This is a genomic window from Aurantimonas sp. E1-2-R+4 (assembly GCF_036549515.1).
GTDB classification, from domain to species: Bacteria; Pseudomonadota; Alphaproteobacteria; order Rhizobiales; family Rhizobiaceae; genus Aurantimonas; species Aurantimonas coralicida_A.
Genome location: NZ_JAZHLK010000001.1, coordinates 1 through 113,870, shown reverse-complemented (window position 1 = coordinate 113,870; position 113,870 = coordinate 1). Strand labels below are relative to the sequence as shown.

The window sequence follows — 113,870 nt, the reverse complement described above, 5'->3', positions numbered from 1 at the left end:
GATATCGCGAAGAAAGATCCTGAGAACAACCTCACAAAGACCTATCTCACGTCGGACACGGGCAAGGTCTACACCATGCTGGCCCATGCTTCGGGCCGGTTCGACGGCTGATCGAGGCGGATAATCGGACGTTCAGCGCCTCGCTCCGACCATGCTGATCGAGAAAATCGGCATGGTCGAGCTTGGCGAAGAGGTCTCCAACGTTCGACGGCTCAGGGACCCGAATGAGTCCCCGGTCCTGTAACGAGGACGACCGACAAAATCCTGGTGAGTGAAGCATGCCGCCTACGGCGAAGGCGTGTCCTTCGGCCACCGTTCACCCGAAAACGAGCCAAGCAGAGCTCTGTCGAACCATAAGGGCGGCGCCTCGGCCTGCCGCTGACAAGCAGGAGGAATTCCCATGCCCGGCCTCTCGCCTCTAAGCCGCCTGTCCGGCCGTCTCAGCTTTCGCGCGGCCGAGCGAACAGCCGCCGCGATCGGCCGGGTTGAAGCCTTGAGCGATGAGGCGGTCGGGAGAATCTTCACCCGCTTCGATGCGGTAAAAGTGATGCGTGCGGCGGAAGCGCTTGATCGCGACCCCACCCTGCGGCAAGGCCCCCTCGCCGGCCTGACCATCTCGATCAAGGACCTCTTCGATGAAGCTGGCGAGATTACCACGGCGGCGTCCGTCTATCTGGCCGACAGAGCGCCGGCCGAAGCGGACGCCGCGGCGGTGGCACGATTGAAATCGGCGGGCGCCATCCCCTTCGGCCGAACCACCATGTCGGAATTCGCCTATTCCGGAGTCGGGCTGAATCCGCATTTCGGCACGCCCGGCAATAGCCACGACCCGTTACGGATACCGGGCGGATCGACGTCGGGCGGCGCGCTGAGCGTGGCTCTCGGCCTCGCCGATGTCGCGCTCGGATCGGACACCGGCGGTTCCGTGCGCATACCGGCGGCGTTCAACGGGCTGGCCGGCTTCAAGCCGACCCAAGCGAAGGTGCCGCTCGACGGTGCCTTTCCGCTGTCGCAGTCCTACGACAGCGTCGGCCCCCTCGCCAGAGATATCCGGATCTGCGCTGGCGTCCATGCCGTCCTCAGTGGCGAGTCACCGCCAACCTTGCCAAGACGGGAAACCAAGGGTTTGCGAATCGGTGTCGTCCGCACGGTTCTCACCGAGGGCCTCGACGAGCAGGTGGCTGCCGACTTCGCCTCCGTCCTCCAGGTGCTGGCCGACAACGGCGTCGAGCTAGTCGACGTCGACATGCCGGCCCTCGCCCAGGCGGGAGCGATCAATCGGGTGATCGTGGCCTCGGAAGCGCACCGCGTCCACGCCGATCATCTCGATGCGCTGGAGACGGTCGGCGACCCGCGGGTGCTCAAGCGGATCATGGCCGCGGCGAGCTTCGCGCCGGACGAGGAAAAGCACGCGCGGGTGGAGCGATCCGCCGCCCAGGCCGCCTTTGTCGGTCTCGCGGCGGATTTCGACGCCTTCATCGCCCCAACGATTCCGATCGTTCCGCCGCTGATCGCGGAGGTGGAGGCCGATTACGATCGGCTCAACGCCCTGGTTCTACGCAATCCATCGACGGTCAATTGTCTTGACGGTTGCGCCGCGACGATCCCGATGCATGCCGCCGGATCGCTGCCGACGGGTCTGATGGTCTTTGGCCCCGGCGGAGCGGACTGGGATATCCTCGCGATCGCCCAATGTTTCGAGCCTCTCGCCCGACGTGGCGCGTCGAAGGATTAGTTGACGAACTGCGGCATCAAGAGGCGTGGTAGCCAGAGTGTGATGGAAGGGAAAAGAACGACCAGCACCAGGATGGTCAGCATCGGCAGCAGGATGAACGCCACGTCACGCATCGCCGCCTTCACCGGAATCCCGCCGATCGAACACGAGATCAGCAGACAGAGCCCGTATGGCGGCGTCACCAGACCGAAGGCGAGGCTGATGATGCCGATCATGGCGAAGTGGATCGGGTGCATCCCGACCTCGAGGGTCACCGGATAGAGCACGGTGCCGAGGATGATGATGGCCGGAATGGCGTCGATGAAGAGGCCGATGATCAGGAAGGCGATCGCGACCGCGAAACCCATTTCGACGATTCCAAGATCCAGGACTTGCACATAGCTGACAAGGGCCGCGGGAATTCTGAAATAGGCCAGCGTCCAGCCAAAGGCGCTCGCGGTGCCGATGCAGAACAGGGCGATCGCCGCAAACCGGCCGGTATCATAGAAGACATGGGCGACTTCGCGCGGACCGACCGCGCGGTAGACGATCAGGCCAAGAACGAGTGCATAGAGCGCAGCGACGACCGATGCTTCGGTCGGCGTGAACAGACCGCCGACGATACCGCCAACGATGATGACCGGCGTCAGCAGCGCCAGCAGAGCCCCCACCAGGGCGCTGGCGAATTCGCCAAGCGTCGCGCGGCCGTGCGGTTGCATGCCATGCCGGTGGGCATAGACGTAGACCGCCACCATCATCGCCATCCCAATCAGGATGCCGGGCAGGATGCCGGCGACGAAGAGGCCGCCGATCGACACCGACATCAAGCCGCCCCAGACGACCATCAGGATCGACGGGGGGATGATGACGCCCATCACCGACGAACAGGCCGTGACCGCCACCGAGAAGGACGGGGAGAAACCCTCCTTCTTCATTTGCGGAATCAGCAGCGACCCGATCCCCGCCGCGTCGGCGGTGGAACTGCCGGAAATGCCGGCGAAGAACATCGAGACGACCACGTTGACGTGGCCGAGCCCGCCCGGCAGGTGGCCGACCATCGCGCGGGACAGGCGGATCAGCCTGTCGGTAATTCCGGCCGCGTTCATCAAATTGGCGGCGAGCAGAAAGAACGGCACGGCCAGAAGGACGAAGGAATTGTAGGAGCGGAACATCTCCTGCAGCACCAGCACCGGTGTCAGGCGAGGCTCGATGAAGAAAACCGGGATGCAGGCAAGCGCCAGGGCGAACGCGACCGGCACGCGCAGGATTATGAGAAGAAACAGAAGACCGAACAAAATGCTCGCGACAGTGCCCGGCGTCATGCCGCGGTACCTTTGGCGACGGCGATCTCCTCGACGATCTTTTCGATCACGAAGAGCGTCGTCACCACGCCGGTCAAAGGCCAGGCGACGAAAATCCAGTTCATCGGCAGGGCCGCGATTTCCGACTTCTGGTACCAGCCGAACAGCATGAAGTCCCAGCCATACCAGATGAAGATCAGGGCGACCGCGAGGATCATGAGCTGGACGAAAATGCGTTTGGCCGCCTCGACCTTGGCGTTGGCTGACACCGGAAGCACTTCCAGGTCGAAATGCGTGCCGTCCCGCACCGCGCACATGGCGCCGACCATGATCATCCAGACGAAGCAGAACCGCGCAATTTCCTCGGTCCAGATGTAGCGCGGGACGATCCCGGTGAACCGGGAAAGGATCTGCGCCGTGACTGGGACGAGCAGACCGGCAATGAGCAGTCCAAGCGCTAGCCTAAGCACGAGGTGGATGGCGTCGAGAACGCGGGTCATGATCGTCCTGTGAGGTGAAACGAACGAAACCAGTGGTGGCAGAGTCGCGCCGGAGCGGGCCATGGCTCGCCCCGGCGCAGCTCAACCGATCCGTCGTCACTGCACGTTCTGTATGGCCTTCAGGACGTCTGTCGCGCCGAGTTCGGCGGCATATTCCTCCAACACCGGTTTGGCCGCCTCCAGCATCTTGTCGCGCTCGGTGAACTCGTGGGTCTTGATCCAGCCCTTGTCGACCATCGCCTGCAGCTTCTTGGAATCCTCGCCGCTCTCGATATCGCGCCCGAATTTGCCAGCCTCCGCGCCTGCCCCGTCGATGCATCCCTGCAGTTTCTCCGGCAGCCCCTGATAGGTCTTGTTGGAGATGAACAGCGGACGGATGGTAATCGCATGCTTGGTCAAAGCGAGATCAGGCCCGACCTCGTAGAACTTCATCTGCTCGACGCCGGCCGCTTCGTTCTCGGCGGCGTCGATCACGCCGGTCTGAATCGCGTTATAGACCTCGTTATAGGCAATGACTGTGGGCGCGGCGCCCAGCGCATCGAAAACGCTCGTCCAGATCGGCGCACCCTGCATGCGGATCGGCAAATCCTTGAGCTCCGCCATGTTGGTCACCGGCTTGTTGGCGAAAACATTGCGGGTGCCACCGCCCGCATAGCCGAGGAGACGAATGTCGGCCTTTTCGAGGATGTCGTCGGCGACGGGCTTTAGCAAATCCTGCTCAAGCACCTTGTTCCAGTGTTCCTCGTCGCGAAACAGGAACGGCATGTCCATCAATGGCGCCATGTTCGAGAAGGTCGAGATATGCGCGGGAGACGCCACGGCATAGTCGACCGACAGGCCCTGGTTCATATAGGCGACGTAATCCTTTTCCAGGCCCAATTCGGAGTTCAGGTGCATCTCGAATTCGACCGGCTCGTCGGTATAGCAGGCCTTCACCAGCTCCTCGAACTTGCGCATGGTCTTGGTGAAGGCATGGTTCTCGTCGAACTGACTGGCCCCGACCAGCTTGATCTGGGCGAGAGCCGGAGCCGTAGCACCGAGGGTCGCAACGCCCATGGTGACGACAAGCGCGACGGTGGTTCCTCCAAACAATTTGAAGCTGTTCATTTTTGTCCCTCCCGTTTGACAGCGCCAGGCCAAAAGTCCATTCACCGCCGTTGCTGTTGCAATGCAATATTTTCTCTGCATCGTCTTTTTGCGGTCACTATATCCAAGGGTTTCATGGGGTCAACGTGGATCGTCTTCGCTTCCGTCCCTCGGCTGCCCCACCGAAGATCCGTGCCGCCGCGCTCTCTTGATCCTGTCAGAGTTTACTGTTTTCTGGCCCCGAAATGCTCCAGCAAGGTTCTAAGGCGATGTCCGACCAACCAATGGTGCCACGTAATGCAGCAAAAGGCCCTCTGCTGCGGGCGGTCGGCGCAGTCCGGACGGAAGGGCTTCCGGCTTATGCCCTGGCACTGGTGGCCGTCGTCGCAACGATCGCGCTCGGCATTATGCTGCCGGGCGGTTTCGATGATCCGCCCATCGCCTGGTTCGTGCCAGCGATTCTCTTCGCCTCCATCTCCGGGGGAATCTGGCCAGGTCTGCTCGCGCTTGTCCTCTCCCTGACCGGCTCGCTTTATTTCGGCAGGTCATCGACAGCGCCCGCCGGCGATCTTCTGACCGCCGCCGGCTTTGTGACGGTGGGCGGCGTTGTCGCTCTGACCGGTGCGACGCTGCGCCACGCTGTTGGATTGATCGCGACGACTGAACGCGTCCTCGATGCCCGCGAGATGCACCTGCGTTCGATCCTCGACACGGTCCTTGATGCGACGGTCGTCATCGAGAAAGACGGCACGATCGTATCCTTCAATGCCGCCGCGACACGCCAGTTCGGCTATAGCGTGGATGAGATCGTCGGTCAGAACGTCCGAGTCTTGATGCCTGAACCCTATCGCGGTGAGCATGACGGCTATTTGCAACGCTACCTGACCACGGGCGAAAAGCGGATTATCGGCGTTGATCGCGTCGTGGTCGGACAGCGAAAGGATGGCTCCACCTTTCCCATGAAGCTGGCGGTCGGTGAGATGAGGATGGGCGACTCGATCTTTTTCACCGGGTTCATTCGCGATCTGACGGAGCGCGAGGAGTCGGCGGCGCGGCTGCAGGAAATCCAGGGCGAGATGGCAAGGCTTGGACGCCTCAGCGATCTCGGCGAAATGGCATCGACCCTCGCCCACGAACTCAACCAGCCTCTGTCGGCGATCTCCAACTATGCCCAGGGTTGCACCCGGCTGCTGCGCGATATGGACGACGCGCTGGCGATCCGCATGCGCGAAGCGCTGGAAGAGATTGTCCGACAATCGCTCCGCGCCGGTCAGATCATCCGGCATCTGCGCGAATTCGTAGCGCGCGGGGAAACCGAGAAAACGCCGGAAAATATCCGCGTGCTGGTCGAGGAAGCCGGCGCGCTGGCGCTGGTCGGATCCCGGCAGATGGGTGTCCGGTCGATTTTCGAGTTCAGTCCCGGCGCCGACATGGTCATCGCGGACAAGATTCAGGTGCAACAGGTGCTGGTGAATCTCATGCGCAATGCGATGGAAGCCATGCGCGGCAGCGAAGTGCAGGAGCTTTTCATCCGAACGGCTTCCAACGGACGCGGCGATGTTGTGGTTGAGGTCGCCGACACGGGAACCGGAATCACCGACGAGATCGCGGCCGGGTTGTTCAAACCCTTCGTCACGTCGAAGCCCAACGGCATGGGCGTCGGCCTCGCCATCTCCAAGCGCATCGTGGAGGCCCATGGCGGCAACATATCGGCGAGTGGTAACGACAAGGGCGGCGCCACATTCCGCTTTACGCTGCCGGCGATGAAGGAGGTCTCGAATGGAGATCGGTGACTATACGGTCCACATCGTCGACGACGAGGAGGCGGTGAGAAAGTCGCTCTCCTTCCTGCTGACCACGGTCGGCTTCACTGTGCGCGTGCACGGCTCGGCGACGGCCTTACTAGCCGCCGCGCCCGGACTTGGGAAAAGCTGCCTGGTGACCGATCTGCGCATGCCGGATATGAGCGGCGTCGACTTGCTGCATCGTCTGAAGGACGCGCAAGCACTGATGCCGGCGATCGTCGTCACCGGCCATGGCGACGTGCCGATGGCGGTGGAAGCCATGAAGGCCGGTGCGCTCGATTTCATCGAAAAGCCGTTTGAGGATGAGGTGCTGATCGCGGCGATTCATCGCGCCGCCGCCGAGCTCGAGCAACGACTCGACGGCGTCGATGTTCAGGCGATCCAAGCCAGGATCACGACATTGACCGAACGCGAATCTGAGGTCCTGTCTGGCGTTGTGAGAGGGCTTCCCAACAAATCCGTCGCCTTCGACCTCAATATCAGCCCGCGCACGGTCGAGGTTCACCGCGCCAATATCATGGCGAAGATGCAGGCTGGCAGCCTTGCCGAACTTGTCCGCATGGCACTGCTGGTGGACATGGGTGGTGAGCGGACGGCGACGAGCGCACGGGACCGGTCAAATTGATCTGACGCAAGGCGCGGCCTCTCCAAGAACGATAGTGCACCAACAAGGGTCGGGCATTGCCCGGCTCGCGACGCATATGTCCGGAGCACCCCGTATCGTGGAGACAATCGGCCTGATTCTTGTCGTGGCGCCCGACCGTGATTTTCGCAAATCGCTCGAATTCGCGCTCGAAGCGGAAATGTACGAGGTGGATTCGCATGCCGGACTCACCTCGGCTCTCGCATCGCCGCGCGTCAGATGGTTGGACTGCGCGATCGTCGACGAAAAAGCGGTGCGCGATCACACCTCCGAATGGGATGCGCTCGAACGCCTCGGCGCGCCGGTCATTTTTCTGATGGATAAGCGGCCCCCTCCGACCGACTTTGCCCAACTGACAATTCTGACCAAGCCATTTCTGGGCAACGCTTTGATTCAAAAGCTTGAAAACATTGCCGGAAGTCCGGCAACGCGTTGAGGCTACGTAATTCCCCTAAGGACATAACCGAATTTCGGGCGATCATGATCGGCGCCATTGTTTCCCCCACCAGAACGGAAAAGGGGAATAACGATGCTCGCTTCCACAGTCGCCCAGTCGCCCTTGCGGTCGCATCCCTTCACGATCGATCACCCGGCGTTTCCACCGGCTGCCGCATCGCCCCGCCCGCAGATCGTCAGCTTCTTCCAGGCGGGCGCGGAAATTTACGCCGCGGGCGATCCGGCCGGCAATCTCTACCGGGTCGAGTTCGGCGCGGTTCGCGTCTATCGCTTGCTGGCCGATGGCCGCCGGCAGATCATCGCATTCCATCTGGCTGGCGAAACGTTCGGCTTCGAAGCCGGCGTGGAGCGAGAATTCTTTGCCGAGGCGATCAATGCCATCGGGATCTGCCGGCGTCCTCTTTCGACCATCGATGGTGTCGATCCAGACATACTGTCTTTGGCGTTGCAGAGCCTGAGAACGACTCAACGGTATCTTTTGGTGCTCGCTCGGCACTCCGCCTTCGAACGCGTTGCGAGCTTCCTCGCTGAGATGGTCGAGCGGCAGGGCGACCTCGAGCACGTCCATCTGCCGATGTCGCGAATGGATATCGCGGACCATCTCGGCCTGACCATCGAGACGGTATCGCGGACGTTCACCAGGCTCAAGGAACAGCGGCTCATCGAGCTGGTCGATTCACGCGATATCCGCATTCTGCGACGACGGGCTCTTCTGGAGATCGGTGCATGACGATATGCGCTCGCGATCGCGTTAAGCGCGGTCTTCTAGAAATCCGGGACGAGATTGGCCGCCACTCGAATGCGGATGATCATCGACAACTTCACTGATCCAGATCAATGTCGCGTCGGTTTCGCCCTGCGAATGTGCACCATCGACCGATGAGGCGAACGCGATGACCCGACAGATCAATCCGCAATCCGGGCAACCGTCAAAGCCGGGCAAGGCCCACGCGCGGCCTTCGCGATCGGGCCGGTTCATACCCGCGACAGGCAAGCCGGACGCGTCCGGAAAACGGTATCTGTAGGTGCCGATCAACGAAATCTGATCAATCGGCGGGCGCCGTACCCGATGGCACAATGGGCTCGCCCGACCTCAACCCAAGCAGGAGGTCTTTCCATGTTCAGTACCGCCAATGTCGGCGCCGCCGACCGTGTTATCCGAATCCTTTTCGGCATTGCGCTCGCCACCTATGCCTATGCGTCGCTGGTATCGCCTTGGTCGTGGGTGGCCTATGCCGTCGCCGCGATCCTCGTCCTCACTGCGCTCATCCGGTTCTGTCCCGCCTACGCCCTGTTCGGCGCCAGCACCTGCAGTCGGTCCGCCACCGGAAATGCCGCAAAGACCTCGGCGCCTCCCTCGGACCGCCCGTCGAGCCGGCTATGATCCGTTTGCCTTGAGGGCCTTCACCGCGGCCTTCGGCGACCGCGCGACGCCGGGCGAACCCGCCGCGATTTACCGGCCTCTTTGCGGCGGCGCGAATTCCTCCGCCGTCAGCGTCTCCCGGGTGAGCAACGTCAGGGAGAGTCCGAGCGGCGTTGTCTTGCCTTTCGGCGATGCCGGAATTGACTGGCAGACGGCGGGGGAGAAATAGTGAGCCGACACAAACACAAGGCGACCATACCGGTGCGCAAGGGCAATCCGAAGGACTTCAAAGGCGCGCTCAGCCTGCTGGAAGACGGCGCTTGACGCGCATCACGCCCCAAGGGAACCCGTGGGGGAAAGGTGAACTACGGATGGTCACAGCACGGTCGGGACAGCACCGGCGTCCGGTTCTGACGCAGTACGCGCGTCGACCGGCGTTCAGCCTGTTTGTCGGCGTTCTCGCCGTCCTCGCCCTGGTGCTCTCGGGCCTCGGTCACGGAGCCGCAGCCGGACCGATGGCCATGACCGAATGCGGCTGGTCGGCCGTCCAGGCGAACGCACCCACCGGAGATGAGACGGGTCGCTGTTTCCTGAACGCGGCCGCCATAGATGGCGAGGCCGATGCCGGGCAAGCCCTTCTCCCCGCCGCCGCGTGCCCTCAGCACGCGCCATGCGTGCATTTCTTCGTCGCGCCGGAGCGCCCGCTGCTGCGAGCGCAAGGATCGAACCGGGTGATCGCCACGGTCTCCGACCCGCTCCGGGAACGGACGGAAAGCCCGCCTCACCACCCCCCGATCAGCTGATTTTTACGGACGGCCGGCGTCCATCGCGGCTCCCTGTCGCGACGCCGCCTTGCGATGCAGCCCCCGGCAGTGCTGGGGTTTGCGCCGCGCCGGCCGTTCTCGTCGCAAATGCTGAATCCCTAAAAAACTGGAGACAATGATGAGAACCCACCGACGCTTCCTCCACTCCGCCGCACCGATCGCCCTGGCGATGGTGCTCTTTGGCCTCGATTCCGTCCATGCGGAGCCGTTGGTCTACATACCGCTCGGCGAGGAGAACCAGATTCTGGCCATCGACGCGGCGACGGACGCCGAGGTCGACCGTATCTCCGGAACCGAGGCGGTGCATGGGCTGGCCGGAACCCCGGACGGGCGCCTGCTGATCGCCGGAAGCCTCTCCGCTCGTTCGGCGGGAGAGGCGCCCGCAAAGCCTGTCGGCGTCTCCGAGGAGGACCATGAGGCGCACCACGGGATGTCGGAGAAGACCTCCGCGAAACCGTCCGACGAGCTCGTCAGCACGGTTTCGATCATCGACCGCAAAAGCGGCGAGATCCTGCGCAAGGTCGACGTGCCGGGCGCCGTGCATCACGTCACGGTCAGCCCGGACGGACGCTTCGCCGTGGTGACGCTGATCAACGCCGACGCTGTCTCGGTGATCGGGCTCGAGGACTTCGAACTGATCACGACGGTAAAGACCGCGGCGACGCCGAACTACGCCATCTTCAGCAAGGATGGCGAGGCGCTGTTCGTCGGCAATGCCGGCGCCGGCACCGTCAGCCGCATCGCCGTCGATGGCTGGACGGCGGGGCCGACGGTCGCCACCGGCGCCAATCCCGGGCACCTGGTGATGGCCGCGGACGAAAGCGCCCTGTACGTCACCAATGACGGCGACGGCACGGTCAGCGAGATCGACCCTGAGACGATGACGGTTCGCCGCAGCTTCGAGATGGGCGGAATGCTGCACGGCCTCGATTTGTCAGAGGACGGCAAGACGCTGTTCGCCGCAGTGCGGGAGACTGGCCGGATCGGCCGGGTCGATCTCGACAGCGGCGAGGTCAGCTTCGCCGAGTTGGCGCCGGCGCCCTACCACCTGAGAACGATCCCAGGAACAGGCAAGATCTATGTCAGCAGCGCCGAGGAGCCCAAGGTCTGGGTGCTGGACGTCAATGACCTGAGCACGATCAGTGAGGTGAAAGTCGAGGGCACAGCCCATCAGATGGTGATCGTCCCTTCGAGTTGAGCGGACGTCCCGCTTCCACGACAAGCAAAATGGGAAGGGCGGCCCGTCAGCCGCCCTTCCACCTGTGGCACGCCGGATTGGAAGGAGTGGACACTTCGTCCAGATCGGCTCGGCCCGCGAGATGCCGATTTCGGCGCCGCACAATTCGATCATGTATGTTGCCGGATGAGATTTCGCGTCGGCCACAACGCCGCTATCCACATGGTTTTTAAAAAAAATATTAAGGTTTTCGTTACCGCTGGGGTGACTCGCTCGCGGCTGAACACCCTTGGCGCAAGGGGCCGCATTTCGCTTGATCCAGGTCAAAGCGTGCGTCGCAACATCGGAGCACCAACGGTCTGACGAAAGTCGTCGAACAGCGTCGGCGAATCGCGATCAGAACGGAGGCATCATGGACAACGCCCGCCGACTTTTTCTAGGGCAGATCGCGCGAATCAGCGCTGGCGCGGCATTCGTGCCGTTTGCCGGCGTGGCCAACGCTGCGATCAACGAACAGCCCCCGCGCCGCGGCGGCGACCCCGCCAAGCGCTACGCCATGCTGATCGACCTGCGCCGCTGCATCGGCTGCCAAGCCTGCACCGTATCGTGCCACATCGAAAACGAAGCGCCTTTGGGCAAGTTCCGCACGATCGTCTCGCAATACGAGGTCGAAAGCGTCGACACCGGCGAGTTGGCCCAATTCATGTTGCCGCGCCTGTGCAACCATTGCGACAACCCGCCCTGCGTGCCGGTATGCCCGGTTCAGGCCACGTACCAACGTGAGGACGGCATCGTCGTCGTCGACAGCGACCGCTGCGTGGGTTGCGCCTACTGCGTGCAGGCTTGCCCGTATGACGCAAGGTTCATCAACGAGCGGACCCAGACCGCCGACAAATGCACGTTCTGCGCTCATCGACTGGAGGCCGGGCTGTTGCCGGCCTGTGTCGAATCCTGCGTGGGGGGTGCGCGGATCATCGGCGACCTGAACGATTCGAACAGCCAGATTTCCAAGATGATCGAGGCGCATCGAGACGAACTGATGGTGCTTCAGCCGGAGAAGAACACGCGGCCGCATGTCTTCTATCTCGGCATGGACGAGCGGTTCGTCGACCGGCCCCAGGCCGTTCCGGGACTTTGGGATGTGCGCGGCGAGGAAGGACAGGAGTTGGGTTATGAATTCGCTGAGCATTGAGCTGATCGCCCCGCGCTATGGCATCGCCTGGTATCCTTGGGCCGTGCAGTATTTTTTCCTGATCGCGCTGTCCTACGGCGCGCTCTGGCTGACCGTGCCCGGCCTGATCTTCGGCAGCGATCGCTGGAAGCCGACGGCGCGGCTGGCGTTGCTGGCGGCGATGTCCACCGCCGTGGTCGCGCCTGTCTCGCTTCTGGCAGACCTGCACCAACCGCTCCGTTTCTGGCATTTCTACGCCTATCCGACGCCGTGGTCCTGGATGTCGCTGGGCAGCCTGTTCCTGCCGCTTTATGTCGGCTTGGTGGTGGTCTTGGCCTGGCTGGTCTGGCGCGAGCCGCTGAAAGCCTGGGCCAACGCGCCCGGACTGCAGGGCACCGTCGGACGCATCGCGCCGCTGGGCGGCTGGAAGAGTCCGCACTGGCTAATCGTTCTGACCGGGCTGGCCGCGATCGTCATGTCGCTGGCGGTCATGCTTTATACCGGGGCCGAGGTCGCGGTGCTCAAGGGCCGGCCGCTGTGGCACACGGAATATCTGCCGGCGATGTTCCTCCTGACCGGGGTCATCGGCGCCGCGGGTCTGGTGCTGGTCCTCAATCGCTTTTCCGGTCTGCGCTATCTGACCGGCGGCAATCAGATGCTGGCCGTGATCCTCGGCACAACCGTTCTGGCGGGCCTCGCCGCGGCCGGATGGTTTGCCCAAGGTCTCATGCTGAACGAAGGGTCGGTGGCAGCGGCGCTCGAGTCGGTCCGCCTGAATCCCGAATGGCGAGGCGTCGCTTTCTGGGCCGCGGGCGCCGGCGTCCTGCTGTTCCTCAGCGCCGGCCTGATGGTGGTCATACGGCCGCTGCGCGGCTTTCGCTGGATCGTCGGCCTCCTGGCGCTTCATGTCGCCTGGATGTTCCGCTGGACCGTGTTGATGGATGTGCAGACCGTGGCGCGAAACAGCGCCGGATACAACGACTACAGCATCTCGCTCGGGTCGCAGGGCCTTCTGGGCATCGTCGGCACCTTCGGCCTTTGGCTGGCCGTCGTCCTGATCATCAATCTTTTCGTGCCCTGGCGCGCCGCCCTCGGCGGCCACGCACAGGCACCCGGGATCTCGGGCATCGAAGGAGAGCCAAGCTATGGATAAGACACGTCGCAGACTGCTTCAGGGCGCCGTCGCCGCCGGAGGCGCGGCCACCTTCGCCGCAGGCTATGCCGAACCGCTGGAAAAGATGGCCGCCGGGCTGTCGGGCAGCGCCGGCGAAAAGCCCAAGCATCCGATCTTCGGCAATGCGCCGGTACCGGAATATCGCGTCGATCTCGACACCGGAGAGCTCACCCCCAACCCGGACCAGCGCATGGCCTTCACGGTCTGCTACGGTTGCACGACAAAGTGCGGCGTTCGCGTCCGGATTGACAACAAGACCGGCCAGGTTCTGCGCGTGACCGGCAACCCGTACAATCCGCTCTCGGCGGATCAGCACCTGGACCACGCCACACCGGTCAAGGAGGCGCTGCGCAGCGTCAGCGCCTGGCAGGACCAGGGACAGGAAAACCGCTCGACGGCCTGCGCGCGTGGCAATGCGATGATCGCCCAGATCACCAGCCCGCACCGCGTGGCCCACTGCCTGAAACGCACCGGGCCGCGCGGCAGCGGCCAGTGGACGCAAGTCCCCTTCGAGCAGGTGATCGAGGAGATCTGCGAGGGCGGCGATCTGTTCGGCGAAGGTCCGGTGGAGGGCCTGCGCGCGATCAACGACTACGAGACGCCGATCGATCCGGACAATCCCGAATACGGGCCGAAGACCAACCAGCTTCTGGTGATGGAGGCGACGGATTACGGCCGTTCGGCTCTGCTCAAGCGATTCGTGTTCAACGCTTTCGGCACCCGCAATTACGGCCATCACGGATCCTATTGCGGACTGGCGTTCCGAATGGGTTCGGGCGCGGTCATGAACGACATGAAGAAGTACGCGCACACGAAGCCGGACTTCGCCAGCGCCACTTTCGGCCTGTTCATCGGCACAGCACCCAGCCAGGCGGGCAACCCGTTCAAGCGGCAGGGACGACTGATCGCCGAAGCCAGGGCGCGCGGCAATCTGGACTATGTCGTGGTCGACCCGGCGTTGAATGCCTCGGTTACCAAATCGGCAGGAGCGTCATCGAACTGGGTTCCAGTCCGGCCCGGCACCGATACCGCATTGGCGATGGCACTGATTCGCTGGCTGCTGGAGAACGACGGCTATGCCGCCGATTTCCTGGCCCTGCCGTCGGGCAAGGCGGCAAAGGCGGCTGGCGAGGTGGGTCACACCAACGCGACCCATCTGGTGATCGTCGAGGACGGGCATGCGCGGCAGGGACACTTCCTGCGCCGCTCCGACCTTGGACAGGCCGAAGCGGGGGCCGACGATGACGCGGCGATGGTCATGGCCGACGATGGCCTTGTGTCGTCCGATGCGGCCGGCAAGGCGAGCCTTTTCGTGTCGGCTCGGGTCGATTTTCCCGATGGCGCGACGGTCGCGGTGAAAAGTAGCCTCGCCTTGCTGCTCGAATCCGCCCAGGAGCGTTCGCTGGCCGACTATGCCGCCGAGTGCGGCATCCCCGAAGCGCGGATCGTCGACATCGCGGAGCGGTTCAAGGCGGCGGGCCGCCGTGCGGTCTCGGACAGCCATGGCGGCATGATGTCGAGCACCGGATTCTACGCCACCTTCGGCGTGCAAATGCTGAATCTGCTGGCCGGGTCGATAAACCACACCGGCGGCTCCGCCCAAGGCGGCGGCAGTTTCAACGGCATGGGCAAGGGTCCGCGCTATGATCTGAAAACCTTCCCCGGCATGCGCAAGCCGAAGGGGCTCTTCCTCTCCCGCTCGGGGTTTCCCTACGAGAAATCATCGGAATACAAGCGCAAGGTCGCGGCCGGCGAGAACCCCTATCCAGCAACGGCGCCTTGGCGGTCGCTTGCGCCACCGACGCTGACCGAGCACCTGTCCTCCGCGCTCGACGGCTATCCCTATCCGATCAAGGCGCTGATCGGGTGCATGGCCAACCCGATCTACGGTCAGGCCGGGTTGCACACCCTGATCGAGGAGAAGCTCGCCGACCCCAAGAAACTCGGTTTGTACGTAGCAGTGGACGGCTTCATCAACGAGACCAACCTGTATGCCGACTACATCGTGCCGGATTCGGTGATGTACGAGGTCTGGGGGTTTACCGGGGCATGGTCGGGCAACCTGACCAAGATGACCACGGCCTGTTGGCCGGTGGTCGAGCCGCGCCAGCAGAAAACGGAGGGCGGCCAACCGGTGAGCATGGAGACGTTCTTCATTGCCACGGCGAAACAGCTGGGGCTGACCGGTTTCGGCGCGGAGGCGATCCCAGCGGCCGACGGAACCATGCTGCCTCTCGAAACCGCCGAGGATTTCTTCCTGCGGGCCGGTGCCAACATCGCCTATCAGGGCGATCGGCTGCCGGACGCGAGCGAGGAGGATGTGGCGTTGAGCGGGCTGGACCTGCTGCTGCCCAAGATCGACGCTGTGCTTCCCGAGGAAGAGCGCGGCGCCGTCACCTATCTCTATTCCCGGGGCGGCCGCTTCCAGCCTTACAAGGCCGCGCATGATGGCGAGAACCTGGGCAATCCGTGGGAACGCACGCTCTGCATCTACAATGAAGATGTGGGCACCGCGATCGACAGCCAGACTGGCCAGCGGCACCGGGGCGTGCCCCAGTTCCGGCAGGCCGAACTGGCCGACGGCAGCCCCATGCGCGAGGTCTATAGCGAGGACGATTGGCCCTTGCTGGCGTTCTCCTACAAGTCGAACCTGATGAACCCTTACGCCATCGGGCTGGAACGGCTGCGGATGATCAAGCCGTACAACCCGATCCTGATGCATCGCGACGATGCCGCCCGGCTGGGGATCAGCCACGGCGACACCATCCGCATCGAAAGCCCCGGGGGCACGGTGACAGGCCTCGCGCTGGTCGGCGACGGGGTCATGCGCGGTTGCCTGGGCATCGAGCACGGCTTCGGCCACCGCGAGCTGGGCGCCGGCACCCATGTCATCGACGGACAGGAGCGTCCGGGCAACGAGTGGATCGGAGCCGGAGTAAACCTCAACGACCTAGGCTTCGCCGATCCGACGCGCCGCGTCGCCGGTACATGGCTGGAGCCGATCAGCGGCGCCAGCGTGCGCCAGGGCCTGCCCGTGAGGGTCAGCCGGGCGATGGCCTGAGGCAGGCGTGATATCGGCAGCGGATGCCGATGCGTCTTCGGCGATCGCAGCCAGCTCCGAATATTCGGAGCCGGCCGCGGCAACATCTCAAGGCACCGCGAATGGAGCGACGGATTTGATGATTGCAGACATCGATCGCGGAGTAAAATTCCATTGCGCGCATACACGGTACCAATGGGTTTCACCGTGAAAAATCAAAATAGTCCCTCTGAAATTCCGGCAACGCAGCAGAAGGCGACGGCTGCGGGGAACTTACTGCGCATCCTCGCGAATGAGCGGCGGCTTCTGATCATCAGCGAGTTGGTAAAGGAGCGGGAGGTGAACGTCAGCGCGCTCGCCCGGACGGTCGGGCTGTCGCAATCAGCCCTTTCTCAGCACCTGGCCAAGATGCGGGCGGCCGGAGTGGTCGCCTATCGACGGGACGGCCCGACCGTCTGGTACAGACTCGCGAACCCGCAGATCACGGAGCTGCTGGTCACGCTCCAACGTCTCTTCGCCGGCCTGTTGGTCGAAAGGAACACGGGTAAAGACTGACCTGGCGCTTCCGCCAAATTGCAGCGCGCGTTGGACCAAGGGCGATCCTCCGCGCCTGTTCGCCTGGGCCGACACTCAAACGATCCGTGAGATGGCGGGCGTCAACATCAATCTTCCTGTCCTCGACCGATGCATCAGCCGGGCGTCGCCGCGCTCCCCTCGGAATCCTCCACAGATGTCTTGGGCGCGCCCTCGCCCCGCAGCGCCACGTAGATCGCCGGTATGACGAGCACGGTCAGCACCGTGGATGACGCAAGTCCGAACAGCAGCGATATCGCCAGCCCCTGAAAGATTGGGTCGGTCAGGATTACCGCGGCGCCGATCATGGCGGCGAGCGCGGTCAAAAGGATCGGCTTGAAGCGAATCGCGCCGGCTTCCAAAAGCACGTCGATGAGCGGGCGATCCGGGTGACGGGTGTGGCGAATGAAATCGACCAGCAGAATGGAATTGCGCACGATGATGCCGGCGAGCGCGATGAAGCCGATCATCGACGTCGCCGAGAACGGCGCGGCGAACAACCAGTGGCCGAACATGATCCCGATGAACGTAAGTGGAATCGGCGTCAGGATGACCAGTGGCAGCTTGAAGGAGCTGAACTGGGCGACGACGAGAATGTAGATGGCGAGAATCGCCACCATGAACGCCGCGCCCATGTCCCGGAAGGTCACCCAGGTGACCTCCCACTCTCCGTCCCACAGAAGCGTCGGATGGCTCTCGTCATCCGGCTGGCCATTGAACGCGATGACCGGCTTGGGTAGGTCGCCCCAATCGGCCTTTTCGATCGCGTCCCCCACGGCCAGCATGCCGTAGATCGGGGCTTCGAACGTGCCGGCGAGTTCCGCCGTTACCATTTCCGCGGCCCGACCGTTTCGGCGAAATACCGGGAAAGACGCGGGCTCGCGCGTGATCGCCACGACATCGCCGAGTTCCACGATGCCCCGCTCGCCCGGCAAGGCATTGGCGGGGACGGGCGTCGCGAGGGCCCGCTCGTCGAGCCGCTGGTCGCCCTTCGCCATTCCGATACGGATCGGGATCGGCTGACGTCCCTCGCCCCGATGCGAATACCCCACCGTGTTGCCGGAATAGAGCGCCCGGATCGTGTCGTAGATATCGCCTTGCTCGACCCGGTAGTATTCGAGATTGTCCTGATCGATGCTGGCGCGCGCGCGCGTCGCCTGAACGCCGTAGGAATCATCAATGTCGACGATGAACGGCACCGACGCGAAGGTCTCGCGCACCTTCGCGGCGACGGCCCGACGCGTCTGCGCATCGGGGCCATAGATCTCCGCCAGCAGCGTGGCGAGCACCGGCGGGCCGGGCGGCGACTCCACGACCTTCACGCTCGTGCCCTCGGGCAAATCGAGTCCGGCGAGGCGGCTGCGAATGTCCAGGGCGACATCGTGGCTGGCCCGGTCGCGCTCGTCCTTGGGAAGAAGGTTCACTTGAACGTCTCCCATCTGCGCCGCCGCCCGCAGATAGTAGTGCCGGACCAAACCGTTGAAGTTGAACGGCGCCGACGTTCCGGCATAGGTCTGGAACGAGACGACTTCGGGGATCGGCGACATCCGCTCTACGATGGCCTGCAATGCCCGGTCGGTATCCTCGAGCGTCGAGCCCTCCGGCAGGTCGACCACGACCTGAAGGTCGCTCTTGTTGTCGAAGGGCAGAAGCTTGACGGTGACGTCCTTGGTATAAAGCAGCGTCAGCGAGGCCAGCGTCGCGATGCCCACGATGATGAGAAACAGCCAGGACCGCGCCCGCGTCTTCAGGATCGGGCGCGCGACGGCGATGTAGGAGCGGCCGAGAGGTCCAATCGCGTCGTGACCGACGTTTGATTCGCCGTGCCCACCCTTGCCGCCGAGCTTGAGCATCAGCCAGGGCGTCAGCATCACCGCGACGAAGAAAGAAAACAGCATCGCCGCCGACGCATTGGCGGGAATCGGGCTCATATAAGGGCCCATAAGTCCGGAGACGAAGAGCATCGGCAAAAGCGCCGCCACCACCGTCAATGTCGCCACGATGGTCGGATTTCCGACCTCGGCCACCGCTTCGATCGCCGCTTGTGCGCGGCCGCGATCGTCCTTCATCGACCAATGGCGGGCGATGTTCTCGATGACCACGATGGCATCGTCGACCAGAATACCGATGGAGAAGATCAGCGCGAAAAGACTGACGCGGTTGAGGGTGTAGCCCATCAGCCATGAGGCGAAGAGCGTGAGCAGGATCGTCGTCGGGATCACGATGGCCACGACCATCGCCTCGCGCCAGCCGATCGCGAAGGCTACCAGCACGACGATCGAAAGGGTCGCCAAGCCGAGATGGAAGAGCAGCTCGTTGGCTTTTTCGTTGGCCGTCTCGCCGTAGTTGCGCGTGATCGTCATCTCGACATCCGCCGGGAAGATCTGTCCGCGCACCTGTTCCAGGCGATCGATGATCTCTTCCGCGATGACCACGGCATTGGTTCCCGCCCGCTTGGCGATCGCCAGCGAGACCGCCGGGACGCGCTCCAAATCCTCCCCGCTCCTGCGCACCGCGGTCACCCGCGTCTCGTTGGGGTCCGTGGCGAGCACCACATCGGCGACGTCGCGCACATAGACAGGTCGACCATCGCGGGCGGTGAGCAGAAGATTGCCGATTTCAGGAAGCGTCTGCAGCGTCTGCCCCGCGACCAGGACTTCTTGTTGGCCCCCTTCCCGGATCAATCCAGCCTGGAACGAGCGGTTGGCTCCCTGAATCTTCCCGGTGAGCTGCTGCAGCGTGATCCCATAAAGCGACAGACGCTCCGGGTCCGGCTCGATCCTGATCTCTTCGGGCTGCTGTCCGACGATGTAGGTGAGGCCGATATCGGGAAGCTTCGACAGTTCGACCTGAAGTTCGCGGGCGAGTCGGGTCAGACCGTTGGCGGTCCAGCGTTCGGCGGCCTCCGCCGTCGGCGTCAATGTAACGACGGCGATGGCGACGTCGTCGATGCCGCGCCCGACGATCAGCGGTTCCGGGATGCCGACCGGGATACGGTCGAGATTGGCGAAAACCTTGTCGTGAACGCGCAGGATCGCCGAATCAGCGCTGGTGCCGACCTCGAACCGCGCGGTGACAAGGGCGCCGTCGTCCTCAGTCTGCGAATAGACGTGTTCGACGCCATTGATGCTCTTGACGATGGTTTCCAAGGGCTCGGTGACAAGCTTGACCGCATCTTCCGCCTTGAGCCCGTCGGCGCGCACCCGGATGTCGACCATCGGCACCGAGATTTGAGGCTCTTCCTCGCGCGGAAGGGAAACCAGCGCGACCAGTCCGAGCGCGAAGGCCGCGAGCAGGAAGAGCGGCGTCAACGGAGAACCGATGAAGCTCTTGGTCAGGCGACCGGCAATTCCGAGATTCATGGCAGCAAGATCCGGTCGCCCTCTCGCAAGCCGCTCAGGACTTCGATTTTTTCGCTGCCGTCGACCATGAGCCTGTCGCCGAGGATCACGGCCACATCCAGCGGGTCCGGTTCGCCGGCCAGGCGGGCATAGTCAACGCCGTGGCGGGTCGTCACAGCTTCCGGCGGAATGGCAATGGCATCCCGGCGACCGACGGGAATCCAGACCAAAGTCCGTTCCCCGACAAAGTAATCGCCGAGCCCTTCCACCTCGACATCGGCCTGCACCCTGCCCTCGGCAATTTCCGGATAGACTTGGACCAGCCGGCCTTCGCGCAGCTCCGGCGGATGACCGTTGGCTGAACGCGACACCATTCGTTGACCGACCTTGACCGTGTCGCCCTCGACGATTGCCGCCGCGTGGCGTTCGGGCAGCGACAGACGGAGGAAATAGCCCCCGCCGGCGACACGGGCGACCGCTTCGCCAGCCATGATGACCGAGCCCGGCGTCACCGGAATCGTCAGGATCCGGCCGGATGCCGGCGCGAGAACCTTACCTTCGCGCGAGGACTGCTCGATGACGGCACGGTCGGCCTCGGCGGCGGTGACCTGGTTCGTCAAAACGTCCACTTGGGAACTGGCCTGATCGACGCGCGATTGCGGCGAGATCCCACGCTTCAACAATTCCTGAGCACGGTTGAGATCTGTCTGGACGCTGCCAAGTTGGGATTGCAACGCCCGGATCTGCGCGTCGGCCGCATCAAGCTGAAGCGCGATCTTGTCGTCCACGACAAGCGCAATCTCCTCGCCCTTCTCGACCTGCGCGCCTTCGTCGACCGAGATCTGTCGGAGCGTCCCGCCGATGCGGGCCCGGGCGGGCACCACGTCGCGAGCCTCGACCTGACCGAAGACGGCCTTGGTTTCCTCGATCGTCTGCGCGCGCACGACGAACTCCGCCGCGCCGGCCGCCGACCACGACATCACGGCGGCAAGGATAATGAACCCTCCGGCCCGCAAGGATTCCATGAAAGGTCTCCGCATCACAGGTTTTGGCTGACGGGCCGATCGAGCGGCCCGCCTCAGCCGTCAGGAAAAAGCGCAACCCGGCTTCACGCCGAGCTTTCTGAACACGATGGCGGCAGGGCAAAAGCCGGTGATCGAGGACTGGATCAGGTTCAGACCGACGAAGACCGTCAACAAATGCCAGTAGGGAGAAACATACACGCCAAGCGCCACCGACAGCAGGACCATCAATCCCGCAAAGGACAATACCACACGATCGAGCGTCATCTTCGTCTCCTTTGTCAATCGGCGGGCCAGGCCCGCGCCCCTGGAAATCCAAGCGCTTCCGACTGGTGCTCCATCTAACATTCAAATTCCTTAAATTCAATATCATGAATGTAGATGATTTGATTCAGGCTTCGGAAGAGGCGGCGGAGCTGATGGGCACCTGTCGCATCCGTAACGGCTACTCGTGCTCTGCGCACTGGCCGACGGGAAAAAGCCCGTGAGTCGGTCGCGCGAAGAGCTTGCGATCGACCCGGTGCCGATGTCGTAGCAGCTCATGCGGCTGCGGACCGATGGACTCGTATTGGCGCAATGCGTCGGGCGACAGTCTTTCACAAAATTGCTCGGACCGAACTCCTGCTGATCATCGAAGCCTTACTGAAGGCGTTCTGCGCGGATGCTTCCATTGAGTCAGCCTATGCGGGCCGTAATCGCGGCGAGATCAAGGAAACATCGGCGGCAGCCGTGGAGCCTCGGATCCGAGCCTTGCCTTCGTCATGGGTGGCGCGCCGCTGACCGTCTTATTGGCTATCGCCTAACCTGGCGGTCGCACACTTCCCTTTCAGCCGCTTGCAGATACGCGATTGGCAAATAGCCATGCATGGTTTAGTTAGTGCTCCATCACTAATATTTGGAACCGTTATGGCCGTTCGAAAACCCGCCCCGGAGCGCAAGGCCGAGATTTTGGAGGCGACCTTGCGGCTGGCCGACGAGCTCGGCCCTGACCGCCTCTCCACCGAGGCGATTGCCCGCGCGGTCGGGCTGACCCAGCCGGGAATTTTCCGACACTACCCGACCAAACAGGCGATCTGGGAAGCGGTCGCGGCGACGATCACCGACAAAATGGCCGCTGGCTGGCGAACCGTCCTTGATCGTGGCGGCACACCGATCGATCGCTTGCGTGGCTTGATCGGCGCCCAATTGCGGCTGATCCAGGCGACACCCGCGATTCCCGCGATCCTCTTTTCCAGGGAGCTCCACGCGGAGAACGATTTTCTGCGCAAGTCGGTGCTGGGCCTGATGAACCGGTTTCACGCGGCAATCGCCGGCCAAATCGCCAAGGCCCAGGACGAGCGGATGTTCCGCCGGGATCTTGATCCCGACGATGCCGCGTATCTGGTGCTCGGGCTTATTCAGGGACTGGCGGTCCGTTGGTCGCTGAGCGGCCGGTCCTTTCAATTGGCCGACGAAGGTATTCGGCTCCTTGAGGTTCAAATCGGGCTGTTCGCCGCGCCTCCGGCCGACGCGACCGAGAGCGAGCGGCCGACATGAAGCGGAACGGAGTTGGCGGCCGCTGGCCTGTTCGGGGGCCTGATTTCCGGCAGCGGTCAGCGGAAGGAAGAGGAAGGATGATGACCATATGTCCCCTCTCCCGTATCCGCTTCGCAGCGGTCGCGACATGACTTCGGCACCGGGATGCGGCTCGGGGACACTTTGGGCCGCAATGTTGCTGCTGGCGGCCTTTCTGACGGCGACCGGCTGTGCGTCGCGACCCGGCCCGCAGGTTCTCGCAGTGGTTCCGGCGAGCGCGACGGCGGTCGAGCAGGTGACCATCCAGGTTGCCACGACGCGCCAGCGTGACACGACGAACGGCAACTATTCGTCCGGTCGTTCTCCGACACTGAACTTCGAGCGCTTCACTGTCTCCGTTCCAAAGGATCATGTGATGACGGCGATCGAATGGCCGAAAGGTGCGCCGGATCCGGAACAAAGCTTCGCGGTGACGGAACGGACCATCCTGCCGAAGCTCGAATTCCAGGCGCCGTCGCGCCGAACCGGCGGCCTTGCAGGAAAGCGCGATGTCGTCATCTTCGTCCACGGCTACAATTACAGCTTCGAGGAATCGCTGTTCAGGCTGGCGCAACTCGCCATCGACGGCAAGCTGACGGAGACGCCGGTTCTCTTCGCCTGGCCTTCGGCGGCATCCGTGGCGGGTTACGTCGCCGACAAGGACGCCGCCACCTATTCGCGCGACGATCTCGTTCGCGTGCTGACGGATATCGCCAATGATCCGAAGGTGGGAAAGATCACCGTGTTCGGGCACAGCATGGGCGCTTGGCTCACAGCGGAGGCTCTGCGCCAGCTCCGGCTGACCGGCCAGGACGCGGTCATCGATCGGTTGAGCGGCGTCGTACTTGCCGCCCCCGACATCGATGTCGATGTCTTTCGTCGCCAGATGGAGATCATCGGCCCTCTGGACCCGCCGATGACGCTGCTGGTTTCCAAGGACGACCGCGCCTTGATGGCGTCCAGCCGGATCGCCGGGTCCCGCGACCGGATCGGCACACGCGACGTCAACGATCCGCAAGTACAGGCGCTCGCCAGCGCCAACAACATCCGGCTGATCGACATATCTGAGGTCTCGGCTCTCGACGGAACCAACCACAACCGGTTCGTTGGGCTGGTCACGGTGTTTCCGCGGTTGCAGAATGGCGTACGCACCGGCCTCGCCCGGGCTGGCGCCTTCGTGCTGGAGCCGATCAGCGCCACTCTCCTGCCGCCCCGGCCGTAAGGTGGCCCGACAGATGATGCCCTCAACTCGCCTCACCACAAGTAGACCGGAGCCGCTGGAATGACGATCCCGGTCTTCACGAAACGTCTCTTTCCAATCCTGCTGGCGCTCGCCGCCGGAGCCGCGGTCATTGCCTTCATGCTGGCATCCAGAATGCCGCCCGACCGCGTCGCGGACGAAGCGCCGGCGCCTGCCGTGCGGGTGATCGAGGCGCGGCTGCTGCCGGTCATGCTGACCGCGCGCGGATTCGGGACGGCGCGACCGGCGCGGGTCTGGCAGGCGGTGGCGAGCGTCAACGGGCCAATCGCCTTTCGCCATCCCGGCTTGAAGAACGGCAACATCCTTCCCGCCGATACGCGCCTCTTGCAGATCGACCCGACGCGCTACGAATTGGCGATCGCCGCGGCCGAGGCCGACATGGCCGCGCTCGAGACCGAAATCAGCCAACTGAAGCAGGAGCGTTTCAATACATCCGATCTGATGACCCTCGAGCAGCGCCGGCTGGAACTGGCGACGCAGGAACTGGAGCGCGTGCGGTCGCTGGCCGCGAGCGGGACCGTGCCACGGGCGCGGCTGGACGATCAGGAGCGCGCAACGGTGCAGCAGCGCGTGGCCGTTCAAACGCTGGAGAACCGCCTGCGGCTGATTCCCAGCCAACTCGACCACCTGGCCGCGCAAAATGCGCGCGCCGAAACCGCGCTGGCGCACGCGAGGCGGGATTTGGAGGACACCGAGATCATCGCTCCGTTCGACCTGCGGATCGGCGTGGTCGAAGTGGAGATGGAACAGCAGGTCACACCGGGTCAGCGGCTGGTCACCGGGGACGGGATCGCGAAGGCCGAGGCGGTGGTTCAGGTTCGCCTATCGGAACTGCGCCGATTGCTGGCCACCCAAGCGCGTACCGTGCCGACGGTGCCGCTGAATCTCGGCGCGCATTTCGATCTGTCGGCGATCACGGCGGAGGTCCGTCTGGTCGCCGCCGGTGACATGAGCTGGCCCGGCCAGCTGGAGCGCATCGAAAACGAGATCGATCCGGCGACCCGCACCGTTCGCGCCATCGTCTCGGTCGACGAGCCCTATCGCGGCGCGAGTCCGCCCGAACGGCTGCCGCTGGTTCGCGGCATGTATGTCGAGGCGGTGCTGTCCTCGCCGCTGGAGGCCCCGGCCATCGTTGTGCCGATGGGCGCGGTTCATCAGGACACGGTCTATCTCGCGGATGACGAAGACCGGCTGCGCCGGGTGCCAGTCAGGATCGACCTCTCGCTGCGCGATCTGGCGGTGATCGGCGAGGGTCTCGCACCGGGCGACCGGGTGATCATCGACGACGTCGTGCCGGCGGTCGAGGGTATGCGCCTACGGCCGCGACAGGACGCGGAGGCCGAAGCCGCGCTGGCCCGGGCCGCGGCGGAGAGTGCGCCGTGATCCGCTGGTTCGCCGCCCATCCCACCGCCGCCAACCTGCTCCTGATCGTTTTTCTTGCGGCGGGCGCGATCGCCGCGCCCCAGCTGAAACGCGAGACGTTTCCCGACTTTCTGCCGACCGAGGTCAGCATCGCCGTTCTCTATCGGGGCGCCACGGCGGCCGATGTCGAGGAGTCGGTCTGCCAGCGGCTGGAGGAAGGCCTGCGCCGCGTCGATTACATGGAGGAATTTCGATGCAGCGCCGAGGACAATCTGGCGAACGCGCTTGCGAAGATGACGCCGGGCGGCACGGCGAGCCAGTTTCTGGACGACATCAAGACCGAGGTCGAGGCGATCACCGACTTCTCCGACCTCGCCGACGCCCCGGTGATCCGGGAGATGCACCGCACCGATCAGGTCGCCGCCCTCGCCGTCAGCGGGGATATGAGCTTTGACGATCTGGAACGCTACGCCGCGCAATTGGAAGACGCGGTGCTGGCTCTGCCGGACGTGGCCGATGTGATGGTCCGCGGCGTGTCGCAGCGGCAATGGCAGGTCGAGGTTTCGGCCGATCTGCTGCGCCAATACGGCCTGTCGGTGCGCGACATCGCCGGCGCGATCGGGCGACAGAACGTCGATATGCCGCTCGGGACGCTGGAGACGCCGCAAGCCGATGTGCAGTTGCGGTTCACGGATCAGCGGCGGCGGATCGCGGATCTGGCCGATCTGATCGTGATTTCAGGAAAGTCGGCGGCGGAGTTGCGCCTTGGCGAAATCGCCGAGTTGACCGACGGATTCGAGAAGGCCGAGGAAAAGATCCTCTTCAACGGCGAACGGGCGCTGGTTCTGGATATCTACAAGAGCGGCCGCACCGACGCGCTGAGCGTGATGGACCGCCTGCAGGAATTCGTCGCGCTGGAACAGGCCCGCCGGGGCGCGGCGGTGCGGCTGACCATCACCACCGACATGACCTCGATTGTGCGCGATCGACTGGTGATGCTGGTCGAGAATGGCATCATGGGGCTCGTGCTGGTGACGCTGGTGATGAGCCTGTTCTTCCGCGTGCGCATGGCGCTCTGGGGGGTGCTGGGCCTGCCGGTGGCGTTCGCCGGAGCGTTCGTGGCGATGGCGCTGCTGGGTCTGTCGATCAACATGATTACCCTGGTCGCGTTCCTGATGGCGATCGGGATCGTGATGGATGACGCCGTGGTCATTACCGACAATGTCGCGCGCTGCGCGGCCGAGGGACAGGCCCCGCTTGCCGCCGTGGTGAACGGGACGCGGGAGGTCCTACCCGGCGTGATGTCGTCATTCCTGACGACGGCGGCGGTGTTTGTACCGTTGTCGTTCCTGTCGGGCGAACTCGGCGCCGTTCTGGAGGTGGTTCCGATCGTGCTTGTGGCGGCGCTGGCGGCTAGTCTCATCGAAGCGTTCTGGATCCTGCCGCACCATCTGAAGGGCGGGCGGAAGGGACCTGAATCGGAATCGCGCCTGCGCAGGACCTTCGACAAAGGTTTCGCGCGGTTTCAATCCGGCGTCGGCGCACTGGCCGATCGGGCGATCCGCGCGCGCTACATAACGCTGGCGGCGATGCTGGCGCTGCTGCTGGGCTCGGTCGGTTTCATCGCCGGCGGCAACATCCGCATGGAGGCGATGCCCGACATCGATGGCGACGTGCTGGAGGTGCGCATTCTCATGCCGCAGGGCACGCCGCTGGCCCGGACCGAAGCCGTGGTCGAGCAGGTGACGGCGGCGCTGCTAAGCGTCGACGAAGCGCTGACACCGGATCAGCCCGAGGGTGCCGCGCTGGTGCGCTCGATCCGCGCCGACTTCAACCGCAACCTCAGCGCCGGCGAGAGCGGACCGCATGTTGCGACCGTCTCGGCCGACCTTCTGACCGCCGAAATCCGCGCGACGTCGCTCGACGATCTCACGACGCGCTGGCGCGAGGCGATCGGTCCGATCGACGGGCTGGTGAGCCTGATGATCCAGGAACCGGGGTTCGGCCCCGCGGGCGTTCCCATCGAAATCCGCCTGAAGAACTCGGACCTTAGCCGCCTCGACCGCGCGGCGGCGGAGCTGGCGGGCGAGCTTGCCACCTATGCGGGCGTCTACAACGTGATTACCGACCTGCGCCCCGGCAAGCCGCAACGACGACTGTCGCTGGCGCCGGGCGCGGCGGCCGCCGGGCTGTCGGCCGCGGATGTGGCCGAGCAATTGCGGACCGATGTCCTGGGAGACATCGTCGAAACAGTGCAGATCGGTGATCTGGACATCGACATCGTCGTCCGCCAAAGCAGGGGCGAGCGCGCGACATACGATTTTCTGACCGACACCGTAGTGATCGGACCGAATGGCGCACCCATGCCGCTACCGCAGGTGACGGAGGTCGAAGCCGCCCGCGACTGGGCCAAGATCAATCGTATCGACGGCCAGCGGACCGTCACCGTCAGTGCCCAGCTGGACCAGCGCGTCGCCAATGCGGGTGCGATCGTTGCCGATCTCCAGACGGGTTGGCTTGCCTCCCTCCCCGACCGTTACCCGGACATCGGTGTCGCGATCGAGGGTCAGGCGGCCAGCACGGCGGAAACCGGCGCGTCCATCGCGCGCGGCCTCGCGATCGGTCTGCTCGGGATCTTCCTCATCCTGTCGTTCCAGTTCCGCAGTTATCTGGAACCGGTCATCGTCATGCTGGCCATTCCCCTGGCGATCATGGGCGCGATCTGGGGCCACGTTCTCATGGGCTACAATCTGTCGATGCCCTCGCTGGTGGGAGCTGCATCACTGGCCGGAATCGTCGTCAACAATTCCATCCTTCTGGTGCAGTTCATCAAGAGTTATCGCAGCGAAGGAATGGGCATCGAAGCCGCTGCCGGACAGGCGAGCCGCGCCCGCCTGCGGGCGATCTTGATCTCGTCGACTACCACCGCGGCCGGGCTTTTGCCATTGCTGGCGGAAACCAGCACCCAGGCCACCGCTGTCATCCCGCTGGTGATCGCGGTGGTATTCGGGCTTGTCGTCTCTACCGTGCTGGTGCTGATCGGACTGCCCGCGCTCTATGTCATCCTGGACGATCTGGGACTTGCCCAGGTCGAGACACCGGACGGATCGCAGAAGCCCGATTGAACCGCCTGGCCCATCTTTACGCCGCGCCGGTCTGAAACTGCTCTTGCGTTGACAGCCTCCGGATCGAAATCCGGCGGGTGACGAAATACCGCGCTACGCTCGCCCCGCGGACAGAGCGAAATATCCCACGCTTCCCGCGCCACTCAAGGAACGAGGCCTTCGTCTGCAGACCTTCATCTTGAAAGCGTGTAGTGCAAAATTTGATGCAAATGGTGGGAAAATGCGACCGGCCTTTGGCGTAGATGCCAAACGCCAACATTTCCAATGAGGAAGGCTGGTGCGGTCGAGAAGACTCGAAACTCGATCAAAAATCACAGCGAGGGACAATATCCCCTAAAATACGACATGGTACGAAAACCTCTACGAAGCCGGTCGTGTTCAATGTGGTGCAAATTGTATTGCAGGGTGTGGTGCAAATTCCGACGATCCGCGGCTTGGAGAATCGACGCCGTTGCATCGAGGTCTACTTCTGCTGTCCTCATAGCCCCTCGAAGCGCGGTACCAACGAGAATACGAACGGGCTGCTGCGCCAGTACTTCCCGAAGGGGACTGACCTCAGCGCGCATAGTGCCGAGGCGATCGCTGCCGTAGCTGCCACCTTCAATGCAAGTCCCGCGAAATACGCTCGGTTGGAAGACCCTGGCCGATGTCCTTGACCCATGGCTGCTCAAAGGTGACACGATCCATGTTGCGTTGACCGATTGAATCCGCCCAATACGTCAGCATTCGCTAAACCGAACGTCTCGCCGAAACCGTCGAGTTCGCCACCCTCGAATGGGTCGACTGGTTCAACAACTGGCGCCTTCTCGAGCCGATCGGCAACGTTCCGCCTGCCGAGGCAGAAGACGCCTACTACGCCCAGCTTGAGGCCATGCCAATCGCGGCGTTGGATTAACACCAAACAGTCTCCGGGAAACCCGGGGTGGTTCACTTCAGGCTCGGTCTTGGGGGGAAAAGGTCTTCGCCCGCGCCACGATCAGCAATCCCTTGTCGCCGAAGTCTTATATGAGATCGATGGCTCCATGTGGACCGAGGCCTCGACGCCGTGCGGGGCACTTGCCGGACGGTGCGTGCGGGTCATCGCTGGCAGAAGAGGAATGATAGGGGCACTTACGGCGTAGCAGGGCCAGAATCGGACGGTCCTATCTACGGTAGATGAGGTGGCGAATCCGACGTTCGGCTGACGACCCTACTTGGTCGCAGAGTGAAAGTCGGCAGGCTTCTTGGCGACCCATTTTACGAAGCGTGCGACCGTCTGGTTATCCGTGAGGGGCGTCCCGCTTTCTGCGTGGCGGACCAGTTCGCTCGCCGTGAAATTGGCGTCGATGGTCTCCCGGCAGATGGGATGGACAAGAACGGTGTCACGGCCACCCCGGCTTTTGGGGATCGGGTGGAAGCGGTCCACGGTCTCACCCAGCAATCGGCCGCATAGCCAGCACGGCTCCGGAGGCTCGGTATCGGTCGACTCGTTCTCAAGCCAACTCGCGTCCCGAATTTTTCGCGCCATCTCGCAGCTCCTATTGCGCAGAACATGGTGCGGCATTGGGCTGTGGCACTATCTGCATTCGGCGCGACTGATGGGCCGACTTCATGCGGTCGGTCAAGTCTCGGCGCCATTTTGTCTGGAAGGAACGTCAGCTTCTTTGAGTGATCGACCGGCGCTACAGTTTGCAATGGTCAGCGACCCGATCACCGCGCTGCCCCTCACCGACTTCCATGATGCGATTGCGGCTATCGCAGAGCACGGTCGCGTGATCCTCCTGATCGACGCTTGCCGTTCCGCCTTAACTGAAAGCTAGCTGGGTGCCCCGGAATGGTCGGCCCCCACCGAGTGGTCTGGGGCAAATCTTAGTGCATGACAGGCCTTGGCGCCAAGGCTGGCGTGGCCGGTGAAGCCGGTCCGGATGGCGAAGCGGGCCATTGCACGACCTTGGGTGCCGGTGGCCGATAGCCCAACGACGAGTGCGGGCGTGCCGTGTTGTAATGGCGGCGCCAGCTTTCGATCACGACCTTGGCTTCGACCAGCGGGTAGAAGATCTCGCCGTTCAAGTGCTCCTCCCGGATTCGGGCGTTGAAGCTGTCGCAATAACCGTTCTCCCACGCGCTGCCGGGCTCGATGAACGCGGTTCTGGCGCCGGCGGCAACGATCCATTCGCGCACTGCCTTGGCAATAAATTCCGGCCCGTTGTCCGATCGTATGTGACTGGGCACGCCGCGCAGGATGAACAGGTCGGTCAAGGCATCGATGACGTTGGTCGAGTTCGGCTTGCGGTCGATCCGGATCGCCAGGTTTTCCCGTGTAAATTCGTCGATGATGTTCAGCATGCCGAATTTCCGTCCGTCATGGGTTCGGCTTTCGACAAAGTCATAGATCGCAACTGGGCGGTGCGACCGCTTCTCAATTCACCCCGGCGGCAAGGTCGCTTGACAAAAACTTCAGAAGGTGAAAAATTTTTCTAGCATTGAAAAAGAGCCCCGCCAACCGGACAGCGGTAATGGGAGCGAAACATGATCTCCAAGGCGGCGATGCCTCGCTTCGAGACCGATACGGTACGCCGCGTGACTTGGGCTCCGGCGCCGACGGAAGATCGTCGCCCCAAATCTCGGCACCAGGGTGCCGTTCCCGATCTCGACCATCCGCGCGAGGCCAACGCCATTGCGCCGGACAGGCACCAGGAGAACCAGCGACCGCACCTCGCCCTGCTTCGCGGCGACGTCCGCAACGGTCTCGTTCCGGATGAGACCGGGGGACGCGCTCGGTCGTGAAGGCGAGCGCCAAGGCTTAGTCAGCATGAGGCCGGCATGCACATAACGACACGGCCAAAGAGGAGGAGAAGCAGCCATGTATGACAAGGAAAAGGATCTGGTCGATTCATTCGTCCACGGCCGACTGGGCCGGCGGGAGTTCCTGAAGCGGATGGGCTATCTCGGCATCGGGACCATTGCCGCGTCGAGCCTGATGGCCTCGGCCGCAACCCGCGCGTTTGCGCAGGCGTCGGACTTCGACTGGATGAAGCACAAGGGCACATCGCTCAAGTTGCTTCTCAACAAGCATCCCTATGCCGACGCGATGATCGCCGATATCGAGGCGTTCAAGACGCTGACCGGCATGGACGTGACTTATGACGTCTTCCCCGAGGACGTCTATTTCGACAAGGTCACCGCCGCCCTGTCGTCGGGCTCGTCCGAATACGACGCACTGATGACCGGCGCCTACATGACTTGGACCTATGGTCCGGCCGGCTGGATCACCGATCTCAACGAATACATCAACGATCCGGCGAAGACCGCTGCGGCCTGGGACTGGGAGGACTTCCTGCCCGGTTTGCGGGCCTCGACCGCCTGGGACGGCACGCCGGGCTCCGAACTCGGTTCGGGCGACGCCAAGCAATGGTGCATCCCCTGGGGCTTCGAGCAGAACAACATCTCCTACAACAAGACGATGTTCGAGAAGGCCGGTGTCGAGCCGCCGAAGGACATGCCGGCGCTGCTCGCCGCCTGCGAAAAGCTCAAGAGTGTTGACGCCAACGTCTATCCGATCGGCGTGCGCGGATCGCGATCCTGGGCGACGATCCATCCCGGCTTCCTCTCCGGCTACAGCAATTTCGGCGAGAAGGACCTGATGAACAATGGTGGTGTTCTCAACGCGGCCATGAACACGGACGGCTCCAAGGCCTACCACCGCGACTGGGTGAAGATGATCCAGGACTACGGCCCGAAGAACTGGTCGACCTACACCTGGTACCAGGTCGGAACCGATCTCGGCGCCGGCGCTTCCGCCATGATCTACGACGCCGACATCCTCGGCTATTTCATGAATGGCGGCGACAACAAGGAAGCCGGCAACATCGCCTATGCCGCGATCGCGCCCAACCCGGCGGCAGACGCGCCGACCCCGAACGTGTGGATCTGGTCCCTCGCCATGTCCAACTTCTCCAAGAACAAGGACGCCACCTGGTACTTCATGCAGTGGGCTTCCTCGAAGGAGCATGACCTGTTCGGCGCCCGCAAGATGGATTTCGTCAATCCGGTTCGCACCAGCGTCTGGAAGGACCAGGAGTTCATCGAGCGCATCCAGTCGAAATATCCCGGCTATGTCGAGCAGTTCGAGGTGTCGTCGCCCGGCGCCAAGATCTACTTCACCCCGCAGCCGCTATTCTTCGACGTGACCACCGCCTGGGCGGCGATGCTGCAACGCATGGTCGCCAATGAGGTGCCGGTCGACGAAGGCCTGGACCAGCTCGCCGCCAGCATCGACGAGCAGCTCCAGCAAGCCGGCCTGCAATAGGCATCCTTGGCCGCGCCGTTTCTGACGGCGGCGCGGCCAATTCTTCGAAAGCGAACTGAGATCTTGTCCGGTGGAGCTTCCGCCGGCCGACGGGGAGGCGTGGAATGTCGGCAGCAGAGCCAGCAGCAGCTGAACGCGCGGGCGTCGCAGCCAGACGCAGGCGGCGGACGAACTGGCTTCCCTATCTGCTCAGTCTGCCGGCCCTGCTGGTGACAGTCTGGATTCTGATTCCCTTCGTCACGGCGGTCTATTACTCGCTGCTGCGTTACCGGCTGAGCCTGCCGCAGCTGCAGGGCTTCATATGGTTCGACAATTATTTGCAATTCCTCACGGACAGCCGCTTCTGGGGCACCGTCCAGGTCTCGCTGCTCTACACCGTGCTCACCGTCGTGGTCGAACTGCTGCTGGGCCTCGGCATCGCGCTGCTGCTGCAACGCCCGACTCGCTTCAACAACCTCGTTTCGATGCTGCTTCTGTTGCCGCTGATGGTCGCGCCGGCGCTTGCGGCACTGATGTGGAAGCTGATGACCAACCCGAATTTCGGGGTCCTGAACTATCTCGTCAGCCTCGTCGGCTTCACTGATTTCCGCTGGGCGTCCAGCCCGTCATCGGCGCTGTTCACCGTGGTCCTGGTCGACGTCTGGGTCTACACGCCTTTCATCATGGTGCTGCTCCTGGCCGGGCTTCGTTCGCTGCCCAAGCAGCCCTTCGAGGCGGCCGCTCTCGACGGGGTACCGAAGAGTTTCGTCTTCTTCCGCATCACCATGCCGATGCTGATGCCCTACATCCTGACCGCGTCGTTGTTCCGCATGCTTGAGTCGATCCAGCAATTCGACATCATCTACGCGATGACGCAGGGCGGCCCCGGCAATACGCTGACCGTCTTCCAAGTCGAATCCTATCTGCAGTTCTTCCAGTTCACCAATGTCGGCCGCTCGGCGGCCCTCCTGATGGTGCTCTGGGCGATCACCTTCGCCCTGTCGAACGTCTTCGTGAAGAACTGGCTCCGTCTGCGCGAACGCGCGCACGGCAACGTCTGAGGTCACCCGCCATGGATCGCGTCAGCCCCCTCGAGCGCACGGTCAGGATCGTCCTGATCAGCCTCGTCCTGATCTTCTTCATGTTCCCGATCGTCTGGATCATCCTGATGTCATTCCAGACCAACGAGCAGGTGCTGCGCATTCCGCCGAGCCCGTTCTTCGAGCCGACGCTGGTCAATTACACGGCGCTGATCACCGGTAAGCTGCGGACCGCGGCTGGTTCCCTCGACATCGCCTTCATGAGCAACCTTTGGAACTCGGTCATTCTGTCGGTGTCCTCGGTCGCCCTGTCACTGGTCCTTGGCGTTCCCGCAGCCTATGCCTTCGCCCGCTACAAATTCCGCTTTTCCGAGGACATCGCCTTCACGCTGTTGTCCTTCAAATTCGCTCCACCGCTGCTCGTTCTCTTGCCGCTGACCCTTTATTTCCAGGCGATCGGCCTCGCCAACACCTATATCGGCCTGATCTGGGTCTACCAGCTGATCACCCTGCCGCTGATCCTGTGGATCGTGCGCGGCTATTTCGAGGATATCAGCCCGGACATCGAGGGCGCCTACCGCATCGCCGGCCATTCCTGGGCGAAGACGTTCATGAAAATCTCGATCCCCTTGGCTATGCCGGGCATCGCGGCCGCCGCCCTGCTCTCCTTCATTTTCGCGTGGAACAACTTTGTCTTCGCGCTGGTGCTGGCCTCGGCCGACAAGCAACCGGTGACCGTCGGCGCGCTCGCCTTCGTCACCGCCTCCGGCATCCAGTACGGCCAGATTGCGGCGGCGATCGTCCTGTCGATCACGCCGACCCTGGCTCTTGCCCTGTTCGCCCAGCGCTATCTCGTCGAGGGCCTGTCGCTCGGCGCGGTGAAAGGGTGATCTCATGGCCACGCTGACCCTCGACCACGTCACCAAGCGCTACGGCAAGGAAACCGTCCTCGACGACATTTCGCTCAGCGTGGCGGACGGCGAGACGGTGGCGATCTTCGGCCCGTCCGGTGCCGGCAAGACCGTTCTTCTGAGGCTGATCGCGGGGATGACGGAGCCCGAAGAAGGCGAACTCCTCATCGATGGCGAGGACATGATCGGCGTCGCCCCCGAACGTCGGGCGGTGGGCATGGCGTTCCAGAATTTCGCGCTTTTTCCGCACATGACCGCCTTCGAGAACATCGCCAGCCCGCTTCGTGCGCACCGCACGACGGCGGAGAAAGTCGCCGAGAGCGTCGATCGGATCGCCAGGCTCTTGAAGATCGATCATGTGCTCGATCATGCGCCTCGCGCGCTGTCCAACGGCCAGAAGCAGCGCACCGCCCTCGCCCGGGCCCTCGTCGCGGCGCCGAAACTGCTGCTTCTCGACGACCCGCTGCGCAACGTCGACGCCAAGTTGCGCTTCGAGATGCGGCTGGAACTGCCCAGGCTCCTCGAACGCTTCGGCTCCACCGTGCTCTACGTGACGCAGGACTATCGGGAGGCGATGGCGCTCGGCAACCGCATCGCGGTCCTGATGAGCGGCCACTTCGTGCAGGTGGGCACGCCGGAGGACATCTACGACCGGCCGGCGACCGTCGAGGTCGCAAGGCTGTTCGGCGATCCGGGCATCAACATCTTCGAATGCCGGGTCGAAGCCGGCGCCTCGGGGCCGGTGGCCGTGTTCGGCGGCAACCGTCTGCCGATCGGCCGCGAATACCAGACGGTCGTGGGAAGCGACGTCATGCTTGGCGTTCGGCCGGAGAACATCGATTTCGTCGGCTCCGGCGGTGCTGACGGCATCGCGACGCGGGTGGCGGCGCTGCTGCCGCTCAACGACCGGCTGGTGCGCCTCCTGGTCACCGATGACGGTCAGGAACTGTACGCCTCGCAGGACGCCGGTGAGATTGCCGCGACGGAGGGCGCGCGCGTCCCGGTCCGGATCGCGCCGTCCTCGATCCTTCTGTTTGACCGCGCCAGCGGTCGGCGCATCTTGCCTCAGGCCCAAAGGGAGGCGGCATGAGCGCTTCGGTATCGCTGCGCGGCGTCAACAAGATCTATGCCGCGAAGGCCAAGAACCCGATCTACGCCGTCCGCGACTTCGACATCGAAATCAAGCCTGGCGAGATCGTCGCGCTGCTTGGCTCGTCCGGCTGCGGCAAGACCTCGACATTGCGCATGATCGCCGGTTTCGAGGAGGTGACGACGGGCGAAATCCTGATCGACGGCAGACCGATCCACAAATTGCGGCCCTCGGACCGCAACGTTGCCATGGCCTTCGAGGGCTATTCACTCTACCCGCCGCTGACGCTGCGCGAGAACATCGCCTTCGCTCTGAAATCGGAGCGGCTCGACGCGGCGGAAAGCAAGCGCCGGGTCGACGATATCGCCCGGATGCTCGAACTCGGGGTCCACCTCGACCGCTATCCTTCGACCGTGTCGGCGGGGCAGCAGCAGCGGGCGAGCCTCGGCCGGGCGCTGGTGCGCAAGGCCGACGTCTATCTCCTCGACGAGCCGATGGGCCAGCTCGAGCCGCAGCTGCGCACCGTCCTGCGCGGACGGCTGAAACGGTATCTGCGCGAACACGACATGACCGCCGTTCTCGTCACCCACGACCAGACCGAGGCGAATGCGCTGGCCGACCGGATCGCCGTGATGGAAGGCGGCGAGTTGCAACAATTCGCCTCGCCGAAAGAACTGAAGGAGAGGCCCGCCAACCTTTATGTCGGCACCTTCATCGGCGAGCCGCCGATGAACGTCTACCGCGTGCGGCCCGTCTTTGCCGACGGTCGCGTTTCCTTCCGCAAGACCGGCGACGGCGGGGAAGATGGCGAAGTGCTCGGCTATTCGGCCGATGCGGTCACCGCCCCGGTGCGCGCTGCGATCCAGTCGCTGTCGGAGATCGTCATCGGCATCCGTCCCCATGACGTCCATGTCGGCGGTGGCGAGAGCCAGGCCAGGGTCGTCTCGAACCAGTGGATCGGCGACCAGACCCATCTGGAGGCGGAGTTTGCCGGCGGCGTTATCGTCGCGACCCTCGACGGTCGGTGCCCCGGAAAGGTCGGCGATGCGCTCTCGGTCGACGTGCCGGCCGAGAAGCTGCACGTCTTCGCGGCGAGCGGCGAAGCCTTGGCGCACGGTCACCGCCTTTCCGGGAGGCAGGTAGAGGGATGACGGTGGAATCCATCCTGATCGGCATCGACGCCGGCACTTCGGTGCTCAAATCCGTCGCCTTCACCACCGACGGCGAGCAGATCGCGGTCGCCTCGCGCAAGAACACGTATTCTTCGGGGGAAGGTGGCAGCGTCGAACAGGACATGGCCGCAACCTGGGCCGACGCCGTGGCGACGCTGAAGGATCTGACGGCTCAGCTCGGCGAACGGGCGACGGCGATCGCCGCGGTCGCGATCACCGGCCAAGGCGACGGCACATGGCTGATCGACGCGAACGGACTGCCCGTCGGCCCCGCTTGGCTCTGGCTCGACGGCCGCGGCGGCAAGATCGCCCGAGAATTCGCGGCAAGCGAACGACACCGGGAGCATTACGAACGCACGGGGACCGGCATCAACACCTGCCAGCAGAGCGTCCAGCTGCTGGTCATGAAGCGGCGGCATCCGGAGAGACTGGCGCGCGCGACGACCGCGTTCCATTGCAAGGACTGGCTCTATTTCAATATGACCGGCGAGCGGGCCACCGACCCGTCCGAGGCGTCGTTCACCTTCGGTGATTTCCGTACCCGCCGCTACAGCGACGCGGTGATCGGAAACTTGGGCCTCGATGGAGAGGCGCGGCTGCTGCCCCCGATCGTCGACGGCCGCACGACGTCGCATCCGCTGCTCCGCGCCGTCGCGGACGCGACCGGGCTTCCTCGCGGCGTCCCGATCGTCCTCGGCTATGTCGACATCGTCGCGACCGGCGTCGGCAGCGGCCTCGTCGGCGAGACGCCTGGCACCGGCTGCTCGATTCTCGGCTCGACCGGCGTCCACATGCGCCACGTCCGAAGCGCCGAAGAGATCGTCCTCAACGACATGCGCAGCGGCTACGTCATGCCGCTCCCCGCCGAGCAGGGCCTCGTCCAGTTTCAGTCGAACATGGCGGCGACGCTGAACATCGACTGGATCGTCGGACTCGCGTGGAAATTTCTCCAGAGCGAGGGGGTCGAACGCGATCGCGGCCAGCTTATGGCGCATCTCGACGACCGCGTCCTGGCGGCCGAGCCGGTCTCGGCCATCTATCATCCGTACATTTCGGAAGCCGGCGAACGCGGACCGTTCATGGAACCGCTGGCTCGCGCGCAATTCACCGGCCTGCACTACGGGGCCAGCTTCGACGACCTGATGCGCGCGGTCTTCGAAGGTCTCGCCTTCGCCGCGCGCGACTGCTTCGAGGGGACCGGCGGCGTGCCGCACGAGATCAAGCTCACCGGCGGCGCAGGCCGCTCCCGCGCCATGCGCCTGTTTCTGGCCAGCGTCCTTGGGTGCCCGGTGAGGACGGTCGAGCGCGAGGAAGCGGGCGCGGCCGGCGCGGCGATGATCGCCGCCGTCAATCGCGGCTTCTTTGCCTCGATCGAGGAATGCACCGCCGTGTGGACCCGAGGCCGGTTCTCGGAGCCGACGCTGCCTGACGCCGCGTTGAGGCCGCTCTATGATTCGGCGTTCGGCCTCTACCGCGAGATTCGAGAACAACTCCCGCCAATCTGGACACGACTCGCGGCGATCCGCGATCGGGCTGACCGGGCGAGGAAGGCGGCATAATGGCGACGCGCATCGCGATCATCGGCGACAATTTCATGTTGCCCGAAGTCTTCGCCGAGGCCATCACGGCGGCCAACAAGGCGGTCCCGGAGATGGTGCTGCATCGGCTGCCTTGGCCGGACGAGCCGATGGAGCATGGCTATGCCGTCCAGGGGATGGACGGCCTCAAGGAATACCAGGGCGGCGCCGAAGCGACGCTGGCGATGATCGGCGAGGCCGAGCTGCTCGTCACCCACCTCGCCCCCCTCTCTCGCGACATGTTCGCGCGACTGCCCCACCTGAAATTTGTCGCAGTCTCGCGTGGCGGACCGGTCAATATCGACATGGCGGCGGCACGCGAACGGGGCGTCACCGTGGTCAACACGCCAGGCCGCAACGCCAGTGCGGTCGCCGAGTTCACCCTCGGCGCGATCCTGGCCGAGACCCGCAACATCTCCCGCGGGCACGACGCGCTGCGCGGCGGCGACTGGCGCGGCGATCTCTATCGCGCCGACACCACGGGACGGGAACTATCGGAGATGACGGTCGGCGTGGTCGGCTACGGGGCGATCGGCACGCGGGTCGTCAAGCTCCTGAAGGCCTTCGGCTGCCGAATCCTCGTCACCGATCCCTATGTGCAGCTGTCCCCCCAGGACGCGCGGGACGGCGTCGAACTGGTCGGGCTGGAGCGGCTGCTCGACGAGTCGGACGTCGTTACCCTGCACGCCCGGGTCACCGAGGAGACCACCGGCTTCATCGACGCCGCGGCCCTCGCCCGGATGAAAAAGGACGCCACCTTCGTCAACACCGCCCGCGGGCCGCTGGTCGATTACGACGCCCTGGCCCAAGCGCTCGGTCGCGGCCATTTGCGCGGCGCGATGCTGGAAACCTTCGCCGTTGAGCCGGTTCCGGAAGATTGGCCGCTCCTGAAGCTTCCAAATGTCACGCTGACGCCACACATCGCGGGCGCATCGCTCAAGACCGTCAAGTTCGCCGCCGACCAGGCGGCCGAGGAGGTGCGCCGGTATCTGGCCGGCGAACCGCCCGTCAACCCCTGCTGACCCGCCGATCGCGCGGGAAGCATTGGCAGCAACAGGAGACACCACCATGGTCTTGTCCGACGACCGCAGCAGGACGGCCTGAGATCGGCATGTTGCGAGACCTTGGCACCGTAGACATTCTGGTCATCGGCGGTGGCGTCAACGGCACCGGTATCGCCCGCGATGCCGTGGGCCGGGGGCTTTCCGTTGTACTGTGCGAGAAGGGTGACCTGGCCGAGGGCACCAGTTCGCGTTCGGGAAAGCTGGTCCATGGCGGCCTGCGCTACCTCGAATATTACGAATTTCGCCTGGTCCGCGAGGCGCTTAGGGAGCGCGAGGTGCTGCTGCGCGCCGCTCCGCACATCATCTGGCCGATGCGCTTCGTCCTGCCGCATTCGCCCGAGCAGCGCCCCGCCTGGCTGATCCGCCTTGGCCTTTTCCTCTACGACCATCTCGGTGGCCGCAGAAAGCTGCCGGCAACCCGAAGCATCGATCTTCGGACCGAGACGGAAGGCGCGCCGATCCAGGACCGCTACGCCAGGGGCTTCGAATATTCCGACTGCTGGGTGGACGACGCGCGGCTGGTCGTCCTCAACGCTCTCGACGCCGGGGAGCGCGGCGCGACGATTCTCACCCGCACCACCGCGGTTTCGGCGACGCGCGACGGCGACGTCTGGCGGGCGACGCTCCGTGGCGAAGACGGCGAGACCTACCGCGTCTCGGCGCGCGGCCTCGTCAACGCCGCCGGTCCCTGGGTCGACACGGTGCTCGCGAACGTCATCGGGGCGAACTCGACGCGGCGGGTGCGGCTGGTCAAGGGCAGCCACATCGTGACGCCGAAATTCTGGGACGGCAGCCAGGCCTATCTCTTCCAGAACACCGACAAGCGCGTGATCTTCGTCAATCCCTATCAGGGCGATAAGGCGTTGATCGGCACCACCGATCTTGCCTATGAGGGAGATGCTGGCGACGTCGCGGTCGAGGAAAGCGAGATCACCTACCTCCTCGACGCGGTGAACCGCTACGTCAAGGCGCCGTTGACCCGCGCCGACGTCCTCCATTCCTTCTCCGGCGTGCGCCCGCTGCTGGAAGACGATGCGGACAACCCCTCGGCGGTGACGCGCGACTATGTCTTCGACATTGACGCGGCGGACGGCAAGACACCGATGCTTTCCATCTTCGGCGGCAAGATCACCACCTACCGCGAACTCGCCGAACGCGGGCTTGACCGGCTGAAGCCTTTCTTCCCGGGGATGGGCGCCGCCTGGACGCACGACATTCCGCTGCCGGGCGGCGACATGGCGAACGCGGATTTCGAAAGTTTCGAGGCCGGCCTCAGAGCCGGCCACCCGTGGCTTCCCCGCCCCCTCGCCCACCACTATGCCCGGCTCTATGGAACGCGGGCAAAGGTCTTGCTGGGTTCCGCAAGGAGCCTGGCGGATCTGGGCCGGCACTTCGGCGGAACCCTCCACGAACGCGAGATCGACTATCTGATCGAGACCGAATGGGCGAAGACGGCCGAGGATATCCTCGATCGGCGGACCAAGCACGGCCTCGCTCTGGCCGACAGCGAACGCCAGGCCGTGCGCGACTTCCTGGCCGCGCGGACGCGGCGTACCGCCGAGGCACCGGATCGAGACCAGGCCGAGCCGCGATATGCGGACGAAAGGATCGGAAAAAGCGTTGATTGACCGAACGAACCAACAGCCTGGGACCGCGATCGGCGACGGGCTGGGCGCTTTGCGGCGCCTGTCGCGCGCGATCGGGCGGGACAGGACGCTGACCCAGGCCGCCGGCGGCAACACCTCCCTGAAGCGGGACGGCATCCTGTGGGTGAAGGCATCCGGCACGTGGCTCGCCGATGCCGAAACGCGCGACATCTTCGTGCCGGTACGAATCGCCCCGCTCCTCGACGCCTTGCGCGCCGGCGATGCCCGCGCCGAGAAGGCCACCGATTTCGTCGCCTCGGAGCTGTCCGCCAGCGAGCTCAGGCCATCGATCGAGACGGCGGTCCACGCCGCGATGCCACAGCCGGTCGTCCTGCATGTCCACTGTGTGAACACCATCGCCCATGCCGTCACCCAAGACGCGGAGGCGCGGATCGCGGAGCGGCTGACCGAGGCCGGCTTCGACGGCCGCTTCGCATACATCCCTTACTGCCGACCGGGCGTTCCGCTGGCCCGGCAGGTCGCGCGCATCGCTTCCGACCGGATCGCCATCTTGATCCTCGGCAATCATGGGCTGATCGTCGCCGGAACCAACGTCGCGGACGCCGCCGAACGCCTGGATTCGGTCGTTGCCGCACTGGCGATCCCGCCGCGCCCGGCGGCCAAATCGTTTGATACAGAGACGCTTGCGAACCTCGCCGCCGACACGCCTTACCGTCTGCCATCCGACCACAGCGTCCATCATCTGGCGCGCGATCCGGATTCGCTACGGGTCGCCCTCGCCGGCCCACTCTATCCCGACCACGTGATCTTCCTCGGCGAGACGATCGGTACCGTCACGCCCGACGCCGCCGCGATCCAAGAATTCCTGGCATCGCGGGAGGCCGGGCCGCATCCGGCGCCGAGCCTGCTTCTGGTGCGCGGCGTCGGCGTCCTGGTCCACGAACGGCTGACCGCCGGGGGCGAAGCCCTCGTCGGCTGCCTCGCCGATGTGGCGGCCCGGATCCCCTCGGACGTCGCCCTGCATCCGCTGAGCGAGCGCGATGTCCATCATCTCACCCACTGGGAAGCGGAGACATACCGGCAGGCACTCGACCGACCGGGCACCCCCACACCGGACGCCGCATGAACGGGACCGCCGTCCAGTCGACGCGCGCCGTCGCGATCCGCATCGACGTCGGCACATCCGGGATCCGCGTCGCCAACAACGTACTGAAGACCGACTACGACGCATCCGCCCAGGCATGGCCCGATTGGATCGAAGCCGTCGGAATGCCGATCGCGGCGCGACTGACCCTTAGCCCGAGCGCGGTCCCATGACCGGCGACGTCATGCGGTTCGACAGACTTCGCGATATCGCCGGCCGGTACGATGCGTTCTTCCTCGACCAATTCGGCGTCGTCCACGACGGCACCCACGCCTATCCCGGCGCGGCCGCGGCGGTGGACGCGCTTGCCGGCCTCGGCAAGCCTGTGCTTTTCGTCACCAATTCCGGCCGGCCGGCGGCCTTCAACGAGGCCCGTCTGGCTCGCCTCGGCATTGCGCGATCCAGCTATCTTGCCTGCGTCACCTCCGGCGACGTCGCCATCCGGCTGTGCGAGGATGGCGCGATCCGGCTGCCGCAAGACCGGCGGATCCGCTGCCTGACCCTGTCGAGCCCCGGCGACAGCAATCTGTCGGACCGGCTCGGCTGCACATCCGTCGAGGCGGCGGACGCGGCGGATCTCGTGGTGATCGCCGGCAGCCAGGCCGACCACATCGCGATGACCGAATACGAAGAGCGCATGCGGCCCGCCGCAAGGCGGGGCGTTCCCTGCATCTGCACCAATCCCGACCGGCAGATGCTGACGCCGCAAGGTCTCGTGCCGGCTGCCGGGGCGATCGCCGACCGCTACACGGCGCTCGGCGGCGTCGTCACCTTCGTCGGCAAGCCCTATAGCGAGATCTACGCGGCCGCCCACGCGCTTATCGCCACCGTCCAGAGGCCGCGCATCCTTTGCATCGGGGACAGCATCGACCACGACATGGCCGGCGCCGCAGCCTTCGGCGCGGCGAAGGCGCTCGTGCGCACGGGTATTCTGGCGGAGACGGACGAAAGCGTGATCGCCTCACGAGTCGCGGAAAAGGGCCTCACCATCGAACATCATCTTGCCTGTCTTCGGTGGTGAGGCCGAGGCGGCAAGCGCCCCCTAGGTCAACCGGAAACGCGACCTCGGCGCCGGCACGCGGGAGAAACCGGAGCCGCCATTACGCTCGCGCGATCAGACGACCCGCTTTTCCGTCGCCTTGTCGAACAGGTGGATGGCGCTTTCCGCAACCGTCAGCCCTACATGCGTGCCGGACTGGCGGCGTTCGGCGCGGGGCACGACGACGATCGTGTCCCTCCCGTCGACCTCGACATGCAGCTGCACGTCGGCGCCGGTGGTTTCCGAAAGGATCACCTTGCCGCGGATCGGGCCGTCCTCGGAAACCGCCAGATCGTTCGGGCGCACGCCGAGAAGCACCTTCTGGCCGGGTCGGGCCGTGGCGTACGCCGGCAGCGGGACGTGGACGCCCGGAGCCTGAAAGACCGAGCCGTCGGCGCTGGCGGCGATCTCCCCGTCGATGAAGTTCATCGAGGGTGAACCGATGAAGTCGGCGACATAGATCGAGTTCGGCTTCTCGTAGATCTGGTCCGGCGTGCCCATCTGGACGATCCGACCGCCCTGCATCAGAACGATGATGTCGGCCATGCTCATTGCCTCGATCTGATCGTGGGTGACATAGACCGTCGTCGCCTTCAGCCGGTCGTGGAGCTGGCGGATTTCCAGACGCATGTGAGCGCGCAGTTTGGCGTCGAGATTGGAGAGGGGCTCGTCGAACAGGAACACGCCCGCGTCCCGCACCATCGCCCGCCCCATGGCGACACGCTGGCGTTGGCCACCGGACAGTTCCTTGGGAAAACGATGGAGATAGTCCGTCAGATTGAGGACCTCAGCCGCCCACTCGACCTTTTTTCTGACCTCCGCCTTCGGCTTCCTGGCGACCTCCAGACTGAAGGCGATGTTGTCGTAGACCCGCATGGTCGGGTAGAGCGCGTAGTTCTGGAAGACCATGGCGATATCACGGTCGCGCGGGTGTACGTCGTTGACGCGCCGTCCGCCGATTTCGAGGTCGCCGGCGGAGATGGCCTCGAGGCCGGCCGTCATGCGCAAGAGCGTCGTCTTCCCGCAACCCGACGGCCCCAGGAGCACGACGAATTGGTGATCCTCGATGCGGAACGAGATGTCCCTCATCACCTCGACCGAGCCGAAGGATTTCCCGATGTTCTTGTATTCGACACTGGACATGAAAACGGGCTTCCTTTGGGGGTAGCGATGTGAGGCGGACGCTTCAGTAGCGCTGGCGGGTCGGCGTCAGGACGATTTCCTGCACCAGCGTGTTTTGCGGCATCCGGTAGGTCGTCAGGATCAGGTCGGCGACATGCTCCGGCCCGATTCCGCCGCCGATCGCGACCTTGTTGGCCTTGTAGGCGGCGAGCGTGTCGGGATCGTTGACGCCCGACAATACCTCGGTCTCGATCACGCCGGGCGAGATCACCTGCACGCGGACATTGTAGCCGGACAGATATTCCCTGAGACTTTCCGAGACGGCGTGGACGAAGAACTTGGTGCCGCAATAGACGGTATGGTCGGGGTAGATCTTGCGACCGGCGATCGAGCTCATCATCACCAGGGTGCCGCGCTGACGCTGCATCATGCCATTCATCACGGCATGGACGGTGTTCATCATGCCCTTGGTGTTAATATCGATCATCGCGTCCCATTCCTCCGGCGGCTGGGTGGCGATGTCGGCGAGATGGGCGACACCGGCATTGGCGAACATCAGGTCAACCGGCCCGAATTTCGCCTCGCCCTCGGCGACCGCCGCCTTGATCGCGTCACGGTCGCGCACGTCCACCTTGGCCAGGACGGCGTTCGGCAGGCCGAGCGCCTCCATCCGGTCCATACGCCGCGCCATCAACAGCAATGGGTAGCCGGCCTCGGAAAAGACCCGCGCCGTTGCCTCGCCGATGCCGGAGCTGGCTCCTGTGATGGCGATAAGGGGTTTGTCGGCCATGCAGCTTCGTCCCGTTTCTGCTTATCTGGGGATGGGCCGGCCGCCGCGCGGGAGCGGCGCGGCGGACGGCCTTTGTCGCCTCAGCCCTTGAGGACCGAGGAAACGTTGGCGGCGATCTCGTCCATCGCGGCCTTCGGAGTATCGAACTCGCCGGCGAAGTAGCGGCCGAGCCCGACCGGGATCGTGTCGCTGGAGATTTCCGCCCATTCCGGCAGATCGGGCTCGGAGCCCATGTATTTCGCAATCGTCTCACGCACGACCGGCAGATGCCGGGTGGTGCCGGCGCCGACCTTGGCGTTGGCGAGCACCCGTGGATCGTCGTAGACGCTGGCGCGGGTCGGTCCCGTACCGCCGCCGAGGACGGTTATCAGCGCCTGGGTGTCAGCCGATGTCGCCCACTGCATGAACACCCATGCGGCGTCCGGGCTCTTGGAGTATTTCGACACCGCGAGACTCGACCCCCCCTGGTGACCGACACCCGGAATCTCGCCGAAACCGGTCTTGTCCGGCGTGATGAGGCTCGTCGCCTTCGGCGGAATCGCGGCTTCCATCAGGCCGGAAATCTTGCCCGATTTCGGATCGTCGAAGAACGGGAAGAACTCGCCCCAGGAGAGCATCGACGCCGCCACACCCTGGCTGACCGACTGGCCCTGGCCGTCCCACGTCCAGCCATCGACGCCCGGCGGCATCGTCGCCTTCAGCTTGTCCCAGTACTCCATCGCCGCGAGGCCGGCCTCGTTGTTGCCGGCGAAGTTGTTGTCGGCATCGAAAATCTGGCCGCCATGGCCCCACAGCCAAGCCGTCCAGTCGCATTCCAGGCTGTAGTGACCGGATTTCATCTGCCCGGAGGTGCCGTACATCTCCGGCCCCTTGGCGTCGGTGATCGCCTTGGAGTTGGTGAGAAGCTCGTCCATCGTTTCCGGCGCCTTCAGGCCGAGCTCGTCATAGATGTCCTTGCGATACTGCATGATGAAGATCGGGATATCGTAGGGAACGCCCACCCAGCGATCTTCGTATTTGGCGATGCCGTCGACCAGCGCTGGCAGGAAATCATCCATATTATAGTCGGGATAGGCGAGGTCCGGCTTTTCCTCATATTGCTCGCGCGGATCGAAGACATCCTGGCTGAAGCTCGCCGCCCAGCTCTGATCGATGTAATAGAGGTCGTAGGTGCCGAGGCCCGAGGCGACGTCGAGGGTCAGCTTCTGCAGCACCTGCTCCAGCGGCAGCACCTCGATCTCCACCTTGATACCGGTCGCCTCCTCGAAATAGCCCTTCAGGCTGTTGGCGATGGCGTTGGAAGGCGGCGTCGACTCCGTTGCGAGGCGAAGTGTCGTCCCGGCGAAGGGCTTGCCGACATCGGCCAGCCATTTCATCATTTCCGCCGAGGGCTCTAGCGAATCCTGCGCGAAGGCCGACGGGGCGAGGTTGAGGAACGGCCGGCCGTTGCCCATGCCGAAGCCCATGCCGAGCGCGCCGACCGAAAGGCCGAGCTTGCCGGCCGAGCGAAGGAAGCTGCGCCGGTCCATCCGGCCATTGACGTAGCGGTCGGTCACCGACGCCAGATAATTCTTGCGCTGCCAGTCTTTCATGGTCTCGTTCTCCTCCGTTAGCGACAGTTGGGGCCCGCCTGTCTTCGCGGGTATGCGCCGCACCGCCTCCCTCCTCGGAGGCGGACGCGGATTACTGCTTGAGCGAGCCCATCGTCAGGCCGCGCACCAGATGCTTCTGCACCGCCAGCACGAAGATGAAGGCGGGAACGATCGCGGCCGCGCCGAGCGCCGCCATGTTGCCCCAGGCGGTTCCGACCGAGGTGACGAAGGTCGTCGAGACCACCGGGACCGTCTTGATGTCGGTCTGGGTCAGCGTCAGCGCGAACAGGAATTCCGTCCAGGAAAAAATGAAGCAGAGAACCGCCGTCGCGGCGATGCCGCCGCGCGCCATCGGCAGGACCACGCGGCGGAATATCAGCCAGCGGCTTGCCCCGTCGATGATGGCGCTTTCGTCGATCTCGGCCGGGATGTCGTCGAAGAAGCTCTTCATCAAGAGCACGGCTAGTGGCAGGTTCATCAGCGCGTGGATGAGGATCATGCCGAGATAGGTGTCCAGCAGGCCGAGCGTTTTGTACATGAAGAACATCGGGATCGCGACGGCGACCGGCGGCATCATGCGCGTCGACAGCACCCAGCCGACGAAGGCATGACGGCCGCGGAACTGGATGCGCGACAGCGCATAGGCCGCGAGTGTCGCGATGACCAGCGCCAGCAGCGTTGAACCGGTGGCAATGACGATTGAATCCCACAGCCGCGGGCCCATGAAGAAATTGCCGCCGCCCGGCGTCACGGTCAGGCGACCGCCATCGCCGAAAGTGATGCCGAAGACCTTCTGGAAATTGTCGAGCGTCGGAGCGAAGTCGAAGACGATCGGCGGGCGCGAGAAGATGTCGCGGCCGTCGCGGAACGCCACGCTCGTCCAGTAGTAGATGGGGAAGAAGAACAGCCCCACCACGACCCAGGCGAAAAGAATGCGGAGCATCCGTGGGAAAAACGCGGTCTGCATCACCACTTCACCTTCGCGAGCTTGATGAACAGATTGGCGAGAACCAGGATGATCGCGAGCGTGACCAGGCTGAGCGTCGCGCCGTATCCCCATTTGATAAAGGAGAAGGTCTGCTGCCAGGCATAGAGGCTGAGCGTGTAAGTGGCGGTGCCCGGCCCGCCCGAGGTCATCACGAAGACGTAGTCGAACACCCGGAACAGATCGATGCCGCGGATCAGGACGGCGATGGCAATCACCTTGGACATCATCGGCAGGGTCAGCCGCACGAAGGTCTGGATGGGGCTCGCGCCATCGATCATCGCGGCCTCGTAGGGCTCGGTGGGAAGCGCGCGCAGACCGGCCAGGAGGATCAGCACCATGAACGGCGTCCACTGCCAGATCTCGGCAAGCAGCACGCCGGCGAGCGCCAGCGACGGCGTCGACAGGATCGGCGTTTCAGGGCTGAGGACGCCGATCATCTGGAGGAAGAAGGTCAGCACGCCAAACTGCGAATCCTCCATCAGGAGAAACATCATGCCCACGATCGCGGGCGGGACGACCAGAGCCATCGTCAAGAGACCGCGTAGGATGCCGAAGCCCGGCTCGTCGGAGTCGAGCAACAGCGCGATTCCCATGCCGAGCGCCAGTTCGAAGACCAGCGCGATGATGAAGTAGAGAAAGGTCACGCCGAGCGACTGCCAGAAACGACTATCCTCCCACAGCTGCACCCAGTTCTGTCCGCCGACATATTCCAGCACCCGCCGGCGCGGGACGAATTCGTGGAAGCTCAGCCAGATATTGTAGATCAGCGGAAAGATGGTGAAGACCACGAGAAGCGCGATCAGCGGCAGGAGCCACGGCAGCGGGTGGTCCGAGATGACGGTGCGGCGGACAAGATCGGGCGACGGGGTCAAGCGCACGACCTCCCCGCCCGGCGGCCGCCGGCCCACGGCGAACGGCACACAAGTCGCAAGGCCGCGCGGTGGATGGAGTAGCGGAAATGGATCGCGGCGCGCGTCCTCATCGCTTCGACGCTTCCTTGCGAGACTGCAGGCCGTAGCTGCCGAATCCCTCCAGCACCTCCGCGATTTCGACGTCGCTGAGGATCACCGGACCGCCGTCGAGCTGGAGGCTGTGATGATACTGCTTGGCCAGCGTCTCCAATTCGACCATGCGCCACATCGCCTTGTCGAGATCGCTGCCGATGGTAATGGCGCCGTGGTTGGCGAGCAGGCATCCCGTTCGGCCTTCGAGGGCCGTCAGCGCCTCGTGGGAGAGTTCCGGTGTGCCGTAGCGAGCGTAGCCCGAGCAACGGACGTCGGTGCCGCCGAACACCGCGACCATATAATGACAGGCGGGAATCGCGCGGCGGGTGATCGCCAACGTGGTAGCGAAGGTCGGATGGGCATGGACGACCGCCCCAGCATCGGGACGCGCGCGCAGGATGTCGCGATGAAAGCGCCATTCGGTCGACGGCTTCAGCGGTCCCGACCAGTCCGTGCCGTCGCCATCGAGGGGCATGAAAACGATCTTCTCCGGCGTCAGCTCCTCATAGGGCGTGGCGCTCGGGGTCAAAAGCATCGCATCGCCGTGGCGCGCCGAAATGTTGCCGGACGTGCCCTGGTTGATGCCGTTCCGGTTCATCTCCAGGCAGAGATCGATGATCTTCTGCCGCAAAGCCCGCTCGCTATCGCGCATCGGCCGCCTCCCTGTGCCGCGCCTTGCCCTCGTTCCGATCGCGGGCCGACAGGATGACGTCGGCGATCTCGACGAAGCCCTCGCCGCCCGCGCGCGCGGCGACGAAGGCCGGATCGGCATCCATCTCGCCGGTGAAATCGAGGACGTTGGCAACCCCGCAGCTGTTAGGAAAGAAGCCGAACATCGGCGCGTCGTTGGGGCTGTCGCCGGCAAAGACGATCCGATGCTTCTCGGCCTCGAGGTCGATGCCCAGAATCTCGGCCGCGAAGCGCCGGGTCATCGACAGCTTGTCATAGTCGCCGAACCAGCCATTGACGTGGATCGAGGAGATTTTCGCGACCGCGCCCTCCTCCTCGAAGATCGTCTTGATCCGGGCGATATCGGCCTTTCCAAGCGGTGCGACATCCTCGCAGAAGTCGATGGCGAGATCGGCTTCCCGGTAGAGCTGATCGGCGGAGATCGCTGCGCCCGGCACCTCCACGAGAATCCGCCGGCCGATTGCTTCGAGCCGCTTGCGGTTGGCGGCGCGCTCGAAATCGCTCGCGAAGAAGGTGCGGCGCATCCGCCGTTGCGCCCCGTCATGGGCGAAATAGAAGGCGCCGTTCTCGCCGACGACGCCCGTCACCGGCCAGAAGCGGGCGACCATGTCGCACCAGCCTGCCGGCCGGCCGGTGATGGGCGCGACGAACAGCCCGGCGTCATGCAGCGCCTCCAGCGCGGCGTAGGACGCCGCCGGAAGCCGTCCGTCCGTCGTCAACGTATCGTCGATGTCGGCAAAGATGCCGATGATCGAAGCGGCCACGTCCGAGGGCATCTGCGAGATCGGGCGCATCGTCAACGCTCCCCCGCCGCGAAATCGGCCAGGAGACCGGCGTCGTCCGCGATGTCGAGGACCGAGAAGCGATTGCGCATCTCGCGACAATGGAGCACCGCCTCGCGATAGAAAGTCACCGGCACGCCGAGTTCGCCCGCAGTGGTGGCGCCGCCCGCGGCCCGCAGCAGTCGCTCCATCTCGTCCGCCGGGATCGCAAAGCCGAGACATTCCTGCCGAAGCTGCGACCATATCTCGATCATACGGGCGTTGAGCCGGTCCGCGCCTGCCTGGTCGAGCGCCTTCTTGCGATATTCCTCCAGACATTGGACGGCGATCTCGGGGCCCATCCGCCGGACCATGTCGGCCTCGTCGATACGGGTCGGGCGCACCGTCGGCGGCGTGTCGGAGGCGAGGATGCGCTGCTGCAGCCGCGCCATGGTCAGCGAGGCGACGCCGACCTGTTCGCCATGCAGCGTGCCGGGATGCCGGTCGCCGGCAAAACAGTCGATGTAATGGGAGATCTGATGCTCGCCCATGGAGCCGTGATGGGAGACGCCGGTAAAGGCGATTCCTAGGCCGCACAGCGTCAGGACGCGGTAGAGATAGCCGATGGCCTCCATATCTCCGGCTGCTATACCGGCGGCGCGGGCGTTCAGTTCGCGCTCATCGGCTTCCTGGATGGTGTAGGGCACCTGCTGGTATTCGGTGCCAAGCAGCCGGTGCGAGATCCACCAGTCGATTTGCGCGACCGAACGCGCCAGGCAATCGCCGAAGCCGGCTGCCGCCAGTCGCCGCGGCGCCACCGCCGCCACGCCCAGATCGACGAAGAAGCCGCGCGGCGCGATCGAGGGCAACGACACCTTCAATCCGCTGTCCAGCGTGATGGAGGCGGTCGAGGAGGTGTAGCCGTTCATGGAGGCGGCGGTGCCGAAGACGCAATAGGGCCGCTTGTCTTCCGCGACGACGTATTTGACCAGGTCGTTGACGGTGCCGGAGCCGACCGCGATAGCGCCGTCGAATCCTGTGAGCCGCAGCCTGAGCGCGGCGATATGGGCCATGTCCGCATGGGGATCATCGAGCAGGATGACGGTGACGTCCCATCCGACCAGCGCCTTTGCGACACGATCGCCCAGCGCCGCAAATGTAGCCGCGTCGGCGATCAGAGCGATCCGGCCGCCGAGATTCATCGCGTCAACGAGTTCGGCTTCCCGTCCCGCCAGACTCTCTGCGATGACCACGCGGTCGTAATCGACCGCGGCCGGCGCGCCGGTCTCCGGATGGATCCACCGCCCGTCGATGATCTCATCGATGAGCGACGTCCAATTCCGCTCATCGTCGACGGAACGTGGCTCCCGGATGTCCGACATGTCGCCTCCCATTTATCGACATCTGACACCGACGTTTCGCATTTGTCAAACAGATGACAGAACCGTTTGACAAAAGTCAGAGACATGGCATTTTCGACCGGATGGATCAGCCTGCAACCCTTCACGGCCCGAGTCGCGGGACGCCAAAGCCGCCACCGGAGTTCGACGACGTCGTGACCTGGGCCGCGTGGCTCTACTATGTCGACGAGCTGACGCAGGCCGCGGTCGCCGCTCGCCTCGGTGTTTCGCGGGCGAGTATAGCCAACTACCTCCAGGAAGCGCGGAGAAGCGGTCGGGTAACCATTCGGGTGGACAGCGCGGCCGTCGCGCGCACGGCTTTGTCCAAGGCGCTGGCGAAGCGATTTGCGCTGGTTGCGGCAACTGTCGTTCCCGCGCTGCCGAACCACCCCGCAGAACAACGCATCGGCGCCGCGGGGGCACGGGTGCTGGCCGACGTTCTGGAGCCCGGCGACATTATCGGCGTCGCCTGGGGCCGCACGATCCTTGCGGCGGCGCGGGCCACCGAGGCCAGCCGAATACCGGATCTGACCATCGTCCAGGTGTCCGGCAGCTCGGCGAGTTCGGCCGATTTCTCGCCGGAGCTGTGCACGACGCTGTTGGCCAACCAGCTCGGCGCCCGCTGCGTCAACCTGCACGCGCCCGCCGTGCTGTCGAGCCGGGACCTGCGCGACCGGCTTCTCGCCGAACCGTCTCTGGAACGCCAGTTCGCGCTGATCCGATCGGCGACGAAGGTCGTGTTCGGCGTCGGCGAACTCGGTCGGAAAAGCACCTTCGCCGAAAGCGACATGCTCGATCCGGTTGCCTTGCGGCAGATTCAATCCGAAGGGCGCGCCAAGGCCGTGATCATCGGCCGCCTGATCGACGCGGCCGGCGCCCCGGTCCCCTGCCCGATCGATGACGGCATCGTCGGGATTTCGCTCGCTGATCTGAAAAGCGTTCCGTTTCGCCTATGCTTGGCCGGAGGGCCGGCCAAGCGCGATGCCATTCTGGCGGCGCTCAACGGGGGATACGCGACCCACCTGGTGACGGATTCCGACACGGCGGCGGCTCTTCTGGAGGCGAACTAAGCCGAGCACGCGAGCACTCCCCGAAAACGGGGGCGACCCTTGCGGGAAAAACTGAGCGGAGGTCGGGAGGAGGAAAAATGGCCCGGAAACGGCATGTCATCGGCATCGACAGTTCGACCCAGAGCACCAAGGCGATCGTCTGGGACGAAGACGGGCGCGCGGTCGCGGAAGGGCGCGCGACCATCGCGTTGTCGACGCCGCAGCCGGGCTACGCGGAGCAGGACTGCGAAGACTGGTGGGACGCGCTGACGGTTTCGGTGAGCGCGGCGGTCGCGGCGGTCGGCGCCGATACGGTGGACGCGGTAGCGATTTCCAACCAGCGCGAGACGGTGGCTTTTCTCGATGCGGACGGATGCGCGCTGCGCCCGGCGATGGTTTGGCTCGACGAGCGTTCGATCGGCAGCTATGCCGCCTATGCCGACCAAATGGGCCGCGACTGGCTGCACCGCACGACCGGCAAGCCGGTGGACACGATCCCTGTCGTCTACCGGCTGGATTGGTTGCGGCGGAACGACCCGGCCATTCTCGACGCGGCACGGCACATCGTCGACGTCCATGCCTTCCTGACGGGGCGCCTGACCGGCCGCAAGGCCGCGAGCTGGTCGAGCGCCGACCCCTTCGGCATTTTCGACATCACGGCGATGGACTGGTCCGACCCCATTCTCGACAGTGTCGGCGTCCGGCGCCAGCAACTCCCCGATCTGTTGAAGCCGGGCAGCCGGGTCGGCGCCATCACCGAGGCGGCATCGCAACAAACCGGCCTGCGGCCCGGCACCCCGGTCTTTGCCGGCGGCGGCGACGGCCAATGCGCCGGCCTCGGCACCAATGCCATGGAGCCCGGGACGGTCTATCTCAATCTCGGCACCGCGACGGTCACCGGGGTCTATTCTCCAACGCCGGCGACCGACCTGCACTGGCGCACGATGACGGCCCCGACCGGCGAGGGCTATTTCCTCGAAGCGCTGCAAAAGGCCGGCGCCTTCTTCGTCAATTGGGTCGTGGACAATTTCGCCGGGGGGCGCGACGACCCCGGGGCCTTCGATCGATTGGAGGAGGCTGCGGCCCAGCTGCCGATCGGCTCGCAGGGACTGACCATGACACCGCATATCATCGGCGTCATGAACCCGCATTGGGACCCGGCCGCCCGCGCCGCGATCGTCGGCCTGTCGGCCAATCACGGGCGGGCGCATTTCTATCGCGCGGCGATCGAGGCTCTGACCGCCGAAATCACCCGCGGAATCCAGGCGATGGCCGCCGAGGGGCTGGCGCTCGAGCGAATCCGTGCGATCGGCGGCGGGGCGCAAAGCCGGCTCTGGCTGCAGATGCTTGCCGACGCCGCCGGCCTGCCGGTCGAGCGCAGTCGCACGGTGGAAGCCTCGGCGCTTGGCGCCGGCATCGTCGCGGCCGTCGGCGCTGGCTGGTTCCCCAACTACCCGACCGCCGCCGCGGCGATGACGGCGATCGACCAGACGGTCTATCCCCGACCCGAATACGCCTCCCAGTGGAAGTCGCTCTGCGCGCGTCAGGGGCGAATCTATGCGGACACAAGAGCGTATGGGCGCGGCATGATCGATGGGCGATGAGGTATCGCGGTCACCGCTCGCCGCTCTTTGCCAGAATCGCGCGAGCGGTGATCTCGTCGGTCACCAAGCCGTCGAGAAAGCCGCTGCGCAGGAGGGCGAGGGTCGGGGAAACCTTGTCGGCGCCACCGGCAAGGGCGACGACGCGGGATGCGCTAAGATGAGCCAATGTCGGGGACAGCGCCCGGGCGCTGACAGCTTCCGCGACCGGTTGACCGTCGGAATTGAAGTAGTGGCCGAGAAGTTCGCCGACCGCCCTGCCCGCGCGAATCTCGCCGATCTCGTCGGTGCCGACCATGCTGTTGGCGAACAGGAATGCATCCTCGGTCACATCGCCGATGCCGGCAAAGACCAAAGGCGCCGAACAGGCCAGATCGAACACTTCCGCGACGCCAGGCTGGCTGAGAAGTACCGCCTTGTCCTCGGCGGTATTGGCAAAGGTCGGCAGCGGGATTTGAAAGGCTTCAGCGCCGGTCTTCTCGGCCAGGCGGTGAATGACATCGTAGGGGTTGGCGGCGAAACGGCGGGTAAAGCCGCCGAGCACCGAGACGAAGCGGGTCCGTCCGGTCGCCACTGCCGGCATGGCGTTGACCGCGGCGGCGAGCGTGCGGCCATGGCCGACGCCGATGAGGGCGTGCTCGCCGCGCTCGATCTCGTTTTTCAGGAAGTTGGCGCCGGCGATGCCGAGCGCCCTGAGAGGAAGCGGCGTCTCTTCGCCGAGATCCGGCGCTACGCTGCAGAAGTCGAGACCAAAGCGCTGGCGAATCGTCTCCTCCAGGTCAAGGCACTCGGCCACCTCCGCATCGACGAATACCCGCACCAGGCCATCGCGGTTGGCGCGCGCGATCAGCCGGTGCGCCTTGATGCTGGTGACGCCGAGCCGCTTGGCGATCTGGCCCTGCGTCATGCCGCCGGAAAAATAGAGCCACGCCGCACGCGCCGCGAGACCGGCCTCCCCATTTTCGTCGTGGCGATGTGGCGCCTCGTTCAGCACGGCGTCCTCCTGGTTCCAAGGCGTTTCAGCGGCGGACCGAACCGCGGGGCTTCCACGTCGCAATCTGTCCGCCACAGTGTCGATAATGCGTGCTCAGCGCGCGTGGTACTTGTCGTCGAGCGAGTTCATGGCGGCGACGTTGGCACCCGAAGAACTCTGCGGATCGAACTCCGAATCCAGGAACTTCTCGACGATCGCCTTGGCGAGCTCCGGTCCGATCACGCGAGCGCCCATGGTGATAATCTGCGCGTTGTTGCTCTTGACGGCGCGCTCGGCCGAATAGGTGTCGTGGGTCAGCGCCGCGCGAATGCCGGGCACCTTGTTGGCCGAGATGCAGACGCCGATCCCGGTTCCGCAACACAAGATTCCGCGGTCGTATGCGCCGTCGAGAATCGCCATGGCGATCCGCTCGGAGGTCGCGGCGTAGCGCTCGTCGGCGTTTGCAGGCGCCGCGCTGGCGTCGTCGAATTCCACGTCCTCGCGGGTCCGAAGATACGCGGCAACCGCCTTGACCAGCGGTTGCCCCGCGCCATCACCGCCGATGATGATCTTCATATGCGTTTCCTTCTTCACCGTTCGAGGCCCGACAGAAAGCGCAGCCCGCGCCATCCCCATCGCCGGATGGTTGGTCCACGCGGGCGCCAGCGCCGAAACATCGAGAAAGATGCTAGGTCACCGGAAGGAAAATTGCAAAATATTGCGGCACATGCATAGTTTTTCATATCGCACGGGCGCCAGTGCTTTTGCCCGGTTCCAACCACCCGTTACGAAGAAGCTTCCATGCCCTTCACCCTATCGATCAGCACAAACCCTCTGGTCAACCGCTTTGCCGACCCGGAAGACCTGATCGCGATCATCGCCGCGGAGATCGGCATCGGCCATGTCCAGTTGACGCACGAGTTTGTCAACCCGTCCTGGCCGGCGAAGACGCTCTCTCCCATCGTAGCGCGGATGGCCGCCGCAGCCGACGCCAACGGCGTCTCCATCACATCGATGATGACCGGGCCCTATGGACGGCTGAACCATTTCGGTCATCCCGACGCCGGCGTGCGCGCCTACTATGTAGACTGGTTCAAGACCCTGGCGGACGTCGCCGCCGATCTCGGCTGCCCGGCGATCGGGACGCAATTCGCCATTCTGACCTACCGGGACTTCGACGACCGCGACCGGCGCGAAGCGCTGCTGCGGGTCGCTCTTGAGTGTTGGCGCGAGGTCGCGGAGCACGCCGCCCGACGCGGCCTGACCTCGATGTTCTGGGAGCCGATGTCGATTGGCCGCGAGTTCGGCCACACGCTCAAGGATTGCGCCGCGTTGCAGCGTTGGATCGACGCAGGCGGTCTGCCGATTCCGCTGAAGCCGATGATCGACATCGACCATGGCGACGTGTCCTCGCCCGATCCCGCAGACACCGATCCCTACGCCTGGGCGGAGCGGTTCGCGAAAGCCTCGCCGATCATCCACATCAAGCAGAGCTCGATGAACAAGGGCGGGCATTGGCCCTTCACCAAGGTGTATAACGAGGACGGACGCATCATACCGGACAAGTTGCTGGCGAGCATCCGCGCCGGCGGCGGAACGGATAACGAGCTCTGCCTGGAACTGGCCTTCCGCGAACGCGAGCCGAGCGATCGCGAGGTCGTCGCGGCGATGGCCGAGTCCGTTGCGTTCTGGTCCTCGCACACGGAAGTCGGAAGACCCAAGGTGGCCTGAACCGCCTTCATCCGCGTTCTGCCTGTCACGATCGCCTTCTGCGACAGTCCTCAAGGAGCCTCTCCATGGCGACCCGCCCCTTCATCGGCACCAGTTGGAAGATGAACAAGACCCGCGCAGAGGCGGCGACCTTCTGCGATATTCTGCGTTCGTCCCACTGGGCCGGAAGCGACGCCGCACGTCTCTTCGTCATCCCGCCCTTCACCGTGCTGACGCAGGTCGCCGAAGCACTCGAAGGCACCCGTGTCACGGTCGGCGCCCAGAACGTCCATTGGCAGGATTCCGGCCCATGGACGGGCGAGATTTCCCCGATCCAGGTCGCGGATGCTGGCGGAACCCTCGTCGAGATCGGCCACAGCGAACGGCGGACATTCTTCAACGAGAGCGACGAGACGGTGGGGCTGAAGACGGCCGCCGCAGTCCATCATGGGCTCACGGCCCTCGTTTGTATCGGCGACACCCGCGCCGAATACGAAGCCCGCCAAACGGCCGCCGTCCTCAAGCGACAGACTGAGGCGGCGCTGTCGAAGGTGGAATGGACCGAGGGCGCCGAGGTGATCTTGGCCTACGAACCGGTCTGGTCGATCGGCGAAGGGGGGACGCCGGCCGATCCCGACTTTGCCGACGATCAGCAGGCGAACGTCAAGGCGCTGGTCGCATCGCTGATCGGCCGCCCGCTGCCCGTGCTCTATGGCGGCAGCGTCAATCCCGGCAATTGCGTGGACCTCGCGCGCCGCGACAACATTGACGGGCTCTTCATCGGCCGCTCGGCCTGGGAGGCGAACGGATATCTCGGCATCGTTGCCGCCGTCGTCGCGGCGCTCGGCTGATGTCTCGCAAAACAACGCTACGAACTGGCCGGCCAAGATCGATCAACCGTTATCTCGTCTGCACGGGGCTGGCTAATGACTTCGTCAGTCCCCACTGCCAAGGTTCGCGCCTTTATCGCAGCAGCCTGTTCGTCACTGGTTCTGAGAGATCGTTCCCAGAAGGAAAAACCCACCAAATCAACGATGTCAGGGGGTACACGTCGAAAGAAGTGGAATATCCACCGCATCCCGCGCCGCTTAAGGAACGAGGCCATCGTCTGCAGGCCTTCATTTTGAAAGCGTGTGGCGCAAAATTCGATGCAACTGGTGGGAAAATGCAATCGGCCTTCGGCGTAGATGCCAAACTCGAACATTTCCAATGAGAAAGGCTGGTGCGGTCGAGAAGACTCGAACTTCCACGGGTTGCCCCACAGCGACCTCAACGCTGCGCGTCTACCAATTCCGCCACGACCGCACGCCGTGTCTACCAAGGGCGCGAGGCCATCGGTGGCGGGCATGTAACAAGACTTACCCGGTCGCACAAGGGCTATTCGGCCGATCCCGGTCGGCATTGTCCTCACGGGCGCGCGGCCAACGCTTTTCGACGGCGTTCGGACCAGCTAAACACCCTCCATGACAGCGACGATCGAGACAGCGATGAGCGGCTCCCGGCTATCGACCGTGGCGGAGCGCTTCCTGGCGCGGCCCGGTTCGGCGCAAGTGGCGTGGCACGTCATCGACGGCCCGACCCCCTACCCCGAGGCTTTGGCGATGATGGAGGCCCGGGTCGCGGAGATCGCATCCGGAACGGCGCCTGAAACGGTGATTCTCCTGGAGCATCCGCCGCTCTATACGGCCGGCACCGGTGCCCGGAACGAAGACCTCGTCGATTCCACGCGATTCCCGGTGTTCGCCGCAGGCCGCGGTGGCGAATACACCTATCACGGCCCCGGCCAGCGCGTGGCCTATGTGCTGCTGGATCTGAAAAGACGGCGCGAGGACGTGCGCGCCTTCGTGGCAGCGCTGGAGGCCTGGATCATCGCGACGCTCGGCGACTTCCAGATCAAGGGCGAAAGACGTGAAGACCGCGTCGGGGTCTGGGTGCGACGGCCGGAGCGTCCGACCATGGTCGACGGCAGCATTGCCGAAGACAAGATCGCGGCGATCGGCATCCGCGTCCGCCGCTGGGTGACCTTCCACGGCATCTCGCTCAACGTCGACCCGGAGCTGGAGCATTTCTCCGGCATCGTGCCCTGCGGCATTCGCGGCCACGGCGTGACGAGTCTTGCCGATCTCGGCGTTCTCGCATCAATGCCGCAGGTCGATATCCTGCTTCGACGGCAATTCGAGGCGGTGTTCGGCCCGACGATTGACGCGACCCGTTAAACCGTCGGCCTCACGTCGAAATCGCCACGCGGACGTTCCTCCGTCGGCGTTCCTTCGACCGCCGACACCGAAGCGCCGGCCGGCCCGGTCCACAGCGCCGCCAGCATTTCGTCGACCACGTCCAATGGCCCGGCCAACACCGCCTCGACATCGCCGGATCGGCGGTTGCGCACCCAGCCGGAAAGCCCCCGTGTCACGGCTTCGCCCTGGCACCATGCGCGGTAGCCGACGCCCTGCACCTGGCCCCGCACCAGACAATGTATCGCCGTGGTCACTGGAACTCCATGATCACCGCGTCGACCGCCAGGCTATCGCCGGGCGCCGCCTTGAGGCTCGCCACGGTCAGATCGCGCTCGGCCCGCAGGATATTCTCCATCTTCATCGCCTCGACGATCGCCAGCGTCTCGCCGGCCTTCACCTCCTGCCCCTCATCCACCGCGATCGACACGACGAGGCCCGGCATCGGACAGAGCAGCAATTTCGAGGTATCTGGCGGCAGCTTCACCGGCATCAGCTTTTCCAGTTCGGCGATCGTCGGCGACATCACCTTGGCCTCAAGCCAGATCCCGTCGAGAAACAAGGTCATCCCATTCGGTCGCGAACGAATTTGCGCAGTCCGCTTTTCCCCGTCGATCGAACCCGACCAGGGGGACATGCCGGGCCGATGGTCTGTCGAGACGGTAAAGGTTTGTCCATCGGTGGTCATTCGATAGAGGACGTCGCCGCCCTCCCCGGTCATCGTCCGCGCCACGTCGACCGCCAGATAGTCCCCATCGACTTTCACCACCCAGGCGGGCGGTAGCGCGCCTGAATGCTCGCGCAACCGGTCGATATGATGATCGAGCCGCTGCTTGCGGGCGATCTCGATCGTCGTCGCGATCAGCGCCGCCATGCGCCGGGTTTCGTCCGACGCCGCCGGCCGCTCGAAGCCGTCCGGGTATTCCTGGTCGATGAAGGCGGTCGAGATTCGCCCCTCGCGCCAGCGCGGATGGGCCATCAGGGCGGCGAGGAACGGGATGTTGTGCGCGATTCCCTCGATCTCGAACTGGCCGAGCGCGTCGCGCATCGCGTCGATCGCGGCCTCGCGGGTGTCGGCATGGGTACAAAGCTTGGCGATCATCGGGTCGTAGAACATCGAAATCTCGGAGCCCTCCGTCACGCCGGTGTCGTTGCGCACGGTGGCCTCGCCGAGCGGGCCTTCGGCGGGCGGACGATAGCGCGTGAGCCGGCCGATCGACGGCAGGAAGCCCCGAAACGGGTCCTCGGCATAGATACGGCTCTCGACCGCCCAGCCGTTGAGCTTGATGTCATCCTGCCGAAGCCTGAGCGGCTCGCCCGCCGCCACCCGTATCATTTCCTCGACGAGGTCGACGCCGGTGACAAGTTCGGTCACCGGGTGTTCTACCTGCAGCCGCGTGTTCATCTCCAGGAAGTAGAAGTTCCGGTCCTTGTCGACGATGAATTCGACCGTGCCGGCGCTCTGGTAGTCGACGGCCTGGGCCAGCGCGACCGCCTGCTCGCCCATCGATGCGCGGGTATCGGCATCAAGGAACGGCGACGGCGCCTCCTCGACGACCTTCTGGTTGCGCCGCTGGATGGAACATTCCCGCTCGCCGAGATGAACCGCGTTGCCGTGAGCGTCCGCCAGCACCTGGATCTCGATATGTCGGGGCTCGACGACGAATTTTTCGATGAACACCCGGTCATCGCCAAAGGACGAGCGCGCTTCGGATCGCGCGCGGTCGAAGCCGTCGCGGCATTCCTTCTCGTCGAAGGCGATGCGCATGCCCTTGCCGCCGCCGCCGGCCGAGGCCTTGATCATCACCGGATAGCCGATCTCGGCGGCGATCCTTGTCGCTTCGTCGGCATCCTCGATGATGCCGAGATGGCCGGGGACGATGCTGACGCCCGCCTTCTGGGCGAACAGCTTCGATTCGATCTTGTCGCCCATGGCGCGGATCGCCTTCGGCTTCGGGCCGATGAAGACGATGCCGTTGTCTTCCAGCAATTCGCAGAAGGCGGCGCGTTCGGACAGGAAGCCGTAGCCCGGATGCACCGCCTCGGCGCCCGTCGCCTGACAGGCCTCGAGGATTTTATCGCCGAGGAGATAGCTTTCGGCCGCAGGCGGAGGCCCGAGATGCACCGCTTCGTCGGCCATCGCCACATGCACTGCGTTGCGATCGGCGTCGGAATAGACCGCGACCGTCTTGATGCCCATGGCCTTCGCCGATTTGATGACACGGCAGGCGATTTCCCCGCGATTGGCGATCAGGATCTTCTTGAACATGGCGGCGGGCACTCCGAAACAGGGCGGCGGCGTCTTCTCGACCGGTCCGTTTTGACCTTTGGGCGGAAATCCTGCAAGCCGACACTCGTCTAAGAAACGAATGTCGCGATCCGATCGCACTTGTCGCGGCCAGTCACCGTCGCGTCGGGCGAGAATCCGGATTTCGGCCGGCGTTAAGAGGAGACAGATTTGACCAAACCGATGACACAGCAGGATGATGACACGATCGGCGGACGGATTGGCCGCAGCCGCGAGGCGCTCGGGATCGACATTGCAGAATTAGCGACCAAGATCGGTGTCAAGCCGGAGACGATGCGCGGCTGGGAGCGCGACCGCGCCGAACCGCGAGCGAACAAGCTGATCATGCTTGCCGGCATCCTCGGCGTCAGCCCGGCCTGGCTGATCGGCGGCTATGGCGAGGGGGCCGAGGACGTGGATCTCGACGACACCGGCCGCGCCGCCAAGCTCGACCTCTTGCGCTCGCGCCGCGATGTGATCGACGGCGAAATCACCAGGCTCGAAGCGCTGGCCGCGAAATCCGGCTGATACGTTCGCCGGATTCGCGTCAGCGCACGACCGGCGGCTTCTGCGGATGACGCGCGATGCGCTGCTCGCGAAAATAGATAAATAGCCCGGACCCGACGATGATCGCCATGCCGAGCCATTTCGGGCCGTCGGGCATGTCCGCGAAAATCAGATATCCGAGAAAGACGGCGGAGACGATTTCCACATAGCCGAAGGGTGCGAGCACCGAGACCGGCGCAAGCTTGTAGGCCTGGATCAACATGAGATGGCCGGCCGTGCCGATCAGACCGGCGCCGATCAGGAGCAACCAGGTTGACCCGCGATCCGACCAGCGAAACGTCAGATCAGCGATTCCCAGAGGATGGCCGATGATCATGGCGATCAACAGGACCAGAACCCCTCCGGCGCCGGCGTGAAACAGCATCGCCAGCGGGGTCGATCCCCGCGACGCGCGGCGGGTAAAAATGAGGTAGAGGGCGACGAAGAACGCCGCCGCGACCGGCAGCAGCGAGACGATACCGAACACCGAATAGCTCGGCCGGATGATGATCAGCGCACCGAAGAAGCCGATGACGACGGCAACGATCCGCCGCCAGCCTATAGTCTCCTTCAGAAGGAACGCAGCCAGCAGCGTGAGGATCATCGGCTCGATCAGGAACACAGCCGTGGCATCGGCCAGCGGCATGAAACGCAGCGCGGCGAAGAAGGCGAGCCCCGCCACCCCCAGACACGCCCCGCGCAGAAGATTGAGCCCGAGATGACGCGTCCTCAGGGCACCGGGACCGTCAATATACAAAAGCAACGGCAGGATCGTCGCGGCTTGCGAGAAGAGCCGGACCAAGGCCACCTCGCCCGCTGAAATGTCATGGGTGGTGACCAGGATTTTCCCGAAGGCGTCGAGCAACGGAATGATCGCCGACGCGACGACGAGAATGACGATGCCGCGGACGATTTCGGCGGGCGTGTTCTCGAAGGTCTCGGCGAGTGAGGTCATGTTCGTCCATGGCACAATCGCGTTATGGCTGCCATGAGAAATGGAACGCTTTATACCAACCTGCGGTGATAGGAACCCATTCGACCGGCCATTCTCAGCACCTTGGCGCCGATGCGTGGCGAGGAGCGGGACGACGCGCGACGCGGCGCATCGGGCGAGGCCCGCGACGAAGCCAGGCGCGGCGAGCGCCCGGCCATAGGTGGGCTGGACGGGCTCGCCGGACGGCGTCGCACCGCTTGCCCGATGCGCCGCATCGAACTGCGCGGCGCTCCTGGCCGGACAAGCCCGTTCAGCGCCATCGAATAGGTCCCTATCACCGCAGGTTGGTATTATGCCTTGGTCGAGAAAGAGATTCGAATGACCACAGTCCTGATCGATGCCGATGCCTGCCCGGTCAAGGACGAGGCGATCGAAATCGCCGTCCGGCACGGCGCCGACTCGGTGCTCGTCTCCAATGGCGGTATGCGCCCATCGCGCTATCCCGACGCCCGGATCGTCGTCGTGCCGGAAGGCGCGGACGCCGCCGACGACTGGATCGCCGAAGCCGCCAATCCGGGAGACGTCGTCATCACCGCAGACATCCCGCTGGCCGCGCGGGCTCTCGAAAAGGGCGCCGCCGCTCTCGGCCCGACCGGGCGCGAGTTCACCAGCGAATCGATCGGCACGGCCTTGTCGATGCGGGCGTTCAAGCAGCATCTGCGCGAGACCGGCGAGAGCAAGGGCTATAACGCCGCCTTCACGACCACCGACCGCTCACGGTTTCGCCAAACACTCGATCTGGTGTTGAGGCGCACGGCGGCAGACGTCTGAAACGGCTCACAATTTCAGGTTCTTCCGCCCGCGCGTGTGCTTCTTCAACGCGCGTTGTTCCGCCTGGATGCGGATCGCCAGCGCGCCGGCGTTGAGTAGCGAGAACAGGATCGCGATTGCGTAGAGTTCGAAAATGGCCGGTAGCAGGAAGATTTCCAGCACCACGACGGCATAGTTCGGATGCGCCATGAAGCGATATGGCCCCTTCGTGACCAGCGCCTCCCCCTGCTTGACGATGATGCGCGTGGTCCAACGCCTGCCGATCGAGGCGAGCGTCCAGAAGCGCACCAATTGAGTGAGGCCGAAGAGCCCAAGAAACACGAGATTGATCGGCTCGCCGAAGGCGGTCAGCCACAGAAGCCCCAGCCAGGCCGCGTGCAATGCGACCAGCAGCGAATATTGCGGCCCCGCCACCTCGAAGGCGCCTTCGCGCAGCAGCCGTTTGGTGTTGCGGCGAGCGATCCCGAGCTCGACGGCCCGTTGCAGCGTCACATAGGCGAGGATCGCCGCCGTCGCCCAGACGCTCGGATAGATCTCGACAGCCTCAAGCATCGAGCCGCGCGAAACTACCGGTGAAGCCGGGGCCGAGCGCCGAGACGAGGTGTCGGCCGGCAAGGCCGACCTCCAGCTTGCGCTTCAGGACGAACAGGGCGGTCGGCGCCGACATGTTGCCGAAGTCGCGCAACGTCTCGCGCTCGATGTTGAGCGCGCCCTGAGGCAGATCAAACGAGTTTTCGAGCGCCTGGACCACTTTGGTCCCTCCGGGATGAAAGACGAAGCCATCCAGATCATCGATCACTTCGCCATGTCGCGCCAGAAAATTCTCGACCGCCGGCCGCATCTTCTCGGTGACGAGGTCCGGGATCGAGGCGGAGAAGATTGCTCCGAAGCCGATCGGGTCGACCTGCCAGCCCATGATGTCGAGCGTGTCCGGCCACAGATGCTCGCCGGTGGCGACGATCCGCGGCCCCGCAGCTTTGTCGCAGGTCAGCACCACGCCGGCCGCGCCGTCGCCGAACAGGGCGGTGGCGACGATATTGCTTTTCGTCAGTTCGTCGGAGCGAAAAGCCAGCGTGCAGATTTCCACTGCGACGACGAGCACCCTGGAGCCCGGATCGGCACGCGCAAGCCGCGCGCCGAGCGACAGGCCCGAAACACCGCCGGCGCAGCCGAGTCCGAACACCGGCACCCGGCCGATGTCGGGCCGGAAGCCAAGCACCCCGTGGGCGCGGGCTTCCAGCGAGGGCGTGGCGATGCCGGTCGACGACACGGTGACGACGGTGTCGATGTCCCGCGGCAGGATGCCGGCGGCGGCGATCGCCTTTTCGGCGGCTTCGATGAACAGCGCCGTGGCGCCCTCGAGATACGCCTCGGTCCGTTGCCGCCAATCCTGCCGGGCGTGGAACCAGTCGAACGGGCGCACCGAATAGCGCATGGCAATGCCGGTGCTCTCGAACACCGGGCGTAGCCGCTCGAAGTCACGAAACCGGCTACCGAAGGTTTCGGCGGCGTGGGCGACGACCTCGCTCTGCGGCAGCGGATAGGGCGGCACGGCGGTGGCGAGGCCGGCAATGCGCGGCAAATGTTCCGACGGTTGGGCCAAGAGTAATCCGATCCGGATCGAGTATACTCCCCGCAAACGGCGAGCGGCAGTGTTCGTTGCGCATACTGCTGACACGAAAACGTCACCGCACGCGACCGGTCGTGACCCCAAACGCCTTGACCCACGCGGCCTTCGACCCTCAACACTGGTGTTCAAGGCGGCGACATGGAGCGAGGCCAATCGCCGCAGATACCCGAGGGAGGCTTCAAACTGACCGTTTCATCGCGCTTCGAGCGACCATTGATCTACCGACAGCGGCTGTGGACGCGGATCACCCATTGGGCCTGGACGCTCTGCCTGTTCTTCTTGCTCCTCTCGGGCCTGCAGATCTTCATGGCGCGGCCGGATCTTTATATCGGCCATGAATCAGGTTTCGCCTACGACAACACCATCCTGTCGATCGGCGCCTTTATGGATGGCGCCGCGATGAAGGGCCGGACGATCCTCTTCGGCCAAGCCTTCGACACCACCGGCTGGCTCGGCGCGGTCTGGGAGGGCGACCGACTACAGCCGAAGAGCTTTCCATCCTGGCTGACCATCCCCGGCTACCGGGATCTGGCGACCGGCCGGGTCGTGCATCTGTTCTTCGCCTGGGGCCTCGCCATCACGCTTCTCATCTGGCTCGTCGCCAGCCTGATCAACCGTCACATCAAGGAGCTTTTTCCGAGCGGCGACGACATCCGTCACCTGCCGCGCGAAGCCGCCGACCACGCGCGGCTGCGCTTTTCCCGCGAAGCCCGCTACAACGCCTTGCAGAAGCTGTCCTATGCGAGCGTGCTGTTCATCGCTTTGCCGCTGATCATCGCGACCGGCCTCACCATGTCGCCGGGTGTGAATGCATGGGCGCCGTGGATGCTCGATGTCTTCGGCGGCCGCCAGACGGCGCGCACGATCCACTTCATCCTGATGCTGTATCTGGTTCTCTTCTTCGTCGTCCACATCGTCATGGTGGTGCTCGCCGGACCCTTCAACGAGCTGCGCTCGATGATCACCGGCTGGTACCGCACCGATCCGGAGTCCGAATGATGACCCGCTCTGAGCTCACCCGCCGGCGCTTTCTCACCGGGGCGACGATCGCCTCGACCGCACCGCTCGCCGGCTGTTTCGACTTTCTTGGGGTCCGCGACAACGAGATCCGCGACGTTCTCGAAACCGCGAACTCCCTCACCTACCGGGTGCAGCGCTTCCTGCTCGGCTCGGATACCCTCGCCCGCGAATTTTCCGAAAGCGAGATTCGCCAGCCGATGCGGCCGAACGGCTCGACCAACCCGCGCAACCCGGCCTATCGCGCCCTCGCGGAGGCGGAGTTCTCCGATTATCGCCTGCCTGTCGACGGCCTCGTCGAAAAACCGCTCAGCCTCTCGCTCGACGAACTCCGCAACATGCCCGCCCGCACCCAGATTACCCGGCACGACTGCGTCGAGGGCTGGAGCTGCATCGCCAAATGGACCGGCACGCCGCTCGCCGCCGTGCTCGATCAGGCCGGCGTCAAGTCGGAAGCGCGCTTCGTAGTATTCGAATGCTTTGATTCGATGGGCAGCGGCTTCCTGCGCCCGATCGAATATTACGAATCGATCGACCTCACCGACGCCCGGCATCCGCAGACGATCCTCGCTTATGGCATGAACGACCAGACCCTGCCGATATCAAACGGAGCGCCGCTGCGTGTCAGGATCGAGCGACAGCTCGGCTACAAGATGGCGAAATACATCCGCGCCATCCGCGTCACCGACACGCTCGACGGCTACGGCCAGGGCGGCGGTGGCTATTGGGAGGACAATGGCTACGAGTGGTTTGCCGGGATCTGAATCTCCTGTCCATGGGCAATTCTCCCCCAAGATTTGGTCCTTTGGTTCGGTTGCCGGCAGCAAGATCGACGACTTTGCCTCTTTGTTTTCCGGAGACGAGAATATTTTCTTAAGTTTGGGTGATTACTGTGGCTTCCCTAGGGTGAGGATTCGACTGGGAGGGCCGCAACATGGTGACGATGGATCTAAGCGACACCAAATTCGCGAACCAGTTGCTGGAGCATCTCGTCGTCCCGACATTCGTGCTGGCCGCGTCCGGCCATGTGATCATCTGGAATCGCGCTTGCGAAAAGCTGACCGGGGTCTGTGCCTCAGCGGTTCTCGGCACCAAACGGCACTGGGCTGCTTTCTATGAGGACCCACGGCCTTGTCTAGCCGATCTGGTGCTGGAGGCTACGGGATCGGCAAGGATCGAGGCTCTCTATACCGTCGACCGTAGCGACTGGCGGCAACTCGATGGAGAGGCGAAAGACGGTCGCTTCAGCATTCTCGCAGCGGAAAACTGGTGTGTTTTACCAAACGGCTCCGGCCGCCGTTATCTCGCGATAGACGCGGGTCCGGTTTTTGACCAGAGCGGGGCGCTGATGGCCGTCGTTGAAACGCTCCGTGACATCACGCCTCAGAAAAATGCCCAGGACGCGCTTGAGACTCTGGCGAGCCAAGATGGCCTTACCGGTCTGGCCAATCGGCGTCGCTTCGACGAACATCTCAAGGAAGAGTGGCTTCTCGCGATCAATTCGGGGACCGAGCTCTCGCTTCTCATGCTCGATATCGACCACTTCAAACCGTACAACGACTCCAGCGGGCACCAGCGCGGCGATGAGTGCCTGCGGCAGGTGGCCAAGCTTCTTGTCGCGGAGACGCGCCAAGATTCCGATCTCGTCGCCCGGTACGGGGGAGAGGAATTCGTGGTCGTTCTACCCGGCGCCTCGTATGGCGAGGCGATGAAAATTGCGCGGCGTATTCTCGCGACCATGCGGGATGCGGCCATACCCCATCCGGCTCCGAGCTGCCCGATGACTGTTACCTTGAGCATCGGCGTCGCCACCAAGGGGAAGAGCGCGACCTCGCTCGACCAGCTGATTGCGGTGGCCGATGCCTCGCTTTATCGCGCCAAGCAGAGCGGCCGAAACCGAATCGTCGCGAATTTTGCCGCTGCCGCGTGACGGCAACCTGATCACAACGGAATGTTGTCGTGCTTCTTCCAGGGGTTGTCGAGATCCTTGTTACGGAGCATGGCCAGCGCTCGCGCGACCCGGCGGCGGGTCGAGTGCGGCATGATCACCTCGTCGACATAGCCGCGTTCGGCGGCGACGAAGGGCGACAGGAACCGCTTTTCGTAGGCGGCGGCGTGAGCGGCGATCTTGTCCGGATCGGCGGCATCCTTGCGGTGGATGATCTCGGCCGCGCCCTTGGCGCCCATCACCGCGATCTGCGCCGTCGGCCAGGCATAGTTGATGTCGCCGCGAAGGTGTTTCGACGCCATCACATCATAGGCGCCTCCGAACGCCTTGCGGGTGATCACCGTGACCTTCGGCACCGTCGCCTCGGCATAGGCGAACAGGAGCTTGGCGCCGTGCTTGATCAGCCCGCCATATTCCTGCGCCGTGCCCGGCAGGAAGCCCGGCACGTCGACGAAGGTGAGGACGGGAATCGAGAAGCAGTCGCAGAAGCGCACGAAGCGCGCCGCCTTGCGGCTCGCATCCGCGTCGAGGACGCCGGCCAGCACCATCGGCTGGTTAGCGACGATGCCAACGGTGCGACCCTCTATCCTCCCGAAGCCGGTCACGATGTTGCCGGCAAAGGCCTGCTGGATCTCGAAGAAGTCGCCCTCGTCGACCGTCTTCCGGATCAGCTCCTTCATATCATAGGGCTTGTTGGCGTTGTCGGGGATCAGCGTGTCGAGCGAGCGATCCTCCTCGAGCACCGACTGGGTGTAGTCGAGTTCGGGCACCGGCGAGGTGTTCGACGCCGGCAGGAAGTCGATCAGCCGCCGCATCTGCAACAGCGCGTCGACGTCGTTGTCATAGGCGCCGTCGGCGATCGAGGATTTGACGGTGTGGACCGAGGCGCCGCCGAGTTCCTCGGCCGTCACCGTCTCGTTGGTCACTGTCTTCACCACGTCCGGCCCGGTGACGAACATGTAGGACGTGTCGCGAACCATGAAGATGAAGTCGGTCATCGCCGGAGAATAGACGTCGCCGCCGGCACAAGGCCCCATGATCACCGAAATCTGCGGGATGACGCCCGAGGCCAGCACGTTGCGCTGGAAGATCTCGGCATAGCCGCCGAGCGCGGCGACACCCTCCTGGATTCGCGCGCCGCCTGCGTCGTAGAAGCCGATGATCGGCGCGCGGTTGCGCAGTGCCAGATCCTGGACCTTCTGGACCTTTTCGGCATGGGCCTCGGAGAGCGAGCCCCCGAAGACGGTGAAATCCTTGGCGAAGACGAACACGGTGCGGCCGTTGACGGTGCCCCACCCGGTGACGACGCCATCGCCGGGTATCGTCTGCTCCGCCATGCCGAAATCCGTCGCCCGGTGCTGGACGAACATGTCGAATTCCTCGAACGAACCCTCGTCGAGAAACACCGTGAGACGCTCGCGGGCGGTCAGCTTGCCCTTTTCGTGCTGGGCATCGATGCGCCTTTGACCGCCGCCTTGCCTCGCCCGTTCGCGCCGGACTTCCAGTTCGGCCAGCATCTCGTGCATCTTTCGTCCCCCCTGCCCGCTCGGCTTTGATGTCGGCCGATGCGCCTGCCTCACGGCATCATCATACCCGGATAAATGCATCGAACGACGCCGGCAATCGGCGGTAAGTCGAATAGGCCGAGGAATGCGAAAGCGATACGCCCTTTTGCGCTACGCGCGCCCCAGGAACACCGCCGCCACGCGCATCTCCTCCCAGCGCTGGCGCCGCCGCGCCGCCGCCTCCTCGTCGGCGCCCCATTGTTCGATGTTCCAGTCCTCGTCCAGGTGCCCGAGCGACCACGCTTCCTCGGCCGACAGCCGTCCTTCGGCGACCGCGAGCGCCAGCAGGGCCGAGCCGGTGAGCGTCGTCGCCTGATGCATCGCGGCGATGCGGAACGGATCGTCGATCTTCGCCAGCCAGGCACGAAACGCCTCCATTGAGGCCGGCGGCTGCGCGACATGCATGACGCCCTCGGCGAGGACGAAGCGGCCGCCGAAGCTGTCCTTGGCCCAATCGAGAATCGGGTCCCAGCCCTCACGCTGGCGCTGCACGAGTCGTTCCGGCGAACCGGCTCGATAGAACAAGAGATCGGTCTCGACATAGCGACCGATATCGTCGCGCACCGGAACCGGATCGTCGGCGATCGCCTCGATCACGGTGTTGACCAGCCGCGTCATCGGCATGGTCGCCGGGTCGATGCGTTCGCGCTGCGCCTCCCATTCGGCCGCGATCATCTGCGCAGCCGCGGGAAGCGGCACAGCGAGCGGCCGGCGGCCCGGCGTCTTGACCGGGCGACCATCCAGCAGAACGGAGAACCCGCCGGCAGCTTCCGCCAGCGTAACGGTCTGATAGAACCGTTTGGGCAGTCCGGATCGACCCGTGCCGGTGGTCATCGCGTGTCTCCTGTCGTCATGGCGAAAGCCGAACCCTTCGCGGCATCAGTCGATCGTCACCCGACGGCCGCGTTCCGCCTGGAGCGGGTCGCCGAGCAGCCAGGCGTCAATGAACGCCCCGAGTTCGTCGACCGTCTCGGCAACGGCGTAAGCGCCGGAGGCGAGCAGCGGCGCGGCTTCGTGGGTGCCCCAGGCGACACCCAGCGCGGGGGCACCGGCCGTTCTCGCCATTTCGATATCGAAGACGGAATCACCGACGACGAGCGCATGGCGCGGGTCCAGCCCGAATTCGGCGCAGCACTCCTCCACCATGGCCGGATGCGGCTTGGATGGACAATCGTCGGCCGTGCGCACGGCATGGAACTCCATGCCATGCGTCTCGCAGATCGCCGCCACGCCGCTACGCGACTTGCCAGTCACCATGGCGAGCAGCACGTCCTCGCGGGCCGAAAGCCGATCAATCAGCGCCTTCATGCCCGGGAACAGTGTCTCGCGAAACCGCTCGTCCGCCCGCGATGCGCGAAAAGTCCGGCGGTAGCCCTCGACCATCGCGGCGAGCAATGGCGGCTCGGCGGTGGGATGCAGGCGGCCGATCGCGACGTCCAGCGACAGGCCGATGATGCCGCGCGTCTCGGCATCCTCCGGCTCGGGTAATCCGTGCTCGGCAAAGACCCGCCGCATGATGTCGCAGATCAGGCCGCAGCTATCGGCGATGGTGCCGTCACAATCGAACAGAACCGCGCGCATCAGTCGCCCAACGCGCCTTCGTCGAAACCGAAGAGATTGAAGGTCTGCACCATATGCGGCGGCAGCGGCGCGATCTGATCGACGACACCGCCGTCCGGATGGGGAATGACAATGCGACGCGCATGCAGATGCAGCCGCTTCTGGACGCCGCCGGGAAACTCCCAATTGGTGTCGTGCTCGAAATATTTCGGATCGCCGAGGATCGGATGCCCGATATGGAGAGCGTGGACGCGCAGCTGATGGGTCCGCCCCGTATAGGGCTCGAACTCGACCCAGGCGAAGTTCTGGGCGAGATTTTCGATCACCCGGTAATGGGTCAGTGCGTGGTCGGCCCCCTCCTCGCCATGTTTGGCGACGCGCATTCGGTCGCCGTCCTCCGTCTGCTCTTTGACAAGGAAGGTCGAGATGCGCCCGTCCCGCGGTGTCGGGACGCCTTTGACGACCGCCCAATAGACCTTTTTGGTGTCGCGCTCGCGAAACGCCTTGGTCAGCGCTGTCGCAGCGCCGCGCGTGCGGGCAACGACGAGGACACCGGACGTGTCGCGGTCGAGGCGGTGGACGAGGCGGGGCTTCTCGCCCTTACGGCTGCGCCAGGCCTCCAGCATCTTGTCGACATGCCGGGAGACGCCCGAGCCACCCTGAACGGCAAGGCCGGCCGGCTTGTTGAAGACATAGACCTTGGCGTCCTCGTAGATCAGCATCTGCGCCAACACGTCGCCATCGTGCTGGTCGCGGATCGTGTTGCGGGTCAGCGGGCCGACCTTCCCCCGTGCCGAGTCGGTTCCCATCGGCGGCACGCGGACCATCTGCCCCGCGAGAACGCGCGTGTCCGACTTGGCGCGGCCGCCGTCGACCCGCACCTGACCCGAGCGCAGCAACTTCTGCAGATGGCCGAAGCCGAGGCCCGGATAGTGCAGCTTGAACCAGCGGTCGAGGCGCAAGCCGGCCTCGTCCTCCTCGATCCGTCGCTGTTCGACAGACGCCATCGTCTTTTCCTTTGCTTGGCTTGCCTCAGCCGCCATCAGATCAGCCCCCGTCCCGCGGCGAATCCGGCAAACAGCGCCGCGATTCCGGCGACGACGGAACCGATGACGTAAAACGCCGCCAAACCGAACGCCCCGCGCTCATAGAGCGCCACCGCATCGAGCGAAAAGGACGAGAAGGTGGTGAACCCGCCCAGCAGCCCGACGGCGAGGAACAGCCGCAATTCATTCGACGCACCGAAGCGGCGCGCAACGATCTCCATCACGATACCCATCAGGAATGATCCGGAGACGTTCACGAAGGCAGTACCAAACGGAAAATTCGGACTGAGAAAACGAAGCGCCGCAAGGTTCGACAAGTGTCGAAGGCTCGCACCGATCGCGCCGCCCGCGGCAACGAGGATGAGGTGATACATGCCGCCTCTATAGCCGCCCCATCGAAGTGAGGCTAGCCACGCGGCGGCGGCGGCGAGCTTAGATTGTCGGCGCCGCCGCGAACCGTGACGGAACCGCTACTCCGCGGCGTTCGCCTCGGCCTTCGCCTGTTCCAGGAACGGCTGCCGCCGTTCGGCATGGAGCCCGCGCATGGTCGACCAGCACAGCGCCAGGAGCAGGAACGCGAACGGAAAGCCCGTCGCGATCGCCGCACCCTGAAGCGCAGCGAGCCCGCCGCCGACCAGCAGCGCGATCGCCACCAGGCCTTCGAAGGTCGCCCAGAATATCCGTTGCGGCACCGGTGCGTCGATCTTGCCGCCGGCCGTGATCGTATCGATGACCAGCGAGCCGGAGTCGGACGAGGTGACGAAGAACACGATCACCAGGACGATGCCCAAAAAGGATGAGATCGACGTCAGCGGCAATTGGCCGAGCATAACGAAGAGTTTCACTTCGAGCGCCGCGTCGACGATGCCGGCGAAGCCGTCGATCGTCTCGGTAAGGGCCGTCCCGCCGAATACTGTCATCCAGATGATCGAAACGACGGTCGGGATGATCAGGACGCAGGTCAAGAACTCCCGAATGGTGCGGCCGCGCGAGACCCGCGCGATGAACATGCCGACGAAGGGCGACCAGCTCATCCACCAAGCCCAATAGAAGCTCGTCCAGCCCTGTCTGAAGTTGTCGTCGACGCGGCCGAATGGATTGGAGAGCGGGATGACCTCGCGCAGATAGGCAACCGAATTGCCGAAAATGCCACGAACGATATCCATGGTCGGCCCGACCAGGAAGATGAACCCCAGCAAGAGCAGCGCGAGACCCATATTGATCTCGGACAGCCGTTTCACTCCGGCATCGAGGCCGGCAACGACGGAAGCCAGTGCGACGCAGGTAATCAGTACGATCAGCACGATCTTGCTGAGCGTCGTCGCCGGAACGCCGAAGAGATAGTTCAATCCGGCGACTGCCTGCTCCGCGCCGAGACCGAGGGACGTGGCGAGACCGAACAGGGTTGCGAAGACGGCCAGCGTATCGATGATGTGACCCGGCCAGCCCCAGACGCGTTCGCCCAGCAGTGGGTAGAAGGCCGAGCGCATGGTGAGTGGCAGGCCCCAATTATAGCTGAAGAAAGCCAGTGCCAGGGCGACCACCGCGTAGATCGCCCAGGGGTGGAGCCCCCAGTGATAGATCGTCGCAGCCATGCCGAGCCGGCGGGCGGCCTCGGTATCGCCAACGGCGCCACCAAGGGGCGCCCAGGAATCGCCGGCGAGCGAGGTGGAGAAATGCGAGATCGGTTCCGAGACGCCGTAGAACATCAGGCCGATGCCCATCCCGGCCGCGAACAGCATCGCGAACCAGCCGAAATAGCCATATTCCGGTTTGGCGTCCTTGCCGCCCAGCCGGATCGAGCCGTAGGGCGACACGATGAGGAACAGGCAGAACAGGACGAAAATGTTGCCCGCGATGAGGAAGACCCAGTCGAAATTCGCGGTAAGTGCAGGACGCAGCCAGCCGAAGAAATCGTCGGCGACGGTCGGAAACAGCAGCGTGAAAGCAACGAAGGCGATGATCAGTCCGGCGGAAACCGGGAACACCGGATTGTGGATATCCAAACCGTATTTCCGCAGATTATCCTGCCCGACCTCATAGTCGGTGACGGAATGTTCGGCTAACTGGCCAGGTTCGAGCGACATCGAAACCTCACTTTCAAATCAGTACTGCAATTGGATCGTAAAGAAAAACAGCGGTCCTTACGAATGGGGACTCGCAACCAGTCTGCCACAAAACGTGGCCTCTGGGCACCCGGCGCGGCCTGATTAGGTAAATCCCACAGAATCGGCCGAAGCGTTAGTCCTGAGCGTGCCGTTTTCCCCGCAGCTCCGCCCAATATCGAAGACGTTCGCCGATTGAAACCTCCGCCCCCCACTCAGTCGGGCGGTAGAAAACCGGCCGTCCCATGTCTTCGGGGAAATAGCTCTGCCCGGAAAACCCGTCCGGCGCGTCATGATCGTAGGCATAGCCGGCGCCGTAGCCCTCCGAGCGCATCAGCGTCGTCGGGGCGTTGAGGATATGCTTGGGCGGCAGCAGCGAACCGCGTTCCTTGGCGGCGCGCATCGCCGCCTTGTAGGCGACATAGACAGCGTTGGATTTCGGCGCCGCCGCCAGATAGACGGTCGCTTCGGCCAGCGCCAATTCGCCCTCCGGCGAGCCGAGATAGTCGTAGGCGTCCTTGGCTGCGAGCGCGATGCCAAGCGCCCGCGGATCGGCCAGCCCGATATCTTCAGCCGCCATTCGCACCAGCCGGCGCCCGAGATACAGCGGATCCTCGCCGGCATCGAGCATTCGGCAAAGCCAGTAGAGCGCCGCGTCCGGGTCCGATCCTCGCACCGATTTATGCAGAGCGGAGATCAGGTTGTAATGACCGTCCTGGCCCTTGTCGTAGACCGGCGCCCGACGTTGGACGATGTCCTGCAGGCTGGCCGCGTCGAAAACCTCGCCCGCCCGCCCCGCACGCCAGATCTCCTCCGCCAATGTCAGGATCGCGCGACCATCACCATCCGCCATCCGCAGCAGCACCGCCCGCGCCTCCTCGTCGAGCGGCAAGGGCCGGCCTTCCGCCGCCTCGGCCCGCAGGAGCAGCTTGGCAAGACTCTCCGACCCGTGCGGGCGAAAGGTGAGAACCCGGGCCCGCGACAAAAGCGCGGCGTTGAGCTCGAAGGACGGGTTTTCGGTCGTGGCGCCGACGAGGACGACCGTGCCGTCTTCCATCACCGGCAGGAACGAATCCTGCTGCGCCCGGTTGAAGCGATGGATCTCGTCGACGAACAGCAGCGTTCGCCTGCCGTTGGACTGGCGCAGTCGCGCCGCTTCGAAGACCTTCTTCAAGTCCGCGACACCGGAAAAGATTGCCGAGATCTGCTCGAAAGCATAATCGACTTCATTGGCGAGAAGCCGTGCGACGGTGGTTTTGCCGGTGCCGGGTGGTCCCCAGAAGATCATGGAGCCAAGGCTGCCGGTTGCGAGCATGCGCGACAGCGCGCCGCCCTCCGCGGTCAGATGTTCCTGACCGGCGACCTCGGCAAGCGCGCGCGGCCGCAGCCGGTCAGCCAGCGGCCGCGAGGGATCGTCGGCCGGCGTCTGCGCGCCCTTCCCTGTGCCGGTCGACGGTCCCGGATCGCCGCCGCCAAAGAGATCCGCCAAGTCAGCGCACCATTTGGGTCATGCGACGACCGTCCCGCTCAACTTCGAATTGCCAGCCGCGATAGCGCCGTTTCAGCATTTCCTCCAACGACTTCGTCGAGGCAATGACGTCGCCGTTGATGGTCAGAAGAATATCGTTTGGCCGCAGGCCGAAGCGCTGCGCCAACGATCCGCGTTCCACGGTCGCCACGACGACCCCGGTCTTGTCAGCTGGCAGCCCCCGCTCCTCGGCGACGCGCGGCGACAGGTTGAGCACGGTCGCGCCGGAAAACGGGTTGTTGCCGGACAGGCTGCGCTCATCTCGTGGCGGGTTTTCGGGAGCCGCTTGCAGCGGGAGATCGATGGTTTCCCGATCCTCGCCACGCAAAACGCTCACCTTCGCCGTGCGCCCGACGCCTGCTGTCGCCAGCCGGTAGCCGAGGGCATCGGGATTGTTGATCGCAAACCCGTCGACAGACAAGATAACGTCACCAACCGTGATGCCGGCCTCTGCGGCCGGGCTATCCTTCACCACCGCTTGTACCAGCGCACCGGTCGGCCGGGGAAGACCGAGCGCATCGGCGATATCGGGCGTAACCGAGGCGAAGGTTGCGCCGACATAGGGACGCTCGAAACGCCCGCCCGCCTTGGCGGCGCGCTGGAAGCTCGCCACCATGTTGGAGGGAATCGCGAAGCCGATGCCGTTGGAGCCGCCGGAACGCGAAAAGATCGCCGTATTCACGCCCACCAGCCGCCCCTTCATGTCGATCAGGGCGCCACCGGAGTTGCCGGGATTGATCGCCGCGTCCGTCTGGATGAAGAAGCCGAAATCGTTGACGCCAATATGGTTGCGCGCCAGCGCCGAGACGATACCGGTGGTGACAGTCTGGCCGATGCCGAACGGATTGCCGATCGCCAAGACGAGATCGCCGATTTCCAATTCGTCCGAGTCGGCGATCGGCAGCGAGGGGAACGGCCCGGCGCCATCGATCGCAAGGATCGCCAGATCGACCTTCTTGTCCTTGAGAAGCACCTTCGTTTCGAATTCGCGACCATCACTGAAGGCAATCTTCACCTCGTCGGCGTTCTCGACGACATGGTTGTTGGTAACGACGAGGCCAGATGAATCGATGATCACACCGGAACCGAGCGCCGACTCCATGCGTGGCCGGTCATCGAACCGTTGGCCAAAAAACTGGCCGAAGAAGGGATCGTTCGCGAAGGGTGATTGCCGTGTCGGGACCACGCGCGCGGCATAGACGTTGACGACGGCCGGCGCCGTTTCCTTGACGAGCGGCGCGAAGGAGAGATCGATTTCCGCCCGGCTGGTCGGCACCGCTTCCGCCTTGCCAGCAGATTTATCAGGAGCCAAAACGACCGGCCCTTGATTGTCTTCAGCGCTGGTGCGCGTCCCGGGCTCGCCCGAGGACTGCTGCCTGTCGACCCTGCCACCATCGCGGTCCGGCGTCTGCTCACCGAGCAATCCGTCGATCCAGCCGCCCACGCTCCAGCCGTGATCAGCCCCCAGAGTTGGCGAGGCTGCTAGAAAGGTCGCGATCAAAGCGACCCATAAGACCTGTTGCGACCGCATCACCCGCCTGTCGTTCCCCGCCGACTCGCCTTTGGAAGTCGGCTCCGGTTTAAACCAGACGAGAGCCATGAAAAAGGGGCCTTATCGAGGCCCGTCAGAGTGCTGACAGACCCCGTCGATTTTCGGCGGAGTTTTTTGTTTCGAGCGGCGAAGTTGTCTGAGCGGGTTCGTGAGGCGGCGCCGGTTGGGTGTGTTGGCGCAACTCGTGCGTGGGGCTGGCTTTGCGGCGAGCGCCATCGCGATCTTCTTGATGTCGTGGGCAGCCGCTTCAAAAGCGGCCACCCTCTTCCCGTCTGCTCCGGCCTATTCCGATGACGGAATGCCGGGCGATGCTTACTTTTTGCCGGCGACCGCGGCGACCTCGGCGGCGAAGTCGGTCTCTTCCTTTTCGACCCCTTCGCCGAGCGCAAATCGCTCAAAGGCGACGATCTTGGCAGGAGCCCCGAAACCGGCTTCCGCCTCGGCCAGCGCCTTCTCGACGGTCAGATCCGGGTTGATGACGAAGGCCTGCTTGAGAAGCACGACCTCCTCGTAGAATTTGCGCAGGCGTCCTTCCACCATCTTCTCGATGATGTTCTCCGGCTTGCCCGACTGCCGCGCCTGCTCGACGAAGATCGCCCGCTCCCGATCGACAGTGGCCGCGTCGATCTCTTCAGCGGACAGCGCCAGCGGATTGGTCGCGGCGACATGCATGGCGACCTGACGGCCGAACTGATTCAGCGCCGCCTTGTCGCCGGCCGATTCGATCGCCACGAGAACGCCAAGCTTGCCGAGTCCGTCGACTACCTGATTGTGAATGTAGGTCGCCACGACGCCTTCGCCGACGCTCAGCATCGTCGAACGGCGCAGGGCCATGTTCTCGCCGATCGTGCCGATGGCATCCTTGATCGTGTCGTTCACGCTCTTGGACGAACCCGGATAGGTCGCCGCACCGACCGCCTCGACAGAGCCATCGGTCGTCAGGGCGACATTGGTGATATCGCGCACGATCGACTGGAAGGCGTCGTTGCGGGCGACGAAATCGGTTTCCGAGTTGACCTCGACGACGACGGCCTTGGAACCCTCAGCCGCGACCCCGACCAGCCCTTCGGCGGCGGTGCGGCCAGACTTCTTGTCCGCCTTGGCGATGCCCTTGGTGCGCAGCCAGTCGACCGCCGCTTCCATGTTGCCGTCGTTCTCGGCCAGAGCGGTCTTGCAGTCCATCATGCCGGCGCCGGTCAGGTCGCGCAGCTCTTTGACCATTGAAGCGGTGATTGCCATGTTTGCCTCTTCAGAAATAATTGGGCGCACCGGCTCGATGGGAACGGGTGCGCCGGACATGTGGCGCCTCGGTTACGGCACCTTGGTGGGTCGAGTCGCGGCCGCGAGAGCCGGGCAAAGAAAAACGGGAGCTGGTTCTCCGCCGCCTCCGCTCACTCATTCGATGCGATCACGGTGCCGGCGTTGAACCCGTGCGGTCCGAATTCGGTGTGATCTCGGCATGCCTCCTGAAAATCGATCGAGACTTTCAAACAGGACCATGCATCCGTTTGCTCATGCAACGCTCGAGGCAGTGTCCCGGCGTCAACCACGCCGGAACCCTTGCTCTTCGACATTTGCTCAGGCGCTAGCCGCCTCGGTCTTCTCGTCGCCGGCGGCCTCAGCCTGCTCAGCAGCGACCGGCTCTTCGGTGGCGGCTGCAGCCGGAGCCGCTTCTTCGCTTGCCGGAGCCGCTTCTTCGCTTGCCGGGGCAGCTTCTTCGCTTGCCGAAGCAGCAACCGTCTCTTCCTCGATCACCTCCTCGACAGGTGCTTCTTCGAGCGCACCGATGTCGACGCCGGAATCGCCCTGCTGGCGGGCAATGCCGTCCACCGCCGACCGGGCGATGAGGTCGCAGTAGAGAGTGATCGCGCGAGCGGCGTCGTCATTGCCCGGGATCGGGTAATCGATCGATGCTGGATTGCAGTTCGAATCCACTACCGCGACGATCGGGATATGCAGCCGCTTGGCCTCCTCGATCGCGATCGACTCCTTGTTTGTGTCGATAATGAAGATCATGTCCGGGACGCCACCCATGTCACGGATACCGCCGAGCGCTCGGTCGAGCTTGTCGCGCTCGCGCTGCAGCGTCAGACGCTCCTTCTTGGTGAAGCCCTGGGCCTCGCCAGAGAGCATCTCGTCGAGCTTGCGCAGGCGCTGGATCGACTTGGAGATGGTGTTCCAGTTGGTCAGCATGCCGCCGAGCCAGCGGGCGTTGACGTAGTACTGGGCCGAACGCTGCGCCGCGTCCGCGATGATGTCCGACGCCTGGCGCTTGGTGCCGACGAAGAGCACGCGGCCGCCACGGGCGACCGTGTCAGAGACCGCCTGCAGAGCGCGGTGTAGAAGCGGCACCGTCTGCGCGAGATCGAGAATGTGGATATTGTTGCGCGCGCCGAAGATATAGGGCGCCATCTTCGGGTTCCAGCGGTGAGTCTGGTGGCCGAAATGGACGCCCGCTTCGAGAAGCTGGCGCATGGAATAGTCTGGCAATGCCATGGTATGTTTCCTTTACCGGTTGAGCCTCCACGGAAAGAAGCGGCCGGATGCCGCCACCGGTGGATTGCGTCGTTCGAGCAGAACTCGACCGTCGAAACCCGACTTCCGTGTGTGGAATGGACGCGCCGATACACCAAAAGCCGCGACGAGGCAAGCCAAGCGCGCGTTTGGCTTGCCTCTAACGGCACGGCGTTGCTACGCCCCGTCGGTTCAGGGGCAGTCAGGTATTTCAAAAAGGTCGAGGCTCGCGAGGCCGCCGGCCAAGGTATAGCCGTCGAAGGTCAGCACCAAATCATCGGAGACGCCGTTCTCGTAGAGCGTATAGGCCGTTTCGAAAATCGGCAGACCGTCCGGGTCGCTGTCGGAATTGTAAAAGGATTCGCTGATACGCCAGGCGGCGAGACCGGTAAGCTGGTCAGATAGAGACGCGCGCCCGTCGCTTGGCGTCACCTCGGCCACCTTCCCGTCGCGCCCCGTGCCAGACTCCGAAGCCGGCGCGATCACCGCGGTACTCGTCAAAAGCTTCTCGACCTCCTCGTCGCCATCATAGAGCCGTGTCTCGACGATCCGCGCGCCGGCCTTCGCCTGCCCGATCAGCGCAATCGTATGCTGCATCGGAAACAGGGATTTTGGTACCTCGACGGTCCGGACCTTGGGGGCTGTCAGGGCGACCCGCGTCACGTCGCCTCGCGTCGACGCGGTGCCAATCACCGCATTTTCCGGACTGGCGTCGATGAAGGTCTTGGTCTCGAAGTCGAAACGCTCGCCGTCGGCGCTTTCGGTGGAGCGCGTCTGCTGATCGGTGACGATCAGTTCCTGCTCCTGCTGGAAGCGCGCCACGAAGCGATAGTCGAGGTCGTATGTGTCGCAGGTCTTCCGGCGCATCTCGATCGCGATCCGGCCCTGCGCGTCGACCAGGTCGCTATCCCCCTCACGCATCGACAGGTCGTAGGAGGCCCGGTGCGGCACCAGTTCCTGCGCCGAGGCAACGGCGGAAAACACCCCAACGATACTGATCAAAAGCGGAAGGGTTGTCGCTCGCATGACGGGACGATCTTTCGCTGGATCGACGGATGGGCTACCGATCGATCGGAATTTCGCAGCACCCTATTCCGTGGGCCGTGATGGGCGATAAACCCATCCGGCGCTCCTATCCCTGAAGACGAAGGAAGACAATATCATGGCCGATTCGATCGAGACCCGTCTGCGCGCCGCGAGTGTGACTCTGCCGGAGGCGGCGGCCCCCGCGGCAAACTACGTTCCCTTCGTCGTACACGGCCGGCTGCTGCAGACATCGGGCCAGCTTCCGATCGAGGATGGCAAGCTAGCCGTCGTCGGCAAGCTCGGCGCCGGCGTCTCGCTGGAAGAGGGTCAGGCGGCGGCGCGCCTGTGCGCGATCAACATTCTCGCGCAGGCCAATGCCGCGCTCGGCGGCGACTGGCGCCGGGTGAACCGCCTCCTCAAACTCACCGTGTTCGTGGCGAGCGACGCCAGCTTCACCGAACAGCACAAGGTCGCCAACGGCGCGTCGGATTTCCTGGTCGAGATCCTCGGCGACAAGGGCCGCCATTCGCGCTCGGCGGTTGGTGTCCCGGCGCTGCCTCTGGACGCTGCGGTCGAAATCGAAGCGCTTTTCGAGATCGATTGACATGATCGCCCGCTATAGCGGTCCGCTCGGCTGGCTGGTCGAGCGGCCGATCGCCCACCGGGGATTGCATGACGGCAATCAAGCCGTCGCCGAGAATTCAATTCCGGCGGCACAGGCGGCGATCGCGTCGGGCTGGGCGATCGAATGCGATGTCCAGCTCTCCGCTGACGGCACGCCTTATATTTTCCACGACGCCGCGCTCGACCGGCTCACCGGCCGCGAAGGCGCGTTTCGCGCGACCCGCGACGTTGCGATCCAGGAACTCGACCTCGCCGTCACCGGGGTCAGCATTCCGACAGTCTCGGCGTTTCTCGAGATGGTCGATGGTCGCGTTCCCGTGGTCATGGAGTTGAAAGGGCTCGATCCGGCCCGCGACGAAGGCTATTTTGATCGGCTTGGCCCGATCGTCGAAGCCTATGCCGGCCAGCTCGCGCTGATGTCGTTCGATTCGTGGCTCATCGGCCAAATGCTCGAAGCGCGCCCAAACCGCCCGATCGGCCTCACGGCCGAGGGAACCCGGCCCGAGGTTCTGGCGGCGCATCGGCAAATCTATGCGGGCGGCTGCGACTTCTGCTCCTACAACGTCCACCATCTGCCGAACGCCTTCGTCGATTGGGTTAGGGGCGAGCACTGCGCGCCGGTGATCAGCTGGACGGTCCGCACGGCTGAAGACGTCCGCCGCAGCCGCGATTATTGCGACCAGATGACCTTCGAGGGCTTTACACCTGAGTCCTGAAGGCTTGCGTCGCGCCACCGGCGACATAACTCTCCGCCATGATGGAAAAGCCGCAGGGCGCTCCAGTCGAGGGCGACGACATATTCACGATCAGGATCGTCGATACGATCGGCGCGGTCGCGGCCGAGCGATGGGACGAGTTGGCGGCAGTTGCGGTCGATTCGACTTCCGCCAACACACAAAAAACCACCATCAACCCTTTCGTTTCCCACGCCTTTCTTAGTTCGCTGGAAGACAGCGGCAGCGTTAGCCAACCGGCTGGATGGCTGCCTCAGCATCTGGTTCTTGAAGGCCCAGGCGGGAAGCCCATCGCGGCCGCGCCCGCCTATCTGAAGTCGCATAGCCAGGGCGAGTACGTCTTCGATCACGGCTGGGCCGACGCCTTCCAGAGAGCCGGCGGTCGCTATTATCCGAAGCTGCAGATGGCGGTGCCTTTCACCCCGGCCAGCGGCCCGCGTCTTCTGGTCGGAGGCGGCGCTGGTGCGGCAACCCGCCGCATGGCGCTTGCCGAGGGAGCCAAGAGCTACGCCGCCAGGACCGGCGTGTCGTCGGTTCATGCGACCTTCCTGCGGCCGGCCGATCGGGCTGCGTTTGAAGACGCGGACTGGCTGCACCGCACCGACCAACAGTTTCATTTTCACAATCGGGGCTATGACAGCTACGAAGCCTTTCTCGGCACCCTCGCCTCGCGCAAGCGCAAAGCCCTGCGCAAAGAGCGGGCACAGGCGCTCGTCAACGACATCTCGATCGAATGGCTGACCGGGCGCGACCTCACTGAGGCCGTATGGGACGCCTTTTACGAGTTCTACATGGACACCGGCAGCCGCAAATGGGGTCGTCCCTATCTCAATCGCGAATTCTTCAGCCTCGTCGGCGAGCGGATGGGCGCGCAGATCTTGCTGGTGATGGCCAAGCGCAACGGCCGCTACATCGCCGGCGGACTGAATTTCCTCGGCCCCGATACGATCTACGGCCGTAATTGGGGGTGCGTGGAAGACCACCCCTATCTGCATTTCGAGGTCTGCTACCATCAGGCGATCGACTATGCGGTCGCACATGGGCTGGCGGTCGTCGAGGCAGGTGCCCAAGGGGAGCACAAGCTGGCCCGCGGCTACGAGCCGGTGACAACGCATTCGGCCCATTGGATCGCCCATCCGGGCCTGCGCCGCGCGATCGAGGACTATCTCGATCATGAACGCACCGAGGTCGCGCGTGTCGGCGAGATTCTGGGCGGCCATACGCCTTACAAGAAAGATGCGTCCTGATGCGCGGCGAGCGGCACAGTCGACAAAAGCCGCGCGGTGCCGCATCTGTGGAGGCAATCCCCGCACGTCGGGTGAGCACAGAGGGGAAGGATTTTCATGGACACCTATGACGACGGCAACATCTTCGCGAAAATCCTTCGCGGCGAACTCCCGAGCCAGACGCTCTACGAGAATGCGGCGGCTATCGCGATCATGGATGTGATGCCGGAGTCGAAGGGGCATTGCCTGGTCATTCCCAAGGCACCCTCACGCAATCTCCTCGATGCCACGGACGAGACCTTGGCGAATGTCATGCCGGTGGTGGCGAAGCTCGCCCGCGCGGTGAAGAAAGCCTTCGAGGCCGATGGCGTGCGGATCGCGCAGTTCAACGAGACGCCGGCGGGGCAGACCGTCTTTCACCTGCACTTCCATGTGGTGCCGATCTATGACGGGGTGCCGTTGAAACGTCATGCCGGCGGCATGCTCGACCAGGCTGTCCTCTCCGAGCAGGCCGACCGCATTCGCGCCGCCCTCGGCTGATTGTCCGCAACCTGGCCCGCAGATTGTGCTCAGGTCAGGACGGCGCCGCCGATGAGAATCGCCTCGGCGATGAGAATGGCGACCAGCACCCGCCGGCCCAACAGCAGGTAAGCCGCGAAGCCCGCCGCAAGAGCTCCGACCCGGATGAGCGGGGCGATCGCGGCGAGCGAACCGGTGGGAAACAGTACCAGCTGCGCGATTACGGCCGCCACCAGCGATGTCGCGATCGTCCGTGCAAAGGCCGCGAAGGGCGAGTGCTCGTCGATGCGGCCGGCCGACAGGACGCCGAGATAACGCCATATGTCGGTGGGCAGCCATCCCGCCAAAAGGATGAAGACGAAGGGCCACCAGGGCTCCGCAATCGCGGTGAAGCTCAAATCGCCCATCACGCGAGCCGCCGCCCTTCGATGATCCGGCCGGCCATATAGGCGACCGTCCCGCCGGCAATTCCGGCGACCAGGAGTTCGAAGCCGGGTATGAACCAATGGGCCGGCGGCAGAGCCGCCATTCCCGTGAACAGCGCAATACGGCCGGATGCTTCGCGAGCCGTTCCGAAGAGCGACGTCAGGAAATAGACCGGCGTCAGAAACGCCAGCGCGCCTGTCGCCAGGGCCGGCAATTGGCCCATCAAATTAAAAACAAGGGCGACGAGGACGGTGTTGATCGTCGTCAGGGTTACGGCGAAGGCGCCGAAGAAGAGGGTGCGTTTGTCGCGCGGCACGGTCTCAATCCGCTCCATTGCGAAGATCCAGCCGGTGATCGCGACGAAATGCGACAGGAAGAGCAGCGTCCCGGTTCGGGTCTTCGGTCCTTTGATCACCGGCATCAGCGCGACGACCATCGGCATCATCCGCAACGACGACAGTCCGACCGCCAACGCGGTCGCCGGTAGCGAGGCACCGGCGGTGATGGCGCCGACCAGAACGATCTTCGCCGGCAGCGCCCAGACCGTGGCGGTCATGAACGAGGCTTCGACCCAGGTCAGGCCGGCATCGCGGCAGAGTGCCGCGAAGCCGACGAAGGCGGTGGTCAGGATCAGCGCCGGCGGGCTGGCGATTCCCCTGATGCCCCGGAGCGCCCAGAACAGGGACGAGCGATCTCGTGCGGCTGTCTCACCATGCATCGTTCAGGTCTCTGGAAGGATGTGCACGAAAAAGGGATCGCCGATGGAGCGACCCCTTTTGGATCTGCGGATCAGGAGGATTTGCGTGGGACCTTCGGCACGGTGCCTGGGCGTTTGCCGGGGCGCGACGCCACCACCGTTGCAAGCTCGCCTTCGGCGTCGCCTCCGCCGGCCGCATCGTCGTCATCCTCGGACGGAGCGTCGTCGAAGTCCGGTCCGTCGGCCGCGACCTTCACCCGCTTCTTCGCCTTGGACGAACGCTTCGGTTTGGGCGGAACCACGTCGGCGATCGCCTCCAGCTTCAGCTGCTTTTCACCGTCCTCCGCCTGGACGACGGTGACCTTGACCGTCCCACCATGCTTGAGCTTGCCGAACAATACCTCATCCGCCAGCGGCTTCTTGATGTGCTCCTGAATGACCCGGCTGAGCGGACGCGCGCCCATATTCTCGTCATAGCCCTTGTTGGCCAACCAAGCGACGGCTTCCGGCGCCAGCTCGAAGGTCACACCGCGCTCGGAGAGCTGAGCCTCGAGCTGCATGACGAACTTCTCGACCACCTGATGAATCACCGGGGTCGGCAGTGCGCCGAACGGTATGATGGCATCGAGCCGGTTGCGGAACTCGGGCGTGAACAAACGATTGATCGCCTCCTCGTCCGCTCCGGTCCGCCTCGAATGTCCGAAGCCGATGTTGGCCTTGGCCATCTCCGACGCCCCGGCATTGGTCGTCATGATCAGAATCACATTGCGGAAATCGATCTGCTTGCCGTTATGATCGGTCAGCTTGCCGTGGTCCATCACCTGCAGAAGGATGTTGAAGAGGTCCGGATGGGCCTTCTCGATTTCATCCAGAAGCAGCACGCAATGGGGATGCTGGTCGACGCCATCGGTGAGCAGCCCGCCCTGGTCAAATCCGACATATCCCGGAGGTGCGCCGATCAGCCGCGAAACCGTGTGGCGTTCCATGTATTCCGACATGTCGAAGCGCAGCAGTTCCACACCAAGCGCCGACGCCAGTTGGCGAGCGACCTCGGTCTTGCCGACGCCGGTCGGACCCGAGAACAAATAGGAGCCGATCGGCTTGTCCGGCTCGCGCAGTCCGGCCCGGGCCAGCTTGATCGCCGAGGCTAAACCGTCGATCGCAGCGTCCTGGCCGTAGACCACCCGTTTCAGCTGCGCATCGAGATGAGCCAGAACAACCTCGTCGTCCTTGGAGACGGCCTTCGGCGGAATGCGTGCCATGGTCGCGACGGTCGCCTCGATCTCCTTCACCCCGATCTGCTTCTTGCGCCGGGATTCGGGCAGCAGCATCTGCGAAGCCCCGGTTTCGTCGATCACGTCGATCGCCTTGTCCGGAAGCTTGCGGTCGTTGATGTAGCGCGCCGATAATTCCACCGCCGACTTGATCGCATCATTGGTGAACTTCACCCGGTGGAAGTCCTCGAAATAGGGCTTCAATCCCTTGAGGATCGACACCGTATCGTCGATCGACGGCTCCTTGACGTCGATCTTCTGGAAGCGGCGGACCAGCGCCCGGTCCTTTTCGAAGAACTGGCGGTACTCCTTATAGGTCGTCGAGCCGATGCAGCGGATCGCGCCCGAAGACAGCGCCGGTTTCAAGAGGTTCGACGCGTCCATCGCGCCGCCCGACGTCGCGCCGGCGCCGATGACCGTGTGAATCTCGTCGATGAACAGGATCGCGCCCGGATACTCCTCGAGTTCCTTGACCACCTGTTTCAGACGTTCCTCGAAATCGCCCCGATAGCGGGTTCCGGCCAGCAGCGTTCCCATGTCGAGGGAAAAGATCGTCGCATCGGCGAGCACGTCCGGCACGTCGCCTTCGACCACTCGCTTCGCCAACCCCTCGGCGATCGCCGTCTTGCCGACGCCCGGATCGCCGACATACAGCGGATTATTCTTGGAGCGCCGACACAGCACCTGGATCGTGCGGTTGATTTCCTCGGCGCGGCCAATCAGCGGGTCGATCTTGCCCTTGCGCGCCTTCTCGTTGAGGTTCGAACAATAGGCCGTCAGCGCATCCTGCGGCGTCTTGCGCTTGCCTTCCTCGTCCTGGCCGACGGTCGACTGGTCCTCTTCCACGCCCCGGATGGGCCGGCTCTCGGTGACCCCGGGGCGCTTGGAAATCCCATGCGAGATGAAATTGACCGCGTCGTAGCGGGTCATTTCCTGCTCCTGCAGGAAATAAGCGGCATGGCTCTCGCGCTCGGCGAAAATGGCGACGAGCACGTTCGCCCCGGTCACTTCTTCGCGACCCGAGGACTGCACATGGATGACCGCCCGCTGGATCACCCGATGGAATCCGGCGGTGGGCTTGGAGTCCTCGTCATGGCCGGTCACGAGATTGGCGAGTTCGGTGTCGATGTAGGTGGTCAGATTCCTACGCAGGATATCAAGGTCGACGCTGCAGCCCTGCATCACCGCAGCCGCATCCTTGTCTTCCAGGAGCGCCAGCAGCAGGTGTTCCAGGGTCGCGAATTCCTGTCGCCGCTCGTTTGCAAGTGTCAGTGCCTGATGCAGCGATTTCTCTAGGCTCTGCGAAAATGTCGGCAAGCTTCACCTCAGTTCTTTTCCATCACGCATTGCAGCGGATGTTGATGTTGGCGGGCGAAATCCATGACCTGCGTGACCTTCGTCTCCGCTACCTCGTAGGTAAAGACCCCACATTCGCCAACACCGTGGTTGTGCACATGCAGCATGACCCTGGTGGCTGCCTCGCGATCCTTCTGAAAGAACCGCTCCAGAACGTGAATGACAAACTCCATCGGAGTGTAATCGTCGTTCAGAAGCAGCACCCTGTAAAGGCTCGGCTTCTTGGTTTTCGGCTTTGTCCGCGTGATGACGGACGTTCCGCGCTCAGTATCGTCCTTATCCCCCCGGCCGGCCTGAGCCTTGGCGGCCAAACCACCGCCGCGGGTCGGAAATGCGTCTTCGCTCAAATCAGCCACCATCGTCATCGCATCGTATGTATGTGCCGAGGCCGGGATTTTAAGACGGCTCGCGTTCGCGGCAAAGCATCATTGCGAGTTCATGTCGACCGCCGACGATCGGCCCGACCAGGATAACGCAAAAAAGGCCCGGCAAGCCGCCAGGCCTTTTCGACATATTGCGTGGGGCTGGAGCCGTCCTTGCGGGCGGCTCACATGCCGGAAATCAGGCGGCGGCCTTCTTTTCTACCGACTGAGCCGCCTGCTTGGCAGTGCGGCTGCCCGTATCCGCGGCGGTCAGCGCCGTCTGCTCGAAAGGCTTGTAGGCCTGCTTGGCAAGGTCGGCATAGATCTCGCCCATCCGCGTCGCCTGGGAGACCCAGCTCTGATAGGCGGTCTTGGCGTAATCGGTCTGCAGCTCGATGCCCTTGTCCAGGGTCTTGGTCTTGAACAGCTTCTCCAGCATCTCCGCCTGTTGTTCGTAGGCGCGCTTGGTGAAATCCGACGTTTCCGCCGCGATCTGCTGGAAACCCTTCGTCACGACGGACGCCGACTTGACCGCGTTGTCCATGGCTTCCTGAGTGATTTTGCTGGCGTCTTCGTAAACGTTCATCGTGCGAATCCCTGAGATTGGTGGTTCGGCGGGGCAGTTGCGCATGATCGCGATCCGCGCCCGATGGCAGTCACAATATATTGCGATGCACAATAAAAATCAAGAGTACGCTGCAGTGCGAAATTCGCTTCGCACTATCGGGTAGTGCAGTCTCTCGAATCGGTCGATTGCGATGCAGCGATCGAACAATTCGACAACCATAAACCGATTGGTAAGTCGGCCGGATTACGCTCGTGGACAATAAGCCGACGTTGTGTGGGTGGAATGGCGACCAGCCTTCAGGGCCTGTTCCTTTCCGCTGCCCCACGCCGTCACGTGTTGCCCGAGTGAGAGAGTTGCCGCGTGCGTAACCAATTCGACGGACTCAAGACCGCCGCCAGAAAACTGACCAGGATGTTCGTGCTCGCCGCCATGGGGGCGGGTCTTTCGCTGACCCATGCCGCCGGTGCCGACGCCAATCCGAAATATGCCGGCTTTGTCATCGACGCCAACAATGGTCAGGTGCTGTATTCGGAGAATGCCGACGCGCCGCGTTATCCCGCGTCGCTGACCAAGATGATGACCCTGTACATGACCTTCGATGCCTTGAAGAACAGGCGGGCTTCGCTTGGGAGCCAGATGCCCGTCTCGGCCTATGCGGCCGGCCGACCGCCCTCGAAGCTGGGGTTGAAAACCGGGTCCACGCTGACGGTCGAGGAAGGTATCTACGCGCTCGTCACCAAGTCCGCCAACGACGCCGCCGTCGTCCTGGCGGAATTCCTTGCCGGTTCGGAATCGACCTTCGCGGAGCAGATGACGGCGAAGGCTCGGCGGATCGGCATGCGGGCGACGACCTTTCGCAATGCCAACGGTCTGCCGGACAACGCGCAGCGAACCACGGCCCGGGATATGGCGACGCTCGGCATCGCGCTCAGGGAGCATTTCCCGGAATATTACAAATATTTCAGCACGCGCTCCTACAGCTTTCGCGGACGCCGGCTGGGCAACCACAATCGCGTCCTGGGACGCTTCCAGGGGACCGACGGCATCAAGACCGGCTATATCAACGCCTCCGGTTTCAACCTCGTCAGTTCGGTGGCACGTGACGGCAAGAGCCTCGTCGCAGTCGTGATGGGAGGGCGTTCAGGGAGATCCCGCGACGACCACATGGTCGAACTCCTGAATCGCTATTTCCCCAAGGCCAGCGCGCGAGACACCGGCCCGCTGGTTGCCTCGCGCGCGGTCGGAAACGTCGTTGTGGCCGAATTGCCCAAGCGCGGTCCCGTCCCTGATTCCCGGCCGGTCATCCCGACGTCGATCGATGAGCGCGTCGCGCTTGCCTACGGTTCGGAGCCGGCGGCCGCAATCGCCCGCCTGCCGGAACCGCGGAGCCGACCTCTCCTCGGCCGAGACGCCCTGCGGGCTGCCCTCGTCCAGGAGCGCCCGGTGAGGCGGACGCCGTTCCCCGAATCCAGTCACAGCATTCCGGCAGCTTTCGGGATTCCGTTCCCGCCCGCGGCAATTCCGGGTGGCAAGGATCTTGATCCGAGGACGACCGGTTCGGTCACGGCGAGCGCCGCGCCCGCATCGACGCCAGCCTCGCCCTGGGTGGTGCAGATCGCCGCGACCCCCGGTGCCGACCAGGCTATGGCGATGCTCGGCGAAGCCAAGAACAAGGTGGGCGGGCCGCTATCATCGGCGGTGCCATTCACCGAGACTGTCAAAAGCGGTTCCCAGACGCTCCATCGCGCGCGCTTTGCGGGTTTTGCCACCAAGGATCAGGCCCGGAGCGCCTGCGAGGCGCTCAAGCGCAACGCCTATAATTGCTACGCGGTCGCGAACTGACTCGAGCGGGATGGCGGGCACCGCCACCGGCCGCAATCCCACGATTTCCCTGTGTTGTGTATAAAGGGTTCCGTCATGTCGATCGAGCTAAGCAGACTCGGGCTTGTCCCGTCAGAACATCAGCCAGGCCGCTCTCCCTCGACAGGGTTGCATCCATTGCAGCAGGCGGCGATGCGTCTTTCCGACGTCCGCGAGGGGCGCTCCCGCCTGAAGGCAAAGGATCTCGTCGGCCTGCTACTGTCGCACGGCGCCCGGGCCTGGCGGGCGTCGCAGCCGGTCTGTTACAGCCGGATCAAGACAGCGGGCCCTTGCGGAGCGCCGGCGGTCAGGCTTCGCTTCCGCTAATCGCACGCCGCTGGCAGCAATGGGCGGCCAGCGAAAATTACAGAAGTCCCAGTTCCATCAGTTCCCGGCGAAGATCCGGCGGAAACTGCTCCTCTCCCGATGCGGAATCGGGGATGTCGGCCGGCGCGTCTTCGGCCTTGAAATAACGCCATCCCTGAAAAGCGCGTCGGGGCTGCCAGACGGTACGCACGAGAACCGGTTGCAGCACAATGTGGCACCGCTTGATTCCCTCCCCGTCGGTAAACGGCCGGATGGCCATAATTGGCTGGCGTACCTGGACCTGGCCCTTGATCACCCAATAGAGCGAGCCGCCATCGATGATGTCGTCGACTCGCGTCGGGGTCATGCGGGTGGTGTGCGTATACTCGGTTGACAGGCCGCCGCGGCGCGCCCTGGCGAGGCGATTTTCCACATGCGTTTCCAGTTCGTCGATGCTTTCGACGCCGACGCACAGTTTGATCAAATGCAGAGCCATACCGACGCTTGTCGAGGCAATCCCCGTCTTGCGTCAAGGCTGGAGAACGGTAAATCGCCTTCGGTGTGGACGAGGTTTGCCGGCCGAGGCGCGAACGAGAAGCTGCCTCGCCCGAAAACAGGCGGCAACAGACGGTCTCCATCGCAGCACCTTCTCAATACCGAAGCGAACAAAACGGCCCTGCGATGACATCACAGGGCCGCGTCTGTCGGACAGTCGAATGAGGTGTCTTGCCGGTTCGCTCCGGCCGCGCCGTCAGTTGGCCGCGATCGCGATCGTCTCGGGCACGCTGAAGAGGAAACCGAGAAGCAGTAATGCCGAGAAGATCGAAACCGTCCAGACGGTTACGCCCCAGCACGACTTGCGCACGCTGTCATCCATTTGAAACACAATCCTGATTCATGAAGCTGGCGAACCGCTTACGACCCCCCGTCCGGCGATCCGCAGTGGTTAAATATCGGTTAACCCCCGCCTTCACAAGATGCTGTCCCCGAAAATTTTCGGATGGTGAATTTACACTCATCAGCCTTGTCCCGACCTTGACGGAACGCTTGCCCGGGTGCCTGTCACTGTCGTGACTCGGCACGAGCGGCCTACGACTGGGTGGGAGTGGGCATAAATGGAACGAGAAGAGGCATGGCCGATGGTCATCGACACAATCGATCTGGCAGCACTGGTGATTTTCCTCGTCGTGTGGGTCGGCTATAGCTGGTTCACGGAACGAGGACCGTTCGCGGAGCGAGGCCTGTCGAGCGCCATCAACCAGCAGCGGGAACGCTGGATGCGGGTCATGTTCCTGCGCGATCTGCGTATGATCGACACCGCGATCATGGCTGGACTGCAGCAGGGTACGGCATTTTTCGCTTCGGCCTGCATCTTTGCCATCGGCGGGACCTTCGCCATGCTGGGTTCGGCCGAGCGTATCGCGGTCATCGCCTCAGATCTGCCATTCTACGGTCGGCTCGACCGGGCGTTGGTCGAGTTCAAGCTGCTTGGGCTGGTGATGATCTTCGCCTACGCGTTCTTCAAGTTCGGCTGGGCGTATCGCCTGTTCAATTATTGCTCGATCCTGATCGGCGCGATTCCGATGCATGCCGATGCAGAGGCGAACCCCGCCGAAGCCGAACGAGCCGTCGTGCGTGCGGCGCGGCTCAACCAGCAAGCCGGCCTGAATTTCAATTCCGGGCTGCGGGCGATCTTCTTCGCACTGGCCTATCTCGGCTGGTTTCTCGGCCCATATGCGCTGTTTCTCACGACCTTCCTGGTCCTCATGATCTTGGCCAACCGCCAGTTCTATTCCCCGGCCCGAAAGGCGTTCATCGATTGACCGACGATCCGAAACAGTTTCCGCAACCCGACCAACTCACCATCACAGAGGCGATCGAAACGGCGGTCGCGGCGCGCGAAGATGGCAAGACCGTCTGCCCCTCCGAGGTGGCGCGAGCCCTCGCCGGATCCGACGAGAAAAACTGGCGGCGCCTGATGAAGCCGATCCGGGCCGAAGCTGTCAGGTTGGCCGATGCGGGCCGGCTTGATATCCGCCGCAAGGGCAGGACCGTCGACCCGCATGATTTTCGGGGCGTTTATCGTCTGGCCGCACCCCGCTCGACCGAGAATTGATCGGCTGAATAATTCGCGTGATCGCGGGCCCAAGGCTTAGGTTCTGGGGCCAGGTATGAGCGCATCGGTGCGCCCCGCCAGGCGATAAGCCAGGAGCCCAAGATACTCGCGTATCGCGAAATGCACCTTCTCCAGATTTCGGGTCGTGGCGCTCGACGGGCGCCACAGCGCGGTGCCCGACGGCGTACGATAGTCCACCGGATAGGGCAGCACCGGGAACTGCGCGACCCGGAACGTTCCGACGGCACGCGGCATATGGTAGGCTGACGTCACCAGCAGCCAGGTCTCGCCCGGCTTCGGCTGTGCGAGTTGTCTGGCGTAGAGCGCGTTTTCAAACGTATCGCGCGCCCGACTGTCGAGCACCAGCCGCTCCGACGCGAGGCCGAGCGAAAGAAAGAACTCGCTGGCCGCCTCCGTTTCCGGGATGTCGTCCTCGAACACGGCGGCGACGCCGCCGCTGAACAGCACTTTCGCCTCCGGATATCGCCGCGCCAACGCCAGCGCTGCCGTCACCCTGTCGGCGGCCTCATTGAGCTCCGGCACGCCCCGGGTTCGGGCCACACGCGTGTCGAACGCTCCGCCGAGGACGATGATCCCGGTAACCTCGGCGGGAAGCTCCGGGCGCGGAAAACGATTCTCCAGGTACGCCGTCATCACCAAGCCCGCCGGCGTCAGGCTACTGACCGCCAGCGCGATGGCCGCGAGCGAATACAGCGTCACGGCGGTCCGCCGATAGCGCAGCCGCCCGGCAAGCAAGCCGAGCGCTCCAAGGAGCAGGATGGCCACCAGCGGCTGCAGGAGAAACCAGCCGAGTTTGGCAAGATAGAAGAACAGGGCCGGCCTCCTGGCATGGGTGGTAGTGCGGCACCCTCATATCAGAAGCCGACGACCCGTGTATCCTCGCCAGCCTCAGTCAAACCATCACGATTCCGCGTCGCCGGTGCCCGCATCGCCGGACTTTTCCACGATGACCGGCGTGCGCATGATGATCTCGCGGTGCGGGAACGGGATAGCGATACCGTTTGCCTTGAACGCATCCCAGAGCGCCAAAAACACTTCGCCCTTGACGTTGGTGAGTCCAGCCTGTGGATCGCGGATCCAGAAGCGCACGACGAAATCGATGGAGGAGTCGCCGAAGCCGGTCATCCAGCAAACGACACCCTTGTGATTGACGACCCGTTCGAGCGCGACGGTCGCCTCTTTGGAAATGCGTATCACCTCGTGCGGATCGGAATCATAGGAGACGCCGAATTCGACGTCGATACGCACCAAGTTGTTGGAGAAGGACCAGTTGATCACCTGGTTGGTGATGAAGTCCTCGTTCGGGATCAGATATTCGCGCCCGTCGCGGGTCACCACGGAGACAAAGCGCGCGCGCAGTTCCCTGATCCAACCGAAGGTATCGCCAAGCGAGATCGTGTCCCCCGGTTTGATCGACCGGTCGGTCAGGATGATGATGCCCGAGATGAAGTTCGAGACCACCTTCTGCAGACCGAAGCCGAGACCGACACCGATTGCGCCGGAGAAAATCGTCAGCGCCGTCAAATCGACGCCGGCCGAGGCGAGCGCGACTGCCAGCGCCAAAAGGATCAGGCCGATCTTCAGGAACTTGCCGATCAGCACCCGGAGAGTGGGCGTTAGTTCCTCACTGCGCTGAACCCGAGTATCCAGAAAGTTTCCCGCGGTCGATGCCAGCCAGAGCGTGACGGCAAGGACCACTATGGTCTTGATGACGAGCAGCGCCGAGATGCGCGATTGCCCGACGGTCAGGGCGGTCTGGTCCAGCACTTCGGCGACCGGGCCGATGAGATCGAGAATGGAAAGCGCCGCCAAGCCCCAGGCGACGAAGGTGATCACGCGCGACAGTAGGCGGTTGCGGACAATTCGTGAGGCGACCGCGATGACGAGATAGGCGAGCGCAAGGTCGAAGACGATCGCGACGATCTGGGAGCGTGGCCCGCCCGCGGCCGCATCGATGAGCTTGGCGCCCCACAGGAGCAAGACGAAGAACACCAGGCCCATCCGCCGGCGAATGGCGGCAACGATACGCAGGAACCTTGGCGCGCCTTTGATCTTGCGGACCTGAAGTTCGATCGGCACACGCGACAGGCGATCGAGCAGCCAGGCGAAGGCGAGACAGGCAGTGACGATCGCAATCTGCAAAAGTGACGACGGCTGGTAGAAGAAGCCGAAAAGATCCTGGCTCCACTCCACGACATCCGCGCCGATCCGCTGCAGCGCCCGTTCGTCCATCAGGCGCGGTCCCAGTTCGGGGCAAAGGAGGGATCGATCAGCCTCTCCCGGCGACGCGTCAGCGCCGTTATCTCCTGCCGCTCGACGTCGGTTAGAGCGAAATCGAAGATGTCGATGTTCTCCTTCAGCCGATCTGGTTGGGAGGTCCGCGGAATAGCCCCGACACCATCCTGTTCAATCTCCCACCGCAGGACGATCTGTGCCGGAGTCTTGCCGTGGCGCCGGGCGGCGTCGCGAATGACCGAGTTCTCCAGAAGCACGCCACCTTTTCCGATGGGCGAATAGGCCACCATCGCCATGTCATGGCGCCGACACGCCGTCAGAACATCGTCCTGGCTCAGGAAGGGATGGTATTCGACTTGGTTGCAGACGAGCGGTGCCGCCGACATAGCGGCTGCCTCGTCGAGCATGGCACTGGGAAAGTTGGCGACGCCGATATGTCTGGTCAGTTCCTCGCCGATCGTCGCGTTCAACGCGTCGATCGATTCTTCCAGCGCGATTTCGTGGTTCGGCCAATGGATCAGCAACAGGTCGACCGCCCCGATATTCAATGCCTCGAAGGCCTTTCGCGCGGTCGGCACAAGGTCGGCCTCACCAATGTCGGTCCACCAGATCTTGGTTGTGACGAACAGCTCTTCGCGATCGATGCCGCTTCGGCGAATTCCCTCGCCGACTTCCTTCTCGTTGCCATACATGCGGGCCGTGTCGAGATGGCGATAGCCGGCATCGATTGCCTTCGCCACCATATCGACGCAAGTCTCGCCTTCGAGTGTATAGGTTCCGAAACCGATCGCGGGGATGCGCGCGCCGTTCGCCTCGATAATCTTCATGAATTGCCTTCCCAGGGTAAAGGGCCGAATCGATCCAGCGGCCTCCATCATCAAAATAGGCGGCCCGCAAGGGTGTCCAGCGTCAAGGAAGTCGCGTGTCCCAATCCGTCAATCCGACCAGCCGAGGTCGCATCGAGTTCATCGACATCGCGCGCGCCGTCGCGCTGTTCGCGATGGCGATCTACCACTTCGCCTGGGATCTGGAGTTCTTCAACTATGTCGAGCGCGGGCTGACCGGCTCAGGCGGCTGGAAGATCTTCGCGCGCGCCATCGCCTCGAGCTTCCTGTTCCTCGTCGGTGTCAGCCTGGTACTTGCTCACGGGCGAACGATCCGCTGGCTTCCCTTCCTGATCCGCCTCGCGCAGGTGGTCGCCGGCGCTGTGGCAATCACGGTCGTGACGTTTTTCGCCACGCCGAACAGCTTCGTATTCTTCGGCATCCTGCAATTGATCGCGGTCGCCAGCCTGCTCGGGTTGCTGTTTATTCGTTTGCCCTGGCTCGTGACCGCATTCGCCGCCGTCGTGACGGTCGCCCTGCCCTTCGTGATCTCGCACCCCGTCTTCGATCCGAAATGGTTCGCCTGGATCGGTTTCTACCAGATCCCCCCGTTTTCCAACGATTTCATTCCGATCTTCCCGTTCTTCGGAGCGGTCCTGGCAGGCATCGCGGCGGCGCGCTTCGCCCTCGCCCACAGCGTGTTCGACCGGATGCGCGGCTGGAACCCGGCACTCCGCCCGATGTGGCGGCTGGGCGTCCTCGGCCGCCATGCCCTGCTGTTCTACCTGCTGCACCAGCCGATCTTGTTCGGCATGGTCTTCGTTTTCTCCCTGGCCGCACCGGCGGACACGCAAGCCGTCTTCCGCGCCGATTGCCAGCGGGCCTGTTTGGCCGAACGCGACGGGGAATTCTGCGAGCGCTATTGTGGTTGCGCGGAAAGGGAGTTGCGCGCGCAGGGACTTTTCGACGCGCTGATGGGAGGTGGCCCGGACGAAACCCAGATGACACGCATCCGGGAGATCACCAATCAGTGCTCTTTCGAGCAAACCAAGTAGCGGGGCTGGCCGATATACGCAGCCTCAGCCCGCGCGGGCGCCCTGCCCCACGCTGAGTTCGGCCATGCGCGTGAGACAGGCCTCCTCGGCGGCGTCGAGTTCGCGCAGCAACTCCTCGATGTCGCGACGCTTCTGTTCGAGCTCACGCCGCTTGTCGCCGACGCGCCGAATGATCGCCCGCAATTGCGCGGCCTCGCCGGGCGGGCTCTTGTACATGTTCATGATTTCGCGGATGTCCGCGATCGAAAAACCAAGCCGCTTGCCGCGCAGGATGTTCTTGAGCAGCTGCCGGTCGGAGTGCCGGAACAGCCGCGTCCGGCCGCGTCGGATGGGCGAGATCAGACCTTCATCCTCGTAGAACCGGATCGTGCGAGTCGAGATGTCGAACTCCCGCGTCAGCTCCGTGATCGTGTAATATTCGCGCATATGCGATCCGGTTCCCACCTCGTATGACCCGCGTTGCATGAATATAGATTTACGTCAAAGTCAATTGCAATGCTCAACGAATGGCTCGGCCGCGTCAGCGACGTCCTCACTCGACGCCGAACCACCAGGCCGCGAGCCCGAGAAACGCGAAGAAGCCAACAACGTCGGTCACCGTCGTTACGAATGTGCCGGACGCGATGGCGGGGTCGGCGCCGAGCCGGTCGAGCACCAGCGGGATCAGGATTCCCGCGAGCGCGGCGGCCAGCATATTGATGACCATGGCGATCGCGATCACCGTGCCAAGTCCGCGACTGTCGAACCAGAAGGCCGCCACGACGCCGATGATCGCCGCGAAGATCAAACCGTTGAGCAGCCCAACCAGAGTTTCTCGTCGAATGACCCGCCCGGCGTTGTGAAAGTCGATATCGCGCGCGGCCAAGGCCCGAACGGTGACGGTCATGGTCTGAGTGCCGGCATTGCCACCCATCGAGGCGACGATCGGCATCAATACGGCAAGTGCCACCATCTGCTCGATCGTCGCGTCGAAGAGCCCGATGACGAGAGAGGCGAGGATCGCCGTCGCGAGGTTGATGAGCAGCCAGGAAAAGCGTGACCGCGCAGCGGTCAGCACCGTATCGGAGATTTCCTCGTCGCCGACGCCGCCGAGGCGCTTGATGTCCTCCTCGGCCTCTTGCTGCATGATATCGATGACATCGTCGATAGCGAGAACACCGACCAACCGTTCGTTCGAATCCACCACGGCGGCTGAGGGAAGATCGTATTGCTCGATGACCTGCGCCGCCTCTTCCTGATCCATCTCGGCCGGAATCGCGTGGCGCGTCTCGTGCATGATGTCTTCGATCTTCTCCGGTCGCTTGGCGCGCAGGATGCGGTCGAGGTCGACGGCGCCCTGCAGCTTGAAGCTCGGATCGATGACGAAGATCTGGGCGAAGGATTCGGGTAGATCCTCCTCCTCGCGCATGTAGTCGATGGTCTGGCCGACGGTCCAGAAGGGCGGCACCGCGACAAACTCGGTCTGCATGCGCCGGCCGGCCGATTCCTCTGGATATTCGAGCGAGCGCCGCAGCCGAATCCGTTCGCGAAACGGCAGGCGCTCGAGGATCTCCTTGCGATCCTCCTCCTCAAGGTCCTCCAGAATGTAGACGGCGTCATCGGATTCCAGCTCGCGGACCGCGGCGGCGATCTGCTCGTTCGGCATAGCATCGACGATCGACAGGCGAATTGCTTCGTCGACCTCGGTGAGCGCCGTATAATCGAACGCGTCGCCCAGGAGCCGGACGAGCGCCTGACGGTTGTCCTTATCAAGCGCTTCGAGAACATCGCCGAGCTCGGATTCGTGAAGCGGGCTGATTTCCCCCCGCAGCATCTTGGAATCGCCCGCCGCGATCGCTGTCTCGACGCGCTCGCGAAACTCACGGGCAACGAAGCCGTCCTCATCGTATAATTCCGACCGGACCTCCGCTTCGGGTACATGTTCGTCGAGCCGCGTATCAGCCATGCACACTCCCTCTGCAGCGGAAAAATTCGCATCCGCCAAAAAGCGGGACCGTCATCCCGAGCGTTTAGATCATATTCCGCCCCTTCGGAAGCGGCCGTAGTCCAGTGCTCGGCGCCTCGCATGATCTGAGAAGAAAATCTGCAGAGTAAAGCTTTGGCGCATGCAGACCACGCGCGCGAGGCTCACAATTCCCGGGACGGGGGCACGGCCTCAGTTTGTCGTAACCGGCCGCGAACGCATGCGCTGAACCGTCTCCCGCTCGGCCCGCTTGCAACGCATCGGTGGCAGACCGCGATCCATGAGTTCCATGTCCTCGAGCACCATGTCACCCATCTTCTTGAAAGCCGTATCGATCGCCCCGGCACGGTGCGCAGAACGCAGAAAGCCTGGAAGACCGCGCACCGGATGGTCCCGTGGCAACGGCTCTTCCGGGAAGACGTCGCTGGCGGCCACGATGTGACCGCTGCTGACAGCGTCCATCAGCGCCGGGAAATCGACGACGTCGGCGCGGCTGAGCAGGATGAAGGCAGCGCCGGGACGCATCTTCGCGAAGCTATCGCGGTCGATAAAGCCGCGATTTTCGCTTGTCACCGAGGCAACCACGAAAATGAAATCGCTTTCGGCGAAAACTTCGTCGAGGCCCGCCGGTTCGGTGCCCGCCTCCACCAGCATGGAGGACGGCAGCCAGGGATCGAAGACCCGCACACGCGGGCGGAAGCCGGTAAGCAACTGGTTGAGCGCTCGACCGAGATCGCCAAAGCCGATGATCCCGATATCGGCCCCGGACAGGAGCCGCGCCGTCCGATTGCCCTCGCTACCCCAGAGTTCGCGGCCCTGACGGAACGCGAGGTCGGCATCGACGATGCCGCGCGCAAGATTGAGCGCCATGGCAAGGCCGAGTTCGGCCACCGGTCCCGCGAATACCGACCCGGTGGTCACGACGTGGATGCCGCGCCCGAACAGCATATCGTAGGGCATATTGTCGAGGAGATTGCTCTCGACGTTGAAGATACAGCGCAGGGACGGCATCCGTTCTATCGCTTCGCGCGTCAGCGGCGGCTGGCCAATGATGTAGCGCGCCCGCGCCAGGATATCGGGCGCAAGCGATCCAACGCCGGCGGGGTCCGCGTCGTGGATGTCGTAGCGCCGATGCAGTTCCAGCCGCGCCTCCGGCGAGAAGATCAGGTCCAGCGACCTTGGCTCGGGCGCGCTGATGACAAGAGGAAGGCCGGGCTTCGGCATTGACTGCGCTCCGACGCGGTTGAAGGTAGCGGCTGCGAACCGCCTTCGGATTGCTCGACTCACACCACGGATGACGACAGCCCCGCAAGATCAAAGGCCGCGACACCATACCGGCATATGCGACCGAAGCGCGATCGGGAGGAGCGGCCGGCGTAAAGCTGGCGCGATCCGCCCTACTGCGGCCGTGGTGAAGGAACAACGCGGTCGCTTCGCAAGGATCGTCTTGCCTCGCCCGCCCGGCGGCCATAGGTTCGCTCGAACCCTGTCCCACGCGCTTTTCGAGTCCTTCGCCTCATGTCCCGATACAATTCCGTTCTCGATGCCATCGGCAACACGCCGCTGATCCGGCTCCACAAGGCATCCGAGACGACCGGATGCGAAATCTACGGCAAGGCGGAATTCCTGAACCCCGGACAGTCGGTCAAGGACCGCGCCGGCCTGTTCATCGTCCGCGACGCCGAGGAAAAAGGCTTGTTGAAGCCCGGCGGCATCATTGTCGAGGGCACGGCGGGCAACACCGGCATCGGCCTTTCGCTGGTTGCCGACGCGCTCGGATATCGCACCGTGATCGTCATTCCCGAGACCCAGAGCGAGGAAAAGAAGGACGCGCTGCGCCTGATGGGCGCCGAGCTGATCGAAGTGCCGGCGGTTCCCTATAAGAATCCGAACAACTACGTAAAACTGTCGGGGCGCCTCGCCGCGCAGCTGGCGAAAAGTCATCCGGCCGGCGCGATCTGGGCGAACCAGTTCGACAATGTCGCCAACCGCGAAGGCCATGTGGTGACCACCGCCGAGGAGATCTGGCACCAGACGGCCGGCGAGGTCGATGGCTTCGTCTGTGCGGTCGGCACCGGCGGCACACTGGCCGGTGTTGCCAAGGGCCTCAAGCGCCGCTCGGGGCAGATCAAGACCGCCATCGCCGATCCGATGGGCGCCGCGCTCTACAACTGGTACGCCCATGGCGAGTTGAAGTCGGAAGGCTCCTCGATCACCGAGGGTATCGGCCAGGGCCGGGTCACCGCAAATCTGGAAGGCTACACGCCGGATTTCGCCTTTCAGGTCCCCGACGACGAGGCGCTGAGGATCGTCTTCGACCTCGTGATGCAGGAAGGATTGTGCCTTGGCGGCTCATCCGGCATCAATATCGCCGGCGCCATCCGGATGGCCAAAGAAATGGGTCCCGGCCACACCATCGTGACCATCCTGTGTGACTACGGTAATCGCTATCAGTCGAAGATGTTCAACCCGGATTTCCTGCGCTCCAAGGACCTTCCGGTGCCCGAATGGATCGAGAACAAGCCCGCGTTCGATGTCCCGTTCGAGACAGTCGGGTGACCGTGTTGGGAGGACCGGGCGGTGCCGCCGCGCCCGCGGCGACCGAGCGCGTCTATCAGGACGACGCCTATCTTTCGACCTTGGAAGCGCCTCTGACGCGCATCGAGGGAGAGCGTGGCCTGGTCTTCGAGCGCACCAATTTCTTCGCTGCTGGTGGTGGCCAACCGGGTGACAGCGGCTTCGTGGAGACCGCTGACGGACGTCAGATCAAGATCGTCGACACGGTGTATGCGCCCGACAAGGCAACGGTTGTGATGCTCGCCGAGGAAGGCGCGTCCCTCCCCACCGCCGGCGAGACCCTGGTGCTGCATGTCGACTGGAAGCGGCGCTACAAACTGATGCGGATGCACACCGCCTGCCACCTTCTCACCGTCGTCTGCCCGTTCCCGATCACCGGCGCCGCCGTCGGCGAGGAGGAGAGCCGCATCGACTTCGACATCCCCGACGCCTCCGCCGACAAGGCCGGCGTGACCGCGCAGCTGATGGACCTCGTTGCGGCAAACCATTCGGTCTTCACCCGCTGGATCACCGAGGCTGAACTCGATGCCAATCCGGGGCTGGTCAAATCCGCCAACGTCAAGCCACCGCGCGGTTCGGGGCGAATCCGATTGGTGTGCATCGGCGAAAACGGCTCGGTGGATACCCAGCCCTGCGGCGGCACTCATGTGCAGGAAACCGGCGAGGTCGGCGACATCCACATCGGCAAGATCGAAAAGAAGGGCAAGTCGAACCGGCGCTTTCGCATCCGTTTCGGTCCCTTGCCCGGCTGACCCTCTCGCCAGGCCCGCGGGCTTGCCGCTGCGCGCGCCGCTGGACTATTCTAATTGGCCGCCCGTCTTATCATCGCGGTGCGCCCTTTCCGAGGCCTCCCATGAGCCAGAACCCGTTTCTCATCGCCCCGGCCGACCTTGCCGAACATCTCGGCCGGCCGGGCCTGTCAATCGTCGACGCCTCCTGGTACCTGCCGGCGCAGAACCGTCTCGGCCGGCCCGAGTTCGACGCCGCGCACATTCCCGGCGCTGTCTTCTTCGACCAAGACGAAATCGTTGATCCGGCCTCAGACCTGCCCCACACGCTGCCCTCGCCGGACGTCTTCGCCGCGGCTGTAGGTGATCTCGGCGTTTCGGAGACCGATACGATCGTCGTCTATGACGGCGCCGGCCTGTTCACCGCACCGCGCGTCTGGTGGCTGCTGCGCACCTTCGGGGCGAAAGACGTGCGCGTGCTCGACGGCGGCTTTCCGGCCTGGCAAGAGGCGGGGCTGCCGGTCGAGACCGGAGCCGCCTCACCCGAAGCCGTCTCCTTCGCCGCATCCTTCGATCGCAGCGCCGTCGCCTCGCTCGACGAGGTCAAGGCCGCGGTGATGAACGGACGCCTGCAGATCGCCGATGCCCGCCCCACCGCCCGTTTCACCGGTGAAGCGCCTGAACCGCGCGCCGGGGTGCGCGCCGGTCACATGCCGAGCGCCTTCAACGTGCCGTTCATGGCGCTCTCCGAAAATGGTCGGCTGAAATCGGAGGCGGCGTTGCGGGCCATCTTCGCCGAGGCCGGGCTAGATCCCGAGGCGCCGGTGGTGACCAGTTGCGGCTCGGGCGTCACCGCCGCCGTCCTCAACCTTGCGCTGGAATCGCTCGGCAACCGCCAGTGCGCCCTTTACGACGGCTCATGGACCGAGTGGGGCTTGGCCGCCGATACGCCGGTCGAAACCGGGCGCTGATACGATGCGTCTCCTGACGACACAGGTGATTAGCCTGGAAATGCGAGAGCCTCCGCAAACCGAGGTGCCGCCGCCCTGCGACAAACCGCTCGCCGTGACGCGCGTTCACGACATCCGGCTCGACAGCTACCGGATGCTTTACCGGGCGCTGGGCGATGCCCATCACTGGACCTCGCGGCTGCTGCCCGACGACCAGTTGAGCCGGGAAATTCACAATGAGACGACACGTATCTTCGTGCTCTTATGCGACGAGATTGTCGCCGGCTGGTTCGAGATCGAGATGCGCCCTGCCCTCCGCGAAGCGCGGATCGTGCATTTCGGTATCCTGCCGGCGTTTCGCGGCCGTGGCTTCGCCGACTACCTGTTGAGCAAGGCGATCACGGTCGGGTTCGCCGAGGGGGCCGGTCGTCTGACGCTGGAAACCAACACGCTCGACCATCCGGCGGCGCTGCCGCTCTACCACAAGCATGGATTTCGTCCCTATGCGACCCGGCGGGTCCAGACGCCGGCGATAGAGGCGAAAACACAGGCCGCGGCGAAGGCAACCACATGAGGTTCATCGGTTTCGACGAGGCTGATCCGCTGCTCGATTGGACGGCCGTCGCCGACGCGATCGCCGAAGGCCACCGGCTGCCCGAGGCCGAGATCGGCGACCTTTTGCTATCGCAGTCGGGCCGCAGCATGCTCAATCGCGGCGCCTGGATCGAAGGGCTCGGCATCGCGCTGAAATCCGTCACCATCTATCCGGACAATCCGGGCAAGGCCCCGCCGCTCCCATCGATCCAGGGCGGAATGATCCTGTTCGATGATGCCACCGGCGCCCCGGTCGCCATGATCGACGGCATTCTGGTCACCAAATGGAAAACCGCCGGCGACTCCGTCCTCGGCGCCCGGCTGCTGGCGCGCCCGGACTCCCGCCGGTTGCTGATATGCGGCGCCGGCACCGTCGCCAACTCGCTGATCGAAGCCTATTGCGAGATCTTTCCTGACCTCGAAGCAGTCACCGTCTGGAACCGAACGACCGAGAAAGCCGAGCGTCTCGCGTCCGAGTATTCCAGCGCCCGCGTCCCAGTCGCGGTCGCCATCGATCTCGCATCCGCCGTCGGCGAATCGGACATCGTCTCGACCGCGACGATGGCCACCGAGCCGTTCCTCAAGGGCGAATGGCTGAAGCCTGGTACCCATGTCGATCTGATCGGCGCGTTCCGCCCCGACATGCGCGAGGCCGACGACGCGGTACTGACGCGCTCCGAGCTTTTCGTCGATTCGCGTCGCACCACATTCTGCCATATCGGCGAGATTCAAATCCCGCTTGACGCCGGGACAATCGTCGAAGAGACGATCTGCGGCGACCTCGCGGATTTGTGCGCCGGCACGGCCGGGCGCAGCGGACCCGACGCCATCACCGCCTTCAAGAACGGCGGCGGCGCGCATCTCGACCTGATGGTCGGGGCCCTCATCCGCCGTGTCGTCGAGGCGGCGGGCTGAGGCGCGATGCGGATTCCCGGCCGATGGTTTTCCGACGGCGTCAGACGCGGTAGAGCAGAATCGTCTCCCGCCGCGAATGGACGGTTCCCGTGATCCTGCGTCTCTCCCTTGCCCTCGTCTTCGTCCTGTTGCTGGCGGCAGCCGGCTTCTGGTACCTCGCCCCGCGCGAACCGGTCGACACGACGGTCCGGTTCGATCCGGCGGTGATCGGCGGCGACCCCGACGCCTATCTTCTGCGCAGCGAGGCGGACATCCCCAACCTGCGGCCGAATGCCCAGAAGGAAATCGTCTGGGCCTTTCCCGCCTCGCGCGCCAGGACACCGCTCACCATCGTCTACGTCCATGGCTTCTCAGCGACGAAGGCCGAAACGCGCCCGCTCGCCGACACGGTCGCCAAGGCTCTCGACGCCAACCTCTTCTACACCCGGCTCACCGGCCACGGCCGCGATCCGGCCGTGATGGAACAGGCACGCGTCAACGACTGGGTCAACGATCTCGCAGAGGCGATCGCAATTGGCCGAACGATCGGCAACCGCGTCATCGTCATCGGGACCTCGACCGGCGGCACGTTGGCGACGCTGGGCGCCACCATTCCAGGCCTGATGGACCGGATCGAAGGGTTGGTGCTGGTTTCGCCGAATTTCGGCCTGCGGGACCGCCGGGCGTTCCTTCTAGATCTACCCTTTACGCGGAAAATCCTGCCGCGGATCGGAGGTGCCACGCATGGCTTTGCGCCCGTCAATCAGAAGCAGGCCGAGAGCTGGACGACATCCTACCCGATCGGCGCGCTCGTTCCCATGGCCGCGCTCATCCGCGCCACCCTGGCGATAGACCTGTCCACCATCACGATCCCGGCCCTCGCGCTGTTCTCGCCGCAGGACCAGATTGTCGATCCAGCCGCCACCGAGGACGTGATGGCGCGTTGGGGCGGCCCGACGAAAACCGTTCTGGTGCCGTCCAGCGGGGATCCGGAGAATCACGTCATCGCGGGCGATATTCTGTCTCCCGAGACGACCGACGCCCTTGCCGACCAGATCACCGGTTGGATCAGATCGCTGCCATCACCCTGAGCACGGCGCTCGCCACGTGGATCGCTTGCGTGGGTGGGCCCCGAGCGCGCATCTCGGATACACCCATAGTTTTATTTATGGGTCGGATAAATTTTCCGAATTTTACTTAGCCAAAACCGCCGTCCATCATCCTCGCACAATGGTTGAATGGGGTAGCGAAGCTCTGCCTCAGCCGGAGCCGAGCCTCCGCTTTCCCCACCGACCTTTCGCGTAACGACAACTATTCAGACAAGCGGTCTGGAAGAACCCGCATTCTGGTGTTAGGTATACCAGGTAATGTGGCTGACACCCCAGACGGCAATAAGGGAGCAGACTCAATGCCTCATAAGGTTCTCATACTCGGCGCCTCATATGGCTCATTGCTGGGCACGAAACTGGCGATGGCCGGCCATGATGTCACCCTGCTCTGCAGGGCCGCCACGGCGGCCCTGATCAATGACGAGGGAACAGAAGTGCGCATTCGCCTCAAGGGTGAAGACGCCCATCGGAGCTTATTCTCCCGCGATTTGCCCGGGCGAGTGGATGCGAGCACGCCGGAGGCAGTCGATCCCGCGGATTACGACCTAATCTGTCTCGCCATGCAGGAACCGCAATACGGAGATCCCGCCCTCAGGCATTTGCTGAACCGGACGGCCAAAGCGGCGGTCCCGTGCATGTCGATCATGAACATGCCGCCCCTGCCCTACCTCAAGCGCCTGCCGGGGCTGGATTGTAGCAAGCTCGGGACCGCCTACACCGATGCCCGCATCTGGGACCAGTTCGACCCTGCGCTGATGACGCTGTGCTCGCCGGACCCGCAAGCCTTCCGCCCGCCCGAAGACAAGGCCAACGTCCTGCATGTCGGCCTTCCGACCAACTTCAAGGTCGCGCGTTTCGACAACCCGGATCACGACAGGCTGCTGGCCGAACTGGCGGCCGACATCGACGCCGTGCGGCTCGACGGCCACGAGGTGCCCGTCAAGCTTCGCGTGCATGATTCGCTGTATGTTCCGCTTGCCAAGTGGAGCATGCTGGCGACGGGAAACTACCGCTGCATCACCGCCGGAGACCCCATCTCCATCCGCGACGCGGTCCATGGCGACATCGATTTGTCGCGAGAGATCTACGGGTTCGTCAACGAGATCGTCAGCCGTCTCGGGGCGTCGCCGGAGGATCCTGTGCCGTTCGAGAAATATGCCAAAGCCGCTGAAAATCTGTTGAAGCCATCGTCGGCGGCGCGGGCAATTGCCGGCGGTGCGACGACCATCGAACGCGTGGACAAGTTGGTGCAGCGGATTGGACTGTCGCTCGGCATGGAGCACCCTGCCCTCAACGTGACGGTCGACACGGTCGACCGGAAACTGGCCGCGAATTGCGTGAAGGCGGCGTGACATCGCTCCTGCAAGGCGCCTCGGCGCCTTGCAGGAAACCAGAACAGATCAGCGGCGCGGCTTGCCGGCGCGTTTAATGCAGCTGGCCAATGATGTAGTTCATTTCGTCCCCAATATCCGAGCCACCGGTTGCGGTATCGCTTCGAGGATGCGTCGCGGCGTCCGCAACGACCCCTTCCAGAAGGTCGGAGATTTTGTCCGGACACGATGACAAGCTGCGGTCCCACCACGCCCCGCTCTCCGTCCCGATAAGGCCGTATCGCTCGTCGATCTTGGGATTGACGAACCGAACCTGGTCGAGGCGCTCGCTACATTGCCGCAGAAATTCCAGGTTTTCCGTGAGGATATCGGCTCCCTCCTGGTAAACCTCGCCGGGACCCGATGCGCGAACATCTATTTTCCTGAACCGCTCGATGTTCAGCAGACCATCGACGTCATAGACGTTCATCCGGCGGTTCCAGCCGCTGGCTATCGTACGCGGGCGCTCGCCTTTCGGCACATCGTTGTCAAGAAATTCGTAGTGAACCTTCTTGTCCGACAACGCCCAGGAAAAGAACAGCGCGGGCATACCCGTATAGGCCTCGATATTGTGGTGGAGAAGATCGTCGACGGCCTTGTATCGTCCGGTCGTCAGCCCACGTTTCCAGGCCCGTTCCACGGTAAGCGGCGGCGGGGTGACCATGAAGAACATGAATACGGTGTGGCCGAACCGGGTCAGCAGATTGCTGCCGCGATCCTGATTGTCACCGGTTCTGAAACTGTCGAAGCGGAACCTGTCGATCAAAAGATGCGGCATCGTTCCCCGGTCGGCCTTTTCGGCCATGTAGCGGTCGAGCTTCCGGTCGATGATCTCCAATTCGTGACCGGTGAGCATCGCTCCATATTTGTAATCAGCCCCCAGCGAACCGTAGTCGAGGAGATGCTTGCGCCAGTAATCCGGGCTGACGAGGGCAAAGTCCTCCCAGGGCACACCGAGCTTTTTGGCCAGGGCGCGCTGATGCGGCCGGATGGTACTCTTCCCGGCGGCCGACGCCCCCTTCACGTTCATGACGAACGGCTCCGTCTGGGTCGGAAGATACCGATAGCCTTCGACCTTCGCCGCCGATTCGATAATCGGATCCAGCGCGGAACCCAATCGCGCGCTGCCATAGTCGTTGACGAAAAAATTGGCCGCAAGGTCGACGATCATCGTCTTGTCAAAGGGCAGCCGGCCATGGGTGCGGACGACCGCGCTGGTGACCGTGGCAAGGGCATTGGCGCAGGCCGCCTCGAACGAATCTTGCATCCCCGCCCAGCGGGCGGTGGCGGCTTCGAGCGCGGCTCTGTCATCCGGGAAGGCCTTAGGTGACGGCGTCTTTCGCTCCCTGCCAAGCAACCTGTCCAGCAAACCACTTTTCGCTGTCGGTGCCGCGCCTGGCGACGCCTGCGGTCGGTCCAGTCGTTGCAATTCCGCCGCGAAGAAATCGCGAGCCCGGCTGACGAGCCGCTCGTGCTCCGACTTCAAACCGCCGAGCCGCGGCCGGACGTGCTCGTCGTAGATCCGCGCGGTCATCCCGCGCATGTTGATTCCGAGTTCCTCGTATTCCGGCCCGTCCGGCACCGATAGATCCGCCGTCACCCGGATCAGCAGTTCGTGGACGATCAAGCGTTCCGCGCGAAAGGCAATCGTGTCCTTGGGGTCGAGCCCGCTGAAGTCGGCGAGTTCGCGAGCCTCCCTAAAGCCGGTCTCGACATTTTCCGGACGGAACATGGTCGACAGCGGCAAAAGCCGCTGCGGTATCGTCGAACTCAGCCCGGGATTCCAGGGGCCGAATTCGGCCCCCGTGTCCCCCGGGCTTTCGGTGACCGCCATCGATCAGGCAGGTTTCGAGGTCGGACGCCGCGTCTTGTCCCAGATCAGCTTGAACAGCGGCAGGAAGATCAGGATCAAGGCGATGACCGTGATCGGTCCGGCGATCGGCCGCGTGAAGAAGATCGACGGATCGCCCGATGAGAACAGCAGCGATTGCCGCAAGGTCGGCTCGGCAATCGGTCCGAGCACGATCGCCAGCACCGCCGGCGCCACCGGGTAATCGAGCTTGCGCAGGAAGAACGCCCCGAAGCCGAAAATCAACATCAGCCAGACGTCGTGCATGTCCTGTGTCGCGGCATAACCACCCACGACCGACAGGATGAAGATCATCGGTGCCAGGACCGTGAAGGGCATCCGCAACATCCAGATAAACAGCGGGATGAAGGCGATGTTGATGACTAGCGCGAAGAAGTTCGAGACGTAGAACGAACCGATGAGGCCCCAAACGAATTCCGGCTGATCGGTGAACAAGCGCGGCCCTGGCGTCAGACCCCAGATGACCATGCCGCCAAGCAGGATGGCCGTCGTCGGAGAACCGGGGATACCGAGCGTCAGCATCGGCAGCATGGCGCCGGTCGAGGCGGAATTGTTCGCCGCCTCCGGTGCGGCGACACCACCCGGATGGCCCTGCCCGAATTCTTTCGGATTGCGCGAGAACATCTTGGCGACACCATAGGACATCAGCGAACCGGGAGTAGCGCCGGCGGCGGGCAGGATGCCGACGAAGAACCCGAGGAACGAGCCGATGCCCATGCCTTTCCAACCCCGTCGAAACGCCTCCCTGGTGTCGTCGTTGATGCCGCGGAACGACATCTTCGCCATCGTCGAGGTGATCTTGCCGCGGGTGGAATCGATGGTCCAGAGCATCTCGCCGATGCCATAGACGCCGATGGCCAGAACCAGGAAGTTCACACCGTGCAGGAAGCCCGGAATGCCGAGGAAAACGAGACGCGGAGCCCCCGAAATCTCATCATAACCGACGGCCGCGAAAACCAGTCCAATGCAGATCGAGAAAATCGTCTTCGGGATGTCATCGCCGCCCAAGCCCACAAAGGTTGCGAAGGCCAGCAACATCAGCGCGAAGATCTCTGGCGGTCCGAAGCTGAGCGCCACGGTTGCCAGCGGAGGCGCGAAGGCCGTGAACAGCACGTTGGAGACAGTGCCGCCGACGAAAGACGCGACCGCGGCCGTGATAAGGGCCAGACTGGCGCGGCCCTTCAGAGCCAGCGGCCGTCCGTCGAAGGTCGTCGCGACCGCCGTCGAAGCCCCCGGAATGCCCAGCGTGATCGAACTGATCGCGCCGCCATACATGGCACCGTAATAGATCGCGGCGAGAAAGATGATGGCCGAGGCCGGTGGCACGAGGAAGGTGATGGGAAGCAGGATGGCAACGCCATTGACCGATCCCAAACCCGGCATCGCGCCAATGAATAGTCCCAGCGTGACACCGATAATGATCAGCATCAGATTGACGGGCTGGATTGCCAGCCAGAAGCCGTCCCCCAGTAGCCCCAGAATTTCCATCATAACTGCCGCCTCCCCGCGGGCTCGATAATTGCCTGAGCCGTTCGCATCAGTAGATGATCGTGTTCAACGCATTGAACACCGGCTCGAGAAACGCCATGCCCTTGGGCAAGGTGATGCGCATAAGCGCCTCGAAGAAGAAGAAGAAGACGACAGGTATCGCGGTGGCGAGGGTCATCGTCATCACCCAACTGTGACGTCCAAGAAAGCGCAGATAGTAGATGAGGAACACGAACATCGCGCCGTACATCGACAGGATGTTCACCAGCGCGACGAACCCGATGATGCCACCGCCCACGAGCGCGAGCATCTTTTGCCCATAGGGGTCGAGAAAAGGTTCGGTCGACTGCGACGGCGGCGACGTCCGCCGGTACCAATTGAAAGCAATGACACCGGTGCAAACCAGCATGACACCGGCCAGCCAGAATGGCCAAGCCCCACCCCCAGGGCCTTCACCCCGAATGTAGCCGACATCCAGCTCCGTACTTTTCCACATCAAGTATATTGAAAGGAGGGCCAGCACGCCCGCGGTTACGATTTCTGCGCGGCGCATGCCGGCTCTCCCTAGACTTAGTATCGTTGCTATCGTTCAGTCAGGATTTGGGCTTATTCACCCATTTCCTTCAACAACTCCTTGTGGCGATCGACCTGCGTCGTCCAATACGTCTTCTGCTCGTCGGCATTCATGGGAAGGCCTTCCAAGCTCTCGGACTTCATGTAGCCCTGCCATTCCTCGGAATCGTAGATAGTCCCGAAGAGATCGCGGTAATACTGCGCGGCTTCCTCCGACATACCCGGCGCACCGACGACGGCCCGCTGATTGTAGTAGCTGAAGTCCTTACCAAGCTCCTTGATGGTAGGAACATCGGGAAGGTTCGGCAGCCGCTCATCTGAAAACGCTACCAAGGGCACAACATCGCCCGATTGAAAGAACCCGCGTGCTTCCGACGGATTGTTGACGGTCGCCATGATCTGTTGGCCCGCAAGCTCCTTGGCGACCTCGCCGCCGCCCTTGTACGGGATGTACTTGATCTTGACGCCGTAGTTCTTCTCCATCCAGGCGATGACCAGCGAGTCTTCCTGTCCCTTGCCGGTGCCCCCCATGACGTATTTCCCGTCCTCGGCCTTCACCTTCTCGACCCACTGCTCGAAACTCGTGATGCCCGAATCCTTGTGGACCCAAAGGACGAACGGATCGACGCCCATCATCGCGATCGGCGTGAAGGTGGTGATGTCGACGCCCAGATTTTCCTGGCGCAGCGGCGTCGTGAAGAAGGAATTCAGCGTGACGAGGATCGTATGATCCGGATCGCTGGCCCCCTTGAGAGCGATCAGCGCTTCAGCGCCGGAGCCGCCACCCTTGTTGTTCGGCACGAGGGGCCGGACGGTCAGCTTCTTCTTCTCGGCAACCGACTGGATGAAGCGGGCGATCTGATCCGCCCCGCCACCAGCGCCGGCCATGATCACGAAATCGACCGGCTTGGTCGGCTCCCATGCATTGGCAACGCCCGTGAACAGAGTCGAAGCCAATGCGGTCGCACCGACGACACTCATGAGAACTCTTCTATTGATATTCATTTTGTCTTCCTCCCATTAAAATTTTACTTGCATTAGCAAGCACGATATTCACACTCGCCGTTTTACACGGCTGTTCTTATTGTAAATCAGGCTCTAGGGACTTCGTCAATCGATGACAATCGGTCCGGAATTTCCCGGACCACACTGAACCTCTTCCCTAATGAACCAGAACCACCGGTATCGATGTCGATTCGATGACCGTCTGCGTGTTGCCTCCGAACATGATCTCCTTCTCATGGCTGTCGCCATAGGCCCCCATGACCATCAGGTCCGCCCCGAGCTTCCGGCAGCGTTCCAGCAACTCCTTGCCGACGTTGTGGCCGGCCGAAAACCTCTCGATCTCAGCCGTAATCCCACGGTTCTTGAGATAGCTGGCGAGATCTTCGGACGTTGTCCCGTACGCCTCCTCACCACCGGTGAGGATCGTGACGGTGCTGGCGTCTTCCAAAAGTCCGATATTCAGCGCGACCGCCCGCGCTGCCTCGGTCGAACCGTTCCAGGCTATGACGATGTGCGTGCCGATCTGCACCGGCGGCGTATCGGTCGGCGGACACAACAGCACGGGCCGGCCCGTGTGGAACAGCGCTGCCTTGAGGCTGTTGACGCCGAGCATCCCGGCTCGATCCGGCTGCGCCACCGCGATCAAATCGACCAACCGGCCATGGCGCTTGATCACTTCGACCTGGCGTCCTTCTTCCTCCACCCAAGTCGCTGTCGCCGTTCCCGCGATCGGCTCATCGGAGACCGTCAGATCGAATTTTTGAACCAGCATGTCGAATTCGCTTTTCAGGCTCTTCTCGACCTGGTTGGCCAATTCGATCGCCTGCTTTTGCAGCTGATCCTTGAGGAACGTGGGAACCGGGACCCCATAGGGCAGCAGGTCCTGTGGCCTCGGACGGCAATGGGTCACCACGACATGTGACTTGAACCGTCTGGCCAAGGCGGAGGCATGGGCAAGGACGTTGTCGCCCTTGCCGTCACCACGTACCGGAACGAGTATCTCGCGGATCACGGTCGCATATCCCTTCTAGAACAGGCCTTCGATGAGGCCTTCGTCATTGAGCCGGATGGATTCCGACGAGGGCACGCGCGGCAGGCCCGGCATGGTCATGATCTCGCCGCAGACGACCACGACGAAGC

Annotated in this window: 110 protein-coding genes, 1 tRNA gene and 3 pseudogenes (1 of these 114 running past the window's edge); 58 read left to right on the top strand and 56 right to left on the bottom strand. The window is 63.8% G+C overall.

Annotated elements, in window-relative coordinates:
- On the top strand, positions 1-111 hold the end of the coding sequence (locus VQ045_RS00575; protein ID WP_331828808.1) for a hypothetical protein. The gene continues 6,732 nt to the left of window position 1, outside the view; 111 of the gene's 6,843 nt are visible here — the last part of the coding sequence; its start codon lies beyond the left edge, outside the window; its stop codon occupies positions 109-111.
- A 289-nt stretch (positions 112-400) separates the two neighbouring features.
- A complete protein-coding gene (locus VQ045_RS00570) occupies positions 401-1,735 on the top strand; it encodes an amidase family protein (protein WP_331828807.1) in 1,335 nt (444 codons plus the stop codon).
- Here the strand turns inward: VQ045_RS00570 and VQ045_RS00565 are convergent.
- The 3 genes from VQ045_RS00565 to VQ045_RS00555 form a co-directional block, all read right to left on the bottom strand.
- A complete protein-coding gene (locus VQ045_RS00565; RefSeq protein WP_331828806.1) occupies positions 1,732-3,036 on the bottom strand; it encodes a TRAP transporter large permease in 1,305 nt (434 codons plus the stop codon). The two genes, VQ045_RS00570 and VQ045_RS00565, sit on opposite strands and share 4 nt — an antisense overlap.
- Positions 3,033-3,515 (bottom strand): TRAP transporter small permease, encoded by a 483-nt coding sequence (locus tag VQ045_RS00560; RefSeq protein ID WP_327622261.1) that lies wholly within the window; start codon positions 3,513-3,515, stop codon positions 3,033-3,035. Before VQ045_RS00560 ends, VQ045_RS00565 begins: the two co-directional genes overlap by 4 nt.
- A gap of 96 nt (positions 3,516-3,611) precedes the next feature.
- A complete protein-coding gene (locus tag VQ045_RS00555; RefSeq protein ID WP_327622262.1) occupies positions 3,612-4,622 on the bottom strand; it encodes a TRAP transporter substrate-binding protein in 1,011 nt (336 codons plus the stop codon).
- Between the two features lie 248 nt (positions 4,623-4,870).
- Between VQ045_RS00555 and VQ045_RS00550 the strand changes: the two genes are divergently transcribed.
- The 4 genes from VQ045_RS00550 to VQ045_RS00535 all read left to right on the top strand — a co-directional run bounded on the left by VQ045_RS00550 (position 4,871) and on the right by VQ045_RS00535 (position 8,235).
- Positions 4,871-6,394 carry a PAS domain S-box protein gene (locus VQ045_RS00550; RefSeq protein WP_331828805.1) on the top strand — a complete coding sequence of 508 codons (1,524 nt, stop codon included), beginning with the start codon at positions 4,871-4,873 and terminating at the stop codon, positions 6,392-6,394.
- Positions 6,387-7,031, top strand: a complete 645-nt coding sequence (gene fixJ, locus VQ045_RS00545) for a response regulator FixJ (RefSeq protein WP_327622280.1) — start codon at positions 6,387-6,389, stop codon at positions 7,029-7,031. Before VQ045_RS00550 ends, fixJ begins: the two co-directional genes overlap by 8 nt.
- Before the next feature lie 97 nt (positions 7,032-7,128).
- Entirely contained in the window at positions 7,129-7,485 is a 357-nt protein-coding gene (locus tag VQ045_RS00540) for a hypothetical protein (protein ID WP_327622264.1), read from the top strand.
- A gap of 93 nt (positions 7,486-7,578) precedes the next feature.
- Positions 7,579-8,235, top strand: a complete 657-nt coding sequence (locus tag VQ045_RS00535; RefSeq protein ID WP_331828804.1) for a helix-turn-helix domain-containing protein — start codon at positions 7,579-7,581, stop codon at positions 8,233-8,235.
- A gap of 21 nt (positions 8,236-8,256) precedes the next feature.
- On the opposite strand, the gene VQ045_RS00530 is transcribed toward VQ045_RS00535, so the two are convergent.
- Positions 8,257-8,541, bottom strand: a complete 285-nt coding sequence (locus VQ045_RS00530; RefSeq protein WP_331828803.1) for a hypothetical protein — start codon at positions 8,539-8,541, stop codon at positions 8,257-8,259.
- Positions 8,542-8,622: 81 nt separating this feature from the next.
- Here VQ045_RS00530 and VQ045_RS00525 point away from each other — a divergent pair, with 81 nt between their 5' ends.
- The 7 genes from VQ045_RS00525 to VQ045_RS00495 all read left to right on the top strand — a co-directional run bounded on the left by VQ045_RS00525 (position 8,623) and on the right by VQ045_RS00495 (position 16,809).
- Positions 8,623-8,889, top strand: coding sequence for a YgaP family membrane protein (locus VQ045_RS00525; protein ID WP_327646396.1), 267 nt, complete (start codon positions 8,623-8,625; stop codon positions 8,887-8,889).
- A 350-nt stretch (positions 8,890-9,239) separates the two neighbouring features.
- The gene (locus tag VQ045_RS00520; protein ID WP_327646395.1) at positions 9,240-9,671 is read left to right on the top strand and encodes a hypothetical protein; all 432 of its coding nucleotides are present in this window, start codon (positions 9,240-9,242) and stop codon (positions 9,669-9,671) included.
- A 139-nt stretch (positions 9,672-9,810) separates the two neighbouring features.
- Positions 9,811-10,890: a YncE family protein gene (locus tag VQ045_RS00515; protein ID WP_327646394.1), complete on the top strand. Its 1,080-nt coding sequence runs from the start codon at positions 9,811-9,813 to the stop codon at positions 10,888-10,890.
- Between the two features lie 268 nt (positions 10,891-11,158).
- Positions 11,159-12,061 carry a sulfate reduction electron transfer complex DsrMKJOP subunit DsrO gene (gene dsrO / locus VQ045_RS00510; RefSeq protein ID WP_331828802.1) on the top strand — a complete coding sequence of 301 codons (903 nt, stop codon included), beginning with the start codon at positions 11,159-11,161 and terminating at the stop codon, positions 12,059-12,061.
- Positions 12,042-13,193, top strand: coding sequence for an NrfD/PsrC family molybdoenzyme membrane anchor subunit (nrfD, locus tag VQ045_RS00505; RefSeq protein ID WP_331828801.1), 1,152 nt, complete (start codon positions 12,042-12,044; stop codon positions 13,191-13,193). The genes dsrO and nrfD overlap by 20 nt, the downstream gene beginning before the upstream one ends.
- A complete protein-coding gene (locus VQ045_RS00500) occupies positions 13,186-16,275 on the top strand; it encodes a molybdopterin dinucleotide binding domain-containing protein (RefSeq protein ID WP_331828800.1) in 3,090 nt (1,029 codons plus the stop codon). The genes nrfD and VQ045_RS00500 overlap by 8 nt, the downstream gene beginning before the upstream one ends.
- Positions 16,276-16,449: 174 nt before the next feature.
- On the top strand, positions 16,450-16,809 hold the full coding sequence (locus VQ045_RS00495; RefSeq protein WP_327626148.1) for an ArsR/SmtB family transcription factor: 360 nt from the start codon (positions 16,450-16,452) through the stop codon (positions 16,807-16,809).
- Positions 16,810-16,943: 134 nt separating this feature from the next.
- Here VQ045_RS00495 and VQ045_RS00490 read toward each other — a convergent pair whose 3' ends face one another.
- The 3 genes from VQ045_RS00490 to VQ045_RS00480 all read right to left on the bottom strand — a co-directional run bounded on the left by VQ045_RS00490 (position 16,944) and on the right by VQ045_RS00480 (position 21,457).
- Positions 16,944-20,189, bottom strand: coding sequence for an efflux RND transporter permease subunit (locus VQ045_RS00490; RefSeq protein ID WP_327626147.1), 3,246 nt, complete (start codon positions 20,187-20,189; stop codon positions 16,944-16,946).
- Positions 20,186-21,148, bottom strand: coding sequence for an efflux RND transporter periplasmic adaptor subunit (locus VQ045_RS00485; RefSeq protein WP_331828905.1), 963 nt, complete (start codon positions 21,146-21,148; stop codon positions 20,186-20,188). The genes VQ045_RS00490 and VQ045_RS00485 overlap by 4 nt, the downstream gene beginning before the upstream one ends.
- A gap of 105 nt (positions 21,149-21,253) precedes the next feature.
- Positions 21,254-21,457: a YgaP family membrane protein gene (locus VQ045_RS00480; RefSeq protein ID WP_327646384.1), complete on the bottom strand. Its 204-nt coding sequence runs from the start codon at positions 21,455-21,457 to the stop codon at positions 21,254-21,256.
- Between the two features lie 639 nt (positions 21,458-22,096).
- On the opposite strand from VQ045_RS00480, the gene VQ045_RS00475 reads away from it, so the two are divergent.
- From VQ045_RS00475 to VQ045_RS00450, 6 genes and pseudogenes are all read left to right on the top strand, one after another.
- The gene (locus VQ045_RS00475; RefSeq protein ID WP_331828799.1) at positions 22,097-22,726 is read left to right on the top strand and encodes a TetR/AcrR family transcriptional regulator; all 630 of its coding nucleotides are present in this window, start codon (positions 22,097-22,099) and stop codon (positions 22,724-22,726) included.
- A gap of 172 nt (positions 22,727-22,898) precedes the next feature.
- Complete coding sequence (locus tag VQ045_RS00470) at positions 22,899-23,966, top strand: alpha/beta hydrolase (protein WP_331828798.1); 1,068 nt, start codon at positions 22,899-22,901, stop codon at positions 23,964-23,966.
- Positions 23,967-24,026: 60 nt separating this feature from the next.
- Positions 24,027-25,388: an efflux RND transporter periplasmic adaptor subunit gene (locus VQ045_RS00465; protein ID WP_331828797.1), complete on the top strand. Its 1,362-nt coding sequence runs from the start codon at positions 24,027-24,029 to the stop codon at positions 25,386-25,388.
- On the top strand, positions 25,385-28,492 hold the full coding sequence (locus VQ045_RS00460; RefSeq protein WP_331828796.1) for an efflux RND transporter permease subunit: 3,108 nt from the start codon (positions 25,385-25,387) through the stop codon (positions 28,490-28,492). The genes VQ045_RS00465 and VQ045_RS00460 overlap by 4 nt, the downstream gene beginning before the upstream one ends.
- Positions 28,493-28,947: 455 nt before the next feature.
- Positions 28,948-29,197: pseudogene (locus tag VQ045_RS00455) on the top strand (transposase); the annotation flags it as partial.
- A gap of 43 nt (positions 29,198-29,240) precedes the next feature.
- Positions 29,241-29,387, top strand: a pseudogene (locus tag VQ045_RS00450) (IS3 family transposase); the annotation flags it as partial.
- Positions 29,388-29,681: 294 nt separating this feature from the next.
- On the opposite strand, the gene VQ045_RS00445 reads toward VQ045_RS00450, so the two are convergent.
- Entirely contained in the window at positions 29,682-29,999 is a 318-nt protein-coding gene (locus VQ045_RS00445; protein WP_331828795.1) for a hypothetical protein, read from the bottom strand.
- 70 nt (positions 30,000-30,069) lie between these two features.
- On the opposite strand from VQ045_RS00445, the gene VQ045_RS00440 reads away from it, so the two are divergent.
- A complete protein-coding gene (locus tag VQ045_RS00440) occupies positions 30,070-30,291 on the top strand; it encodes a hypothetical protein (RefSeq protein ID WP_327624112.1) in 222 nt (73 codons plus the stop codon).
- Positions 30,292-30,340: 49 nt separating this feature from the next.
- On the opposite strand, the pseudogene VQ045_RS00435 reads toward VQ045_RS00440, so the two are convergent.
- Positions 30,341-30,871 (bottom strand): annotated as a pseudogene (locus tag VQ045_RS00435) (integrase core domain-containing protein); the annotation flags it as partial.
- Positions 30,872-31,000: 129 nt separating this feature from the next.
- Between VQ045_RS00435 and VQ045_RS00430 the strand changes: the two are divergent.
- The 12 genes from VQ045_RS00430 to VQ045_RS00375 all read left to right on the top strand — a co-directional run bounded on the left by VQ045_RS00430 (position 31,001) and on the right by VQ045_RS00375 (position 43,385).
- On the top strand, positions 31,001-31,258 hold the full coding sequence (locus VQ045_RS00430; RefSeq protein WP_331828794.1) for a hypothetical protein: 258 nt from the start codon (positions 31,001-31,003) through the stop codon (positions 31,256-31,258).
- Between the two features lie 76 nt (positions 31,259-31,334).
- Complete coding sequence (locus VQ045_RS00425; RefSeq protein ID WP_331828793.1) at positions 31,335-32,780, top strand: ABC transporter substrate-binding protein; 1,446 nt, start codon at positions 31,335-31,337, stop codon at positions 32,778-32,780.
- A 104-nt stretch (positions 32,781-32,884) separates the two neighbouring features.
- Positions 32,885-33,820 (top strand): carbohydrate ABC transporter permease, encoded by a 936-nt coding sequence (locus VQ045_RS00420; protein WP_327624110.1) that lies wholly within the window; start codon positions 32,885-32,887, stop codon positions 33,818-33,820.
- 11 nt (positions 33,821-33,831) lie between these two features.
- The gene (locus VQ045_RS00415; RefSeq protein WP_331828792.1) at positions 33,832-34,689 is read left to right on the top strand and encodes a carbohydrate ABC transporter permease; all 858 of its coding nucleotides are present in this window, start codon (positions 33,832-33,834) and stop codon (positions 34,687-34,689) included.
- A 4-nt stretch (positions 34,690-34,693) separates the two neighbouring features.
- The gene (locus VQ045_RS00410; protein WP_327624108.1) at positions 34,694-35,800 is read left to right on the top strand and encodes an ABC transporter ATP-binding protein; all 1,107 of its coding nucleotides are present in this window, start codon (positions 34,694-34,696) and stop codon (positions 35,798-35,800) included.
- On the top strand, positions 35,797-36,951 hold the full coding sequence (locus VQ045_RS00405) for an ABC transporter ATP-binding protein (RefSeq protein ID WP_327624107.1): 1,155 nt from the start codon (positions 35,797-35,799) through the stop codon (positions 36,949-36,951). Before VQ045_RS00410 ends, VQ045_RS00405 begins: the two co-directional genes overlap by 4 nt.
- A complete protein-coding gene (locus VQ045_RS00400; protein WP_327624106.1) occupies positions 36,948-38,531 on the top strand; it encodes an FGGY-family carbohydrate kinase in 1,584 nt (527 codons plus the stop codon). Before VQ045_RS00405 ends, VQ045_RS00400 begins: the two co-directional genes overlap by 4 nt.
- Positions 38,531-39,571, top strand: a complete 1,041-nt coding sequence (locus tag VQ045_RS00395; RefSeq protein WP_327624105.1) for a 2-hydroxyacid dehydrogenase — start codon at positions 38,531-38,533, stop codon at positions 39,569-39,571. Before VQ045_RS00400 ends, VQ045_RS00395 begins: the two co-directional genes overlap by 1 nt.
- Positions 39,572-39,663: 92 nt before the next feature.
- Positions 39,664-41,241: a glycerol-3-phosphate dehydrogenase gene (locus tag VQ045_RS00390; RefSeq protein ID WP_331828904.1), complete on the top strand. Its 1,578-nt coding sequence runs from the start codon at positions 39,664-39,666 to the stop codon at positions 41,239-41,241.
- The gene (locus VQ045_RS00385) at positions 41,234-42,346 is read left to right on the top strand and encodes a class II aldolase/adducin family protein (protein ID WP_331828791.1); all 1,113 of its coding nucleotides are present in this window, start codon (positions 41,234-41,236) and stop codon (positions 42,344-42,346) included. Before VQ045_RS00390 ends, VQ045_RS00385 begins: the two co-directional genes overlap by 8 nt.
- Complete coding sequence (locus VQ045_RS00380; protein WP_331828790.1) at positions 42,343-42,537, top strand: hypothetical protein; 195 nt, start codon at positions 42,343-42,345, stop codon at positions 42,535-42,537. The genes VQ045_RS00385 and VQ045_RS00380 overlap by 4 nt, the downstream gene beginning before the upstream one ends.
- Positions 42,534-43,385 carry a TIGR01459 family HAD-type hydrolase gene (locus VQ045_RS00375; RefSeq protein ID WP_331828789.1) on the top strand — a complete coding sequence of 284 codons (852 nt, stop codon included), beginning with the start codon at positions 42,534-42,536 and terminating at the stop codon, positions 43,383-43,385. The genes VQ045_RS00380 and VQ045_RS00375 overlap by 4 nt, the downstream gene beginning before the upstream one ends.
- 93 nt (positions 43,386-43,478) lie before the next feature.
- On the opposite strand, the gene VQ045_RS00370 is transcribed toward VQ045_RS00375, so the two are convergent.
- The 8 genes from VQ045_RS00370 to VQ045_RS00335 form a co-directional block, all read right to left on the bottom strand.
- Entirely contained in the window at positions 43,479-44,546 is a 1,068-nt protein-coding gene (locus VQ045_RS00370; protein WP_331828788.1) for an ABC transporter ATP-binding protein, read from the bottom strand.
- A 43-nt stretch (positions 44,547-44,589) separates the two neighbouring features.
- Entirely contained in the window at positions 44,590-45,315 is a 726-nt protein-coding gene (locus VQ045_RS00365) for an SDR family oxidoreductase (RefSeq protein WP_331828787.1), read from the bottom strand.
- Positions 45,316-45,395: 80 nt separating this feature from the next.
- A complete protein-coding gene (locus VQ045_RS00360) occupies positions 45,396-46,907 on the bottom strand; it encodes an ABC transporter substrate-binding protein (RefSeq protein WP_331828786.1) in 1,512 nt (503 codons plus the stop codon).
- Between the two features lie 91 nt (positions 46,908-46,998).
- On the bottom strand, positions 46,999-47,874 hold the full coding sequence (locus VQ045_RS00355; protein WP_327624097.1) for a carbohydrate ABC transporter permease: 876 nt from the start codon (positions 47,872-47,874) through the stop codon (positions 46,999-47,001).
- Positions 47,874-48,767, bottom strand: coding sequence for a carbohydrate ABC transporter permease (locus tag VQ045_RS00350; RefSeq protein ID WP_331828785.1), 894 nt, complete (start codon positions 48,765-48,767; stop codon positions 47,874-47,876). The genes VQ045_RS00355 and VQ045_RS00350 overlap by 1 nt, the downstream gene beginning before the upstream one ends.
- Positions 48,768-48,873: 106 nt before the next feature.
- A complete protein-coding gene (locus VQ045_RS00345) occupies positions 48,874-49,551 on the bottom strand; it encodes a class II aldolase/adducin family protein (RefSeq protein WP_331828784.1) in 678 nt (225 codons plus the stop codon).
- Positions 49,541-50,383: an HAD-IIB family hydrolase gene (locus tag VQ045_RS00340; RefSeq protein WP_331828783.1), complete on the bottom strand. Its 843-nt coding sequence runs from the start codon at positions 50,381-50,383 to the stop codon at positions 49,541-49,543. Before VQ045_RS00340 ends, VQ045_RS00345 begins: the two co-directional genes overlap by 11 nt.
- 2 nt (positions 50,384-50,385) lie before the next feature.
- Positions 50,386-51,732 carry a sn-glycerol-1-phosphate dehydrogenase gene (locus VQ045_RS00335; RefSeq protein ID WP_331828782.1) on the bottom strand — a complete coding sequence of 449 codons (1,347 nt, stop codon included), beginning with the start codon at positions 51,730-51,732 and terminating at the stop codon, positions 50,386-50,388.
- A 173-nt stretch (positions 51,733-51,905) separates the two neighbouring features.
- On the opposite strand from VQ045_RS00335, the gene VQ045_RS00330 reads away from it, so the two are divergent.
- A complete protein-coding gene (locus VQ045_RS00330; protein WP_331828781.1) occupies positions 51,906-52,820 on the top strand; it encodes a sugar-binding transcriptional regulator in 915 nt (304 codons plus the stop codon).
- A 77-nt stretch (positions 52,821-52,897) separates the two neighbouring features.
- Entirely contained in the window at positions 52,898-54,403 is a 1,506-nt protein-coding gene (locus VQ045_RS00325) for an FGGY-family carbohydrate kinase (protein ID WP_331828780.1), read from the top strand.
- Between the two features lie 10 nt (positions 54,404-54,413).
- Here the strand turns inward: VQ045_RS00325 and VQ045_RS00320 are convergent, their stop codons facing one another.
- Both VQ045_RS00320 and derI read right to left on the bottom strand, forming a co-directional pair.
- Positions 54,414-55,307 carry a sugar-binding transcriptional regulator gene (locus VQ045_RS00320; protein ID WP_331828903.1) on the bottom strand — a complete coding sequence of 298 codons (894 nt, stop codon included), beginning with the start codon at positions 55,305-55,307 and terminating at the stop codon, positions 54,414-54,416.
- Positions 55,308-55,487: 180 nt separating this feature from the next.
- On the bottom strand, positions 55,488-55,949 hold the full coding sequence (gene derI, locus VQ045_RS00315) for a D-erythrulose-4-phosphate isomerase (protein ID WP_327624090.1): 462 nt from the start codon (positions 55,947-55,949) through the stop codon (positions 55,488-55,490).
- A gap of 225 nt (positions 55,950-56,174) precedes the next feature.
- Between derI and VQ045_RS00310 the strand changes: the two genes are divergently transcribed.
- Together VQ045_RS00310 and VQ045_RS00305 are read left to right on the top strand one after the other, a co-directional pair.
- The gene (locus VQ045_RS00310) at positions 56,175-57,104 is read left to right on the top strand and encodes a sugar phosphate isomerase/epimerase family protein (RefSeq protein ID WP_327646362.1); all 930 of its coding nucleotides are present in this window, start codon (positions 56,175-56,177) and stop codon (positions 57,102-57,104) included.
- A gap of 65 nt (positions 57,105-57,169) precedes the next feature.
- Positions 57,170-57,934: a triose-phosphate isomerase gene (locus tag VQ045_RS00305; protein ID WP_327646361.1), complete on the top strand. Its 765-nt coding sequence runs from the start codon at positions 57,170-57,172 to the stop codon at positions 57,932-57,934.
- Positions 57,935-57,951: 17 nt separating this feature from the next.
- On the opposite strand, the gene VQ045_RS21930 is transcribed toward VQ045_RS00305, so the two are convergent.
- Complete coding sequence (locus VQ045_RS21930) at positions 57,952-58,161, bottom strand: DUF6538 domain-containing protein (protein WP_442873807.1); 210 nt, start codon at positions 58,159-58,161, stop codon at positions 57,952-57,954.
- A 142-nt stretch (positions 58,162-58,303) separates the two neighbouring features.
- Positions 58,304-58,388: transfer RNA gene (locus VQ045_RS00295), tRNA-Leu, on the bottom strand.
- A 158-nt stretch (positions 58,389-58,546) separates the two neighbouring features.
- Between VQ045_RS00295 and lipB the strand changes: the two genes are divergently transcribed.
- Positions 58,547-59,299: a lipoyl(octanoyl) transferase LipB gene (gene lipB / locus VQ045_RS00290; RefSeq protein WP_331828779.1), complete on the top strand. Its 753-nt coding sequence runs from the start codon at positions 58,547-58,549 to the stop codon at positions 59,297-59,299.
- Here lipB and VQ045_RS00285 read toward each other — a convergent pair.
- Complete coding sequence (locus VQ045_RS00285) at positions 59,296-59,574, bottom strand: acylphosphatase (RefSeq protein ID WP_331828778.1); 279 nt, start codon at positions 59,572-59,574, stop codon at positions 59,296-59,298. The two genes, lipB and VQ045_RS00285, sit on opposite strands and share 4 nt — an antisense overlap.
- Positions 59,571-61,586 (bottom strand): acetyl/propionyl/methylcrotonyl-CoA carboxylase subunit alpha, encoded by a 2,016-nt coding sequence (locus VQ045_RS00280; protein WP_331828777.1) that lies wholly within the window; start codon positions 61,584-61,586, stop codon positions 59,571-59,573. Before VQ045_RS00280 ends, VQ045_RS00285 begins: the two co-directional genes overlap by 4 nt.
- A gap of 189 nt (positions 61,587-61,775) precedes the next feature.
- Here VQ045_RS00280 and VQ045_RS00275 point away from each other — a divergent pair, with 189 nt between their 5' ends.
- Complete coding sequence (locus VQ045_RS00275) at positions 61,776-62,132, top strand: helix-turn-helix domain-containing protein (RefSeq protein WP_442879810.1); 357 nt, start codon at positions 61,776-61,778, stop codon at positions 62,130-62,132.
- 19 nt (positions 62,133-62,151) lie between these two features.
- On the opposite strand, the gene VQ045_RS00270 is transcribed toward VQ045_RS00275, so the two are convergent.
- Positions 62,152-63,105 carry a DMT family transporter gene (locus VQ045_RS00270; RefSeq protein ID WP_331828776.1) on the bottom strand — a complete coding sequence of 318 codons (954 nt, stop codon included), beginning with the start codon at positions 63,103-63,105 and terminating at the stop codon, positions 62,152-62,154.
- A gap of 102 nt (positions 63,106-63,207) precedes the next feature.
- On the opposite strand from VQ045_RS00270, the gene VQ045_RS00265 reads away from it, so the two are divergent.
- Both VQ045_RS00265 and VQ045_RS00260 read left to right on the top strand, forming a co-directional pair.
- The gene (locus VQ045_RS00265; protein WP_331828775.1) at positions 63,208-63,411 is read left to right on the top strand and encodes a hypothetical protein; all 204 of its coding nucleotides are present in this window, start codon (positions 63,208-63,210) and stop codon (positions 63,409-63,411) included.
- Positions 63,412-63,456: 45 nt separating this feature from the next.
- Positions 63,457-63,915, top strand: coding sequence for a YaiI/YqxD family protein (locus tag VQ045_RS00260; RefSeq protein ID WP_331828901.1), 459 nt, complete (start codon positions 63,457-63,459; stop codon positions 63,913-63,915).
- A gap of 6 nt (positions 63,916-63,921) precedes the next feature.
- Here the strand turns inward: VQ045_RS00260 and VQ045_RS00255 are convergent, their stop codons facing one another.
- Both VQ045_RS00255 and VQ045_RS00250 read right to left on the bottom strand, forming a co-directional pair.
- Positions 63,922-64,467 carry an isoprenylcysteine carboxyl methyltransferase family protein gene (locus VQ045_RS00255; protein WP_331828774.1) on the bottom strand — a complete coding sequence of 182 codons (546 nt, stop codon included), beginning with the start codon at positions 64,465-64,467 and terminating at the stop codon, positions 63,922-63,924.
- Positions 64,460-65,518 carry a type III polyketide synthase gene (locus tag VQ045_RS00250; RefSeq protein WP_331828773.1) on the bottom strand — a complete coding sequence of 353 codons (1,059 nt, stop codon included), beginning with the start codon at positions 65,516-65,518 and terminating at the stop codon, positions 64,460-64,462. The genes VQ045_RS00255 and VQ045_RS00250 overlap by 8 nt, the downstream gene beginning before the upstream one ends.
- A 165-nt stretch (positions 65,519-65,683) precedes the next feature.
- Between VQ045_RS00250 and VQ045_RS00245 the strand changes: the two genes are divergently transcribed.
- From VQ045_RS00245 to VQ045_RS00235, 3 genes are all read left to right on the top strand, one after another.
- Positions 65,684-66,544, top strand: a complete 861-nt coding sequence (locus VQ045_RS00245) for a cytochrome b/b6 domain-containing protein (protein ID WP_331828772.1) — start codon at positions 65,684-65,686, stop codon at positions 66,542-66,544.
- The gene (locus VQ045_RS00240) at positions 66,544-67,326 is read left to right on the top strand and encodes a molybdopterin-binding protein (protein ID WP_331828771.1); all 783 of its coding nucleotides are present in this window, start codon (positions 66,544-66,546) and stop codon (positions 67,324-67,326) included. The genes VQ045_RS00245 and VQ045_RS00240 overlap by 1 nt, the downstream gene beginning before the upstream one ends.
- A 170-nt stretch (positions 67,327-67,496) precedes the next feature.
- Positions 67,497-68,492 (top strand): sensor domain-containing diguanylate cyclase, encoded by a 996-nt coding sequence (locus VQ045_RS00235; protein WP_331828770.1) that lies wholly within the window; start codon positions 67,497-67,499, stop codon positions 68,490-68,492.
- An 11-nt stretch (positions 68,493-68,503) separates the two neighbouring features.
- Here VQ045_RS00235 and VQ045_RS00230 read toward each other — a convergent pair whose 3' ends face one another.
- From VQ045_RS00230 to VQ045_RS00180, 11 genes are all read right to left on the bottom strand, one after another.
- Positions 68,504-70,036 (bottom strand): acyl-CoA carboxylase subunit beta, encoded by a 1,533-nt coding sequence (locus tag VQ045_RS00230; RefSeq protein WP_331828769.1) that lies wholly within the window; start codon positions 70,034-70,036, stop codon positions 68,504-68,506.
- A gap of 150 nt (positions 70,037-70,186) precedes the next feature.
- Positions 70,187-70,909, bottom strand: a complete 723-nt coding sequence (locus tag VQ045_RS00225; RefSeq protein ID WP_327624073.1) for an ATP12 family chaperone protein — start codon at positions 70,907-70,909, stop codon at positions 70,187-70,189.
- Between the two features lie 45 nt (positions 70,910-70,954).
- The gene (locus VQ045_RS00220; protein ID WP_327624072.1) at positions 70,955-71,656 is read right to left on the bottom strand and encodes an HAD-IA family hydrolase; all 702 of its coding nucleotides are present in this window, start codon (positions 71,654-71,656) and stop codon (positions 70,955-70,957) included.
- Positions 71,656-72,642 (bottom strand): RluA family pseudouridine synthase, encoded by a 987-nt coding sequence (locus VQ045_RS00215; RefSeq protein ID WP_327624071.1) that lies wholly within the window; start codon positions 72,640-72,642, stop codon positions 71,656-71,658. The genes VQ045_RS00220 and VQ045_RS00215 overlap by 1 nt, the downstream gene beginning before the upstream one ends.
- Before the next feature lie 35 nt (positions 72,643-72,677).
- The gene (crcB, locus tag VQ045_RS00210; RefSeq protein WP_331828768.1) at positions 72,678-73,055 is read right to left on the bottom strand and encodes a fluoride efflux transporter CrcB; all 378 of its coding nucleotides are present in this window, start codon (positions 73,053-73,055) and stop codon (positions 72,678-72,680) included.
- Between the two features lie 96 nt (positions 73,056-73,151).
- On the bottom strand, positions 73,152-74,768 hold the full coding sequence (locus VQ045_RS00205; protein WP_327646349.1) for a BCCT family transporter: 1,617 nt from the start codon (positions 74,766-74,768) through the stop codon (positions 73,152-73,154).
- A 154-nt stretch (positions 74,769-74,922) separates the two neighbouring features.
- Positions 74,923-76,185 (bottom strand): replication-associated recombination protein A, encoded by a 1,263-nt coding sequence (locus VQ045_RS00200; RefSeq protein WP_327650888.1) that lies wholly within the window; start codon positions 76,183-76,185, stop codon positions 74,923-74,925.
- A gap of 91 nt (positions 76,186-76,276) precedes the next feature.
- Positions 76,277-77,845: a DegQ family serine endoprotease gene (locus tag VQ045_RS00195; protein WP_331828767.1), complete on the bottom strand. Its 1,569-nt coding sequence runs from the start codon at positions 77,843-77,845 to the stop codon at positions 76,277-76,279.
- A 333-nt stretch (positions 77,846-78,178) separates the two neighbouring features.
- On the bottom strand, positions 78,179-79,105 hold the full coding sequence (tsf, locus tag VQ045_RS00190; RefSeq protein ID WP_327624067.1) for a translation elongation factor Ts: 927 nt from the start codon (positions 79,103-79,105) through the stop codon (positions 78,179-78,181).
- Positions 79,106-79,444: 339 nt separating this feature from the next.
- On the bottom strand, positions 79,445-80,362 hold the full coding sequence (rpsB, locus tag VQ045_RS00185; RefSeq protein WP_331828766.1) for a 30S ribosomal protein S2: 918 nt from the start codon (positions 80,360-80,362) through the stop codon (positions 79,445-79,447).
- Between the two features lie 210 nt (positions 80,363-80,572).
- Positions 80,573-81,406 carry an EipB family protein gene (locus VQ045_RS00180; RefSeq protein WP_327624065.1) on the bottom strand — a complete coding sequence of 278 codons (834 nt, stop codon included), beginning with the start codon at positions 81,404-81,406 and terminating at the stop codon, positions 80,573-80,575.
- A 136-nt stretch (positions 81,407-81,542) separates the two neighbouring features.
- Between VQ045_RS00180 and VQ045_RS00175 the strand changes: the two genes are divergently transcribed.
- The 4 genes from VQ045_RS00175 to VQ045_RS00160 all read left to right on the top strand — a co-directional run bounded on the left by VQ045_RS00175 (position 81,543) and on the right by VQ045_RS00160 (position 84,530).
- Positions 81,543-82,010: a RidA family protein gene (locus tag VQ045_RS00175; protein WP_327624064.1), complete on the top strand. Its 468-nt coding sequence runs from the start codon at positions 81,543-81,545 to the stop codon at positions 82,008-82,010.
- Position 82,011: 1 nt separating this feature from the next.
- Positions 82,012-82,746 (top strand): glycerophosphodiester phosphodiesterase family protein, encoded by a 735-nt coding sequence (locus VQ045_RS00170; RefSeq protein ID WP_331828765.1) that lies wholly within the window; start codon positions 82,012-82,014, stop codon positions 82,744-82,746.
- A 38-nt stretch (positions 82,747-82,784) separates the two neighbouring features.
- The gene (locus VQ045_RS00165) at positions 82,785-84,011 is read left to right on the top strand and encodes a GNAT family N-acetyltransferase (protein ID WP_331828764.1); all 1,227 of its coding nucleotides are present in this window, start codon (positions 82,785-82,787) and stop codon (positions 84,009-84,011) included.
- 96 nt (positions 84,012-84,107) lie between these two features.
- Positions 84,108-84,530, top strand: a complete 423-nt coding sequence (locus VQ045_RS00160) for an HIT family protein (protein ID WP_331828763.1) — start codon at positions 84,108-84,110, stop codon at positions 84,528-84,530.
- A gap of 29 nt (positions 84,531-84,559) precedes the next feature.
- Here the strand turns inward: VQ045_RS00160 and VQ045_RS00155 are convergent, their stop codons facing one another.
- The 5 genes from VQ045_RS00155 to VQ045_RS00135 all read right to left on the bottom strand — a co-directional run bounded on the left by VQ045_RS00155 (position 84,560) and on the right by VQ045_RS00135 (position 89,210).
- Positions 84,560-84,916: an AzlD domain-containing protein gene (locus tag VQ045_RS00155; RefSeq protein ID WP_327624060.1), complete on the bottom strand. Its 357-nt coding sequence runs from the start codon at positions 84,914-84,916 to the stop codon at positions 84,560-84,562.
- A complete protein-coding gene (locus VQ045_RS00150) occupies positions 84,916-85,653 on the bottom strand; it encodes an AzlC family ABC transporter permease (protein WP_327624059.1) in 738 nt (245 codons plus the stop codon). The genes VQ045_RS00155 and VQ045_RS00150 overlap by 1 nt, the downstream gene beginning before the upstream one ends.
- A gap of 71 nt (positions 85,654-85,724) precedes the next feature.
- The gene (clpA, locus tag VQ045_RS00145) at positions 85,725-88,223 is read right to left on the bottom strand and encodes an ATP-dependent Clp protease ATP-binding subunit ClpA (RefSeq protein ID WP_331828762.1); all 2,499 of its coding nucleotides are present in this window, start codon (positions 88,221-88,223) and stop codon (positions 85,725-85,727) included.
- A gap of 8 nt (positions 88,224-88,231) precedes the next feature.
- Entirely contained in the window at positions 88,232-88,621 is a 390-nt protein-coding gene (clpS, locus tag VQ045_RS00140; protein WP_327646339.1) for an ATP-dependent Clp protease adapter ClpS, read from the bottom strand.
- A 202-nt stretch (positions 88,622-88,823) separates the two neighbouring features.
- Positions 88,824-89,210, bottom strand: a complete 387-nt coding sequence (locus VQ045_RS00135; protein WP_327624056.1) for a phasin family protein — start codon at positions 89,208-89,210, stop codon at positions 88,824-88,826.
- Between the two features lie 342 nt (positions 89,211-89,552).
- Here VQ045_RS00135 and VQ045_RS00130 point away from each other — a divergent pair, with 342 nt between their 5' ends.
- On the top strand, positions 89,553-91,034 hold the full coding sequence (locus tag VQ045_RS00130) for a D-alanyl-D-alanine carboxypeptidase (protein WP_331828761.1): 1,482 nt from the start codon (positions 89,553-89,555) through the stop codon (positions 91,032-91,034).
- A gap of 382 nt (positions 91,035-91,416) precedes the next feature.
- Here VQ045_RS00130 and VQ045_RS00120 read toward each other — a convergent pair whose 3' ends face one another.
- Both VQ045_RS00120 and VQ045_RS00115 read right to left on the bottom strand, forming a co-directional pair.
- Positions 91,417-91,854: a DUF1489 family protein gene (locus tag VQ045_RS00120; protein WP_331828760.1), complete on the bottom strand. Its 438-nt coding sequence runs from the start codon at positions 91,852-91,854 to the stop codon at positions 91,417-91,419.
- A gap of 255 nt (positions 91,855-92,109) precedes the next feature.
- Positions 92,110-92,235 (bottom strand): hypothetical protein, encoded by a 126-nt coding sequence (locus VQ045_RS00115; protein ID WP_327624052.1) that lies wholly within the window; start codon positions 92,233-92,235, stop codon positions 92,110-92,112.
- Positions 92,236-92,473: 238 nt separating this feature from the next.
- Here VQ045_RS00115 and VQ045_RS00110 point away from each other — a divergent pair, with 238 nt between their 5' ends.
- Together VQ045_RS00110 and VQ045_RS00105 are read left to right on the top strand one after the other, a co-directional pair.
- Positions 92,474-93,181 (top strand): DUF599 domain-containing protein, encoded by a 708-nt coding sequence (locus VQ045_RS00110; protein ID WP_327646337.1) that lies wholly within the window; start codon positions 92,474-92,476, stop codon positions 93,179-93,181.
- Positions 93,178-93,474: a DUF3253 domain-containing protein gene (locus VQ045_RS00105; RefSeq protein WP_442872877.1), complete on the top strand. Its 297-nt coding sequence runs from the start codon at positions 93,178-93,180 to the stop codon at positions 93,472-93,474. Before VQ045_RS00110 ends, VQ045_RS00105 begins: the two co-directional genes overlap by 4 nt.
- A 36-nt stretch (positions 93,475-93,510) precedes the next feature.
- Here VQ045_RS00105 and VQ045_RS00100 read toward each other — a convergent pair whose 3' ends face one another.
- From VQ045_RS00100 to VQ045_RS00090, 3 genes are all read right to left on the bottom strand, one after another.
- Positions 93,511-94,260 carry a YdcF family protein gene (locus VQ045_RS00100; protein WP_327646336.1) on the bottom strand — a complete coding sequence of 250 codons (750 nt, stop codon included), beginning with the start codon at positions 94,258-94,260 and terminating at the stop codon, positions 93,511-93,513.
- Positions 94,261-94,395: 135 nt separating this feature from the next.
- The gene (locus VQ045_RS00095) at positions 94,396-95,727 is read right to left on the bottom strand and encodes a mechanosensitive ion channel family protein (protein ID WP_331828759.1); all 1,332 of its coding nucleotides are present in this window, start codon (positions 95,725-95,727) and stop codon (positions 94,396-94,398) included.
- The gene (locus VQ045_RS00090) at positions 95,727-96,557 is read right to left on the bottom strand and encodes an aldo/keto reductase (protein ID WP_327646334.1); all 831 of its coding nucleotides are present in this window, start codon (positions 96,555-96,557) and stop codon (positions 95,727-95,729) included. The genes VQ045_RS00095 and VQ045_RS00090 overlap by 1 nt, the downstream gene beginning before the upstream one ends.
- Before the next feature lie 95 nt (positions 96,558-96,652).
- Here VQ045_RS00090 and VQ045_RS00085 point away from each other — a divergent pair, with 95 nt between their 5' ends.
- Positions 96,653-97,609 (top strand): heparan-alpha-glucosaminide N-acetyltransferase, encoded by a 957-nt coding sequence (locus tag VQ045_RS00085; protein ID WP_327646333.1) that lies wholly within the window; start codon positions 96,653-96,655, stop codon positions 97,607-97,609.
- 24 nt (positions 97,610-97,633) lie between these two features.
- Here the strand turns inward: VQ045_RS00085 and VQ045_RS00080 are convergent, their stop codons facing one another.
- The 3 genes from VQ045_RS00080 to VQ045_RS00070 form a co-directional block, all read right to left on the bottom strand.
- Positions 97,634-98,035, bottom strand: coding sequence for a MerR family transcriptional regulator (locus tag VQ045_RS00080; RefSeq protein ID WP_327624046.1), 402 nt, complete (start codon positions 98,033-98,035; stop codon positions 97,634-97,636).
- A gap of 106 nt (positions 98,036-98,141) precedes the next feature.
- Positions 98,142-99,554 carry a magnesium transporter gene (gene mgtE / locus VQ045_RS00075; RefSeq protein ID WP_331828758.1) on the bottom strand — a complete coding sequence of 471 codons (1,413 nt, stop codon included), beginning with the start codon at positions 99,552-99,554 and terminating at the stop codon, positions 98,142-98,144.
- Positions 99,555-99,764: 210 nt separating this feature from the next.
- The gene (locus VQ045_RS00070; RefSeq protein ID WP_331828757.1) at positions 99,765-100,796 is read right to left on the bottom strand and encodes a hydroxyacid dehydrogenase; all 1,032 of its coding nucleotides are present in this window, start codon (positions 100,794-100,796) and stop codon (positions 99,765-99,767) included.
- A 294-nt stretch (positions 100,797-101,090) separates the two neighbouring features.
- On the opposite strand from VQ045_RS00070, the gene VQ045_RS00065 reads away from it, so the two are divergent.
- The 7 genes from VQ045_RS00065 (at position 101,091) to VQ045_RS00035 (ending at position 107,776) form a co-directional block, all read left to right on the top strand.
- Positions 101,091-102,131, top strand: a complete 1,041-nt coding sequence (locus VQ045_RS00065; protein WP_327646331.1) for a cysteine synthase A — start codon at positions 101,091-101,093, stop codon at positions 102,129-102,131.
- Between the two features lie 5 nt (positions 102,132-102,136).
- A complete protein-coding gene (locus tag VQ045_RS00060; RefSeq protein ID WP_327646400.1) occupies positions 102,137-102,901 on the top strand; it encodes an alanyl-tRNA editing protein in 765 nt (254 codons plus the stop codon).
- Between the two features lie 101 nt (positions 102,902-103,002).
- Positions 103,003-103,848: a 3-mercaptopyruvate sulfurtransferase gene (gene sseA / locus VQ045_RS00055; RefSeq protein WP_331828756.1), complete on the top strand. Its 846-nt coding sequence runs from the start codon at positions 103,003-103,005 to the stop codon at positions 103,846-103,848.
- Positions 103,849-103,852: 4 nt separating this feature from the next.
- Complete coding sequence (locus tag VQ045_RS00050) at positions 103,853-104,401, top strand: GNAT family N-acetyltransferase (RefSeq protein WP_331828755.1); 549 nt, start codon at positions 103,853-103,855, stop codon at positions 104,399-104,401.
- Positions 104,398-105,336 (top strand): ornithine cyclodeaminase family protein, encoded by a 939-nt coding sequence (locus VQ045_RS00045; RefSeq protein WP_331828754.1) that lies wholly within the window; start codon positions 104,398-104,400, stop codon positions 105,334-105,336. The genes VQ045_RS00050 and VQ045_RS00045 overlap by 4 nt, the downstream gene beginning before the upstream one ends.
- Positions 105,337-105,425: 89 nt before the next feature.
- A complete protein-coding gene (locus VQ045_RS00040) occupies positions 105,426-106,406 on the top strand; it encodes an alpha/beta hydrolase (RefSeq protein WP_331828753.1) in 981 nt (326 codons plus the stop codon).
- Positions 106,407-106,723: 317 nt separating this feature from the next.
- On the top strand, positions 106,724-107,776 hold the full coding sequence (locus VQ045_RS00035) for a ketopantoate reductase family protein (RefSeq protein ID WP_331828900.1): 1,053 nt from the start codon (positions 106,724-106,726) through the stop codon (positions 107,774-107,776).
- A 73-nt stretch (positions 107,777-107,849) separates the two neighbouring features.
- Here VQ045_RS00035 and VQ045_RS00030 read toward each other — a convergent pair whose 3' ends face one another.
- The 6 genes from VQ045_RS00030 to VQ045_RS00005 form a co-directional block, all read right to left on the bottom strand.
- Positions 107,850-109,628 (bottom strand): hypothetical protein, encoded by a 1,779-nt coding sequence (locus tag VQ045_RS00030; RefSeq protein ID WP_331828752.1) that lies wholly within the window; start codon positions 109,626-109,628, stop codon positions 107,850-107,852.
- 3 nt (positions 109,629-109,631) lie between these two features.
- Positions 109,632-111,155 carry a tripartite tricarboxylate transporter permease gene (locus VQ045_RS00025; RefSeq protein ID WP_327624037.1) on the bottom strand — a complete coding sequence of 508 codons (1,524 nt, stop codon included), beginning with the start codon at positions 111,153-111,155 and terminating at the stop codon, positions 109,632-109,634.
- Positions 111,156-111,201: 46 nt separating this feature from the next.
- The gene (locus VQ045_RS00020) at positions 111,202-111,705 is read right to left on the bottom strand and encodes a tripartite tricarboxylate transporter TctB family protein (protein ID WP_327624036.1); all 504 of its coding nucleotides are present in this window, start codon (positions 111,703-111,705) and stop codon (positions 111,202-111,204) included.
- A gap of 53 nt (positions 111,706-111,758) precedes the next feature.
- Complete coding sequence (locus VQ045_RS00015) at positions 111,759-112,706, bottom strand: Bug family tripartite tricarboxylate transporter substrate binding protein (protein ID WP_327624035.1); 948 nt, start codon at positions 112,704-112,706, stop codon at positions 111,759-111,761.
- A 181-nt stretch (positions 112,707-112,887) separates the two neighbouring features.
- Entirely contained in the window at positions 112,888-113,742 is an 855-nt protein-coding gene (locus VQ045_RS00010) for a universal stress protein (protein ID WP_331828751.1), read from the bottom strand.
- 15 nt (positions 113,743-113,757) lie between these two features.
- The coding region (locus tag VQ045_RS00005) for a formate--tetrahydrofolate ligase (RefSeq protein ID WP_331828899.1) at positions 113,758-113,870 on the bottom strand (113 nt) is incomplete at its 5' end.

Coding starts and splice junctions, on each gene's coding strand:
- VQ045_RS00515 (WP_327646394.1), top strand. CDS start 9,811: ATGAGAACCCACCGACGCTTCCTCCACTCCGCCGCACCGATCGCCCTG.
- VQ045_RS00470 (WP_331828798.1), top strand. CDS start 22,899: ATGTTGCTGCTGGCGGCCTTTCTGACGGCGACCGGCTGTGCGTCGCGA.
- VQ045_RS00120 (WP_331828760.1), bottom strand. CDS start 91,854: ATGGCTCTGCATTTGATCAAACTGTGCGTCGGCGTCGAAAGCATCGAC.
- VQ045_RS00090 (WP_327646334.1), bottom strand. CDS start 96,557: ATGAAGATTATCGAGGCGAACGGCGCGCGCATCCCCGCGATCGGTTTC.
- VQ045_RS00230 (WP_331828769.1), bottom strand. CDS start 70,036: ATGCACGAGATGCTGGCCGAACTGGAAGTCCGGCGCGAACGGGCGAGG.
- VQ045_RS00310 (WP_327646362.1), top strand. CDS start 56,175: ATGCCCTTCACCCTATCGATCAGCACAAACCCTCTGGTCAACCGCTTT.
- VQ045_RS00425 (WP_331828793.1), top strand. CDS start 31,335: ATGTATGACAAGGAAAAGGATCTGGTCGATTCATTCGTCCACGGCCGA.
- VQ045_RS00115 (WP_327624052.1), bottom strand. CDS start 92,235: ATGGATGACAGCGTGCGCAAGTCGTGCTGGGGCGTAACCGTCTGGACG.
- VQ045_RS00360 (WP_331828786.1), bottom strand. CDS start 46,907: ATGAAAGACTGGCAGCGCAAGAATTATCTGGCGTCGGTGACCGACCGC.
- VQ045_RS00035 (WP_331828900.1), top strand. CDS start 106,724: ATGCCTCATAAGGTTCTCATACTCGGCGCCTCATATGGCTCATTGCTG.
- VQ045_RS00220 (WP_327624072.1), bottom strand. CDS start 71,656: ATGCGCGCGGTTCTGTTCGATTGTGACGGCACCATCGCCGATAGCTGC.
- VQ045_RS00180 (WP_327624065.1), bottom strand. CDS start 81,406: ATGCGAGCGACAACCCTTCCGCTTTTGATCAGTATCGTTGGGGTGTTT.
- VQ045_RS00025 (WP_327624037.1), bottom strand. CDS start 111,155: ATGATGGAAATTCTGGGGCTACTGGGGGACGGCTTCTGGCTGGCAATC.
- VQ045_RS00155 (WP_327624060.1), bottom strand. CDS start 84,916: ATGGGCGATTTGAGCTTCACCGCGATTGCGGAGCCCTGGTGGCCCTTC.
- clpS (WP_327646339.1), bottom strand. CDS start 88,621: ATGGTGGCTGATTTGAGCGAAGACGCATTTCCGACCCGCGGCGGTGGT.
- VQ045_RS00045 (WP_331828754.1), top strand. CDS start 104,398: ATGAGGTTCATCGGTTTCGACGAGGCTGATCCGCTGCTCGATTGGACG.
- VQ045_RS00355 (WP_327624097.1), bottom strand. CDS start 47,874: ATGCAGACCGCGTTTTTCCCACGGATGCTCCGCATTCTTTTCGCCTGG.
- tsf (WP_327624067.1), bottom strand. CDS start 79,105: ATGGCAATCACCGCTTCAATGGTCAAAGAGCTGCGCGACCTGACCGGC.
- crcB (WP_331828768.1), bottom strand. CDS start 73,055: ATGTATCACCTCATCCTCGTTGCCGCGGGCGGCGCGATCGGTGCGAGC.
- VQ045_RS00225 (WP_327624073.1), bottom strand. CDS start 70,909: ATGACCACCGGCACGGGTCGATCCGGACTGCCCAAACGGTTCTATCAG.
- VQ045_RS00340 (WP_331828783.1), bottom strand. CDS start 50,383: ATGCGCCCGATCTCGCAGATGCCCTCGGACGTGGCCGCTTCGATCATC.
- derI (WP_327624090.1), bottom strand. CDS start 55,949: ATGAAGATCATCATCGGCGGTGATGGCGCGGGGCAACCGCTGGTCAAG.
- VQ045_RS00175 (WP_327624064.1), top strand. CDS start 81,543: ATGGCCGATTCGATCGAGACCCGTCTGCGCGCCGCGAGTGTGACTCTG.
- VQ045_RS00365 (WP_331828787.1), bottom strand. CDS start 45,315: ATGGCCGACAAACCCCTTATCGCCATCACAGGAGCCAGCTCCGGCATC.
- VQ045_RS00370 (WP_331828788.1), bottom strand. CDS start 44,546: ATGTCCAGTGTCGAATACAAGAACATCGGGAAATCCTTCGGCTCGGTC.
- VQ045_RS00405 (WP_327624107.1), top strand. CDS start 35,797: ATGAGCGCTTCGGTATCGCTGCGCGGCGTCAACAAGATCTATGCCGCG.
- lipB (WP_331828779.1), top strand. CDS start 58,547: ATGACAGCGACGATCGAGACAGCGATGAGCGGCTCCCGGCTATCGACC.
- VQ045_RS00255 (WP_331828774.1), bottom strand. CDS start 64,467: ATGCTTGAGGCTGTCGAGATCTATCCGAGCGTCTGGGCGACGGCGGCG.
- VQ045_RS00445 (WP_331828795.1), bottom strand. CDS start 29,999: ATGGCGCGAAAAATTCGGGACGCGAGTTGGCTTGAGAACGAGTCGACC.
- VQ045_RS00495 (WP_327626148.1), top strand. CDS start 16,450: ATGGGTTTCACCGTGAAAAATCAAAATAGTCCCTCTGAAATTCCGGCA.
- VQ045_RS00135 (WP_327624056.1), bottom strand. CDS start 89,210: ATGAACGTTTACGAAGACGCCAGCAAAATCACTCAGGAAGCCATGGAC.
- nrfD (WP_331828801.1), top strand. CDS start 12,042: ATGAATTCGCTGAGCATTGAGCTGATCGCCCCGCGCTATGGCATCGCC.
- VQ045_RS00070 (WP_331828757.1), bottom strand. CDS start 100,796: ATGCCGAAGCCCGGCCTTCCTCTTGTCATCAGCGCGCCCGAGCCAAGG.
- VQ045_RS00410 (WP_327624108.1), top strand. CDS start 34,694: ATGGCCACGCTGACCCTCGACCACGTCACCAAGCGCTACGGCAAGGAA.
- VQ045_RS00395 (WP_327624105.1), top strand. CDS start 38,531: ATGGCGACGCGCATCGCGATCATCGGCGACAATTTCATGTTGCCCGAA.
- VQ045_RS00110 (WP_327646337.1), top strand. CDS start 92,474: ATGGAACGAGAAGAGGCATGGCCGATGGTCATCGACACAATCGATCTG.
- VQ045_RS00150 (WP_327624059.1), bottom strand. CDS start 85,653: ATGCATGGTGAGACAGCCGCACGAGATCGCTCGTCCCTGTTCTGGGCG.
- VQ045_RS00525 (WP_327646396.1), top strand. CDS start 8,623: ATGTTCAGTACCGCCAATGTCGGCGCCGCCGACCGTGTTATCCGAATC.
- VQ045_RS00280 (WP_331828777.1), bottom strand. CDS start 61,586: ATGTTCAAGAAGATCCTGATCGCCAATCGCGGGGAAATCGCCTGCCGT.
- VQ045_RS00560 (WP_327622261.1), bottom strand. CDS start 3,515: ATGACCCGCGTTCTCGACGCCATCCACCTCGTGCTTAGGCTAGCGCTT.
- VQ045_RS00320 (WP_331828903.1), bottom strand. CDS start 55,307: ATGACGCAGGGCCAGATCGCCAAGCGGCTCGGCGTCACCAGCATCAAG.
- VQ045_RS00420 (WP_327624110.1), top strand. CDS start 32,885: ATGTCGGCAGCAGAGCCAGCAGCAGCTGAACGCGCGGGCGTCGCAGCC.
- VQ045_RS00475 (WP_331828799.1), top strand. CDS start 22,097: ATGGCCGTTCGAAAACCCGCCCCGGAGCGCAAGGCCGAGATTTTGGAG.
- VQ045_RS00415 (WP_331828792.1), top strand. CDS start 33,832: ATGGATCGCGTCAGCCCCCTCGAGCGCACGGTCAGGATCGTCCTGATC.
- VQ045_RS00345 (WP_331828784.1), bottom strand. CDS start 49,551: ATGCGCGATAGCGAGCGGGCTTTGCGGCAGAAGATCATCGATCTCTGC.
- VQ045_RS00245 (WP_331828772.1), top strand. CDS start 65,684: ATGGAGCGAGGCCAATCGCCGCAGATACCCGAGGGAGGCTTCAAACTG.
- VQ045_RS00480 (WP_327646384.1), bottom strand. CDS start 21,457: ATGACGCTCGATCGTGTGGTATTGTCCTTTGCGGGATTGATGGTCCTG.
- VQ045_RS00375 (WP_331828789.1), top strand. CDS start 42,534: ATGACCGGCGACGTCATGCGGTTCGACAGACTTCGCGATATCGCCGGC.
- VQ045_RS00215 (WP_327624071.1), bottom strand. CDS start 72,642: ATGGCGTCTGTCGAACAGCGACGGATCGAGGAGGACGAGGCCGGCTTG.
- VQ045_RS00270 (WP_331828776.1), bottom strand. CDS start 63,105: ATGACCTCACTCGCCGAGACCTTCGAGAACACGCCCGCCGAAATCGTC.
- VQ045_RS00565 (WP_331828806.1), bottom strand. CDS start 3,036: ATGACGCCGGGCACTGTCGCGAGCATTTTGTTCGGTCTTCTGTTTCTT.
- VQ045_RS00500 (WP_331828800.1), top strand. CDS start 13,186: ATGGATAAGACACGTCGCAGACTGCTTCAGGGCGCCGTCGCCGCCGGA.
- VQ045_RS00335 (WP_331828782.1), bottom strand. CDS start 51,732: ATGTCGGACATCCGGGAGCCACGTTCCGTCGACGATGAGCGGAATTGG.
- sseA (WP_331828756.1), top strand. CDS start 103,003: ATGAGCCAGAACCCGTTTCTCATCGCCCCGGCCGACCTTGCCGAACAT.
- VQ045_RS00440 (WP_327624112.1), top strand. CDS start 30,070: ATGGGCCGACTTCATGCGGTCGGTCAAGTCTCGGCGCCATTTTGTCTG.
- VQ045_RS00380 (WP_331828790.1), top strand. CDS start 42,343: ATGAACGGGACCGCCGTCCAGTCGACGCGCGCCGTCGCGATCCGCATC.
- VQ045_RS00520 (WP_327646395.1), top strand. CDS start 9,240: ATGGTCACAGCACGGTCGGGACAGCACCGGCGTCCGGTTCTGACGCAG.
- VQ045_RS00305 (WP_327646361.1), top strand. CDS start 57,170: ATGGCGACCCGCCCCTTCATCGGCACCAGTTGGAAGATGAACAAGACC.
- VQ045_RS00170 (WP_331828765.1), top strand. CDS start 82,012: ATGATCGCCCGCTATAGCGGTCCGCTCGGCTGGCTGGTCGAGCGGCCG.
- VQ045_RS00570 (WP_331828807.1), top strand. CDS start 401: ATGCCCGGCCTCTCGCCTCTAAGCCGCCTGTCCGGCCGTCTCAGCTTT.
- VQ045_RS00490 (WP_327626147.1), bottom strand. CDS start 20,189: ATGAATCTCGGAATTGCCGGTCGCCTGACCAAGAGCTTCATCGGTTCT.
- VQ045_RS00160 (WP_331828763.1), top strand. CDS start 84,108: ATGGACACCTATGACGACGGCAACATCTTCGCGAAAATCCTTCGCGGC.
- VQ045_RS00325 (WP_331828780.1), top strand. CDS start 52,898: ATGGCCCGGAAACGGCATGTCATCGGCATCGACAGTTCGACCCAGAGC.
- VQ045_RS21930 (WP_442873807.1), bottom strand. CDS start 58,161: ATGCGGTGGATATTCCACTTCTTTCGACGTGTACCCCCTGACATCGTT.
- VQ045_RS00095 (WP_331828759.1), bottom strand. CDS start 95,727: ATGGACGAACGGGCGCTGCAGCGGATCGGCGCGGATGTCGTGGAGTGG.
- VQ045_RS00485 (WP_331828905.1), bottom strand. CDS start 21,148: ATGTCGTGGTCGGCGGCCGGCGCGGCGGAGTTCGTCGTGCGCGCGCAG.
- VQ045_RS00050 (WP_331828755.1), top strand. CDS start 103,853: ATGCGTCTCCTGACGACACAGGTGATTAGCCTGGAAATGCGAGAGCCT.
- VQ045_RS00465 (WP_331828797.1), top strand. CDS start 24,027: ATGACGATCCCGGTCTTCACGAAACGTCTCTTTCCAATCCTGCTGGCG.
- VQ045_RS00240 (WP_331828771.1), top strand. CDS start 66,544: ATGACCCGCTCTGAGCTCACCCGCCGGCGCTTTCTCACCGGGGCGACG.
- VQ045_RS00065 (WP_327646331.1), top strand. CDS start 101,091: ATGTCCCGATACAATTCCGTTCTCGATGCCATCGGCAACACGCCGCTG.
- VQ045_RS00015 (WP_327624035.1), bottom strand. CDS start 112,706: ATGAGTGTCGTCGGTGCGACCGCATTGGCTTCGACTCTGTTCACGGGC.
- mgtE (WP_331828758.1), bottom strand. CDS start 99,554: ATGGCTGATACGCGGCTCGACGAACATGTACCCGAAGCGGAGGTCCGG.
- VQ045_RS00550 (WP_331828805.1), top strand. CDS start 4,871: ATGTCCGACCAACCAATGGTGCCACGTAATGCAGCAAAAGGCCCTCTG.
- VQ045_RS00205 (WP_327646349.1), bottom strand. CDS start 74,768: ATGTCGCTCGAACCTGGCCAGTTAGCCGAACATTCCGTCACCGACTAT.
- VQ045_RS00555 (WP_327622262.1), bottom strand. CDS start 4,622: ATGAACAGCTTCAAATTGTTTGGAGGAACCACCGTCGCGCTTGTCGTC.
- VQ045_RS00080 (WP_327624046.1), bottom strand. CDS start 98,035: ATGCGCGAATATTACACGATCACGGAGCTGACGCGGGAGTTCGACATC.
- VQ045_RS00235 (WP_331828770.1), top strand. CDS start 67,497: ATGGTGACGATGGATCTAAGCGACACCAAATTCGCGAACCAGTTGCTG.
- VQ045_RS00030 (WP_331828752.1), bottom strand. CDS start 109,628: ATGGCGGTCACCGAAAGCCCGGGGGACACGGGGGCCGAATTCGGCCCC.
- VQ045_RS00430 (WP_331828794.1), top strand. CDS start 31,001: ATGATCTCCAAGGCGGCGATGCCTCGCTTCGAGACCGATACGGTACGC.
- VQ045_RS00020 (WP_327624036.1), bottom strand. CDS start 111,705: ATGCGCCGCGCAGAAATCGTAACCGCGGGCGTGCTGGCCCTCCTTTCA.
- VQ045_RS00165 (WP_331828764.1), top strand. CDS start 82,785: ATGATGGAAAAGCCGCAGGGCGCTCCAGTCGAGGGCGACGACATATTC.
- rpsB (WP_331828766.1), bottom strand. CDS start 80,362: ATGGCATTGCCAGACTATTCCATGCGCCAGCTTCTCGAAGCGGGCGTC.
- VQ045_RS00195 (WP_331828767.1), bottom strand. CDS start 77,845: ATGCGGTCGCAACAGGTCTTATGGGTCGCTTTGATCGCGACCTTTCTA.
- VQ045_RS00535 (WP_331828804.1), top strand. CDS start 7,579: ATGCTCGCTTCCACAGTCGCCCAGTCGCCCTTGCGGTCGCATCCCTTC.
- VQ045_RS00400 (WP_327624106.1), top strand. CDS start 36,948: ATGACGGTGGAATCCATCCTGATCGGCATCGACGCCGGCACTTCGGTG.